Origin of the sequence: Telluria sp. B2 (genome assembly GCF_051789535.1) — a bacterium.
Lineage (GTDB): Bacteria > Pseudomonadota > Gammaproteobacteria > Burkholderiales > Burkholderiaceae_D > Telluria.
Window position 1 is genome coordinate 2,039,394 of sequence record NZ_CP196525.1, and the last position, 112,679, is coordinate 2,152,072.

Here is a 112,679-nt window from a genome sequence, read left to right on the forward strand (position 1 = left end):
GGCCAGCATGGTGTTGAACATGGCGACCAGTTCCTCGAGCTCGCCGGAGCGTGGGGCGGCCAGGCGGTTGGCGTAGTGCTGGTCCTGCAGCAGGTCGTGGAAGCGGCGCGTATAGCCCAGCGGTTCCAGGGCCTGGCGCAGCAGGACGAAGCCGACCGCCAGGCTGGCCAGCAGCAGCGCCTCGGCGGTCACGAACAGCAGCGGCCGTTCGATCAGGAGCAGGGCCGCGGCGCCGAACAGCAGCAGGTGCAGGACGAGCAGGTAGGCGCCCAGGCGCAGGCGCAGGTTCATTCGGCCTCGCCGCTGCCGGGTTCGGCCAGGCCGTGCCGTTCCAGGCGGCGGTACAGGGCGCTGCGCGACAGGCCCAGCGTCCTGGCCACGCGCGTGATGTTGCCGCCATGCTGGTCCAGCGCCTGTTCGATCATGTGGCGCTCGACCTGCTCGAGCGTCATGCCGTCCACGCCCAAGCGTGGGGCATTCGTTCCTTCGTCATGCTGGCCGGCGGCGAAGTCGGCCCCCGTCAGCTGGGCCTTGCCGGCCAGGAGCAGGGTGCGTTCGAGCGTCTGCCTGAGCTGGCGGATGTTGCCCGGCCAGGGCTGGGCCGACAGCCATTCGAGCGCGCCGCCCGTCAGGCTGACCTCACCCAGGCCGTAGCTGTCGGCCACCGTGGCGGCGATGTGGCGCGCCAGCAGCGGAATGTCGCTGCGCCGTTCGCGCAGCGGCGGCAGGCGGATCGTGATCAGGTTCAGTCGGTAGAACAGGTCTTCGCGGAATTCGCCGGCGGCCACCAGTTCGGCCAGCTCGCGGTTGGTGGCCGACACCACGCGGATATCGGCCTGCTCGCTGCGGCTGGCGCCGACCGGCTGGTAGCGCTGGTCCTGCAGCACGCGCAGCAGCTTGACCTGGTCGCCGCGGTTCAGCTCCCCGATCTCGTCGAGGAACAGGGTGCCGCCGTCGGCGCTGGCGACATGGCCCTTGCGATCGCTGCGCGCGTCGGTGAAGGCGCCGCGCACGTGGCCGAACATCTCGCTCTCGAACAGGGTCGGCGTGATCGCGCCCATGTTGATCTTGACGATGGGCTGGTCTGCGCGCGGGCTGTTGCGGTGGATGGCGTCGGCCACCAGCTCCTTGCCGGTGCCGCTCTCGCCGAGGATCAGCACCGGGGCGCGGGTGCGCGCGACCTGGCCTATCGTGGCGAGCACCCGCAGCAGCTTCGGGTGCTCGCCGACGATGCCGCCGAAGTCGAACTGGCTGTCGAGCGACTTGCGCGTCGGGCCGCCGCCTGGTGCGCCGGCCAGTTCCAGCGTGGCGCGCACCAGTTCCACCAGCTGGGCATTGTCCCAGGGCTTGGTGAAGAAATTGGCGGCGCCGGCCTTGATGCCGCTGACCGCCAGCGCAATCGACCCCCAGGCGGTCATCAGGAGCACCGGCAGGGCGGGGTGGCGCTGGCGGATCTCGGCCAGCAGCGCCAGCCCTTCGGCGCCGCTGGTCTGCAGCGAGAAGTTCATGTCCTGCAGGACCAGGTCGAAGGATTCGCCCGCCAGCAGCGCCAGTGCTTGTTGCGGGCCGTTGCAGCAGGCGGTGTCGAAGCCGGATTGCTTGAGCAGCAGGGCCAGCGAAACCTGGACCGCGCCATCGTCGTCGACGACCAGGACGCGCGGAATGCGTGTTGCTTCCATCGTGGATGTGTCTCTCTTCTTGCTGTTCTTCTTGTCGCTTCGTGCTACTCGTAGTGCAGCGCTTCGGTCGGGCTCAGGCGGCTGGCGCGCCAGCCCGGGTACAGGGCGCACAGCAAGGATAGCAGATAGATGACCAGCATCGACAGTGCCGAGGCCGCCGCAAAGACCGTCCAGTTCAGGCTTTCGCCGAGCACGCCGGTGAGCGGCAGCTGCACCAGCAGGACCAGGCCGAGCACGATGGCGATGGAACTGAGCATGAACTGTTCGAGCACGATCTGGCGGTAGATCTGGCCGGCGCTGGCGCCGATCGCGCGGCGCAGGCCGATCTCGGGAATGCGGGCGGTGGTGTTCTGCCACAGGGCGCCGAACAGGCCGAAGGCCACCATCACCAGCATGAAGGCGGCGATCACGCCGACCACGACCAGTGGCGTGGCCTGCGTGTGGAGCATGGTCTTGCGCGTCGTGGAGAGCGGCGCGATCTGGTAGGACCAGTCGTTGCGGATCAGTTTCAGGCGCCGGCTCAGGCGCGTTTCGAAGTCGCGCTGGGTGCCGGGTTTCACCTTCAGCAGGATGGTGCGCGCGTCGCTGCCGTTCTTGCCGGCTTCGAAGCGGGTAAAGGCGAAATTCACGGGCACGTCCAGCTCGCCCTTGGCACGGAACTCCTCGACCACGCCGACCACGCGGTAGCTTGCTGCCGGCTTGGCGCCTTCGCCGTCGATGAACTGCTGGCCGACCGCGCGCTCGCCGGGGAACATGGCCTCGGCCATGCGGCGGTTGATCACCACCGCGCGCGCCGCACCGCCGTTGTCGAGATCCGAGAACCAGCGCCCCTCGCTCAGTTTCAGGCCGAGCACATTTGCCAGGCCGTCGTCGGCCTCGATCAGCTCGGTGTCCACGTCCCCGGCCTTGCTGTCGCGCCGCATGTCCGAGCTGATGGTGGACATGGAGTAGGGCGCGAAGCTGGCAAAGCCGACCGCTTTCACTTCCGGCAGCTCGAGCAGGCCGCGCCGGAAGCTGTCGTAGACGCCGGCGCCGAAGCGTTCCTTGCCGTCGTCGCCGGCCTGGATCGTCACCGACCAGGCGTCCGCGCTCTCGAAGCCGAGCGGCATGCGGTACAGCTGCCAGTAGCGCACCGCGAAGGCGGCCACGGCGAACACGATGGCAAAGGCGATCAGGATTTCGAGGCTCAGCATCAGGTTCCTGGACTTGCGCTTCCAGGTCAGTTTCAACAGGTGGCGGAACATCAGACGGCTCCCTTCAGGGCGTGGACGGGGTCTAGGCGCGACATCTTCCAGGCGGGCAGCACGCCGGAGATGAGGCCGAAGACGGTGGCGATCAGCATGCCCCAGCCGAAGACGGCCAGGTTCAGGTCGACCTTCAGGTAGGAGATCAACTGCACGCTCTCCAGCCAGGCCAGCACGCCGGCGGTGGCTGCCAGCGCGATCAGGCCGCCGGCCAGGCACAGCAGCACGTTCTCGACCACCAACTGGACCGCGAGCTGGGTACTGGTGGCGCCGAAGGCCTTGCGCACGCCGATCTCGGCCCGGCGTTCCATGATGCGGCCCGTGTTCAGGTTGACCAGGTTCAGGGCCGGCAGCAGCATGAAGAGCACCATCCCCACCGCGATCACGGCCAGCAGCGTGCCGGCGCCGGAGTCGGCCACCTCGTCGCTGCCGATCGTCAGGCGCGCGAACAGGTCGAGCTTGCTGTCGGCCCAGAAGCGGATCCGCGTCCATTCCTTCGGGTCGTCGTGCACCACGCCTTTCGCGATCTGCTCGACCTGGCTGCGGATACGCGGCAGGTCGGCCGCGCGCTCGGCCAGGATCAGCGCGACGAACATGCCCGTCAGCTGGTTGCGGTAGTCGGACGAAGCGAAGGTACTGATCGGCGCCCAGATGTCGGCGAAGGCGTTCAGGTGCATCGCGTCCTCCACCACGCCGACGACCTCGAAGTGCTGGCCGCCGACGTCGATGCGCTGGCCGATCGCCGCGCCTGGCTCGCCCGGGAACAGGCGGCGCGCGGTCGTGGCATTGAGCACCGCGATCATGCGTCCCGCAGCATCGTCGCCGGCGTTCGGCAGGCGCCCCGCCAGCAGGCGGAAGTCCAGCACTTGCCAGTAGTCGGCGTCGGCGCGGCGCATCTGCATTTCGCTCACGCGTTCGCCCTGGTACACCGAGACCCCGCTGGGCAGGGTCACGGCGGCGACGCGCTCGACGCCGGGCATGGGCTTCAGGTACTTGTCGATCAGCTTGTAGCCGAGCGGCGTATTGCTGCGGCGCCCGGCTTCCGGGTTATCCATGCGCATCATGAACACCTGCAGGAAGCGCTCGCTCTTGCCCTCGACGCCGGACGGACGGAAGGCGGTTTCCAGCAGCGAGGCGACCACCATCAGCACGACCAGGGTGAGCACGATGCACAGCAGGTTGATCGCCGTGAACAGCTTGCGGCGCATGAACACCTTCCATGCGGTGAGAAGATAATTGCGGAGCATGGCCTCTCCTTACGCGACCAGCTGGCCGTCGAACACGCGCACGATGCGGCTGGTGCGGCGCGCCTCCTGCTCGTCGTGGGTGACCATGACCACCGTCGTGCCTTCCTCGTTCAGCTTGAGCAGGATGTCCATCACTTCCGCGCCCATCTTGCTGTCGAGGTTGCCGGTCGGCTCGTCGGCCAGCAGGACCTGGGGCTGGCCGACGATGGCGCGGGCGATCGCCACGCGCTGCTGCTGGCCGCCCGAGAGCTGGTTCGGGAAGTGGTCCATGCGTGCACCCAGGCCCACCTTTTCCAGGGCTTCCTTCGCCAGCCGGCGCCGCTCGCCGGCCGCCATGCTGCGGTAGAGCAGGGGCAGCTCGACGTTGTCGATCACGCGCAGGTCGGGGATCAGGTGGAAGCTCTGGAAGATGAAGCCGAAGGTGGCGTTGCGCAGCTTCGCCACCTGCCTGTCGCGGTAGCGCGTGATCGGGATGCCCTCGACCTCGATGCTGCCCTGGCCCGGGCGGTCGAGCAGGCCGATGAGGTTCAGCAGGGTGCTCTTGCCGCAGCCGCTGGGGCCCATCATGGCGACGAATTCGCCTTTTTTCACGTGCAGGTCGACGTCCTTCACGGCCAGGGTTTCCACCTTGTCGGTGCGGTAGGTCTTGCTGACCTTGTTCAGTCTGATCATGGTTTTCCCTTTGTTATATTCGTTAGTCGTTGATGCGGATGCTGTCCAGGTCCTTGAAGGCGCGGGTGTTCGAGACGATGAAGCGCTCGCCCGGGCGTGCGCCCGACACCACCTCGACCAGCTTGCCGTCGCTGCTGCCCAGCTGCAGGGTGGTCTTGCGCGCCACGCCGTCCAGCACGGCGAAGGCCGGCTGGCTCCCGCTGCCGTTGAAGGCTTCGCCGGCGTCGAGCACCAGGGCGCCGTTCTTCTGGTCGGTGACGATGTTGACGTCGACCCGCATCTTGTTGCGCAGCAGAGGGTGATGCGGCTGGTCCAGGTCGATCAGCAGCTTGACGGTGCCGTTCTGGATCTCGGGCAGGATGGTGTGCACGCGCCCGGCGAGCCGCTCGCCGTTCTGCTCGACGCGAACATGCTGGCCGGGCGCCAGCAGGCGCGCATGGAAGTCCGAGAGGGTCGCCTCGACGCGGTAGTTGTTCAGTTCCGACACGCGCGCCAGCAGCTGGCCGGCCGCCACGCTGGCGCCTTCCTCCTGCACCAGCGAGGTCAGCATGCCGGAGAACGGCGCGGTAACCTTCGCCTGGGCCAGCAGGCGTTCCTGCTGGGCGATCTGCTTTTTCAGGATCTCCTTCTGCAGGTTGGCCGCATCGACGCTGCCAGCGGTGGCGCGGCGGCTGTCGGCGATCTGCTCGCGCTGCTGGCGCAGCTGGATCTCGGTGCGCTTCACGTTCAGTTCCGCCCCCAGCAGGTCTTCGCCCGACACCAGGCCGCTCTGGCGCAGCTTCTGGTTGCGCTCGTGGCGGGCGCGCGCCGACAGCAGGTCGAGTTCGAGCAGTTCGATGGCGCTGGCGAGCTGCTTGTGTTTCTGTTCCAGTTCCACCTTCAGCAGGGCGATGCGGTTTTCCTGCTGCGCCAGCTGCTCCTGCAGGGCGTCGAGCGCGAGGCGGATCTCGCGGTCGTCCAGTTCCAGCAGCAGCTCGCCGGCCTTGACCTGCTGGCCCGGCTTGGCGTGCACCCTGGACACGCGGCTGACGACCGGGCTGGCTACGACTTCCTCGTGCACGGGAATGACGACGCCGGCGGCATTGACGGTGTTGGCGACGTCGCCGCGGCGCACCGTCGAGACGACGATGTCGGCGGCGTCGACGCTGGGCCGCAGCACGCGGTTGACGCCCCAGCAGGCGGCCACGAAACCGGCGAACAGGAGAACGCCGGCAAGGATGCGGATGCGCCGGCGGCGGAGGAGGAAAGCGGGGTCGAGAGCCTGGTCCATGATGCGTGCTTGATTGTTGTCGTTCTCCTTATTGCAAGGGCCGTGCCAGCCCGCTTTGCCCCGTACGGCGGGCGTGCAAGGCCATGGACCTGCCCGGCTGCGAACAATGGTGTCCGGATCCGGACGGTTCGGCTTGCGCATTCCGGCGCCAGCTCGCATAATCGCCTGCTGACCTGCGGCGCAGCCTGCACGCGCAATGCAGCACCGAATGCATCCATGGTCCCGTCCGCGCACGGTCCCCGCCTTCCATCGAATCGCCCGCATGAACGAAACACTCGCCGTCCTCGGTTTCAGCACCACGCCCCTCGAACTGATCTCGTTTGCCCTGGCGGTGACGACCGTGCTGCTCAACGTCCGCCAGAACCACTGGGCCTGGCTGTTCTCGATCGCCTCGTCCGCGACCTATGCCGTGGTGTTCTTCGACGCGCGCCTGTACGGCGACAGCGGCCTGCAGCTGGTGTTCATCGCGGCCTCGATCTGGGGCTGGACCCAGTGGCTGCGCGGCGCCGGGGAGACCCGCCTGGTGGTCACGCGGCTCGACAGGGCGGGCTGGGCCTGGGCCATCGCGGGCTGGGGCGCGGCCTTCTTCCTGCTGTCCTGGTTCCTGAAGAACTACACGAATACCGACGTGCCGCACATGGACGGCTTCCTCACCGCCGGCAGCCTGGTCGGACAGCTCCTGCTGGCGCGCAAGAAGGTCGAGAACTGGACCGTGTGGATCGTGGTCGACGTGCTCTACGTGGGCCTCTACCTGTTCAAGGACCTGCATGTGACGGCCGTGCTGTACGCCGTGTTCGTGCTGCTGGCGGCGCGCGGGCTGCGCGCCTGGAGCAACATCGCGCGGGTGGCGCGATGAGCGCGCGTGTGATGGACACGGTCCTGCGCATCGCCGTCCTCGGCGCCGAGTCGAGCGGCAAGTCGACCCTGTGCGAGGCGCTGGCCCAGCGTTACGGCACCATCTGGGTGCCGGAATACCTGCGCGAATTCGTCGACACGATGGGACGCGTGCCTTTTGAAAGCGACCAGTTCGGCATCGCGCGCACCCAGCGCGAGCGCGAGGAAGCCGCCGCCGCGCGCGCGAAGCGCTACCTGTTCTGCGACACCACGCCGCTGATGACGGCCTTGTACAGCCGCGTCTACTGGGGCAGGGTGGATGCGCAACTGGCGGAACTGGCGCGCAGCCACGACTACGCGCTGACCCTGGTCACCGCGACCGATACCCCGTGGACGCCGGACGGATTGCAGCGCGAATCGGAAGAGGTGCGCGAGATGGTGCACCGGATGGTGCTGGCCGAGCTGAACGAGAGGGGCATTCCCTTCGTGCTGATAGAAGGGGACCTGCCGCAGCGGCTGCGGCAGGTGGAGCGAGCGCTGGAAGCGCTCTAAGAGCGCCTAACAAAATCGCCATGGCTGCGTTGCAGCGCCTCGCCGTACTCTCGTACTGTCTTCGGCGCTGCGCCTTGCCCTGACGGTCTTGTTAGGCGCTCTAAGTCAGAAGTCGAACTAGAAGTCGAACTGCGCGGACACGCGGAAGGTGCGCGGCGCGCCCGGCAGCAGGTAGCCGCCCAGTTGCTGGGTGACGTCGCGCCAGTAGAACTTGTCGAACAGGTTGTCGACGCGTGCACGCAGGGTCACGTTCGTGCTCCCCATCTTCATGCCGTAGGCCGCGCCCAGGCCGAACACGTGGTAGCCCGGCACGTAGACCGTGTTCTCCGGATCGAAGGATTTCTTGCCGGCGTACTGCCACTGGCCGCTGACTTTCAGGCCCGGCACCGCGGGCACCGCGTAGTCGGCCCACAGCGTGGTCTTCAGTTCTGGCACGTTGGTGACGCGCTTGCCGTCGTAGCGCGCGTCGCCCGTGCCTTCCTGCTTCGCGCGCAGCGCCATCAGGGTGGCGCCGTAGGTCAGGGCGCCGCTGGTGCGCTGGGCCGCCAGCTCGAAGCCGCGGTGCTTCTGGTCGCCATTGCGGACAAAGGTGTTCGCTTCGTTCACGTATTCCAGGCCGGTGCTGATCTGGAACAGCGCCGCAGTGACCGCCACGTCGCCGAAGCGGCCCTTGGTGCCGAGTTCGAACTGCTTCGAGCGGTTCGGGCCCAGGTCCTGGTTCTGGTTGGTCGTTTCCATTTCGGCGACGCCGCCCGACTGCAGGCCGTGGGCGACGGTGCCGTACACGTTCCAGCTCGGCGTCACACTGTAGACCAGCGAAACGCTCGGCAGCAGGTAATCGTCCTTGCTCGAGGTCGGCCCCAGTTCGAGTTCAGGCGTCTGGGTGCTGGCTATCTTCGTGTAGCGCAAGCCCGCGTGCAGGGTCAGGTCCGGCGTCAGGGTCACGATGTCCTGCACGAAGAGCGAACGCTCGCGCTCGGTGAAGCGTTCCGAGACCGGGCCGGTGGTCGGGTTGCCCGGCGCCGGGTCGACGACCAGGTTGTTGTAGATGTTGCTGTAGCCGGCGTAGTCGTAGACGTAGTCGCCGTAGCTGTTGTGGCGCTCGGCGTAGCCGAGGCCGGCGGTGAACACGTGGCGCAGGCCCCCTAGCGCGAAGCGGCCCTGGACCTGGGCCTGGACGCCGAACGGGGTCTTGCGCTCGCCCACGCTCTGGTAGTCGTACACGTCGTAGTCGCCGTTCGAGCAGTAGCCCGGGTAGAAACCTTCGCCCTCGTTGCTGCAGCCGTAAGGGAAGGCCGTGTAGTCGTCGCGCTTGAACCAGTGCTTGTTGGCGGTGACCGTGGCGCGCCAGTCGGCGTTCAGGCGGTAGTCGAAACGCAGGCCGAAATTGGCGCTGTCGGTGTCGACCGGTTTGGTCCAGGGCTGGGCGTTGAGCAGGGTCTTGGCCGAGACGCCGCGCGGCAGTTCGACGCCGCGAATGAGCTGGTAGCCGGGGGCGGTGATCTGTTCCTTGTGCTGGAAATCGGCATCGAGCTGCAACAGCGCGTCGGGGCTGATCTGCCAGTCGAAGGCGCCGGACACGAACTGGCGCTTGCCGTCCGCGCCTTCCACGTAGGAGCGCAGGCGTTCGGCGGCGGCATTCACGCGGTAGCCGAAGCGCTTGTCCTCGAAGCGGCCGCCCAGGTCGACGGCGCCGTACAGCGTGCCGCGCTCGCGCGCTTCCACGGTCACCGAACGCAACGGGGTGTCGGTCGGGCGCTTGGTAACAAAGTTCAGGATGCCGCCCGGCGCCGCCAGGCCCGCCTGCATGCCGGCCACGCCCTTCAGCAGTTCCAGGCGTTCCTTGTTCTCCAGCGGGATTTGCGTATCCGCGGGAATGGCGATGCCGTCCTTGCGGTAGCCCGAGTTATTGTTCAGCATGAAGCCGCGCACCGAGAACTGCTCGGCGTAGCCGACCGCGTTGTAGGCGTCGCCGACCGAGGCGTCGTAGGCCAGCGCGTCGGTGGCGCTGCGGATAGCCAGGTTCTGCATCTGCTCGCGGCCGAAGGCGCTGATCGAGGCCGGGGTGTCCATGATCGACATCTCGGCGAAGCCGCCGACGCTGGCGCGGTCGCTGACCGTCCACTTGCTGCCGGTGACGACGACCGATGCGATCGGCTGCTCGGTCTGCACGGTCTGTGCCGATGCGGAAGCGCTGAACGCCTGTGCGATGGCGCAGGCGAGGAGGGAATGCTTGAAGACAGGTTTCATTGGTTTGCTCGTTTTCGCACGCCACGTTGTCGATGGCGCACTGCTTTGAAAAAAGCCGGAGCCAACGTGGGGGAAGGGCAAACAAGGGTAGGAACTGCGTTGCGCTTTCCTTCGCTGGCATTATCCAGATCAGGTACGAAGGGTATCTCTCACCCGGAACGCGAATTCCAGGACCCCTAGCGAAGGCGCGAGTGTACCACGGGTTTTTGAGGATGTGGTGGTTCTGTCAATTGACGGGGTTGCCGGCGCTTGACCCGATACCGTCGAGCATCCGGGGTGTCTTAGGGTGGGCTCTTGAGCCCACGCGGTCTCGCCGGTTGAGCAGACGGTGCCATGAGCTGAGTCGGGATGCTTGAGTGTTGTAGGGTGGACACCTGTGTCCACGCGGTCTCAAGGGGTGATCAAACGCGGCGAGGGTTGGATGTCAACACTTGCGTGGAGGGCGTTCTGGTTGCGTTGCGGCTTTCATGGGCACGACCGCGTGGGGGCATTGAGTCCAGTGGCCTCAATGACGAGCCCACCCTACGAAAACCTCAAACTTCCGCCGCTTCGCGCAGCGGCGCCGCATGCTCCCGGTGCGCCCGCGCATGCAGCAGGTGGCGCTGCAGCGTGGCGCGCGCCGAATCGCCGATCGCGCGCCAGTACTCGCGGCGCTGGGCCGCGCGCTTGCGGTGCTTGGATGGCATGTCGGCCAGCGGTTTCAGGTAGAAGGGCAGGGGAATCAGCCAGGTATCGCCGGCCATCTCGGTCCCGCCGAGGATCTTCCAGAAGCCGTCGTAGGCATTCGCGAAGTGCTTGACCTCGAGCGGATCGTAGGCGATGTGGGCGGTGCATTTCACGGCCACCACCTGCTCCACGCCGACCGCCTGGGCCACGCCCTGCATCGCCGCAAAGCAGAAGAAGCTGGGCGAGTTGTTTGGGAAGGCGTTCTCGAAAGCCTCGAAGGCCGGGCCGGAATCGGTCCAGCGCCCCTGGTTGCGCGCGATGAAGGGCACCAGCCCGGCCGGCAGGCCGGCAAGCGCGCCGTCGATCCAGGAGAAGGACAGCCGGTGCAGCACCTTGCCGTCGGCGACCAGGGCGATGGTGAGGTCGCCTTCGGCGTTCATGCGCGAGGCCATCTCCAGGCGGATCAGGAAATGGCTGCCGTTGGCCTCGTGCTGCCACAGGGTCAAGCCGCCGCTGGCGTACACCGCCTGCTTGTAGGCGGCGTCGAAGCTGGTTTCCTCGAAACGGTAGTGCGACAGCACGCATTGCACGCGCTGGCGGCTGCTCAGGCCCTTGACCAGGTAATCGCGGTGGCTCAAGTGGTGGAATACGTCGTCGCTCGCATTGGCGGCGACATAATTGCGCACGACGTCGAGCTGGCACAGCGCGGCGTGGTCGCGCCAGAACAGCAGCACGCGGGCACTGCGCAGGACCGACATCATGCGCGAAGAGAGGGGCAGATGGCCGCGGCGGGCCAGCCAGTGTTTGGTCAGGTGAGCGAAAATCATGGTGGCGCTCCGTTGAAGGCAATGGTTTACGCTATGGTGTCCTACCTGCCCGGCGCTGGCGGTGATATTGCTCAACGGAAACAGATTCTCTGAAGCAATTTTCTCGGCGCTAAGACGACGGTTCGCGACCACGATATGGCTCCTCCAGGTGTGCATATTCTTGCCGAACGCTTCGGTTCGTTTCTTGCCAGAATAACACGAGCGGCGCGCGGTCCCGCCGATTTTTGTCCGATACTGCCGGTTCATCACGGCGGAGGACACCATGGCTTGCGAACTGTACTATTGGCCCGGCATCCAGGGCCGCGGCGAATTCGTCCGGCTGGCGCTGGAGGAGGCGGGCGTCGACTATGTCGACGTGGCGCGCGGACTGAAAGGCATGGAGAAGCTGATGGCGGCGCTGAAGGAAGACGCGCGGCCCGCTTTCGCGCCGCCTTTCCTGCGGGTCGACGGCATGACCATCGGCCAGACGGCCGCGATCCTGATGTTCCTCGGCGAGCGCCACGGCCTGGCGCCAAGCGACCCGGCGGGCCGGATCTGGACCCACCAGCTGCAGCTGACGATTGCCGACCTGGTCGGCGAAGCCCACGAGACCCACCATCCGGTCGGCGCTTCGCTCTACTACGAAGACCAGAAAGCCGAGGCGCTGCGCCGCGCCCGGGAATTCACGGCGCAGCGCATCCCCAAGTTCCTCGGCTACTTCGCGCGCGTGCTGGGGCAGCAGGACTACCTTCTGGGGCCGCAGCTGACCTACGCCGACCTGTCGCTGTTCCAGGTGCTCGAAGGCCTGGACTACGCCTTTCCCAAGGCAACCGGACGGGAGCTGAAACGCCATCCCCAACTCGACGCGCTGAGGCAACGCGTGGCCGTCCGGCCGCGGATCGCTGCCTACCTCGCTTCAGGCAGGCGCATTCCGTTCAACGAGGAAGGGATCTTCCGGCGCTATCCGGAGCTCGATGCGTAAGAGGACTCAGTCCCACTGCGGCGCAAAGTCGGGGCTGACCAGGCGTTCGCCGCGCTCGAGCGCGTCGATGGCCGCGATGTGCGTCGCGTCCAGCGTGATGCGGCCTGATGCCAGGTTGCTCGCGAGGTTGGCGCGCCGGGTCGAGGACGGGATCACGGCATAGCCCTTGTCCAGCAGCCAGGCCAGCGTCACCTGGGCCGGCGTCGCCGCCAGGCGCTCGGCGATGGCCAGGATGACCGGGTCGCTCAGCACCTTGCCGTAGGCGAGCGGCATGTAGGCCGTGACGTGGATGCCGTGCTCGCGCGCAAAGGCGGCCACCGCGCGGTTCTGCAGGTAGGGGTGGAGCTCGACCTGGTTGGTGGCGATGTTCGCTGCGCCGACCGCGTCGATGGCCTCGACCATCAGCGGGATCGTGAAGTTCGAGATTCCGATCGCGCGGGTCAGGCCGCGCTCGCGTGCTTCCATCAGGGCGCGCATCGACTCTGCCACCGGCACCGCCGCGCCGGGCGAGGGCCAGTGGATCAGGGTCAGGTCGACCTGGTCGACGCGCAGCTTGTCCAGGCTCTCTTCCAGGCTGGGGATCAGCGCACCGCCTGACAGGTTCTCGGTCCAGATCTTGGTGGTGACGAAGACCTCGCCGCGCGGCACGCCGCTGTCCGCCAGGGCCTGGCCGACCTCGGCCTCGTTGCCGTAGATCTGGGCGGTGTCGATGTGGCGGTAGCCGAGGTCGAGGGCGTTGGCGACGCTGTCGATGGCCTGCTGGCCCTGCAGGCGGAAGGTGCCTGCGCCGATGTGGGGCATGTTGATTTGTTTGCTCATGTGATGTCCTTTTTGTGTTGAATTAAACGAGTTCCGCTTCACGCTGCGCCTGCGGCCGGGAAGCACGGCTGGCGTCGCGCCGGTCGAGGCGGCCGGCCAGCGTGGTCAAGGCCAGGGCGCCGGCCACGACCGCCGCGCCGATCGGCGGCGTGGCCATCAGGCCGAGGTTCTCGACGATGAGGCCGCCGCCCCAAGCGCCGAGGGCGATGCCGAGATTGAAGGCGGCGATGTTCAGGCCGGATGCCATGTCCAGCGCCTGCGGCGCATCCTTCTCGGCGCGCTGCACCACGTAGAGCTGCAGGCCGGGCACGTTGCCGAAGGCGACCGCGCCCCAGGCCAGCACGGTGGCGACCACCAGCACCGGATGCGGCGCGGTAAAGGTCAGTACGGCGAGCACGGCGGCGAGCAGGGCGAACACGATCTGCAGGGCGCGCACCGGGCCCTTGCGGTCGGCCAGGCGTCCGCCCCAGATATTGCCGGCCGCGACGGACACGCCATACACCAGCATCACCAGGCCGACGCTCGAGGCGGCAAAGCCGGCCACGTCCTGCAGGATCGGGGCGAGATAGGTGAAGGCGACGAAGGAGCCGCCATAGCCGAGCGTGGTGATGGCATACACCAGCAGCAGGCGCGGCTTCTTCAGCACCGCGAACTGGGCCGCGAGGCTGGCCGGCTTGGCGCCGCCGATGTTGCTCGGCACCAGGATGGCGCTGCCGATCATCGCGATCACGCCGAGCAGGGCGACGGCAAGGAAGGTCGACTGCCAGCCGAACTGCTGGCCGATCCAGGTGCCCAGCGGCACGCCGGTCACCAGGGCCACGGTGAGACCCGTGAACATCAGGGCAATTGCCCGCGCCGCCTTTTCCTTCGGCACCAGGCTGGTGGCGATGGTCGAGCCGATCGAGAAGAAGACGCCGTGGGCGAGACCGGTGAGCACGCGCGCAGCCATCAGGGCGGCATAACCGGGCGCGACGGAAGCAACCAGGTTACCGGCGGTGAACAGCAGCATCAGGCCGATCAGCAGGCGCTTGCGCGGCACGCGTGCGGTGAGGGCGGTCAGCACCGGGGCGCCGACGGCGACACCGAGTGCATACAGGCTGACCAGCAGGCCGGCCGAAGGCAAGGAGACGCCGAGGCTGGCGGCGACGTCGGGAATCAGGCCGACGATCACGAATTCCGTCGTTCCGATGGCGAAGGCGCTCAGCGTGAGCGCCCATAGTGCGAGTGGCATGGTAAGAGCCTTCCGTGAAAAGAAAGGCTGCAGTGTGAGCGATTCGCGGCTGCGGAAAAATCCTTTGCCGTACAATACACTTTTGACTGGGAGTCACGAATGATAGACGTAGAGGCCTTGATTGCATTCTCCGCAGTCATGGATGCGGGATCGTTTTCCGGTGCGGCCGAGCGCTTGGGCCAGACCCCTTCGGGCGTGTCGCGCACCATCGCGCGCCTGGAAAAACACCTGGGCCTGACCCTGCTGCACCGGACCACGCGCCGCCTGCAGCTCACGGACGAGGGCGCCTGGCTGCTGGAGCGTGCCCGCGGCCTGCTGGCCGACCTCGCCAACACCGAGGCGGAAGCGGCCGCGCGCCGTTCCCAGCCCTCGGGCCTGGTGCGGGTGAACGCGGCCACGCCGGCGCTCGACCACCTGCTGGCGCCCCTGGTGCCGGCCTTCCTCGACGCCTATCCCCTGGTGCAGCTCGAACTGACCAGCGGCGAGACCGTCGTCGACCTGATCGAGGAAAGGGCGGACGTGGCGATCCGCATCGGCCAGTTGCCCGATTCGACGCTCAACGCGCGGCGCCTGGGCACCAGCCGCATCCGCGTGCTGGCCGCGCCCGCCTATCTTGAGCGCCACGGCGCCCCGGCCAGCGTGGCCGAGCTGGCGCAGCACCGCCTGCTGGGCTTCTCGGCGCCGGCATCGCTGAATACCTGGCCGCTGCGCCACGATGGCGCCGAGGGCTACACGATCGCGCCGGCGGTCACGGCATCGAGCGGCGAGACGGTGCGCCACCTGGCCCTGTCCGGCGCCGGCATCGCCTCGCTCTCGGACTTCCTCACCCGCGCCGACCTGGCGGCGGGACGCCTGGTGCCGGTGCTGGCGGACGCCGCGCTGCCCTGGTCGCAGCCGGTATGGGCGGTGTTCTACAGGCAGGGCGCGCTGGCGCCGCGGGTGGCGGCGCTGGTCGACTTCCTGGCGCGTGAGCTGGCGACAGTGCTGGACGAGTAAAAGCGCCTGACAAGACCGTTTGCTTGTTCTGAGAGCAACAACGCCGTATACTGGATGATTTCGATGTCTGCAATAGGCCGATTGTGTTGAAAAACTCGGCGACGTTGGCCTCTGGGCAGAAATCCTGGCGGCCTGGACTGACAAGAACCGCCGCTATTGAACGATCGTGGAACCGTTGGATGTCTGAGACCTCGCGAAATCGTTGCCACTCGACTTTTTCAACACAATAGGCCAAAAGCAGTCATCACCAGATGGTTCGTTCGTGGGCCATCCACTGCGACACATCGCTGAGGGGAAACACAATGGTTTTCGAATTCAACGGAAAGCCTCCCGCAATTGAAGGAAGAATATGTGAAGGCTTTATCTGCCAAGGTTACGAGTTCAAAGGCGAATTGATTGCCACAGCAAATGTGACGTACCTGAAGTTCGGTGGCATATGGCACAGTTTGAGTTTCGATCCTGGCACCGTGCACTGGCGGATCTGGCCCACACAGCCGGAGCCGTGGGCCGTCGATGAGGAAGGATGGAATTATCCTCAGGTTGATGTGGGGGCTAGTGGGCTGATCGGTGTCGAACTCAAGTCGTACAAAACACTGTCCAGAGAGCGTGGAGCCGGCGTGCTGTTTGAATTCGAGAATGGCCGTGAAGTCCTTATCGAATCCATCGACGACATTACCAGCTACCAAGTAAGATAGCCTGCTGGTTCACTGCGAACTTGCAACGCCGAACGGCTGCTTTGGGGCCAGTAGCGGTCAGTCGCGAAACACTTCCTTCCCTCCGAAGCGGTAGCGTGTCACCCCAGATACACCCCTGATCTTGATTGACGCATGATGATTGAAATCCGACTCGCCCATATTGGCGAACGCCCGATAGTCAGAAATTTGCTGGAGCTATACCAGCATGATTTTTCTGAAATCAACGGGGCTGATTTGGATGAACATGGCCAATATGGCTACCACGATCTGGACTGCTTCTGGATCAACCCAACATGGTCGGCATATGTCATCACAGTTGACGGTAAGTGGGCGGGTTTCGCGCTGACGAATGACGATGTAATCACCCACGGAAACACGCGTGCCATCTTCGAATTCTTCGTGGTTCGAAAGTACCGCAGGCGAGGCGTCGGTAGACACGCCGCTCAAACGATCATGGAGATGTCTCCGGCAAACTGGGAGATCCGCGTCCTCGAGAAAAACGAAGCTGCCCGGCGCTTTTGGGCAGCACTGTTGGATGAAGTCTGGCCGGCGACGCATCATATGGCAACGCTGAACAACGAACACTGGCAAGGCCCGGTCTTTTCCGTCGACACACGTACTAGCGGACCTAAGGTCATCGTCTGCTCACCAAGATAGCGACTGTTTTCGCAAACAGCCTGCTGCATGAGCTGAGTACTTTCCCCGACGACCTTGCTCGCTTATGGCAGATCGTCGTTCGGCTCACCGTCGACCGACAACAGGCGGACGGCCCGGGTCCATGATCGTGCGACCCTGACGAGAATCCTGATTACCCCTCCGGAAACCGAACACGCTGCAAGTACCCGCCGCGTCCGTTTGGCGCAGCGCAGCACAGCCGTTTGTTGCATGAACTCCATGCCGGGATTACCCTCAATAGAGCAGTAGCAGTACAAGAACCCATCACGGTCACCCATCCTGAAAGGAGCGCATCATGAGTTCGGAAGTCAAGCCGGTCGAAGAGGGCATGCACACCATCACCCCGCACCTGGTCTGTGCCAACTGCCGCGAGGCCATCGAGTTCTACAAGAAGGCCTTCGGCGCCGAGGAAGTGATGGCGATGCCCATGCCCGACGGTAAGATCGGCCACGCGATGCTGCGCATCGGCGATTCGCCCCTGTTCCTGGCCGACGAATTTCCCGACTATGGCTCGCTCGGTCCGCTGGCATTGAAAGGCTCGCCCGTCACCATCCACCTGTCGGTGCCGAATGTCGACGCGCTCTGGGAGCGCGCCGTGGCCGCCGGCGCCAAGGTGCGCATGGAACTGGCCGACCAGTTCTGGGGCGACCGCTACGGCCAGCTCGACGACCCCTTCGGGCACCGCTGGTCGCTGGCCCAGCATATCCGCGACGTCTCGCCGGAAGAGATGGAAGAGGCGATGAAGCGCGAATGCGCCTGAGGCGCCGGCCGTTTTCCTGCGGCATGGGCAGGGCGGGCTGAGGCTGGCGCGACCCGTCCAGCCTCACTGGCCCGCCGGCTGGCCTCAGGCCGCCGCGGCGCTCAGGTGCTGGTAGAGGATGGCGCTGCCGATGATGATCAGGACCACGCCGCCGGCCAGTTCGGCGCGCTTGCCGGCCAGCGCGCCCAGGCCACGGCCCAGCATCACCCCGATGGTCACCATGAGGAAGGTGGCAAAGCCGATCGCGGCCGCGGTGACGAAGATGTTGGCGTCGATGAAGGCCAGGCCGGCGCCGACGATCAGGGCGTCGATGCTGGTGGCCACGCTGGTGATCGCCAGGCGCCAGAACGAGTGGCTCGAGGGCCGCTCTTCCTCGAGCTCGGGCGCGCTGCAGCCTTCGCGGATCATGCGCAGGCCGAGCAGGCCCAGCAGTACGAAGGCGATCCAGTGGTCCCAGGCCTGGACGTAGGGCGCGGCGGCCTGGCCCAGGGCCCAGCCGAGCAGGGGCGTAAGGCCCTCGATGACGCCGAAGATCAGGCCGGTCCGCAAGGCCTCGCGCAATTGGGGACGTTGCAATGCGGCGCCCTTGCCGACGGCGGCGGCGAAAGCATCGGTGGACATGGCGAAGGCGAGGGAAGCGGTTGCGGCGAAATTCATCGGGGTCTCGTTGCCGGGCGAACGCAAAGGCAGGCCCGCGCGGCCCGGACACGCACGCGGACTTGCCAAAGGTCTTGCCAACCGAACGTAACGCGGACGCTGCGCTGCCGGCTGCCCGTACCACGGCGCTGACATGCTGGCCGAGTATGTTGATACGGGAACTTCCTGGGACGAAGCAGGCTACTCCCCAATGGGTGCCGACATTATACCCGAGCATGGCGGCCTCAGCTCAGCCATAAATGTGAGCATTTGCACAAGAGCGCGGGGCCACGTAGACTGCGCAGGGAACCCGGCAAGTACGGGCACGCGCCATTTACCCGCCGGCCCCGTGCCGGCCAGACCAGGAGGCAAGCTTGGATACCCTTGACCACGACAGAGGCATGCACGACATCGACATCGTCGTCGTGCCGCCCACGCACGACCTCGGCGACGGCTTCAAGGTGCGCCGCGCGCTGCCCAGCCGCCAGCGCCGCATGGTCGGCCCCTTCGTCTTCCTCGACCAGATGGGCCCCCACGTCTTCGACGCCGGCCAGGGCCTGGACGTGCGGCCGCATCCGCACATCTGCCTGGCCACCGTCACCTACCTGTTCAGCGGCGAGATCCTGCACCGCGACAGCCTGGGCAGCGTGCAGCCGATCAAGCCGGGCGAGGTGAACTGGATGACGGCGGGACGCGGCATCGTCCATTCCGAGCGCACCGCCGCCGAGCGCCGCGCCGGGGCCTCCGACCTGTTCGGCCTGCAATGCTGGGTGGCCCTGCCGCGCGCCCAGGAGGAAGTCGACCCGGGCTTCGCCCACGTCGGCGCCGGCGAATTGCCCTTCATCGAGGACGGCGGCGTCAGCGCGCGCGTGGTCGCCGGCAGCTACTGGGGCAAGCGGGCCCCGGTGCCCACCCATTCGGACATGTTCTACGTCGACCTGAACCTGCAGGCCGGCGCGCGCATCGCCATGCCGGCCGAGTACCACGAGCAGGCCCTGTATATCGTCGAAGGCCGGCTCGACCTCGGCCGCGACGGCGTGTTCGAGGCCGGGCAGCTGGTCGTGCTCAAGCCGAAGGCCGAGGTGGTCCTGTCCGCGCCCGGCCCGGGACCGACGCGCGCCATGCTGCTCGGCGGCGAGCCGATGGACGGGCCGCGCTACCTGTCATGGAACTTTGTCGCCAGTTCGGAAGAGCGCATCGAGCAGGCGCGCCAGGACTGGCGCGCCGGCGCCTTCCCGCAGGTGCCTGGGGAAACCGAATTCATCCCCTTGCCCGAGACGCCAGGGCGACCGGTGCGCTACCCCTGACAGCCGGGCGGCGCCTTCGTATGGGCCGCCTGCCATCTAATTAAATAAGCAAATATTTGCCGCACGGAAACATGCAATCAAAACAATCCAGTGAATCCGGCCGGATCGCGGCCAGCAAGCGTGTGGAGGTCCGCCCATGAACGCCGCCGAGGTCCAGCGCATCGCCGCTTTTTCCGACGGGGCCGAAGGCGGCAACCCGGCCGGCGTGTGGATCGGCGCCGCCCATCCGCCCGAGGCCGAGATGCAGCGCATCGCCCACGAGGTCGGTTTCTCCGAGACCGCCTTCGCCGCGCCTCTGGACGAGGGCGGCTACCGGGTGCGTTATTTCTCGCCCGAGGCCGAGGTGCCGTTCTGCGGCCACGCAACCATCGCCCTGGGCGCGGCGCTCGCGGCCAGCCGGGGCGACGGTGTGTTCGCCCTGAGCCTGAACGACGCCCGCATCACGGTCGAAGGCAGGCGTGGCGGCACTGAAGCCGCGCCCCTGGTATCAGGCGCGCTGCAGTCGCCGCCGACGCGCAGCAGGCCGGCGCCGCATGAGGTGGTCGAACGCGCGCTGGCGCTGTTCGGCTACCGCGAGGAAGACCTCGACCCGCGCATCCCCCCGGCCCTGGCCCATGGCGGCGCCGACCACCTGGTGCTGGCGCTGAAGAGCCGCGCACTGCTGGCGGCGATGCGCTACGAACTCGATGCGGGACGGCGCTTCATGCGCGAACTCGGCATCGTCACCGTCGTGCTGGCCTGGGCCGAGTCCGACACGCTCTTCCATACCCGCAATCCCTTCGCCGCCGGCGGCGTGTACGAGGATCCGGCCACCGGCGCCGGCACGGCCGCGCTGGCGGGCTACCTGCGCGACCTGGGCTGGCCGCACGGCGGCCACATCGACGTGGTGCAGGGCGAAGACATGGGTATGCGCTCGCGCCTGCGCGCCGACATCGGTGCAGACGCCGGCGGCTCGATCCGGGTCTCGGGCACGGCGCGTTTCATGGAGTAGGAAGGGCAGCGCCGCCGAGCCAAAAAATTAGCACGCCCGTGCAGAACGATGAATAGAAGGCAAAAAACACGTCTCATCAGCGTTTAACATTCTTTTGAAAGATTGATAATGGTCAACATTAATGCTGTTAGTCAACTTTCAATCAAGGAATGTCCGTCATGGAAATGCGCAACTCCGCCATCTTCACCGCCCCCACCTCGCGTCCGGAAATGTCTACCGAGCGCCTGCCGTTCACGATCCGCCGGGTCGAGAACGAGGAAAGCCTGAAGAAGGCGGTTGCGATCCGCCACGCCGCGTATGCGCGCCACGTCCCCGAGTTTGCCCGTTCGCTGGCCCTGCCCGAAGCCTGCGACTACGAAGAGGACACTGTCGTTCTCCTGGCCGAGTCCAAGCTCGACGGTTCGCCGCTGGGCACCGCGCGCATCCGCACCAACGAGCATCATCCGCTGCATATCGAAGAGTCGGTGGTGCTGCCGCACTGGCTGCAGGGCCGCAGCCTGGGCGAAGTCGAGCGCCTGGGCGTGGGTGAAGGCCGCGTCGGCCATATCGTGAAGGTCGCGCTGGTGAAGGCTTTCTTCGAGTACTTCGAGAAGGCCGGCATCGAATACGCCGTGATCGCCGGCCGCAGCCCGGTCGACCGCCAGTACGAACAGCTGATGTTCACCGACGTGTTCGGCGAAAAGGAAATGGTGCCGCTGCGCCACGCCGGCAATATCCCGCACCGCGTGATGGCGTTCGAGATCGCCACCGGCGAGGCGCGCTGGAACGCCGCCAAGCATCCGCTGCTGAAGTTCTTCCGTCACACCCATCATCCGGACATCGATGTCGGCGTCGCGGTGGCGGGCGATGCCCAGCGTGGCACCAAGGCCACACCGGCCCCGGTTCGCCCCTCGTTTCCTGCTCACTTGGAACAACTGACCCCGGCCTGAAAAAAATTGCATGACGGCATCGTCTGCAGCTTGTATCCTTACGGCCTGAATCACGCCGGCAGCAGGCTGGCATTCGTCAGTCCGATTAAAGCAGCCTATGTCCCAGCCGTCCGCGCCCGACCAAGAACCGACTTTCGCATCTTTCGACCGCCTGTTGGCGGCAGCGATGCGCCTGCTTTCGGTCTACCTGGTGCCGATCGGCGTGGCGCTGGTATCGGTGCTGGCGCTGCTGTCCTGGAACAGTCATTACGTGACCAGCGGCGACATCACGCTGCCGCTGCGCGTGCTGGCCGAGCATGACGGTCCCCTGACGCCGCACGCCGCGCTGAGCGCGCTGGCCCGGGTGCCAGGCGTCGAGCGCTACGACACCCATCTCTCGGAAGCGCCGCTCTGGTTGGCGGTGCATACCCATGGCCAGGGCGACGCCCCCCAGGTCATCGAATTTCCCTCGCGCCATGGGATCGACATCGCCTGCTGGGATGGCGCCACCCTGCAATCGCTGGGCAGCGCCTCGCACGAGTCTGCAAGCGGCGCGATGTCGGCCGCCAAGGCCGGCTTCCTCCTGCGACCGCGGTTCATGCCGGCCGAGGTGATATGCCGCGGGCACTTCACGGGCCCTGCGCGCGTCAGCGCGCTGCAGTGGCCGGCCGGCGAGATGACGCTCTCGATCCAGCAGTTCCACCGCAAGTCGGGCCTGCTCGACGGCGGCATGATCGTGCTGAGCCTGTTCATCCTGATTACGGCCCTGATCAACCGGCAGTTGCTGTACCTGCTGTTCGCGGTCTGGCTGACCTTGAACCTGCGCGTCGGCGCCATCTCGGCAGGCTATGACATCCAGTGGCTGGGCCAGGAGCTGCCCCAGGACTGGCTGGCGCCGAGCCGCGCCATCACCACGGCCCTGTATGGCATTGCCACGATGACCTTGTACATGAAGCTGTTCGGGGCGGAACTGGTGCGCACCCGCCTGGCGACGCCGCTGCGGGCGGCCCAGGTGCTGTGCCTGGCCTTGTTGCCGATGGCGATCCTGATGCCTTTCGGGATCTACCTGCCGGCGATGTGGCTGCTGGTCGCACCCGGCCTGGCCCTCATGACCCTGGGCCTGTTCGGTGTCATGCGCCATAACCAGGCAAGGGTGGCGATGTGGTTCGCGGCCTCGTTTGCCGTCACCTTCCTGTCGACCCTGGCCGAAGTCATTTCCGCTGCACTGGGCCTGCGCGAGATGCTGGGGGTCGTCAACAGCGTCACGGCCGCTCTCGCGTCCAGCCTGCTGGCGGCGCTGGCCGTGGCCGAGCAGATGCGTCTGGAAACCCAGAAGCGCATCGCGGTCCAGGCTGAGCTCGAGCATGCCTACGAGGCGATGCCGGTCGGCCTCTTCACGCTCGACCTGCATGGCGTCTTCCTGTCGGCCAACCCGGCGCTGTGCCGCATGCTCGATTGCGAAGCGCCGGTCTCCACCCGCACGCTGTGGCAGCAGTTCTTCGACGAGACAAGCTGGTTCCAGCTGCGCGAGCAGGTGCATGTCGCGACCAATGTCGAGATGGAGATCGCCAGCCGCGAAGGCGAGCGCCGTTTTCTGGTGCGCGCGACCCTGGCCCATGGCCGCATCGAGGGCGTGCTGGAAGACATCACCGAAAAGACCAAGGCCACCAAGCAGCTGCAGTTCATGGCCAACAACGATCCGCTGACCCGCGTCTTCAACCGCCGCGGCATCGAGAAAAGCTTCGAGAACGCGGCGGTCACGCTGGCCGCGGGCAAACCGCTGTCCCTGGCCTACATCGACCTCGACCGCTTCAAGCTGATCAACGACCTGTTCGGCCACGCCGCCGGCGACGAGGTGCTCAAGCAGGTATGCGAGCGCATGGCGATGATGCTGGCCGGCGGCCAGCAGATCGGCCGTGTCGGCGGCGACGAATTCGTGATCGTGATGCCCGACACCGCGATCCCGCTGGCCTCGCTGATCTGCCGCGGCATCGTCGAGCGCATCGGCAGCACACCCTACCGGGTCGGCGACAAGGCCTTCCACGTGCGCGGTTCGGTCGGCCTGATCGAGGTATCGAACGGGATGCCGATGAAGGACGCGATCTCGACCGCCGACCGCGCCTGCCGCGAAGCGAAGGATGCCAGCGACGGCCTGGTGGTCTACGAGCGCAACGCGCGCGCCTTCCATGAGCGCGAGGCGGAGCTGAACCTGGTCGCCAAGCTGCAGGGGCCGGGCGCGACCGAGGGCCTGTTCATCGAGATGCAGCCGATCATGTCGCTCAAGTCCCCGCAAGAGTCCCTGAATTTCGAGGTGCTGCTGCGCATGCGCGGCAGCGACGGCCGCGTGATGCCGGCCGGCCCGCTGATCGGCGCGGCCGAGAAGTGCGGGCGCGCGGGCGTGATCGACCGCTGGGTGCTGGCCACCACGCTCGGCTGGATCGCCGAGAACGCCGGGCGCCTGCCGAATACCCGCTTCGTCTGCATGAACCTGTCGGGCGCATCGCTGAACGACGAGCGCTTCGTGCAGGACACGCTCGAGATCCTGGCGCGCCACGTGCACGTGGCCAGCCGCCTGTGCATGGAAATCACCGAAAGCGTGGCACTGCACGACCTCGACAACACGCGCCGCTTCATCGACCAGGTGCGCAATTTCGGCGTCAAGGTGGCGCTGGACGACTTCGGCGCCGGCTACACCTCCTTCTCCTACCTGAAGGAACTGCCGGCCGACGTGCTGAAAATCGACGGCAACTTCATCGTCAACATCAACGCCCACCCGGCCAATGTCGCCATCGTCGAAGCCATCGTCAACCTGGCGGTGAACCTGGGCATGAAGACGATTGCCGAATGGGCCGAGGACGCGGCCACGGTGCAGACCCTGGCGGAGATCGGGGTCGACTACGTGCAGGGCTGGGCCGTGGCGCGCTCGCAGTCGCCGGAAAAGATCCTTGCGGCCAGCTCGGCGGCCGGCTTCATCGAGGATCAGGAATTGCTGGAGATGTTGCCGACGCTGGGCAGCGCCGGCGCGCTCGACCTGCACGGGATCATGCGGTCGTACTGAGGACGGGGCCGCCGTTTTTCGTAGGGTGGGCACCCCTGAACTGACCCCAGAAAGTTGGACAGTTGATCTATGCTGCCAATTGCTGAGTCCTGAATTGTACAGGGCTCAGCCCGTTGAGTCTGAGCTTGCCGCGGTCATTGTTGTAGTAGCGAATATACTCATCAATCCCAGCTTCCAGCTGATCGATGCTGGTGATTTTTTCCAAGTAGAAGAACTCGGTCTTGAGCACGGCAAAGAAGCTTTCCATGGCCGCATTGTCGTGACAGTTACCCTTGCGCGACATGCTCTGCACGATCCCATGCTCGGTCAGTGCCTGTTGATAAGCGGGCATGCGGTATTGCCATCCCTGGTCGGAGTGGAGCATTGGTTTGTCCTCCGGGCCAAGTCTTGAAAATGCCTTGGTCAGCATGGATGTCACCAGTTCGAACCGAGGGCGCCTGTTCGTTTCGAAAGCGATGATCTCACCATTGTATAGGTCGAGCACAGGCGACAAATAAAGCTTTTCACCTGCGACATGAAACTCGGTGATGTCGGTCACCCATTTCTGCTTTGGCGCCTTTGCTTCGAACCGGCGCTGCAATTCGTTCGGCGCCGTCTTGCCCACTTCGCCTTTGAAAGACTTGTATTTCTTGGGACGAACCAGGGACTTCAACTTCAGTTGCCCCATCAAACGCTGTACGGTTTTATGATTGATGCGTTCGCCAAGCTGGCGAATGGCTGAGGTCACACGGCGGTAACCATAACGTCCCTTGTGGCGCTCGAATACGTCCTTGATCGTCGCTTTCAATTGTCCGTACTTGTCATCGGCAGCTTGCGCTTTGAGCCGGTAATAGAACGAGCTTCGAGGAAGTCCTGCCAGCTTGAGCAGACCGTCGAGTCGATATTGCTGCCTTAGTTCTTGGACCGCTTGGGTTTTTTCGCAGACTCCGCTTCCTGCCTTGCCTGAACTAAGGCTCTCAACTTTTTTAGGTAGGCGTTCTCCATCCGCAGGTACTCCAACTCGGCCAGCAATTCTTCGCGGCTACGCTTGTCTTCATGCGCTACTTCCGGCTTTGTCGTCGGTATGATCATCTTCTCGGATCTGCTTGTTGGAGGGCGAGCCAATGCCTCGCTCCCCCCTTCTTGATAGGCACGCTCCCAGACTCCTACCGTCGAATGACCGCGGATATCGAACCGGGCAGCGGTCTGGGTGATCGAAAGGCGATTTTCCCACATGTACTGTAGTACCGACAGCTTGAATGCGGCCGTATATCTGCTCCGCTTCTTGCGCAGTCCAGCATCCCCATGCAGTCGATACGCTGTTACCCAGCGCTCCACCAGCGAGCGATTGGCCATGCCATGGCGCTGAGCCACAGCCCGGTAGCCTCCCCGACCAGACAAATAGTCCTGGACAACCGTTATCTTGAACTGCTCCGTGTGCTTACCCATATCACCCCAATAAGTTGTGTCTAACTTATTGGGGTCAGTTCACCCGTGCCCACCGAAAGCATGCGTCCCGTTGACGCTTCCGAGCATCGCGTCTGTTCATTGATCCGGTGGGCACGGAGCGCCCACTCTACTGGATCGTCGCCAGTTGCGGCTGCTGGCGGTTCCCGTCGAGCAGCATCATTTGCGCACGCGCCGCCTTCAGGGTGGCGACGTCGCGCGCCAGCGGACGGTCGCGCGCCGGCAGGCGCGGGCGCCAGTCGTGCTGCTGCTGCATTCTCGGGGCGGCGGCGTAGCGCTGGAGCGGCACTGCCTGTGGCTCCGTGCCGGACGGGCCACCCGAGGCGGTGGCCGAGGCGGTGCCGGAGCTGCCGTACGAGGTGGATTCGGACGTCGACCCAATCGACATGCGCGTCACGCGCGCTGCGCCCTGGCAGGGCTGGTCGGACAGCGTCACGTTGCCGGCGCTGTCCACGCATTTCAGGATTTCGGTGCCCGCCTGCGCGGCGGGGAGGGCGGCAACCGCCGCAAGTATCAGGCTGAGTTGAGAGGCCAGGCGTTTCATGGTTGGCTCCTTGTTCGATGGAGCCATTTTCCTGGCCGAGGCTGGCTGCCTCTGTTCGGTGCCTCACCCTGTGCGGGTCATTATCAAAAAAACCACTCTTCAGTTAGCCCGGCCGCTGCGCCACCAGTTGCACCTCGACCAGGAAACCGTAGTGCAGGGCCGGCACCGGCACCACCGCGCGCGCCGGTTTGTGGTCGCCGAAGACACCGGCGTAACAGGTATTGAAGGCCGGCCAATGCTCGACGCCGGCGAGGTAGGCCGTGCATTGCACCACGTCGTTCAGGCCGCAGCCGGCCGCGCGCAAGACCTTTTCGCACTGCTCGAAGACCGAAGCGCATTGGGCCTCGAAGTCGCTGTCCGGCTCGACGTCGGCGCGCGCCGGCAGGATGCCCGACAGGAAGACCAGGCCGCCGGCCGCCACCGCCTGCGAATAATGCCCGGCGGGCGCCGGCAGCTCGCTCGATTGGATGAATTCCATCAGGCGCCCACCAGCTGGGCAAAGCGCGACAGGTCGACGTTGCCGCCGCTGATCAGGACGCCGACGCGCTTGCCGGCGACAGGATAGGCGCCGTGCAGCGCGGCCGCGGCGCCCAGGCAGCCGGTCGGCTCGACCACCATCTTCATGCGTTCGGCGAAGAACTTCATGGTGTCGACCAGTTGGGCGTCGCTGACGGTGACGATGTCGTCGACGCGGCGGCGGATCACCTCGAAATTGTGCCCGCCGATGTGGGTCACCATGGCGCCGTCGGCGATCGTGTCGGGCACGCCGATGTGGACGATTTCGCCCTTGCGCAGCGACTGCTGGCCGTCGTTGCCGGCTTCCGGCTCGACGCCGATCACCTTGCACGAGGGCGACAGGCCCATGGCCGCCAGCGCGCTGCCGGCCAGCAGGCCGCCGCCGCCGAGCGGCACCAGGAGCACATCGAGTTCGCCCGCTTCCTCGAACAGTTCCTTCGCCGCCGTGCCCTGGCCGCAGATCACGTCCGGATGGTCGTAGGGGGGAATCAGGGTCATGCCGCGCTCCTCGGCCAGGCGGCGCCCGATTTCCTCGCGGTTTTCCGTATAGCGGTCGTAGAAGATCACTTCGCCGCCGTATTCTTTCGTCGCCTGCACCTTCAGGGCTGGCGCGTCCTTCGGCATGATGATGGTGGCGCGGATGCCCGCCAGGCGCGCCGACAGGGCGATGGCCTGGGCGTGATTACCCGAGGAGAAGGTCAGGACGCCGGCGGCGCGCTGTGCGTCGGTGAAGCGCGCGATGGCGTTATAGGCGCCGCGGAACTTGAAGGCGCCCATGCGCTGGTAGTTCTCGCACTTGAAGAAGACCTGGGCGCCGGTGCGGGCGTCGAAGGTGGAGGAGGTGAGGACAGGCGTGCGGTGGGCGGCGCCCGCCAGGCGCGCGGCGGCCTGTTCGACGTCGCCGTATTGCAGGGTATCGTTCATGGTCATCGGATGGATAAGGAATTCAGGAAGCCAGCGGCAGCGCCAGTTGCACCAGCAGGCCGCCGCCTTCGCGGTTGCGCACCGTGAGTTCGGCGTTGTGGCGGGTGACCACGCGCTCGACGATCGCGAGGCCTAGACCCGCGCCGTTGGCCTGGCCACGCGCCGTGTCCAGGCGCGTGAAGGGCTTCAGCAGCTGGTTGATCTGGTCGGGCGGCACGCCCGGACCGTGGTCGGCGATCTCGACGACCGCGCGCCGGCCCTGCGGCATGGTGCGCACGTGGCAGGAAAAATCGATCTCGGTGACGTCCTTGCCGGGCGTCCTGGCGTAGCGGCGCGCGTTCTCGACCACGTTGTTGATCACGCGGCGCAGGTCGGTTTCGTTGCCCAGCACGCGGATTCCTTCCGTGATGTCGGTGCTGGCGCGCACGTCGGGCATGCGCGCCGCGTGCATGGCGCTGTCGGCGATCAGGCCTGACAGGTCCACCGGCACGAAGGTCGCGGCCTCGGTCGGCTTGGCGTAGTCGAGGAACTGCCCGATGATCGCGTCCATCTGGGCGATATCGGACTGCATGCCTTCGCGCGCCTCGACCGGCAGGTCGGCCATCTCGACTTCGAGCTGCATGCGCGCCAGCGGCGTGCGCAGGTCGTGCGAAATGCCGGCCAGGATCACGGCGCGGTCCTTCTCGACCTGGGCCAGGTCCTCGACCATCTGGTTGAAGCTGCGGTTGGCCTCGATGATCTCCTGCGGGCCCTTTTCGGGCAGGGGCGCCGGGCGCTCGCCCTTGGCGAAGGCGCGCGTGGCCGCGGTCAGGCGCGCCAGCGGCAGGTTGATCAGGCTCGAGATGAATGCCGCGCCAAGCAGCGACAGCACGCCCACCACGCTGGCCCAGCCCAGCCACTGGATGCGGGTCAGGCCGGCCAGGCGCTCGCGCTCGAGCATCAGCCAGTACTGGTCGTCCTCGATATTAAAGCTGATCCAGAAGCCGGCCGTGCCGTTCACGCGGCTGGAAAAGCGGGTCTGCTGGCCGAGCTTTTCGCGCACGGCGGCGGCGATGTCGGGCATCAGGGGGTTGTCCGGCGGCGGGGCCACCTTGTCGGTGGGCTCGAGGGTGAAAATGCGGATGCCTTCGTTCGATACCAGTTCGATCAACAGCTCGAGCCGTGCCTCGGGCGCCGAGTGGGTGAGGGCGGCCTTGGTCAGCGTCACCACCGACACCACCAGCTCGGCCGTCTGCTGCACCTGCGGACCGCGCTGGAACACGTTCAGCATGCCGATCCACGAGCCCATCGACAGGGTCGTAAGCAGGGACATCAGGAAAAAGGTACGCCAGAACAGGCCGCTGCGCAGCCAGAGCATGCGGCCGGGGCGCGCCGGCAAAAACGATGCGAACACTAGCGCGGCTGTCCTTCAGGGATGAACACGTAGCCCAGGCCCCAGACGGTCTGGATGTAGAGCGGGCTCGATGGATCCGGTTCGATCAGCTTGCGCAGGCGCGAGATCTGCACGTCGAGCGAGCGGTCGAAGACTTCGTATTCGCGGCCGCGCGCCAGTTCCATCAGCTTCTCGCGCGACAGCGGCTGGCGCGCATGGCGCGCGAACACCTTCAGCACCGAGAATTCGCCGGTGGTCAGGGGCACGGTCTCGCCGTTCTTCTTCAGCGTGCGCGTGCCCAGGTCGAGCACGAACTGGCCGAACTCGAAGGTCTGCGGGGTTTCCGACGGCGCGCCCGGGATTTCGTCCGGACCCTTGCGGCGCAGGACCGCGCCGATGCGCGCCACGAGTTCGCGCGGGTTGAAGGGCTTGGGCAGGTAGTCGTCGGCGCCCATTTCCAGGCCGACGATGCGGTCGACGTCTTCGCCCTTGGCGGTCAGCATGATGATCGGGGTCTGGTCGCCGGCGCCGCGCAGGCGGCGGCAGATCGACAGGCCGTCTTCGCCCGGCAGCATCAGGTCCAGCACCAGCAGGTCGTAGCGCTCGCGCAGCCACAGCTTGTTCATGGCCGGCGCGCTTTCGGCGGTGACGACCTGGAAGCCCTGTTCGGTGAGGTAGCGGCGCAGCAGGTCGCGCAGGCGGACGTCGTCGTCGACGACCATGATCTTCGCGCTATGGCCGCCGGTGCCGGGCGCGCCTGCGGAATTCGAGGTGGAAGATGTATTCATATGCGGTCAGTTTGTCAGATTCATGTCGCTATGGTAACTTCTCTTCGCTTTAAATAAGGCCCCTACAGGTAAGGCATTACATTGTGTTACAAACTTTACCCAAATGGTCTTATACCCGGTCAGCATTCCACATACACTGGAACCCATGAAGTACAGCTTATCCAGTCAAAGCTTATCTGTTTATCCGGCATCGCGGAAGAGGAACACCATGAAAGACGCGCTCACACCAAACTATGCAGCAAGCCAGGCCCCGGGCCAGCGGCTTGCCCGCCTGGCGCGCCGTGGTCTCGCCGTCTGCATGCTCGCCTGCGTCGGCCTCGGCGCCGCGCATGCACAGAGCCACGGGCGCCGCGACGATATCCAGCTGCCCCCACCGCCGCAGATGCGCCCCGAACGTTTCCCGGCCCCGGCGCCGCAGATCGAGCAGCCGCGCGAGCAGCGCATGGTCGAGCAGCAGCGCGCGATGGAAGATCAGCAGCGCCGCCAGGCCGCCCAGATGCAGCAGGAGCAGGGCATGCGCGACGGCCGCCGCGGCGGACGCCTCACGCCCGACGAGCGGCGCGACCTGCGCCGCCAGATCAACGAGGCGGGCATCGACATCTATCCGAATGCCCAGCGCCGCTGAGCGCATGAGCGAGTGAATGAAAGCCGGGTTCGCCCGGCTTTTTCTTTGGCGCTCGCCAGGCATGTGCGTACTGGACAGCGTCGAAAGCGCCATTGGTGTTGACGCAAGTCAGATTGTTTCTTGCGAAATATTGTTGACGAATATTTATTTATACGTGACAACATGGTACGCTGGCCGCTTGTGTCCCTGGCATCTTGCCGGGCGCGCTGGCCCCTCCTGGAGCGTGATCGTGTCCAATTCTGCTGTTGCCACTCACCCCGCGCCGGTGACGCGGTTTGCTTCCGCTGGCCCGGAACACTGTATCGACCGCCGCCCCGACGGCGTCTACGCCGATTCCGCCGTGCTGGGCACGACGCTGCTGGCGGCGGTCGACAGCCTGCTGCGCGCGGGCCAGTACTTCAGTGGCCTGGATTACCCGATCCTGATCAAGGCCCTGTTCGACAGCGGCCCGCCGCTGCCGACCGACCCGGCCGGCCGGCCGCTGGTGCGCCTGGCCGACGACATCCTTCCTTTCAACGTCCAGCGCCGCGCTCTCTACCGTTCCGTGAAGATCAGCGGCGGGGAAGCCGAGTACTTCTTCGAGCAGGTGCACCTGGCGGGGCCCGGCGGCGAGCCGGAAGTGCCGGCGCGCCTGGACATCGACGAATTCGTGGCCGACATGTGGCTCAAGGGGATCCGCTTCGGCATCGACATCGCCGCGGTGCGCGACGCGATCGCGCTCGGGAACGCGGGGCGCATCGTGGTCGCGCGGCGCCTGGAGCCGGAGCCGGGGATCGATGCCAGCGTGATCGAGGTGTCCGAGGACATCCACCGCAGCAACGCGCCGCGCCAGCTTGCCAACGGCAAGCTCGACCTGATGCGCTTCCAGAATCGCTTCCCCCAGGTGAAGGCCGGCACCCGCCTGCTGCAGAAGCTGCCGCCCCGCGCCGGCACACCGGGCTTCGAGATCTCGGGCATCCGCATCGAGCCGGCCGCGCCGAGCGACCTCGATTTCGCGGCCTATGCGGGGGCCGGCACCAGCGTCGAAAGGATTGAGGGCGGCGACTGGCTGGTTGCCATCCGCACCGGCTTCCTGGATGTCGACGGCAAGACGGGCCGGATTGCGATCGGCGACAAGATCGTCAGCCGCGACGGCGTGAGCGCCAGGACCACCGGCAACCTGCAGCTGACCGGCGACTACGAGGAATTCGGCGAGGTCCAGGAAAAGCGCATCATCGAGGGATCCAGCATTACCGTGCACGCCGACGTCTACGGCGAGATCGTCTCGCGCGGCGGCACGGTGCGCCTGCGCGCCAACCTGGTCGGCGGGCGCGCCTACAACAAGCAGGGCGATATCCTGGTCGACGGCGTGGCCTCGAGCGCAAGCATCCAGACCCTCGCCGGCACGGTGACCCTGCAGCGCGCCGAGAACTGCGTCGTCTCGGGCAACCGCGTGTGCATCGAGCAGGCCGTGAACTGCGAGATCATCGCCGACGAGGTCTCGATCGGCCGCGCCGAAGGCTGCGCGGTCGCGGCGCAGCGCGTGCGCATGGACTGCGCCGCACCATGGCGCGACAGCGACATGCTGGTTCATGCGCTGCTTGCCGATTGCGGCCGCATCGACGAGGTGCTGGTGCAGGTACGCGCCCGGCTGGCGCAGATCGGGCAGGGCATCGAGCGGCACAAGTCGGCACTGGCGCGCCTGTGCGCGGAACCCGAAGTGCGCAGGTACCTCGAGATCGCGGGGCGGGTGCGCAGCGGCGAGACCAGCCTGAACCCGCAGCAGGCGCAGCAGTTCCGCCAGATGGGCCAGGCGCTCGCCCCCGCGCTGACGCGGATCGGCGAGGTGGCGGCGGCGCGCAAGTCGCTCGAGGCCGAGCTGGCGGAAGGGCAGGCGCTGCTGGCGCGCTTCGAAGCCCAGCGTGCCGAACGCGCCGGCTGCACCCAGGTCGACATCGCCCGGCTGGGCGGCGACACCGAGGTGCGCGCGCTGCCCTACGACCCGGACGGCCCCTGCATCCACCACCTGGCGCCGCGCGAAATCCGGGCGCGCCTGCGCGGCGCCGAAGGCAGGGTCCTGTACGCGGGGGCGGCCGGCAGCTACCGCTGGAATAACGGAGACGCCGCAAAGGCGGATTAATGTCTTAAGGAAATGTTGACTGCTCTCAAGAGCGGGGTCGGCGCTGCGACTTAGCATGGGGTCTGTTTGTGAAAGGACCCATCATGCACAAAGACACAATGACGGCGCAGCCGGCGGACAAGGAATTCCTGAGCTTCACGCTCGGCGGCCTCGAATACGGGCTGGATTTCGGCAAGGTGCAGGAACTGCGCGTGCTCAGGTCGCTGGAGCGTTTTGCGGACGGCGGCGAGATCATCAGCGGCGTGGCGGTGTCGCGCGGCGTCATCATGCCGATCGTCGACATGCGCGCGGCCTTCTGCGGCCATCCGGTGGCGACCACGCCGATGACCGACGTGATCATCCTGAAACTGTCGACCTGCGTGATGGGGATGGTGGTCGACGGCATCACCGACGTGGTGAGACTGGGCCCCGAGCAGATTTCGCCGATTCCCGGCGCCGACGGCGGCGCGATCGATTACCTGATCGGGCTGGGCGTCACGAACGGGCGGCGGTTGATCCTGGTGGATATCGATCGCCTGATGTCGATCGATCGCGGGGTGAGGGGTGGGGCAAGGCAGGTGGCGTGAGCCTGGCTTCGCCTTTGATCGGCTGGGGAAAACCGGTGGGTTCAAGAACCCACCCTACAAGACCCGGTGATGTGTCGATTGATTTGATGGTGAGACCGCGTGGACACAGGCGTCCACCCTACGAAGAGCGGTTCTGTAGGGTGGACTCCCGAGTCCACGCGGTACGACGTATGAGTGTCGAGGACTAACCGGCAGACCCAGTCAAGCCGCCAACCCCTCCAGCTGCTCCTGCAACTCCAGCCACTCGTTCTCCAGCGCGCCAAGGTCGCGCACGCAGAACGCCTGGTCCGCGACCAGGTTCTTCAGCTCTTCCTTCTTGTCCGCCTCGTAGATTGCCGGCTCCAGCAGGCGCGCGTCGATCTCGGCCTTCTTCGCGTTCAGCTTGGCCATCTGCTCTTCCAGGCGTTTGATGCGGTTCTCGATCGGCTTCTTCAGGGCGGCCATGCGCTGGCGCTCTTCGGCCTCGAGGCGCTTCTGCTCCTTGCGGTCGACAGCCGGCACCGGTGCGGCAGCGGCAGCCGCAGACTGATTCGACGTTGACGCAGCCGGCAGGACGTCCGTGCCTTTGCCCAGCTTGGTCTGGAACAGCCAGTCCTTGTAGTCGTCCAGGTCGCCGTCGAAAGGCTGCAGCTTGCCGTCGGCGACGATGATGAACTGGTCGGTGGTGGCGCGCAGCAGGTGGCGGTCGTGCGAGACCACGACCAGGGTGCCCTCGAACTGCGCCAGCGCCATCGTCAGCGCCTCGCGCGTCTCCAGGTCCAGGTGGTTGGTCGGTTCGTCCAGCAGCAGCAGGTTCGGGCGCTGCCAGACGATCAGGGCCAGCGCCAGGCGCGCCTTTTCGCCGCCGGAGAAGGGCCGGATCGGGCTGGTTACCATGTCGCCCGGGAAGTTGAAGCCGCCCAGGAAGTTGCGCAGTTCCTGCTCGCGCGTGGTTGGCGCAATCTTCTGCAGGTGCCACAGCGGCGACTCGTCGTGGCGCAGCATCTCGACCTGGTGCTGGGCGAAGTAGCCGATGACCAGGCCCTTGCCGAGCGTGGCCGTGCCGGCGAGCGGCGCCAGTTCGTTGGCGATCGTCTTGATCAGCGTGGATTTACCGGCGCCGTTCACGCCCAGCAGGCCAATGCGCTGGCCGGTCTGCAGCGAGAAATTCACGCGGCGCACGATCACCTTGCCGTCGACCTTGTCGCCATGGGCGTCGAGGATCGGGTAGCCGGCGTCGACGTCTTCCATCACCAGCAGCGGGTTCGGGGCCGATACGGGATCGCGGAATTCGAAGGAGAACTCGGCGGCCGCGCGCAGCGGGGCCAGCTCCTCCATCTTGGCCAGCGCCTTCATGCGGCTTTGCGCCTGGCGCGCCTTGGTGGCCTTGGCCTTGAAGCGGTCGACGAAAGACTGCAGGTGGGCGCGGGTGCGCTGCTGCTTCTCGTAGGCGGCCGCGGCCAGCACCAGGTGGGCGGCGCGCTGGCGCTCGAAGGCGCTGTAGTTGCCCGAGTAGCGCTTGAGCTTCAGCTCGTCGATATGGACGACCACGTTGACGATCTCATCGAGGAAATCGCGGTCGTGCGAGATGATGATCAGGGTGCCGGCGTAGCGCTTGAGCCAGTCCTCGAGCCAGATGATCGCATCCAGGTCCAGGTGGTTGGTCGGTTCGTCCAGCAGCAGCAGGTCGGAGGGGCACATCAGCGCCTGCGCCAGGTTCAGGCGCATGCGCCAGCCGCCCGAGAAGCTCTTCACCGGCTGCTGCATCTGGTCGAGCGAGAAGCCCAGGCCCAGCAGCAGCTGCTCGGCGCGCGACTGCACCGTGTAGGCGTCGGCATCGGCCAGGGCGCTGTGCACCTCGCCCAGCGCCATGCCGTGCGCGGCCTGGTCCGGGTGGGCTTCGAGCCGCTCGAGTTCGGCCTGCAGGCGGCGCAGGTTGACGTCGCCGTCGATCGCGTACTCCAGCGCCGGCCGGTCGAGCGCCGGGGTTTCCTGCGCCACGTAGGCCATGCGCCATTTGGCGGGGAAATCGATCTCGCCCTGGTCCGGATGCAGTTCGCCGCGCAGCATCGCGAACAGGCTGGATTTGCCGGCGCCGTTCGCGCCGATCAGGCCGATCTTGTCGCCGGGGTTCAGGGTAAGGTCGGCGCCTTCCAGCAGCGGCTTGGTGCCGCGCATCAGGCTGACGTTCTGGAATCGGATCATGCGTTGTTCGCTATTCTTGTGCGTTCTTATGCGTTCTGGAGCTGTTCGGCGGTGAGCAGGAACACGGCCTCGTCGCCGGCGCTCGTGGTCAGCCAGGTCAGGCCGAGGTGGCCGAAGGCGGCTTCGGCGAATTCGGCTTCGTTGCCGATCTCGACCACCAGCACGCCTTCCGGCGTCAGGCGCTCGGCCGCGCCGGCCACGATCTTGCGCACCAGGTCCATGCCGTCCTCGCCGCCGTGCAGGGCGATCTGCGGTTCGCGCAGGTATTCCGGCGGCAGCTTGGCCATTGACGCCGCGTTCACATACGGCGGATTGGTGACGATCAGGTCGTACTTCTTGAAGGGCACGTTCTCGTACAGGTCGGATTCGATCGGGTTCACGCGGCCCTCGAGCTTGTACTCGCGGATGTTGCGCTCGGCCACGGCCAGCGCGTCCTTCGAGATGTCGACCGCGTCGACCACCGCGTTCGGGAAGGCGTCGGCCATCATGATCGCCAGGCAGCCGGAACCGGTGCACAGTTCGAGCACGTTCTCGACGGCCTCGCTGTCGCTGACCCAGGGGCTGAAGCGGTCCGGGATCAGCTCGGCGATGAAGGAACGCGGCACCAGCACGCGCTCGTCGACGTAGAACTCGTAGCTGCCGAGCCAGGCCTGGTTGGTGATGTAGGCGGCCGGCACGCGTTCGGTGGCGCGGCGCTCGATGACGGAGAGCACCTGCAGCACTTCCTCCGGCAGCAGTTTCGCGTCGAGGAAGGGATCGAGCCTGTCGAGCGGCAGCTTGAGGGTGTGCAGGACCAGGTAGGCGGCTTCGTCGAAGGCCTCGGCGCTGCCGTGGCCGAAGAACAGCTTGGCGGCGTTGAAGCGGGTGACGGCGTAGCGCAGCAGGTCGCGCGGGGTGCTGAAGGTGGTCGTGGTCATGGCGTGTTCTTTCTTTATGCGGCCGGCAGGCCGGGGGCAAGCAATTCCTCGAGCGTGCGGCGGTAGACGTTCTTCAACGGATCGATGAAGCGCAACTCGACGTGCTCGTCGATCTTGTGGATGCTGCCGTTGGGAGGCCCGAATTCTATCACCTGGGGGCAGATGCGGGCGATGAAGCGCCCGTCGGAGGTGCCGCCGGTGGTCGACAGTTCGGTCGTGACCCCTGTCTCGTCAAAGATCGCCTTGCAGACGGCGTCCGACAGCGTGCCTTTCGGGGTCAGGAAGGGCAGGCCCGACAGCGTCCAGACCAGTTCGTACTCAAGGCAGTGGCGGTCGAGGATCGCATGCACGCGCGCTTCCAGGCCCTCGGCGGTCGACGCCGTCGAGAAGCGGAAGTTGAAGTCGATCGTCATGTGGCCCGGGATGACGTTGGTGGCGCCGGTGCCCGAGTGGATGTTCGAGATCTGCCAGCTGGTCGGCGCATAGTATTCGTTGCCTTCGTCCCAGACCTCGGCAGCCAGTTCCGCCAGTGCCGGCGCGGCCTGGTGGATGGGATTGCGCGCCAGGTGCGGATAGGCGATGTGGCCTTGCACGCCCTTGATGACGAGGTGGCCCGAGAGCGAACCGCGGCGGCCGTTCTTGATCATGTCGCCCAGGATGTGGCTCGAGGTCGGCTCGCCGACGATGCAGTAGTCGAGCGTCTCGCCGCGTTCTTCCAGCAGGTCGCAGACGACCACGGTCCCGTCCACGGCCGGGCCTTCCTCGTCGCTGGTGATCAGGAAGGCGATCGAGCCCTGGTGGTCCGGATGGCTTGCCACGAATTCCTCGCAGGCGACGACCATGGCCGCGATCGAGGTCTTCATGTCGGCCGCGCCGCGGCCGTAGAGCTTGCCGTCACGGACGGTCGGCTCGAAGGGGCTTGAGCCCCACTGGTCGACCGGGCCGGTCGGCACCACGTCGGTGTGGCCGGCGAAGACGAGTACGGGCGACTCCGTGCCCTTGCGCGCCCACAGGTTGGTGACGCCGTTCGAGGCGATGGTCTCGCAGCGGAAACCCAGCGGCGCGAGCAGCTCGGCCAGGCGCTGCTGGCAGCCCTTGTCGTTCGGCGTGATCGAGTCGAGCGCGATCAGCTCCTGGGCCAGGTCGAGGGTGCGCGAAGCCTTGGCGATCATGCGGCCTCCGCGAAGATGCGGGCGTACTGGTCGGCGGAGAAGCCGACCGACAGCGGGCCGGCGCCCGCCAAGACAGGACGCTTGATGACGGACGGGTTTTCCAGCATCAGCTCCAGGGCGGCGGTCTTGTCGGTAATCGAGGCCTTGCGCTCGTCCGATAGGTTACGCCAGGTCATGCCCTTGCGGTTGACCAGCACCTCCCAGTCCAGCTGATCCAGCCAGCGCGCCGCCAGTTCGCGGCTCAGCCCCTGCTTCTTAAAATCGTGAAACTCGAAGTCGTGGCCGTGCTCGGCCAGCCAGGTGCGTGCTTTCTTGACGGTGTCGCAGTTGGGGATTCCGTAGAGGGTCTTTTTCATTGGCGTAATTAATGCGTGGCAAGCGAGCTTGCGGTAAGGCGGTGGTTCGGGAAGCGGCGAGAATAGCACAGGCGGGGGAGGCCTGTTCGGTTGATATTTCCAGGAAATTTCTCTGGCCTGAATGGTGGGCGCCCCGTGCCCACCTTGTGGATCCGATCAGGCAATACTGTCAGTACGACATTCGCACAGCTCAGCCGTTGAGCGTGAACTCGGTAAACGTCGGCGACGGCGGCTCGTCCGGCTTGTTCTGCTCTTCAGAACCCTTGCCCGGCCCATTGTTCATCAGCCACAGCAGGTTGGTGGCCGAGTCGGCATTCGCCAACGCCTCTTCCTGCGTGACGAGACCCGCCTGCACCAGCGCCAGCAGCGCGGCTTCGAAGGACTGCGAACCCGGCGACAGGCTCTTGTCCATCGCTTCCTTGATCTGGGAAAGCTCGCCTTTTTCGATCAGGTCGGCGATGTAGCGGGTGTTGAGCATGACCTCGACCGCCGGCTGGCGCGTGCCGCCGGCGCTTGCCTTCACCAGGCGTTGCGAGACGATGGCCTTGGTGGCCGAGGCCAGGTCCTGCAGCAGGGCGGGGCGGTTCTCGATCGGGAAGAAGCTGATGATACGGTTCAGCGCGTTGTAGCTGTTGTTCGCGTGCAGGGTGGCGACCACCAGGTGGCCGGACTGGGCGTAGGCCAGGGCGGCGGTCATGGTGGCGCGGTCGCGGATTTCGCCGATCAGGATCACGTCCGGCGCCTGGCGCAGCGAGTTGCGCAGGGCGATCTCGAAGTCGAGGGCGTCGCTGCCGATTTCGCGCTGGTTGACGATCGATTTCTTGTTCCTGAACAGGTATTCGATCGGGTCTTCCAGCGTCAGGATATGGCCGGTGCGGTGCTCGTTGCGGTAGTCGAGCATCGAGGCGATCGTGGTCGACTTGCCGGAGCCGGTGGCGCCGACGACCAGCAGCAGGCCGCGCTTTTCCATGATCAGTTCGGACAACACCGGCGGCAGGCCCAGTTCGCCCAGCGGCGGAATGGTCGCCGGCACGAAACGGAAGACCGCCGAGATGCTGCCGCGCTGGCGGAAGGCCGAGAGGCGGAAGCGCCCCAGGTTGGGCACCGAGATGCCCATGTTCAGTTCGTTGTTGCGGTCGAGCTCGTCGAGCTGCTCGGGCGTGGTGACTTCCGACAGCAGGGACAGGATGTTGCCCTGGTCGAGCTTGTTCTGGTTAATCGGGATGAGGTTCCCGTTGATCTTGATGTGGACGGGAGAGTTGACCGCGAAGAACATGTCCGACGCGTTCTTTTCCTTCATGAGTTGGAACAGGCGGTCCATGGCCATGTGGCGTTCTCCCGTGATGATGCTAATAATGATGTGTCGGTTCAGGCGATACATGAACGCGTGGGCACGTTCGTGTTCGAGGCCGCCGGCCTCGAACACCCCACCCTACGTTTGCACATGTTATCGGTAAAAATACCGTAACGGTGATGCGTGTAGGGTGGGCGCCCCTGTGCCCACGCGTTCAACCAGCTTTAATTCAGCCGCAAGCGATGCTTAGATCCCGCGCAGCAGCTCGTTGATGCCGGTCTTGGCGCGCGTCTTGGCGTCGACCTGCTTGACGATCACGGCGCAGTACAGGCTGTACTTGCCGTCGGCGGACGGCAGCGAGCCCGAGACCACGACCGAACCGGCCGGCACGCGGCCGTAGGTCACTTCGCCGGTTTCGCGGTTGTAGATCTTGGTCGACTGGCCGATGTACACGCCCATCGAGATCACCGAGTTCTCTTCGACGATCACGCCTTCGACGATTTCCGAACGGGCGCCGATGAAGCAGTTGTCTTCGATGATGGTCGGATTCGCCTGCATCGGCTCGAGCACGCCGCCGATGCCGACGCCGCCCGACAGGTGGACGTTCTTGCCGATCTGGGCGCAGGAGCCGACGGTGGCCCAGGTGTCGACCATGGTGCCTTCGTCGACGTAGGCGCCGATGTTGACGTAGGACGGCATCAGGACCACGTTCTTGCCGATGAAGGAGCCGCGGCGCGCGACGGCCGGCGGCACGACGCGGAAGCCGCCCTTGGCGAAGTCGTCGGCGGTGTAGTCGGCGAACTTGGTCGGGACTTTATCGTAGAACTGCATGCCGCCGCCTTCGACGGGGACGTTGTTCTCGAGGCGGAAGGACAGCAGGACGGCCTTCTTGATCCACTGGTTGACGATCCACTCGCCGCCTTCCTTCTGCGCCACGCGCAGGGTGCCGGCGTCGAGGCCGGCAAGTACTTCGGCCACGGCATTGCGCACGTCGGCAGGAGCGGAGGATGGGCTGAAGTCCGCGCGCTGTTCCCACGCGGTGTCGATGATGTTCTGGAGTTGTTGGGTCATGATGGGTAATCTCTTTTTTCAGGATGCTGCACGCAGGTTCTGGCAGAACTGGACGATGCGCGTGGCCGCTTCCAGCCCCTCGTCGACGCCCGCCACCAGCGCCATGCGGATGCGGTTGCGGCCCGGATTGGTCCCGTGCGCGTCGCGCGCGAGATAACTGCCGGGCAGAACCGTCACATTATATTCGGCATACAGACGGCGTGCGAACTCGGTGTCGGAAAGGCCGGTGCGGCGCACGTCGGCCCACAGGTAGAAACCGGCGTCGGGCAGCTCGACGTCGAGCACCTGGCGCAGCATCGGGGTGATCAGATTGAACTTTTCCTTGTACAGCGTGCGGTTGTCCTGCACGTGGGCCTCGTCGTTCCAGGCCGCGATCGATGCCGCCTGCACCGGCGGCGACATCGCCCCGCCGCAGTAGGTGCGGTAGAGCAGGAATTTCTTCATCACGCGCGGGTCGCCGGCGACGAAACCCGAGCGCATGCCGGGCACGTTCGAGCGCTTCGACAGGCTCGAGAACACGATCAGGTTGCGGTATGGGCGCTCGCCCGCGCTGCGTCCCAGCTGGTGCGCCGCTTCCAGCGCGCCCAGCGGCGGCGTGGAACTGCAATAGATCTCGGAATAGCACTCGTCGGCCGCGATCACGAAACCGTGGCGGTCGGAGAGGTCGAACAGTTCGCGCCAGTCGTCCAGCGTCAGCACGGCGCCGGTCGGATTGCCCGGCGAGCAGACGTAGAGCAGCTGCACGCGCGCCCACACATCGTCCGGCACGCTCGCGTAGTCGCAGGCGAAGTTGCGCGCCGGGTCGGAGTTCACGAACCAGGGCGCGGCGCCGGCCAGGTAGGCCGCGCCTTCATAGATCTGGTAGAACGGATTCGGGCACATGACCAGCGCATCCGGACGGCTGGCGTCGATCACGGCGTGGGCGATCGCGAACAGCGCCTCGCGCGAGCCGTTCACCGGCAGCACCATGGTGGCCGGATCGAGGGCCGGCAGGCCGTAGCGGCGTTCCAGCCAGCCGGCAATCGCGGCGCGCAGCGGCTCGCCGCCGACGGTGCTGGGGTAGTTGGCCAGGCCGGCGATCGCGTGGGTCAGCGCCTTTTCGATGAAAGCCGGTGTCGGATGCTTGGGCTCGCCGATGCCGAGGCTGATCGGCGCGTATTCGCCATGCGGCGTGACACCGGCGAACAGTTCGCGCAGCTTTTCGAACGGGTAGGGATGGAGTTTTTCGAGATGTGGATTCACAACGGGTCCGTGGGCGCTTTTGCAAAAATGGATTTTTTGATTATAGCGCCGGCCCGCCGATGCCGTTGCCACCATCGGAATGTTCACTTGCAGTAAGATTTAGCTGTATACCCAAGGAGCGAGAGACCCGTGCCGATCAACACCATGCGGCGCCTTGCCGGCCACCAGCGCAGCGCAGCGGCGAACCGCCAGCTTGGACTCGTGCTCGCTTTCGTCGCCGGCGCGATCAATGCCGGCGGCCTGCTCGCGGTCGGCCAATATACCTCGCACATGACCGGCATGGTCTCGTCGCTGGTCGACAATCTCGTGCTGGGCCGCCACGGGCTCCTGCTGCCGGCGCTGGCGGCGGTGACGGCCTTCGGCCTGGGCGCGGCAAGCACCGCGCTGATGGTCAACTTCGCGCGCCGGCGCCGGCTCTACAGCGAATATGCGCTGCCGCTGCTGGTCGAGGCGCTTCTGCTGCTGGCCTTCGGCGTGCTCGGCGCGCGCCTGGCGGCGCCGGCGTTGCCGTTCACGATCGCGCTGCTGTGCTACATCATGGGTTTGCAGAACGCCCTGGTGACCAAGCTGTCCCACGCCGAGATCCGCACCACCCACATGACCGGCATCATCACCGACATCGGCATCGAACTGGGCAAGCTGGTGTATCCGAATCGCGACCGGGGCCAGGCGCCGGTGCTGGCCAACCGGCGGCGCCTGGCGCTGCTGGCGTCGCTTCTGGGCGCTTTTCTTGCCGGCGGCCTGGCCGGGGCACTGGGATTCAACCACGTCGGCTACCTGTCGACGCTGCCGCTGGCGGCGCTGCTGTGCGCGCTGGCGATCGTGCCGGCCTTCGACGACGTGGCCCGGACGCTGTCGAAACGATAGGGCTCTTCAGGCTGCGCCGGCGCGTTCGCGCCAGGCGCCCGGGTTCAGGCCCGACCATTCCTTGAACGCGTGCGTGAAGGCGCTTTGCTCCTGGTAGCCGAGCAGGAAGGCGATGTCGGCCAGCGACAGGCCCGGCTGGCGCAGGTAGTCCCGGGCCAGCGCGAAACGCGCGCCGTCGAGCACGCCTTGGTAGCTGGCGCCGGCCTCGCCGAGTTTGCGCTGCAGGGTGCGCGGCGACAGTGCCAGCTCCTCGGCGATCGTGGCCAGGCGCACGCGGTCCTGGGCCAGGTTGCGGATGATGGCCGCGCGCACCTGGTCGACATCGCGGATATCACCGGCTACCCAGGCGAGTGTTAACCTAGCGCCGGCTCGACCAGGTGGGCGCTCCCGGTGCGCACCGCGCGCACCCCGTTGCGGCCCGCTTCCTTGACCGCGTACATGGCGCGGTCGGCGCTGACGAAAAAGTCCTTCAGGTCGTCGCGCTGGGTCGGCACGATGGTGGCCACGCCCAGGCTCGCCGTCACCCATTCCGAGGTGGCCGAGCGCGGGTTCGGGATGTGGAGCGACTCGATGTGGGCGCGGATCGCCTCGCCCAGGGCGCAAGCGGCTTCGAAGCCGATCTCGCCGAACAGCAGCACGAACTCCTCGCCGCCGTAGCGCGCGGCCAGGTCGGTCGCCCGCAGGGCGTGCGACTGCAGCGCCATCGCCACCTGCTGCAGGCAGGCGTCGCCGGCGGCGTGGCCGAGGCTGTCGTTGTAGCCCTTGAAGTGGTCGACGTCGAGCACGATCAGCGACAGCGGCTGGCTGCTGCGCACCGCGCGCTGCCATTCCTTTTCCAGGAAGGCGTCGAAGTGGCGGCGGTTGGCGATCTTGGTCAGGGGATCGACCAGCGCCGCGCGCTGCAGCGCGTTCTCGGACTGCTTGTGGTGGGTGATGTCGTGCAGCAGGGCGACGAACAGGGGCTGGTCCCCGATCATCGGCGTGACCGTGAGGTCCATCGCGCGCAGGGTGCCGTCGCGCTGGCGGATCAGCACCTCGCGCGCGCCGCGGCAGTCCGGCGCGTTGGCGCCGGCGGCGCGGCTGAAGAGATCCAGGTATTCCTGGGCCACGGAAGGCGCGAGCAGGCCGTCGAGCGCGCAGCCGGCCAGTTCGCCGGGGCCATAGCCAAGGTAGCGGCCGCAGGCCGGGTTGGCGTACTGGATCCGCCCGCTGGGCTCGATGATCATCAGGCCTTCGTCGATGCTGTTGACGATCAGGCGCAGGCGGTCGGCCTGTTCCTGCTGCGACAGGCTGGTGCGGCGGAACTGGAGCTGGACGCGTACCCGCGCGCACACTTCCGCCAGGCGCAAGGGCTTCGTGATGTAGTCGGCCGCGCCGATGTCGAAGGCGGCGACGATGTCCTCGGTCTCGCTGCGCGCGCTCATGAAGATGACCGGGATGTTGCAGCTGACCGGATGGGCCTTCAGGCGCCGGCATACCTCCATGCCGTCCATTCCCGGCAACTCGATGTCGAGCAGGATCAGGTCGGGCAGGGTGCGCTGGGCGATACCGAGCGCCCGTTCGCCGGAATTGGCGACGAAGGTCTGGTAGCCCTGCTGCAGCAGCATGGAGCGCAGTGCGCCCAGGTGCGCGGGCGCGTCATCGACAATGAGGACGGCAGCCTGGCGCGGTGCTGCAGACACTTGGGCTAGAGAAGGCATGGAACGAAGGTTGAAAAGCCGGGTTTTGATGTCGTTCAAAATCATACCCCGATGTTGCCTTCCGTGGTAACTTTTGTTGCTATTAGGACAGTTTTTCTGTGGCGTACGCCCAGCCGGGGTTCAATTATCCTTTGTAACCATGTATCGGTAAAAGAAATGGACGCCGGCGGCGTCCATTTCGTGATGTTGCTGCAACTATATACAACTCACATCGCCGCTGCGATCAGTTTGCCGAGGATCGCGATGCCTTCGCGGATGCGCTCCGGCGGCACGGTGACGAACGACAGGCGCAAGGTGTTGGTTTCCGGATCGTTGGCGTAGAAGGGCGCGCCCGGCACGAAAGCGACACGGGCGGCGATCGCCTGGTCCAGCAGCTTCATGGCGTCGATGTGCTTCGGCAGGGTGACCCAGATGAACATGCCGCCTTCCGGGCGGGTCCAGGACACGCCGGCCGGGAAGTGTTCGTCCATCGCGTCGAGCATGGCCTGGCACTGGTTGCCGTACAGGGTGCGGATGGTCGGGATGTGCTGGTCGAGGAAGCCGTCCTTGACCACGTCGTGCACCACCATCTGGGTCAGCTGGGCGGTGTGCAGGTCGGCCGCCTGCTTGGCCAGCTCGAGGCGGCGCACCAGCGGCAGCGGGGCGCAAACATAGCCGAGGCGGATGCCTGGCGTGAGCACCTTCGAGAACGAACCCATGTAGATCACGCCTTCCGGATTCATCGCCACCATCTTCGGCATCGGTTCGCCCTTGTACGACAGCGCGCCGTAGGGATCGTCCTCGATCAGCGGCAGGCCGAGGCGGGCGCAGGTCTCGACCAGTTCGCGGCGGCGCTCGACCGACAGCGTGCGGCCGGTCGGGTTCTGGAAGTTCGGCAGCGAGTACAACAGGCGCGCGCCCTTGGCCACGGGCTCGATCGAGGATGGCACCAGGCCGTGGTCGTCGGTCGCGACCGAGCCGAATTCCGGGCGGTAGACCGAGAAGGCCTGCAGCGCGCCCAGGTAGCTCGGGGTCTCCACCAGCACGCGGCTGCCTTCGTCGATCAGGACCTTGCCGATCAGGTCGAGGGCCTGCTGCGATCCCGACACCATCAGGATCTGCTCGGGCAGGATCTTCGTGCCTTCCGTGGACAGCGAGTTCGCGATCCATTCCTTCAGCGGGCCGTAGCCGTCGGTCGGGCCGTACTGCAGCGCGACCTTGCCGGTGTTGCTCAGCACGCGGTCGTAGGACTCCTTCATGCGCTCGACCGGGAAGGTCGCCGGCGAAGGCAGGCCGCCGGCGAAGGAGATGATCTCCGGACGCTGGGTGATCTTCAGGATTTCGCGGATGAACGAGCTTTGCAGCTGCTGGGCGCGCTCCGAAAACTGCCACTGGATGGGATTGGGATTCTCGATTTTCATGCTTGTCTCACTGGAAGGACTGCCGCGGGTGCGCGGCCGTGGTTGTACGCGCGCCGGATAGGCGGTTGCAAAAAGACCCGGCCGGGTAGGCCGGGCCTGTGATCAAACCTGTCTCGTGTCGTGGGCCGCTCAGGCGACTTCGACGATCATTTCGATCTCGACGCAGGCGCCGCGCGGGATCTGGGCCACGCCGAAGGCCGAACGGGCATGCTTGCCGGCGTCGCCGAAGACTTCGCCGAACAGTTCCGAGGCGCCGTTGGTGACCAGATGCTGCTCGGTGAAGTCCGGAGTCGAGTTGACCAGGCTCATCAGTTTGACGATGCGCTTGACGCGGTTCAGGTCGCCGCCGCAGGCATCCTGCAGGGTGCCCATCAGGTCGATCGCGATCGCGCGCGCGGCCGCCTGGCCGTCGGCGGTGGTCTTGTCCTTGCCCAGCTGGCCGGCGTTGACCGAGCCGTCCGCGTTCTTGGCGATGTGGCCCGAAACGAAGACCAGGTTGCCGGTCTGGACGTACATGACATAGGCGGCGGCAGGCGCGGCGGCCGGTTGCAGGGTGATGTTCAGTTCCTTGAGCTTGTCGTAGACGGACATGGATGGTTCCTGTTGCGGTGAATGAGACCGGTATTGTACGACTTGGCAGCCTTGAAATACACACATACGCCGCAGTTCAGGGCCGCAGGACGGCGCGCGCGGCGGCGACGATATGGCGCGACAGCTCCTCCATGCGCGGCGACTGCAGCGTCCAGGTATGCCAGAACAGCGCCAGGTCGGTCGGCCAGGCCGGCGCCAGGTCGACCAGCGGCTCCTCGCCGGCGCCGCCGTGCTCGAGCAGCCACTCGGGCACCATGCCGTAGCCGGCGCCATAGCGGATCGCCTGGAAATGCGCTTCGGTGCCGGGCACGTAGTGGCAGGGATAGGCGCCCTCGGGCAAGCCCAGGCGCGCCAGCAGGAAGCCCGACTGCAGGCTGTCCTTGCGTGTGTACGCCACCACCGGCGCGCGGCGCGCGGCCTCGCGCGTCAGTCCCCCGGGCAGCCAGCGCCGGCGGAAGTCCTCGCTCGCCATCAGGCGATAGCGCATGGTGCCGAGCGGCTCGGCGCTGCAGCCGCGCATCGCTTCGGCGTCGGTGCTGACGCAGCCGACCACCATGCCGCTCTTGAGCAGGGCGAAGGTGTGGTCCTGGTCTTCGACCACCAGGTCGAGGATGAAGCGGTCCCTGGCCAGCAGGCCGGCCAGGGCCGGGAAGAACCAGGTCCCGAGGCTGTCGGCATTGAGCGCCATCGGCACGGTGGTCGGCCCGGAGTCGACATCGAGCAGGTCCGCCTGCAGGTCGGCGCGCAGCAGGTCGGCGCGGCGCAGGTATTGCAGCAGCCGCTGGCCCATCGGCGTGGCGCGGCAGGGCCGGCTGCGCAGGACCAGCGGCGTGCCGAGCGAGGCCTCCAGCGCCCGGATACGTTGCGACACCGCCGAAGGCGTCACGTTCATCCGGACGGCGGCGCGCTCGAAACTGCCCAGCTCCGCCACCGCCTGGAAGGCATCCGTCTGTTTCGGGTCAAGATCCATGACTACCTGAAGAAAAATTCATCATAGGAAAGAAAAGCTTCATATCCTTTCATCAACGTGTCGTCGCCCGGCAGAATCCCGGCTCATCCATTCACCACGGCCGAGGCGCACGACATTGCATCATTATAAGTACCGCGTTGCCTCGGCCGATCCCGGGCGCCGCCCATGCTAGGCTTGCGCTCCCGTTCCCGTACCGCCGCGGGCCGCGGCCTGCGCTTCACCACCAGCCCGCTGCTCAGCCCCGCCTTGCCGACCTGGCGTTCGCGCTGCGTGATGCTGGTGCTGGGCGCGATGTTCCTGGCGCTGGCCCTGCGCGCGATCTGGCTGCAGGGCATGGCGGACGACTTCCTGCAGCGCCAGGGCGCGGCGCGGCATGTGCGCCACCTCGACCTGCCCGCGGAACGCGGTCGCATCCTCGACCGCCACGGCGTGGTGCTGGCCGCCTCCGTCCCCGCCAGGGCGGTGGCGGGCAATCCGCGCCTGCTCGCCGCGGCCGCGCCCGGCCAGCTGGAGGCCCTGGCCGGCCTGCTCGGCATCGACGGGCAGGAACTGGCGCGCAAGCTGGAGAGCCGGCGCGACTTCGTCTACCTGAAGCGCCAGGTCGCGCCGGCCGTCGCGGCGCAGGCGCTCGCGCTCGGCCTGCCCGGCCTCGAGACGCGCGTGGAGGCGCGCCGCCGTTATCCCTACGGCGAACTGACGGCCCACCTGGTCGGCTTCACCGATATCGAGGACGTCGGCCAGGAAGGCATGGAGCTCGCCGCCCAGGCCAGCCTGGCCGGCAGCGGCGGCAGCCGGCGCGTGCTGCGCGACCGCCTCGGGCGCGTGGTCGAGGACCTGGGCGGCAGCCGCGCCCCGCGCGACGGCCGTGACCTGGTGCTGGCGCTCGACCACCGCATCCAGCACATCGCCCGCGCGCACCTGAAGTCGGCCGTCGACACCCACCAGGCCAAGGCAGCCGGCATCGTGGTGCTCGACGTGGCCAGCGGCGAGGTGCTGGCGCTGGCCAACCTGCCGGACTACGACCCGAACGCGCGCTCGCGCCTGTCCGGCGCCCAATTGCGCAACCGCGTGCTGACCGACACCTTCGAGCCGGGGTCGGTGATCAAGCCCTTCACGATCGCCCTGGCGCTGGAGAGCGGACTGGCCACCCCCGAGACCCTGGTCGATACGGCGCCCGGCCGGATGCGCATCGGCAGCGCCACCATCGGCGACGCCAGCCGGCACGGCATGCTGACGGTGTCGCAGGTGCTGGAAAAGTCGTCGAATATCGGCGTTGCCAAGCTGGCGCTGCAGATGCCGGCCGAGGCCATGTGGACGCTCCTGACCGAGGTCGGCTTCGGCCAGGCGCCGGCGCTCGGCTTTCCCGGCACCGCCGCCGGCCGCCTGCGCCCGCACCGCTCGTGGAAGCCGATCGAGCAGGCCACCATCGCCTACGGCCATGGCATGTCGACCTCGCTCCTGCAGATGGCCCAGTCCTACCTGGTGTTCGCGCGCGACGGCGAGATGGTGCCGGTCAGCCTGTTCCGGCAAGACGGGCCGCCGCCGGCGCGGCGCGTACTCTCGCGCCAGACCGCGGGCGCGGTGCGCACGATGATGGAAGCGGCCGCCGGCCCGGGCGGCACGGCGCCGCGCGCCCGGGTGCCGGGCTACCGCGTGGCCGGCAAGACCAGCACTGCCCACAAGGTGGTCGACGGCCGGTATGCGAACCGCTACGTGGCCGGCTTCGTCGGCCTGGCGCCGGCGTCAAAGCCGCGCATCGTCGTCGCCGTCATGGTCGACGAGCCCACCGTCGGCGGGCACTACGGCGGCAGGGTGGCCGCGCCGGTGTTCGCCAACGTTACCCGCAACGTGATGCGCCTGTTGAATGTAAGCCCGGACGCGCCGGTGGACGACATCCTGGCGCCCCTGGGTGTCGCGGCCGATGCGGACACCGTGCCGCCCGGCTGAAGGCCCGGCGGCGGGCGCGTTTTCTTCCGATCGGAGGCGCGTGCTACCGTGTTGAGGCTTTTGCAAGATTTCTTGTATAACAGACCTCTTGAAACCTGTGTCGCAATCCCAATATTGCTGCAATCCGTTCAACCAACCTGACTACCCAGAGGAATAAGATGGCTGTCGCCGAAAAAGAGACCCTTGGCTTCCAGGCAGAAGTAAAACAACTGCTGCAACTGATGATCCACTCCTTGTACTCGAACAAGGAGATCTTCCTGCGCGAACTCATCTCCAACGCGTCCGACGCCGCCGACAAGCTGCGCTTCGAGGCGATCAACAATGACGCCCTGTATGGCAATGACCATGAGCTGAAGATCAAGGTCAGCTTCGACAAGGACGCGAAGACGATCACCATTTCCGACAACGGCATCGGCATGAGCCGCGACGAGGTGATCTCGCACCTCGGCACGATCGCCAAGTCGGGCACCAAGGAATTCTTCAGCAAGCTCTCGGGCGACCAGAAGCAGGACGCGGCCCTGATCGGCCAGTTCGGCGTCGGCTTCTACTCGGGCTTCATCGTCGCCGAGAAGATCATCGTCAACACCCGCCGCGCCGGCGCTTTCGTGTCCGACGGCGTGCGCTGGGAATCGACCGGCGAAGGCGACTACAGCGTCGAGACCATCGAGAAGGCCAGCCGCGGCACCGATGTCATCCTGCACCTGCGCGAAGGCGAGGAAGAGCTGCTGTCGAGCTGGAAGCTGAAGTCCATCATCCGCAAGTATTCCGACCACATCTCGCTGCCGATCGTGATGCAGAAGGAAGAGTGGGACGAAGAGAAGAAGCAGACCGTCCTGAAGGACGAGTTCGAGACCGTCAACCAGGCGAGCGCCCTGTGGGCCCGCTCCAAGAGCGAGATCACCAAGGAACAGTACGACGAGTTCTACAAGCACGTCTCGCACGACTTCCAGGAACCGCTGACCTACACCCATAACCGCGTCGAAGGCCGCAGCGAATACACCCAGCTGCTCTACGTGCCGAGCCACGCCCCGTTCGACCTGTGGGACCGCAACAAGCGCGGCGGGATCAAGCTGTATGTGAAGCGCGTCTTCATCATGGACGACGCCGAGCAGCTGATGCCGGTCTACCTGCGCTTCGTGAAGGGCGTGATCGACTCGAACGACCTGCCGCTGAACGTCTCGCGCGAAATCCTGCAGGAGTCGCGCGACGTCAAGGTGATCCGCGAAGGCTCGACCAAGCGCGTGCTGGGCATGCTGGAAGAACTGGCGAACAGCGAAGAGCAGGAAGGCAAGGACAAGTACGCGACCTTCTGGAAGGAATTCGGCCAGGTGCTGAAAGAGGGCATCGGCGAGGACGCGACCAACAAGGACCGCATCGCCAAGCTGCTGCGCTTCGCTTCGACCCATGTCGATTCAAGCGAGCAGACCGTCTCGTTCGAGGACTACATTGGTCGCATGAAGGAAGGCCAGGACAAGATCTATTACGTCACGGCCGACAGCTACAACGCCGCGAAGAACAGCCCGCACCTGGAGATCTTCCGCAAGAAGGGCGTCGAAGTGCTGCTCATGACCGACCGCGTCGACGAGTGGATGCTGTCCTTCCTGAACGAGTTCGACGGCAAGGAACTGGTCTCGGTGGCCAAGGGCGGCCTGGACCTGGGCAAGCTCGAGGACGAAGCCGAGAAGAAGGAGCACGAAGAGACCGAGACCCAGTACAAGGAACTGGTCGAGAAGATGAAGGGTGCGCTGGCGGACAAGGCCAAGGACGTGCGCGTGACCTTCCGCCTGACCGATTCGCCGGCCTGCCTGGTGGCGGACGAGCACGAGCTGTCGGCCAACCTGGTGCGCATGCTGAAGGCCGCGGGCCAGAACGCGCCCGAGTCCAAGCCCATCCTCGAGATCAACCCGAACCACCCGCTGGTCACGCGCCTGAAGTACGAGGACACGGCAAGCACGCGCTTTGCCGACTGGTCGCACATCCTGTTCGACCAGGCCATGCTGGCCGAAGGCGGCAGCCTGACCGATCCGGCGTCGTTCGTGAAGCGTTTGAACGAGATGCTGCTGGCGACCAAGTAAGCTTTGTCGCCAAGTGAAAAGACCGGGCCGCGCGCCCGGTTTTTTTATGCGTGTTCGCAGCGCAGGCCATCGGTGGGCACGGAGCGCCCACTCTACCTCACTCGCAGCCGTTGGGTGGGCGCCCCGTGCCTAGCTTGCCTTGTGACGTGGTGTGATTACCGGACCGCCACCGGCCGCACGCGCGCCGCCAGCCGCTCGAACCCCGCCTGGAACCACCCTTTGCGATGCTCGGTCAGCTGCCCGACGATCCAGGTCCCCAGCACGATCAGCAGGGTGAGCGCCGCGACATCGATGCCGCTCGCGGGGTCGTGCCGGTACAGGATCAGCCACAGTCCCATCACTAGCGCGTGCACCAGGTAGAGGGTGAAGGTGTAGGCGGACAGCGCCCGGATCGGCCGTTCGAAGCGCAGCAGCGCTGTGAAACCGGCGTGCTTCGCGCACCAGAAGTTCGCCAGCACCAGCAGGCAGACCAGGTAGTCGGCCAGGTAGCGGTCGGCGCTCTTCAGGGGCACCGCGGGGAAGGGCCAGCTCGCGCGGGCCAGTTCGCGCAGTCCGGTATCCAGGCTGGACAGCTTGAAGGCGGCCAGCAGGACCAGCGTCGCCAGCCAGCCCAGCAGGGCCGTGCGGCGTTCGAGAGTGTGGGTTTTCTGCCAGTGGTAGAGCAGCACCCCGCTGGCCCATACCGGCAGCAACAGCCACAGTTTCGGGCCGAGCAGCAGGAACAGCGAGCCGCCGACCACCAGCCGGCGCGTGCCGCGCAGGTAGAACAGGGCCCCGAACAGCACGTAGTACCAGACTTCGAAACCGAGCGACCAGTAGGGCGCGAGCAGAGGCGGCGTTTCGCTGATGGTCCAGAGCTCGCCCATGAACAACAGGTGCAGCGGCACATACAGCCAGGGCTTGGCGAGCTGGTAGAAGCGTTCCGGATCCGCTTCCCCGAGCGCGACCAGCAGGCCGGCACCAAGGAAGGACAGTAGCAGGACCGGCAGGGCAACCGAATAGATGCGCGTGCAGCGCGCGAGGCAATAGGCGCGCAGCGACTGGTTCTTGTGCTCGGTGGTATAGGCGATGACGAAGCCCGAAAGGACGAAGAAGACCATCACCGCTTCGCGGCCGAAGTCCGGCACCCAGGCGTCGGCGCCGCGCGTGATCACGCCGAAGGGCCCGTAGTGGCTGGCGACCACCAGCAGCGCCGCCAGCAGGCGGCAGCAGTCGAGGTAGAGCGACAGCGGGCGGGCAAGGGGCGGGGGAGAAGCTACCATAAGCTCACGGTTGTGTACGGCAGTGAGGGCATCATACCCCATGTTGCAGCGCACACAACGCGCGCCTGGCGCAGCCGGGCACAGCTTCGGCTTCAGCCGCCGCGCAGCCCGGCGCAGAACTCCAGCAGCAGCCGCTCGCCCTCCGCCCAGTCGCCGTAGCCGCTGTCGGCGTTCACGTGGCCCGCCGCGCCGATCTCGACGAAGCGCGCGCCCCAGGCGTCGGCAAAGATGCGCGCCCGCTCGCGGGTGACGAAGGGATCGTCGGTGCTGGCCACGACGAGGCAGGGGAAGGGCAGGGGCGCCAGCGGCACCGGGGCGAAGCCGTTGGGGGCGATCGAATAGGACGGGGCTTCGACGTCGGCCGGCGCGACCAGCAGGGCGCCGGCCGCGCGCAGCGGCGAGCCCGAGTGAGCCCAGTGCGCCGCCAGCATGCAGCCCAGGCTGTGCCCGAGCAGCAGCGGCGCGCCCTGGCAGGCGCCGACGGCTGCATCGAGTTCCGCCACCCATTCGTCGCGCTGCGGATTGTTCCAGTCGCGATGCTCGACGCGCCGCAAGCGCGGGTAGCGCGCTTCCCACAAGGTCTGCCAGTGCTGCGGCCCGGAGTTCCACAGGCCGGCGAGAGTCAGGACGTCGCAATCCATGGCGCTTCCCTCATGTCGTTGTCGTTCCGGCCATTCTACGCGCCTCCCAAGCGGCGCGCCGGACAGGTCAGAGTGCGGTGCGCAGGGAGAACAGCTCGGGGAAGAGCACCACGTCGAGCATCTTGCGCAGGTAGCTCACGCCCGCCGTGCCGCCGGTGCCGGTCTTGAAGCCGATGATGCGCTCGACCGTGGTCACGTGGCGGAAGCGCCAGAAGCGGAAAGCCGTCTCGAGGTCGACCAGCTTTTCGGCCAGCTCGTACAGGGCCCAGTGTTTATCCGGTTGCTGGTATACCGCCAGCCAGGCCGCCTTCACCGATTCGTCCGCGTCAAGCGGCAGGGTCCAGTCGCGGTTCAGGCGCTCCGGCGCGATCGCAAAGCCGCTGCGCGCGAGCAGCATGATGGATTCGTCGTAGACCGACGGCGTATTCAGCTCGCGTTCGAGGATGGCGTGCGCCGGCGGGTTTTTCTCGTGCACCGCCAGCAGGTTCCGGTTCTTGTTCCCGAGGATGAATTCGAGCTCGCGGTACTGGTGCGACTGGAAACCCGAGGAGGCGCCGAGATAGGGCCGGATCGCCGTGTATTCGGACGGCGTCATGGTCGCCAGTACATCCCAGGCATGCACCAGCTGGTCCATGATGCGGGCCACGCGCGCCAGCATCTTGAAGGCCGGATCGAGTTCGCCGGCGCGCAGCTGCACGCGCACGGCCTGCATCTCGTGCAGCATCAGCTTGACCCAGAGCTCGCTGGTCTGGTGCTGGATGATGAACAGCATCTCGTTGTGGTTCGGCGAGAGCGGGTGCTGGGCCGACAGGATCTGGTCCAGGCCCAGGTAGTCGCCGTAGCTCATCGATTCCTTGAAGTCCATCTTCGCGCCGTGCCATTCGGCCGGCTGGTTTGGCTTGTCGCTCATGGCGGCCTCAGGTCACGGCGCCGCGCTCTGCGGCCACATCGTAGTCTTCGCGGTCGAGGATGTCCTTCAGGATCTCGACGGCGTCCCATACGTCGGCAAAGCTGGTGTACAGCGGCGTGAAACCGAAGCGCATGATTTCCGGTTCGCGGTAGTCGCCGATGACGCCGCGCGCGATCAGGGCCTGCATCACCGCATAGCCCTGGGGATGGGTGAAGCTGACCTGGCTGCCGCGGCGCGCATGCTCGCGCGGGGTCACCAGCCCCAGCGGGTGGGCGGCGCAGCGCGACTCCACCAGTTCGATGAAGAGATCGGTCAGCTGCAGCGACTTGGCGCGGATCGCGTCCATCGTCGTTTCCTCGAATACTTCCAGGCCGCATTCGACCATTGCCAGCGACACCACCGGCTGGGTGCCGCACAGGGCGCGGCCGATACCGTCGCAGGGGGCGAAGCCGTGGGCCATCGCGAAGGGCCGGGCATGGCTCCACCAGCCCGACAGCGGGTGGGCAAACTGCGCCTGGTGGCGCTGCGGCACCCAGATGAAGGCAGGGGAACCCGGACCGCCGTTCAGGTATTTATAGGTGCAGCCGACGGCGAAGTCGGCTTCGGCGCCGCGCAGGTCGAGCGGCACCGCGCCGGCCGAGTGGGCCAGGTCCCAAACGATCAGTGCACCATTTTGGTGCGCATGACGCGTGAGGGCCGCCATGTCGTGCTGGTAGCCGGTCCGGTAGTTCACGTGGGTCAGCATGACAACGGCGCAGTCGGCGTCGATCGCCGCCGGCAGCTCTTCCACGGAGTCGACCAGGCGCACGCGGTAGCCGCGCTCGAGCCAGGAGGTCAGTCCTTCTGCCATGTAGATATCGGTGGGGAAGTTGCTGCGCTCGGTGACGATGACGCGGCGCTGCGCGGCGGCGCCCTGGGACTGGATGTGCACGGCGGCGGCCAGGGCCTTGAACAGGTTCAGCGAGGTGGTGTCGGTGACGACCACTTCGTCCTGGCCGGCGCCGATCAGCGGCGCCAGGCGGCTGCCCAGGCGCTTGGGCATGTCGAACCAGCCGGCCGTGTTCCAGCTCTTGATCAGGTCCTGGCCCCATTCGCGCGCCACCACTTCCTGGGAGCGTGCAAGGGCTGCGCGCGGGCGGGCGCCGAGGGAGTTGCCGTCGAGGTAGATGACGCCGGCGGGCAGGTCGAAACGCTCGCGCAGCGGGGCCAGCGGGTCTTGCGCGTCGCGCGCCAGGCAGTCGGCGCGGGTAATGGTCAGTTGGCTCATGGATGAATGGATCGGTTCGGGTGGGCGGGCGCTCCGGAGCCCTGGGCTGTTTGCGTGCGAAACCCCTCAGTCGCCTGCCGGTTGCTTGTATAGGCAGATGCCCGTTGGGGCGGCAGTGTAGCAAGAAAAGCGGCGCCGGGGACGATCGGTGGATGTCGCTTTGTCATCTTTTTGTCCGGCTTTCGGATCTCTCGAAACTTTTTTCAAATTTTTCAAAATTTTTTTGCCAATAACCCTAAAGTTCCCGGCAAGTGCGCCGTAAAGCGTACAGAGGGTAGCAAAGGTGCCTGAAAAAATTTTCAAAAATATTTTTCAGACACCCTAAAGTTCTCCGCAGCGCTGCCGTTAAAGGTGCAGAAGGGCAGGAAACAGGGGTGAAAAAATGTCACGACAACCCTAAAGTTCTGTTTTTCGTTGACGTAAACCAACATATGAGCGTCCTGCCGGGCTCGCCAGAAGCGAAAAACGGCAAGCCTCGCGACACATCGCCAGCCTCCTTTTTCATAGGAGCGCATCTCCCATCCGCAAGGGTTTGTCAGACAAACTCCTACGGATGATCTCGCCTTTGCCGGACGCAAAATACAGTGTTCGTCCGATTTCCCAAATGTTTCCCTACAGTCAGAATCTATCTCACTGGCAACACAATCACTGGCAAACAACGGATGCCGGGATCAAACAACGGAGAGTGGGAAATGACTGCAAACGACATGATGGCTGAAATCCGCGACGCGAACCTGAGCTACCTGATGCTCGCGCAGCAGATGATCCGCGCCGACAAGGTCACCGCGATTTTCCGCCTCGGCATCTCGGCCGACATCGCCGACCTGATCGAGGGCATGAGCAACGCCCAGATCCTGAAGCTTGCCGGCGGCAACATGATGCTGGCCCGTTTCCGCTTTGATGACACCGCAATCCTGTCGATGCTCACCAGCCACAGCAAGGACCGCGCCCTGGCCCAGTCGCACGCCGCCATCCTGATGGCTGGCCAGCCTGCCGAAGAAATTGCCTAAAAGCTTAGCTCTGCTTTGGTTCGATAGTGTAGGATAGCCGGACTGAAGCAGGAGTTGCAGGATGAGCAAAAAAAGCGTCGTATCTGAAGCGCAAGAAATCCAGCTTGCCATCGAGTTGATTCAGCTGGGCGCGCGCCTCCAGCTGCTCGAGACTGAGGTGTCGCTGTCACGCGAGCGCCTCATCAAGCTGTACAAGGAACTGCGTGGCGTTTCGCCGCCGAAGGGCATGCTGCCTTTCTCCACCGACTGGTTCCTGACCTGGCAGCCGAACATCCACTCCTCGCTGTTCATCAACATCCACAACTTCCTGGTGGAAAATGCCGGCGCCACCGGCATCCAGGCCGTGATGAAGGCCTATAAGCTCTACCTCGAGCAAATGCCCGCCGCACCCGGCGAAGAGCCGCTGCTCTCGCTCACGCGCGCCTGGACCCTGGTGCGTTTCTTCCAGAGCGGCATGCTCAGGCTGACGCCCTGCGGTAAATGCAAGGGCAAGTTCGTCGTCGATGCACTCGACCTCAATAGCGACTACCTCTGCGGCCTGTGCCACATGCCTTCGCGCGCCGGCAAGACGCGCAAAGCCAAGGATGCCGCCGCCGCCCAGCAGGCGGCCGCGCAGCCCGACACCTGAGTTCCTTTCTTTCCTTCGCGATGAGCCGGATCGGGGCAGGGAGCGCATGGTGAGCCCGGGTCCGGGACCGAGCCTGGGACGCCTGCTGCGCGCGCCGGCCGTGCAGGCGCTGCTGTGCCAGCTCGCCGCTTTCGCGCCGACCCTGCTCGTTGTCTTCCTGCTGGCGCGCGCCGGCGCCAACCCGTCCTATCTCAGCGCCGCCCTCGCGCAAGGCGTGTTCGCCGCGCTATTCACCGGCTGGCGCCGGCTGGCGCGCTGGTGGCTGGCGATCCAGTTCCTGTTTCCGCTGGCCCTGCTGGGCGCCAGCCAGCTCGCCGTCCCACCCTGGCTGTTCCTGGCCGTCTTCCTCTTCATGCTGGTGCTGTACTGGTCGACCTTCCGCACCCAGGTGCCGTATTACCCTTCGGGCCGGGCGGCCTGGGAGCTTGTCGCGGCCCAGTTGCCCCAGGACCGGGCGCTGTCGGTGATCGACATCGGCAGCGGCCTGGGCGGCCTGGTGCTGGAGCTGGCGCGGCGCCGCCCGGATGTCCAGGCGACCGGCATCGAGCTGGCGCCGCTGCCCTGGCTGGCCAGCTGGCTGCGCGCGCGGCTTACGGGGAGCCGGGCGGTCTTTCTTCGCGGTGACTACGAGTCGCTCGATTTTGCCGACTACGACGCCGTGTTCGCCTACCTGTCGCCGGCGGCAATGACGGCCCTGTGGCGCAAGGCGCGGCGCGAGATGCGGCCAGGTAGCGTCCTGATGAGTTATGAATTTGCCATTGACGAAAGCACACCGGGCTTATCGGTCTATCTACCCGAGACCGGACGAACTCTTTACATATGGCACTTTTAGGCGACATCCCCGGCACTTTTACTTGCCCGTAGGCCATTCTCCCGCTATTGTTCCAGCTATTGTAATTCCCTGCATAAATGTTTTTTCTGAGATACAAAATCTCGGAAAACCCCGGACCGTCCGGCCCGCTGGCTTTTCCTGTGGAGCAGTCTCTTGTTAGTCATTATCGGTTACGTCATCGTCTGCGCCTCGGTGTTCGGCGGCTTCGTCATGAGCGGCGGGCACATGGCCGCGCTGTTCCAGCCGCTGGAACTGCTGATGATCGGCGGCGCCGCGCTGGGCGCCTTCTTTGTCGGTAACAACAGCAAGGCGATCAAGGCCACGATGAAGGCCTTGCCGACGGTATTCAAGGGTTCCGCGTACACCAAAGAAATGTACATGGAACTAATGTCGCTGCTCTTCGACGTGCTGTCCAAGGTGCGCAAGGAAGGCCTGATGTCGATCGAGGGCGATATCGAGGCGCCCGAGGCGAGCCCGCTGTTTTCCAAGTACCCGCTGGTGCTGGCCGACCACCACATCGTCGAATTCATGGCCGACTACCTGCGCCTCATGGTCTCGGGCAACATGGACGCCTTCCAGATCGAGAACCTGATGGACAACGAGATCGAGACCCATCACCACGAAGGCGCGGTGCCGGCCCACGTGATCGCCAAGCTCGGCGATGGCCTGCCGGCCTTCGGTATCGTGGCGGCGGTGATGGGCGTGGTGCACACCATGGAATCGGTGGGCATCCCGCCGGCGGAGCTCGGCATCCTGATCGCGAAGGCGCTGGTCGGCACCTTCCTCGGTATCCTGCTGGCCTACGGCTTCGTCGGCCCGCTCGCGAGCGTGCTCGAACAGAAGCTGGAAGAGTCGAGCAAGATGTTCCAGTGCGTGAAGGTCACGCTGCTGGCCAGCCTGAACGGCTATGCGCCGGCGCTGGCGGTCGAATTCGGCCGCAAGGTGCTGTACTCGACCGAGCGCCCGAGCTTCGCCGAGCTGGAAGAGCACATCAAGAAGGCCAAGGGCAAGTAAGCGCAAACAGGACGCTGCGCTCCGTTCTCACCACCAACCTGACCCACGCGAACACCCATGGCTGACGAAGGAATGCGCCCGATCATCGTCAAGCGGATCAAGAAGACCGCTGGCGGGCATCATGGCGGCGCCTGGAAGATCGCCTACGCCGACTTCGTGACGGCGATGATGGCCTTCTTCCTGCTGATGTGGCTGCTTGGCTCGACCGCCAAGGGCGACCTCGAGGGCATCTCGGACTTCTTCAAGACCCCGCTCAAGGTGGCGATGTCCGGCGGCTCGGGTTCGGGCGACAGCTCCTCGGTGATCAAGGGCGGCGGGACCGACCTGACCCGCCGCAGCGGCCAGGTCAAGAAGGGCGACACGCCGCCCGAGAACAAGACCTACGACCTGAACGCCGCCAAGGCCGCGCTCGAACGCGCCGAAGGCGAACGCCTGCGCACGCTCAAGACGAAGATCGAATCCATCATCGAGGCGAATCCGACCCTGAAGAAATACAAGAACCAGCTGCTGCTCGACATCACCAGCGAAGGCTTGCGCATCCAGATCGTGGACGAGCAGAACCGCCCGATGTTCGCGCTCGCCAAGGCCCAGCTGCAACCCTATACGCGCGACATCCTGGAAGTGCTGGGCATGGTCCTGAACGACGTGCCGAACCGGATCGGCCTGTCCGGGCACACCGACTCGACCCCGTATTACAGCGATGCCGGCTACAGCAACTGGGAACTCTCGGCGGACCGCGCCAACGCCTCGCGCCGCGCGATGGTCGTGGGCGGCCTGGCCGACGAGAAGATCCTGCGCGTGGTCGGCCTGGCCGCGGCGGCGCCGCTCGACCGCGCCGACCCGTTCAACCCGATCAACCGCCGCATCAGCATCATCGTGATGAACAAGCGCACCGAGGACGCCGTCATGCGCGACGCCGCCACACTCGACGTGCCGGCCCAGGACGGCGAGGCGGCGGCGAAAGCCGTCGCCGCGGCCACGCAATGACCTGCCGTGTCAGGACAGGAGGACAATAATGACAAGAAAAAAGATTTTGGGCTCGCACGTGAAGCGCCTGCTTTCCGGCGTCTCCGCGCACGGGCAACGCCACCTCAGCGAGGTCGAGACCGACCTGCTGCAGACCGAGCTGCTGCTGGAGGAGGCGATCGAGAAGCTGACCAGCAGCTTCATGGCCATCCACAGCGCGGTCGGCGCACGCCAGGAAGCGATCGACCGCCTGCTCGCGGGCAGCGCGCCGACGCCAGAGGACAGCGCCGCGCTGGCGACGATGAGCGGCGAGATCGGCGGCCACGTGAACACGGCGATCACCAGCATGCAGTTCCAGGACATGACCAGCCAGCTGATCGACCGCACCCTCAAGCGCGTCACCGGCCTGCGCGAATTCCTCGGCACACTGGGCGAGCATGGTTCAAGCATCGCGGCGGAAACCGGCAATGAGGAAATCGTCGAGCGCCTGGGCAAGGTCAGCATGGCGCTGGCCATCCAGTCGCTCGAACTGCGCAGCGTGCTACGCAAGGCGGTCGAGCAAAGGCATCTCGAAAGCGGGGACATCGAACTGTTCTGACGGTTCGCCCACCACAACAACCATCCCGGCAGGAAACGGGGCACAGAAAACAGCAGGAGCAAAACATGGCTAAAACAATTCTCGCGGTCGACGATTCGAGCTCGCTGCGCCAGATGGTGGCGTTCAGCCTGAAGGCGGCCGGTTACCAGGTGGTGGAAGCGGTCGACGGCCAGGACGGCCTGGACAAGGCGCGCCAGCAGGTGGTCGACCTGGTCCTGACCGACCAGAACATGCCGCGCATGGACGGCCTGGCGCTGATCAAGCAGTTGCGCGGCCTGCCCGAGTACCAGAAGGTGCCGATCCTGATGCTGACCACCGAGTCCTCGGACGAAATGAAATCGAAGGGCCGTGCGGCCGGCGCCAACGGCTGGCTGGTCAAGCCGTTCGACCCGCAGCGCCTGATCGAGGTCGTCAAAAAAGTGATCGGCTGATGCGGATGCATCCGTCACCGCACCGGAACCTGTCATGACGATCGACATCAGCCAGTTTTACCAGGTCTTTTTCGACGAGGCCGAAGAGCTGCTTGCCGAAATGGAGCGGCTGCTGCTGGCCGTCGACGTGGCCGCGCCCGACGCCGAGGACCTGAACGCGATCTTCCGCACCGCCCACTCGGTCAAGGGCGGCGCCTCGACCTTCGGCATCACGGACATGAGCGAGGTCACCCACGTGCTGGAATCCCTGCTGGACCGGATCCGCAAGGGCGAGATGGCGCTCACCTCGCAGCACGTGGATGCCTTCCTGGCCGCCAAGGACACGCTCAAGATGCAGCTCGACGGCCACCGCAACGGCGCCGAGGTCGACCAGGACACGGTCGCCAACGTGCGCATGGTGCTGCACGACCTGTCCGAGGGCCTGGTGCCGGCCGCCTCCGCACTTGCCCCATCCCTGGCGCCTTCGTTCCTGCTGTCCGAACCCAAGGCCGAAACCGGCGAGGGCGCGCACCGCTACAAGATCGAGCTGCCCAGCGTGGCCCAGCGCGACATCAATGCGCTGGTGGACGAACTCGGCCTGATGGGCCGGGTCTCGGTCACGCCGCTCGAAGGCGGCCGCAACGCGCTGATCATCACCACCCACGAGAACCTGGACGACATCATCGCCATCTGCTCGTTCGTCCTCGACCCGAACGACCTGAAGATCTTCGAGGCGCCGCCGCTCACCCCCGAACAGCGGGCGCTCGAGGCGCTCGAGCGCGCCCGCATCGAGAACGAGCAGGGCTACGGCTTCTTCGATCCGGCCGACGAAGCGCCCGCGGCCGTCGACGAGCTGTCGGACGACGAGCGCGGCTACGGCTTCTTCCAGCCGATCGAGCAGATCCGCGCGATGGCGGGCGCCGAGGCGCCGGCGCCGAAGGCGGCTGTGGTTGCGGCAGTCGAACACCACGAGGAAAAGAAGGCCGTCAAGAAGGACGAGAAGGGCGCCGAGTCTTCCTCGATCCGGGTCTCGGTCGAGAAGGTCGACCAGCTGATCAACCTGATCGGCGAGCTGGTCATTACCCAGGCCATGATCGAGCAGCGCTCCAGCGGGCTCGACCCGATGCTGCACGAGCGCCTGCTGTCCTCGGTGTCCCAGCTTACGCGCAATACCCGCGAGCTGCAGGAAGCCGTGATGTCGATCCGCATGATGCCGATGGACTTCGTGTTCTCGCGCTTCCCGCGCATGGTGCGCGACCTGGCCGGCAAGCTCGGCAAGAAGGTCGACTTCATTACCCACGGCGCCGCGACCGAGCTGGACAAGGGCCTGATCGAACGGATCGTCGATCCGCTGACCCACTTGGTGAGGAACAGCATCGACCACGGCATCGAGATGCCCGAGGCGCGCGCTGCCGCCGGCAAGTCCGAAGCGGGACGCCTGTTCCTGTCGGCCGGTCACCAGGGCGGCAACATCGTCATCGAAGTAGCCGACGATGGCGCCGGCCTGAACCGCGAGAAGATCCTGGCGAAGGCCGCACAGAACGGCCTGGCCGTGTCCGACAACATGAGCGACGCCGAGGTCTGGCAGCTGATCTTCGCGCCGGGCTTTTCCACCGCCGAGATCGTGACCGACGTGTCGGGCCGCGGCGTGGGCATGGATGTTGTCAAACGTAACATCATGGCCATGGGCGGTTCGGTCGATATTCGCTCCGCGCGTGGTTTTGGCACCACGATTTCGATCTCCTTGCCCCTGACTTTGGCGATTTTGGATGGCATGACAATCCGTTGCGGCCAGGAAATCTATATCCTTCCATTGGGCTTCGTCGTCGAGTCGCTGCAGCCGCGCCGCGAGGACATCCGCGACATCGCCGGCCGCGGCCAGGTGCTCAAGGTCCGTGGCGAGTACCTGCCGTTGATTGCGCTGTACAGCGTGTTCGACATCGCGCCGCGCTCGACCGATCCGGCCGAGGGCATCGTGGTCATCCTGGAATCGGAAGGCAGGCGCGCCGCGCTCCTGATCGACGACCTGGTCGGCCAGCAGCACGTGGTCGTGAAGAACCTCGAGGCGAACTACCGCAAGGTGTCCGGCATCTCGGGCGCGACCATCCTGGGCGACGGCGGCGTGTCGCTGATCCTCGACGTGGCCGCGCTGGTGCGTTCCTCGCGCCAGATGGCCGACGAGACGCTGGCCCTAACACTGAATTAAAAACAAAGGAAAACCCATGTCCATTACCCCAAATACCCAGGCGCAGGGCACCGACGCCGGTCTCGAATACCTGGCCTTCACCCTGGGCTCGGAAGAATACGGGATCGATATCCTGAAAGTGCAGGAAATCCGCGGCTACGAAGCCGTGACCCGCATCGCCAACGCACCGGAGTTCATCAAGGGCGTGATCAACCTGCGCGGCATCATCATTCCGGTGGTCGACATGCGCATCAAGTTCAATCTCGGCACCCCGACTTATGACCAGTTCACCGTCGTGATCATCCTGAACATCGGCGGCCGCGTGATGGGCATGGTGGTCGACAGCGTCTCCGACGTCACCACCCTGACCCCGGACCAGATCAAGCCGGCCCCCGACATGGGCACCGCCTTCAGCACCGACTACCTGATCGGCCTGGGCACCGTGGACGAGCGCATGCTGATCCTGGTCGACATCGACCGCCTGATGTCGTCGGCCGAGATGGGCCTGGTCGACAAGCTGGCTGCCTGAATGGAAGTCAGGAGCGTCAGGCGCTCCAGGGAACGGCACCGAGCAGAAGCAATCGCGGGCTAGTCTCGCAACGAACACAAGGTAAGGCAAAGTGCCGCTACAAAAATCCGACACGGTCAAGGAATTCGACTTCACGCGCGCCGACTTCGAGCGGGTGCGCGCCCTGATCTACCGCCAGGCCGGCATTTCGCTGGCCGACAGCAAGCAGGAAATGGTCTACAGCCGCCTGGCGCGGCGCCTGCGCGCGACCGGCATCCAGTCCTTCGCGACCTATCTCGACGGCCTGGAAGCGGGCCGCATGGAGCAGGAGTGGGAAGCCTTCACCAATGCGCTGACCACCAACCTGACTTCGTTCTTCCGCGAAGCGCATCATTTCCCGCTGCTGGCCGAGCACGTGCTGCGCCTGCGCGCGCGTGCCGGCGAGCCGCTCACCATCTGGTGCTCGGCCAGTTCGACCGGCGAGGAGCCGTACTCGATCGCGATGACGGTGTGCGAAGCGTTCGATACGCTCACGCCGAACGTGCGGATCGTCGCCACCGACATCGACACCAATGTGCTGGCCACGGCCAGCGAGGGTGTGTATGGCGTGGAGCGGGTCGAGAAGATGTCCCAGGAACGCCTCAAGCGCTTCTTCTTGCGAGGCAAGGGCCGCCACGAAGGCATGGTGCGGGTGCGTCCGGAGCTGCGCCAGCTCGTGACCTTCCGCCAGCTCAACCTGCTCTCCGACAGCTGGCCGGTCAGCGGGCAGTTCGATGCGATTTTCTGCCGCAACGTCATGATTTATTTTGACAAGAACACCCAGCGCAAGATCCTGGCCCGTTTCGTGCCGATGATGAAGCCGCATGCGCTGCTGTTCGCCGGCCACTCCGAGAATTTCCTCTATGTTTCCGAATCGCTGCGCCTGCGCGGAAAGACGGTGTATGAACTCAATGACAGGCGCTCCTGAGTACGCGCGAACCGGAAACCACCATGCATTCGAATAGCCACTTCGCGACCAACGTCTATTACGACCGTACCTTCGACGTCGATGCCGCCAAGATCCTGCCGGGCGAGTACTACTACACCGGCAAGAACATGCTGATCGTGACCGTGCTCGGTTCCTGCGTCTCGGCCTGCATCCGCGACCGCATCACCGGCCTGGGCGGCATGAACCACTTCATGCTGCCGGACGGCGGCGGCGACGCCGGCAGCCCGGTGTCGGCCTCGATGCGCTACGGCACGTATGCGATGGAGGTCCTGATCAACGACCTGCTCAAGGCCGGCGCCCGGCGCGAGAACCTGGAGGCGAAGGTGTTCGGCGGCGGGGCCGTGCTGCGTGGCTTTACCGCCATGAACGTGGGCGAACGCAATGCCGCCTTCGTGACCCAATTCCTGAGAACCGAACGGATTCCGGTGCTGGCCGAGGACCTGAACGACATCTACCCGCGCAAGGTGTATTTCTTCCCGCGCACGGGCAAGGTGTTGGTGAAGAAACTGATGCAAACCCAGAATGATACGCTGGCCAAGCGCGAGCTCGACTACGCCAAGCGTCTCAAGGTCGAGCCCGTGGGCGGCGAGATCGACCTGTTCTGACCCCGAAAGGAAGGACGATGAAAACCAAGGTACTGATCGTCGACGACTCGGCCCTGATCCGCAGTGTGATGAGCGAGATCGTCAATTCACAGGCCGACATGGAAGTCGTGGCGACCGCGCCCGATCCCCTGGTGGCGCGCGAGCTGATCAAGAAACACAATCCCGACGTGCTCACGCTCGACGTCGAGATGCCGAAAATGGACGGCCTGGACTTCCTCGAAAAGCTGATGCGCCTGCGCCCGATGCCGGTGCTGATGGTGTCCTCGCTGACCGAGCGCGGCTCGGAGATCACGATGCGCGCGCTGGAGCTGGGCGCGGTCGACTTCGTCACCAAGCCGAAGATCTCGATCCAGACCGGGATGCGCGAGTACACCGAGCTGATCACCGACAAGATCCGCGCCGCCGCGCGCGCCCGCGTCAGGGCACGCACCGTGCACCAGAACGCGCCGACGGCCGCGCTGCAGGCCCTGCGCAGCCCCTTGATTTCCTCGGAAAAGCTGATCATCATCGGCGCCTCGACCGGCGGCACCGAAGCGATCCGCGAATTCCTGATGCAGATGCCGTCGGACTGCCCCGGCATCCTGATTGCCCAGCACATGCCGGAAGGCTTTACCAGCTCGTTCGCGCGGCGCCTCGATTCCCTGTGCCGGATCAGCGTCTCGGAGGCCGTCGGCAACGAGCGTATCCTGCCGGGCCACGCCTACATCGCGCCGGGCCACTCGCACCTGCTGCTCACGCGCTCGGGCGCCAACTACATGACGAAGATCGAGCAGACCGATCCGGTGAACCGCCATCGTCCTTCGGTCGATGTGCTGTTCCGCTCGGCGGCCGTGGCGGCCGGCAAGAACGCGGTCGGCGTGATCCTGACGGGCATGGGCAAGGACGGCGCTGCTGGTATGCTTGAAATGAAAAACGCCGGCGCCCACAATTTCGCCCAGGATGAGGCCTCGTGCGTCGTGTTCGGCATGCCGCGCGAAGCGATCGCGGTCGGCGCCGCCCACGACGTGGCGCCCCTGAACGCCTTGCCGGGACTGGTGCTGGGCCACCTGGCGGCCCAGGGCGGAAGAGCGTTGCGGGTTTGATCCGGATCGCCCGGTTTTGCGCTGGTTTATCGCCGTACGGCAACAAAAATGCTATCCTTGAGGCTGCTTGTTGCAGCGTCTCAAGCCACACTAACCATAGTAAAAGAATCAACGGAGTAATTCATGGCTGATCCAAAGATGCGTTTCCTGGTTGTTGACGATTTCTCGACGATGCGACGCATTGTCCGGAACTTGTTGAAAGAACTGGGTTACGCCAACGTCGACGAAGCGGAAGACGGCGTCATGGCGCTGACCAAGCTGCGCAGCGAGCAGTTCGACTTCGTCGTCTCGGACTGGAACATGCCCAACATGGACGGGCTGACCATGCTGCAGCACATCCGTGCCGATCCCGCGCTGGCCAAGCTGCCGGTGCTGATGGTGACCGCGGAAGCGAAGAAGGAAAACATCATCGCCGCAGCCCAGGCGGGCGCCAGCGGCTACGTGGTCAAGCCGTTCACGGCCGCCACGCTCGACGAAAAGCTGAACAAGATCTTCGAGAAGATGGAAAAGGCCTGACATGTCAGAGCAGACGCTGGACGCGGCAGCATCGCCGGACGAGGTACTGAGCCGGATCGGCCACATGACGCGCGCGCTGCACGACAGCCTGCGCGGCCTGGGTCTGGACAAGCTGATCGAGAAGGCCGCCAGCGACATCCCCGATGCGCGCGACCGCCTCGATTACGTGGCGCGCCTGTCGGAGCAGTCCGCCAAGCGCGTGCTCGACGCCACCGACGCGGCCAGTCCGCTGCAGGACGGCATCGAAGCGCGCAGCGCCGAGTTGCGCGGCCAGTGGCAGGCGCTGCTCGACAGTAAGACCGATGGCGCAGCCGACTGGCGCGCCCTGGCCGAGCGCACCATCGCCGCGCTCGCCGAATCCGAGCGCGCCGCGGTCGATACCCGCAGCCAGCTGATGGACATCATGATGGCCCAGGACTTCCAGGACCTGACCGGCCAGGTGATCGGCAAGATCACCTCGATCGCGCAAGACCTGGAAAAGCAGCTGGTGCAGGTGCTGATCGACTTCGCGCCGAGCGAAATCAGGCGCGAGCTGGACAACGGCCTGCTGAACGGGCCGCAGATCAAGCCCGAGGGCAATACCGACGTCGTGGCCAACCAGGGCCAGGTCGACGACCTGCTCGACAGCCTGGGGTTTTAACGAGGGTGGGCGGATGCTCCGCCCACGCGTTCAACCCAGGTCGGCGCCGCGTCGGCGCTCGCCCGCACGCCGTCTGTTCTACCCCGCGTCCTTGCCATGCACCACAAAAACTATATCGTTCGCGAACCGCTGCTCGACCCCGCGCAGCGCGTCATCGGCTACGAGCTGCTCTGGCAGCAGGGTGGCCAGCCTGTCGTCGACGCCGACCTCGAAGAACTGGTCGGTTTCGTCACCGAACACGTCCAGCATGAAGAACACGGCTGGCTGCTGCGCGACAAGGTTCTCTTCCTCGACGCCGTGCCCGCAATGCTGTCGACCGACGCGCTGTTCGCGCTGCCGCCCGAGCGCACCGTCCTGAGCCTGCAGGCGCGCCACCTGATGGACCCGGACACCCGCGCCGCGGTACAGGCAGTGCGCGCCGGCGGCGTCGGCATCTCGCTGCGCGGCCTGGACGTCGGCCACATCGCCAGGGCGCTGGCGCCTTATGCCTCGCACGTCGAAATGCGCTTTGCCGGCATCAACGTGGCCGAGCAGGCGCGCACCTACGCCGCGGCCAGGCAGTCCTCGCTGCGCGTGATCGGCCGGCCGGTGAGCAACTGGATCGACTACGACGCCTGCGCTGCGCTCGGCCTGGAAGCCTTCGTCGGCAAGCTGCACCTGACGCCGCGTCCGGGCAACCCGGTCAAAGGGCTGAATCCGGCCCAGACCATTATCTTGCAGCTGATGCAGATGGTGCAGAACAACGAGGACATTCCCAGGCTCGAAGGCGTGCTCAGGCGCGATCCGGCGCTCACCTACAAGCTGCTGCGCAACATCAACTCGGCCGGCTTCGGCGCCGGGCGCGAGGTGCAGTCGATCCGCCAGGCGATCGCCTTGATGGGCTATGCGCCGCTCTACCGCTGGCTGACCCTGCTGCTTGCAAGCGCCAGCACCAGCGGCTACTCGCCGGTGCTGATGGAGACGGCCGTGGTGCGCGGTCGCCTGACCGAGCTGCTCGGCCTGACCTCGCTGGCGAAGGGGGAGGGCGAGAACCTGTTCGTCGCCGGCATGTTCTCGCTGCTGGACCGCCTGCTGGGCCTGCCGATGAGGGAAGTGCTCGACACCGTGCCTCTGCCGGCCGAAGTCGTGCGCGCCCTGCTCACGCGCGATGGCCTCTACGGGCCTTACCTGGCGCTGGCTGAAGCCTGCGAGCTGAGCTCGAACCTGGTCGGTTCGCTGGCTGCATCGCTGGGCCTTGGCCCGCTGGAAGTCAACAAGGCGCACCTGTCGGCGCTGGCTTGGGCGCAGGAAGTGACGCAGTAAGCAATCGGGACCTGGTGTTGTAGGGTGGACACCTGTGTCCATGCGGTGCGACGGCGGCGCATGGCCACGTTTGCAAGAGAACGGAGCGTTGGCATTGCGGCCGCCGAGAAAGCCGCGTCAATCCAGGCCATGAGACCGCGTGGGCATGAGTGCCCACCCCAGGAAAACCATCAAGCCTACTGGCGCTGCTTCCCCGTGATGATCAAGCGCTGCAACTGCTGGTGCAATTGCAGCCCGACCTGGTCGAAGCTGCAGCCGATCTGCACCTGTCAGCCCAGCAGGAAGCTGCGGAAAGGGCGCCGCCGGCGCACGCCCTTGAGCTTTTCCCCCACGTGCAGTCCCACCAACAGCCTTGCCGCGCGACCGGGCGGATCAGATTTCCAGGTTGTCGATCAGGCGCGTGGTGCCGAGCTTGGCGGCGGCCAGCACCACCAGCGGCTCGCCCTGCGCCAGGTCGCCGGCCGAAGGCGGCTGCAGGTCGATGCGCTTGCGGATCGAGATGTAGTCCGGCTTCCAGCCGCGGTTCGCCAGCTGCGCCATCGCCTCGCGCTCGAGCGAGAAGATGTCGAGGTGGCCGGCGCGCATTTCATTGGCGACGAAGTTCAGCGCCTGGTAGAGGGCCGGCGCTTCGGCGCGCTCTTCGGGCGACAGGTACATGTTGCGCGAGGACAGGGCCAGGCCGTCTTCGGCGCGGAAGGTTTCGGCGCCGATGATTTCGGTGGGCAGCGCAAACTGGCGCGCCATGTTACGCACGATCATCAGCTGCTGGTAATCCTTTTTGCCGAACACGGCCACGCGCGGCTGCACGCAGGAAAACAGCTTGGTCACCACCGTGCACACACCGTTGAAGAAGCCCGGGCGGAACTCGCCTTCCAGCGTATTGCCGAGGGTGTCGGGCGGCTGGACGCGGTATTCCTGCGGTTCCGGATACAGGTCCTTCTCGGTCGGCGCGAACAGCACGTAGACGCCTTCCTTTTCCAGCTTCTCGACGTCGGCCTGGAAGGTGCGCGGGTATTTGTCGAAGTCCTCGTTCGGGCCGAACTGCAGGCGGTTGACGAAGATGGAAGCGACCACCGGGTCGCCGTGCCTGCGCGCCAGGCGCATCAGCGACAGGTGGCCTTCATGCAGGTTGCCCATCGTCGGCACGAAAGCGGTGCGCAGTTGGCCGCGCAGCTGGTCGCGCAGTTCGTCAATGGTGGAGATGATTTTCATGGTGGTTGGATGCGTTAAGTGTAGCGCCGTCAGGCCGGTGAATAGGCCAGGCGCACATAGATGGGCGCGAACGGTTCGGCCTGGGTGATTTCGACCAGGGTTTCCTTGGCCAGCTCGAGCAGGGCGACGAAGTGCACGACCACGATCGGTACCGACGCCTTGCCCGCAAAGAGCTCGCCGAATTCGACGAAGCGCTGCGATTGCAGTGTACGCAGGATCGCCGACATGTGCTCGCGTACCGACAGTTCCTGGCGCCCGATGCGGTGGTGCTGGGTCAGCTTCGCCCGGCGCAGCACGTCCAGCCAGGCGCGCTGCAGGTCATGCGGCTCGACCTGGGGCAGCAGCGGCGCCAGGCCCTGCTCGACCGGCAGCGAAGGGCGGTGGAAATCGCGTCCCTCCTGCGGGATCGCGCCGAGCTTCATCGCGGCCAGCTTGATCTGTTCGTACTCGAGCAGGCGGCGAACCAGCTCCGCGCGCGGGTCGCCGACGTCCTCGACCAGGTCGTCCTGCCTTTTGGGGAGCAGCATGCGCGACTTGATCTCGATGAGCATGGCCGCCATCAGCAGGTACTCGGCCGCCAGCTCCAGGTTGCTTTGCCGGATCTGCTCGACATAGTCCAGGTATTGCAGGGTCACCTGCGCCATCGGGATGTCGAGGATGTTGAAGTTCTGCTTGCGGATCAGGTAGAGCAGCAGGTCGAGCGGGCCTTCGAAGGCATCGAGGAAGATCTCGAGCGCGTCGGGCGGAATGTACAGGTCGGTGGGCATGCGCAGCAGGGGCTCGCCGTACAGCCGCGCAATGGCGGCAGCGGCCGCGTCGTCGAGCGCGGCGGCTTCCAGTACGGCCGGGTCCTGCACAGGGGCGGCCAGCGCCTCGGGCGCGGCCTCGTGCGGCGTCATGCCTGGGTGACCTTAAGCTTAGACCTTGCTCTGGTAAGGGTAGGCTTGCTGGCGCAGGCGCGATTCCTTGATGCGCGCCTGTTCGTCCAGGGAGATCGGGGCCTTGTCCCAGAGGAGGTTGCGGCCTTCCTGCTGGCGCTCTTCCATGCCAGGGGTCTTGGACTTCAGTTCTTCGATGAACTTGGTGTGATCGGAAACGTAACCGGTAAATTTAGGCATTGTCTTGCTCTATAAAAAGAAAGCCGGGACGGCGAGGCAGATTGTTCTGCCCGGCGGTCCCGGCGTCAAGGTTTACGGGTGCAGCGCGTTAAGCTGGCGGGCGATGATGTCGTGGTTCAGCCACAGGACCGGTGCGATGCGTTCCGATGCGCCGTGGAACATCAGCGGGCCCGCGCCTTCCAGCACCAGGGACGAGAGGTGATCGGTGATCAGGGCCTTCTTGTCCTTGTGCAGGGCGGTAATCTCTTCCGAGGTGCCGATCATGACGTCGGCCAGGGCCGGCGTGTTGTCCATCGGCCAGGCTTCGAAGTTGCGGAAGTGGGCGCTGGTGGCGTCGTTGTTGTACTTCTCGATGGTGTCGAGCAGGGACTGCAGCGAGATGCCGTCGCCCAGCAGTTCCTGGCAGATGCGCCATTGTTCGTCGGCCCAGGCGCCGCCGCCTTCCTTCTTCAGGGCGGTCAGCAGCGGGAACAGCGACAGTTCGACGCCGACGAAGATGTCCGACGAATTGGTGCGGATTTCCGGGCAGTTGAAGACAGTCGCGGCGATGCCCTGGTTCCAGGCGGCTTCGGCGATGCTTTCCAGGCGCATCTTGGCATAGCCCTGGGTGTAGTTGGTGTAGGTCTGCCAGACGTATTCGCCCTTGATGAGGATCTCGGTGCCGTGGTAGCCGTAGGCGGTGTAGCGCACTTCGCCGCCAGCCTTGGTTACGCGCTCGCGGATCTTGCTTGATGCGTCGATCAGGTACTTGAGCGTGTTGGCCGTGACTTCGTCGAAGTTCATCAGGATCAGCTTGCCCAGGTCGCTGTCGAGCAGGGCGCGCGAAGACATGAAGCGCTCGCCGCGGCCTTTATAGATGCGGTTGGCGATCGCCAGGAAGGCCTTGATCTTCGGAATGCCGCCGGCCATGGTGTGGGCGAAGAAGACGTTGGCGCCTTCCGGGATCAGCTTGTCGATCTCGCCCATGACCTGGGTCGCCGACTCGGTGAAGCGGCGCACGCCGGCTTCGCGGCAGCGCTCGATCTTTTCCCAGTCCAGCTTGTCTTCCTGCCAGCTCTTCAGGGTAATCCCCGAGAGCATTTCGGTCGGATTCTGTTCGCCGGCCGGGGCGTCCATGTCGAAGCCGGCCATCAGCGGCACGTTGACGATGCGCCCGCCCAGTTTCTCTTCGGCCTCGGCGTGTTCTTCGGTCGTCAGGGCGCGCAGCGCACCGGTTTCGTCGCGGCGGCCGACGGTAATGCCGACGATGGTCATGCCCGCCTTGCGCGCCTCATCGATCAGGCCATTCACATAGCCGCGGCCGAACAGTTCGCCGAAAAGGACGAAGACGTCGCCCTTGCGGAACACATTGGCTTGTGGAATATGGCGGAGGGGATTCAATCCGGTCATTTTATTATCTGCCTATCAAAAGAGTTTGAAGGGGGCGTCTGAGGGCGCAAGTTTCTTGAAAAACACGGCATTATAACGCCGCCACGTGCCCCGGGAACGGCTTTCCTTCGGGGCAACAAGGGGGATTTCGCGCCCCTGCGCGGCGCGCTGCAAGCGGGCCGGCGGGGCGGTTCTTGTTAAGACGGGACGCGCCGGCCGGCGTGCGATCGGCGCGTCCCGGCGCATGCTTGCAAATTCAGCGGATGCGCATGCCCGGGGTCGCACCCGGCATCGGATCGAGCAGGTACAGGCCCGGATTCGCCTTCTCGTCGGCGGCGGAGGCACACAGCACCATGCCTTCCGAAACCCCGAACTTCATCTTGCGCGGCGCCAGGTTGGCAACCATCACCGTCATCTTGCCGATCAGGTCTTCCGGCTTGAAGGCCGACTTGATGCCCGAGAACACGTTGCGGTGGCGGCCTTCGCCCACGTCCAGCGTCAGGCGCAGCAGTTTGCCCGCGCCTTCGACGTGTTCGCAGTTGACGATCCTGGCCACGCGCAGGTCGATCTTGCTGAAATCGTCGATCGAGATTTCCGGCGCCAGTTCCTCGATAGCGCCGCCGGCCGGAGCTGCCTCAACAACTGCGGCGGCTGCCGCTGGTTCCGGCTGCGCGTCCGAGGCCGGGTTCGGCGCCGGACGGTCGAACAGGTTCTCGACCATCTTCAGGTCGACGCGCTGCATCAGGTGGCTGTAGGCGCCGATGGTGCGGCCGAGCATGGTGTCGTAGACAGCCGCGCCTTGCGTGTCGGCCCAGGAGAACTGCGCATCGCCCAGGAATTCCGAGACGCGCGCGGCGACCTGCGGCAGCACCGGCGAGAGCATGATGCTCAGCTGGCGGAACAGGATCAGGGCGACGGTGCAGACTTCGTGCAGCTCGGCGACTTTCGTCTCGTCCTTGGCCAGCAGCCAGGGCTTGTTCTCGTCGACGTACTGGTTGGTGACGTCGGCGATCTCCATGATTTCGCGCAGGGCGCGGCCGTATTCGCGCGCCTCGAAGGCGGCGGCGATCGAGACCTGGCGCTCGGCGCCATCCACGGTCAGGGCTTTCGCGATCCATTCGCGGGCGCCGGCCGACAGGTCGGTGGCCAGCTTGCCGTCGAATTTCTTGGCGATGAAGCCGGCGCAGCGGCTGGCGATGTTGACGTACTTGCCGATCAGGTCGCTGTTGACGCGGGCCACGAAGTCGTCGCCGTTGAAGTCCAGGTCCTCGACCTTGGCGTTGAGCTTGAAGGCCAGGTAGTAGCGCAGCCACTCCGGGTTCATGCCCAGTTCCAGGTAGCGCAGCGGCGAAATGCCGGTGCCGCGCGACTTCGACATCTTTTCGTTGTTGACCGTCAGGTGGCCGTGGACGGCGACCTTCAGCTTGTCGATGATCGGGTGGCCCGAGAAATTCAGCATCGCCGGCCAGAACAGCAGGTGGAAGGAGACGATGTCCTTGCCGATGAAGTGGACCTGCTCGGCGTCCGGATCCTTCAGGAAGGCGTCGTAGTCCAGGCCCTGCTTCTCGAAATAGTTCTTCAGCGACGCCAGGTAGCCGACCGGCGCGTCCAGCCAGACGTAGAAGAACTTGCCCGGTGCATCGGGAATCGGAATGCCGAAATAAGGCGCGTCACGGGAGATATCCCAGTCGGCCAGCTTTTCGCCGGCTTCGCCCAGCCACTCGGACACCTTGTTGACCATTTCCGGCTGCAGGCGGCCAGGGGTGTTCAGCCATTCCTTCAGGAAGGTGAAGCAGCGCGGGTCGGACAGCTTGAAGAAGTATTGTTCCGAAGGCTTCAGGATCGGGGTCGAGCCGGTGAACACCGAGAACGGATTGATCAGTTCGGTCGGCTGGTAGGCGGCGCCGCAGACTTCGCAGTTGTCGCCGTACTGGTCCTTGGCGTGGCAGGTCGGGCACTCACCCTTGATGTTGCGGTCGGCCAGGAACATGCCCTTGACCGGGTCGAAGAAACGGTCCACGGTCTTGGTGACGATCAGGCCGGCGTCGCGCAGCTTGCGGTAGATGCCCTGCGACAGTTCGACGTTTTCCGGCGAATCGGTCGAATACCAGTTGTCGAAGCCGATATGGAAGCCGTCCAGGTACTGGGCGCGGCCCGCTGCAATCTTGGCAACGAATTCCTGCGGCGTGATGCCTTCCTTCTCGGCGGCGATCATGATCGGGGTGCCGTGGGTGTCGTCGGCGCAGACGAAGTGGACCTGACGTTGGACATCGCCGTCGCGCTGCATTCGCTGGAAGCGGACCCAGATGTCGGCCTGGATGTACTCCATCATGTGACCGATATGGAAGGCGGCATTGGCGTAGGGCAGGGCGGTGGTGACGAACAGCTTGCGGGTCATGGTCGGAAACGCTCAGGACGATAAAAGAAAACATTTTACCAGCGGATGGCCCTAAGCGCTCAGGGGGTATTGCCGCAATTGCAGGCGCGACCCGAAGCGATGGGCCGTTTTTTGCTACACTGCGCGCAATCACATCCGGAGATTTACATGAGCATCACAGCAGACGACGTCAAAGCGGCATTGTCAAAGGTTATCGATCCTAATACGGGCAAGGACTTCGTGTCCTCCAGATCGATCAAGAACATCCAGGTCGATGGCGCCGACGTCGCGCTCGACCTGGAACTGGGTTATCCGGCCAAGAGCCAGATCGCAGCCCTGCGTACGCTGGTGGTCAACGGCGTCAAGGCGATTCCGGGCGCCGGCAACGTCAGCGTCAGCGTCCAGACGAAAATCCTGTCGCACGCCGTGCAGCGCGGCCTGAAGGTCATGCCGAACGTGAAGAACATCATTGCCGTCGCATCCGGCAAGGGTGGCGTCGGCAAGTCGACCACGGCCGTCAACCTGGCCCTGGCCTTAGCAAGCGAGGGCGCCAGCGTCGGCGTGCTCGACGCCGACATCTACGGCCCGTCGCAGCCGATGATGCTGGGCATTAACGCCCGTCCGGAAAGCCTGGACGGCAAGTCCATGGAACCGCTGGAGAACCACGGCGTGCAGGTGTCCTCGATCGGCTTCATGATCGATCCGGACGAGCCCATGGTCTGGCGCGGCCCGATGGTTACCCAGGCGCTGCAGCAGCTGCTGGAGCAGACCAACTGGCGCGACCTCGATTACCTGATCGTCGACATGCCGCCGGGCACCGGCGACATCCAGCTGACCCTGTCGCAGAAAGTGCCGGTCACGGGCGCCGTGATCGTCACCACCCCGCAGGACATCGCCCTGCTGGACGCGCGCAAGGGCCTCAAGATGTTCGAGAAGGTTGGCATCCCGATCATCGGCGTCGTGGAAAACATGAGCACCCACATCTGCTCGAACTGCGGCCACACCGAAGCAATCTTCGGCCACGGCGGCGGTGAGAAGATGTGCAAGGACTTCGGCGTCGAGTTCCTGGGCGCGCTGCCGCTGACCATGTCGATCCGCGAGCAGACCGATTCGGGCCGCCCGACGGTGGTTGCCGATCCGGACGGTCCGGTTGCGACCGTCTACAAGGAAATCGCGCGCAAGGTCGCCATCAAGGTCGCCGAAAAAGCGAAGGACATGAGCAGCAAGTTTCCGAGCATCGTCGTCAAGAACGACTAAGTCCTTTTCTCCTTAAGTGCGCATCGCCGCAATCCGCGAGCGCCTGCGGGCGCTCGGCGCGCTTCCCGAGCACCAGGCGCGCATCCTGCGCGACTGGGTGCAGGGCGCGCCGCACGAGCGCGGCCGGCGCCGGCCGGCCGACTATCTTCCCAAGACCGTACGCGCAGCCCTGCCGGCACTCGATGCCGAGCTGGCGGGCCTCGTGCGCCTGCTGAGCGAACATCCGGCCGAAGACGGTTCGGCGCGCCTGCTGGTGGGCCTGGCCGACGGCCAGGCGGTCGAGACCGTCCTGCTGCCGCGCGACGGCGTGTGCGTGTCGAGCCAGGTCGGCTGCGCGGTCGGCTGCCGGTTCTGCATGACCGGACGCGAGGGCCTGCTGCGGCAGGTCAGCAGCGGCGAGATCGTCGCCCAGGTAGTGCTGGCGCGCAGCATGCGGCCCGTGAAGAAGGTCGTCTTCATGGGCATGGGCGAACCGGCCCACAACCTCGACAACGTGCTGGAAGCGATCGAGCTGCTCGGCGTCGAGGCGAATATCCCGCACAAGAACCTGGTGTTTTCCACCGTGGGCGACCCACGCGCCTTTGGGCGCCTGCCGCTGGGCCGCGTGAAGCCGGCGCTGGCGCTGTCGCTGCATACGACGAAAGCCGATCTGCGCGCCGAGCTGCTGCCGCGGGCGCCGCGCCTCACGCCCGCCGAGCTGGTCGAATTCGGCGAATATTACGCACGCCTGTCCGGCTACCCGATCCAGTACCAGTGGACGCTGCTGGAAGGCGTGAACGACAGCCAGGATGAGCTGGACGGCATCGTCGCCCTGTTGAAGGGCAAGTACGCCATCCTCAACATGATCCCCTATAACACCATCCCCGACCTCGCTTTCCGCCGTCCGAGCTGGGACAGGGCGCGGGAGATCGCCGCCCATCTGCACGCGCGCGGCGTGCTGACCAAGCTGCGCGACTCGGCCGGGCAGGACGTCGACGGCGGCTGCGGCCAGTTGCGGGCGCGCGTCGGGCGCAAGACCATTCCGGTGCGCAGCGTTTCCGAAGCGCCGGCAAGCTAGCGGACGGCGCGCTTCGCGCCCGGCGTTTATATTCATGCCCTGATCATTTTTCGGGAGACATGGATGAGCACCAGGTACAGTGCGCTCGTCGTCGGCGCCAGCGGCATCATCGGCAACGCGGTCGTGCGCGAACTCAAGGGGCGTCCCGACTGGCAGGTGCGCGCCTTGCCGCGCACCTTCGTCGAGGGCGTCGAAACGATCAAGGTCGACCTGCTCGATGCCGGGGCCACGGCGCAGGCGCTGCAGGCTGCGCGCGACACCACCCACGTGTTCTATGCGGCGCTCAAGGGCGGCGCCGACCTGCTGGACGAGGAGCGCATCAACGGTGGCATGCTGCGCAACCTGCTCGACGGCCTGAAGGCAGTCGGCGCACCGCTGCAGCGCGTGGTGCACTACCAGGGCGCCAAAGTCTACGGCGTGCACCTGGGTCACACCCAGGCGCCGTTCTACGAGGACGATCCGCGCCACATGACACCGAACTTTTATTATGTGCAGGAAGACCTGCTGCGCGAGCGCGCGGCCCGGGGCGACTTCGAGTGGTCCATCCTGCGCCCCGACGTGGTGGTCGGCGACATCGCCGGCAACCCGATGAACATCGTGATGGTGATGGGCGTGTTCGCCGCATTGAGTCGTGCCGCCGGGGTGCCGCTGCGCTTCCCGGGCACCCACAAAGTGTATTCCGGCGTGCTGGCCCAGACCACGGATGCCGACTGGATGGCGCGCGCCAGCGTGTGGGCGGCGCTCGACCCGAAGGCGAGTGGCGAAGCCTTCAACCTGGTCAACGAGCCTTTCCGCTGGGAGCGCGTCTGGCGCCGCGTGGCCGAGGCCTTCGACATGGAAGTCGGCCCGCCCCAGCCGTTCTCGCTGGCGAAGCAGATGCCGCTCAAGGCCGAGGCCTGGGCCCGGCTGGTCGAGCAGCACGGCCTGAACACGCTGCCCTATGAAAAACTGGTTGGCTGGTGGTTCGGCGACTTCGTTTTCAATACCGAGTTCGACATGGTCTCGGACATGGGCAAGATCCGCCGCGCCGGCTTCACCGAGGCGGTGGAGACCGAAGCGACGATCGTGCGCGCGATAGAGCGGCTGCGCGCCGCGAAGCAGTTGCCCTGACGGGCGCCAGGGTTCAGGCGGCTTCCGGCCCTGCCTGGGCCGAGGCAGGCAGCCCGAACACCAGGTCGAAGGCCCAGTTGTAGCAGAAGCTGTAGACCAGGAAGAACACGACCATGCCGATGTTGAGCATGAAGGCCTGGGCCAGCGACACGGCGAGCCACCAGGCATACAGCGGAATCCCGATGAGCATCATGACGCCCTGGAAGCCGACGGCATGGGCAATGCGCCGGCCCAGGCTGCGTCCGCGTGTCGCCTGGCGTGCTTCCCAGGCCTCGAACAGCGTGTTGTAGATCAGGTTCCAGGTGATCGCGATGACGGAGGAGGCCACCGCCAGTATGCCCGCATGCCCGGCGGCCTGGCCCGACATCGAGCTCATGGCGGCGGTGATGCTGGCGATGGCGATCGTCTCGTAAAGGGCGACGTACACGATTTTGCGTTGAATACCTTGCATAGATGAGTCCTGAACAACGGGAGCGCTAGTCTATGCAGACATTGCTGATGTATAAAGTCGGCTCCTTTGAGTTTTTCTCATAGTTCATGGCTTTTACCAGCGAAAACATCAAGGTCTTCCTCGCCGTCCTCGACCACGGCTCGTTTTCCGCCGCCGCCCGCGCGCTCGGCCGGGTGCCTTCGGCCGTCAGCCTGGTGATCTCGCAGCTCGAGGCCGAACTCGACGTGGCGCTGTTCGACCGCGCCAGCCGCGAGCCGAAGCCGCTCGACGCCGCACGCGCCCTCGAGCCGCGGGCACGCCACCTGGCCAGTCAATTGCGCCAGCTGGAGGCCGACGCGCTCGCCCTGCACCGGGGGCTGGAGCGGCGCCTGACGCTGGTCGTCGCGCCGCAGTTGCTGTCCGGCCTGTGGGCGACGCCGCTGGTCGCGCTGGCGCGCGAGTTTCCCTCGCTGGAAGTGGAGATCATCTCGGCCCCGCAGACCGACGCCCTGGGGCTGCTGCACGAAGGCCGCGCCGACCTGGCCCTGATCTTCGAGCGCGAGCGCGTGGACGAACGCGAGGGTTTCGAGGAAGTGGGCAGCGACACCATGATCGCGGTCTGGCCCCGGGCCTGCTGCCGCCGGGGAAGGGCGCCCATGAATTGCGCCTGGAGGACGTGGTCGAGCTGCGCCAGATCGCCATGACCGGCCGCCACAGCGAGCGTGCCGACTCGCGCTTCATCCTGGCGCGCCAGGTCTGGCGCACCGACAGCCAGCTGGCGACCCTGGGCCTGGTGCAGGCCGGCCTGGGCTGGGCGCTGCTGCCCCGGACGCTGGTGCAGCCGCTGATCGCGGCCGGCGCCCTGGTCGAGATCGGCTTCCAGAATGCCAGCAACGAGGTGCGCCTGCTGGTCGACATCGTCTGGTCGCGCGAGCGGCCCCTGGGGCTGGGCGCCCGCCGCTATATTGAACTGATCCGGCAGGCCTGGCCTGCCGGTTCCGGCGCCTAATCCAGAATGCGCTTCAGGTCGGCCGGCGAGAAGGGCTTGGGCAGGGTGATTGCGCCGATCTCGGCCGCGCCGTCCACGCGCCCGTATCCGGTGGCGACCACGAGCTTCAGGTGAGGCCGGCCGGCCCTGGCCCGACGGGCGAGCTCGACACCGTTCATGCCCGGCAGTTCGTAGTCGGTGATCAGGACATCGTAATGATTCGATTCCAGCATGGCCAGGGCCTCGGCCGGGCTGGCGGCGCCGTCGACGCGCTGGTTCAGCATCTCGAGGACCGAGCAGCTCATGGCGAGCAGGTCGGGATCGTCTTCGACGAACAGCACGCGCCGGGTCGCTTCGACCTGTTCGAGCGGGTCGGCCGGCGCGCTGGCGGACGCCGTGGCTGAGGACTTGGCCAGCATCTGGCGCACCTTGCGCGCCAGCTGGTCGCGCCCGTAGGGCTTGGACAGCAGCTGCACGCCGGCGTCCAGCTTGCCGCCATGGACGATGGCGTTCTGCGTGTAGCCCGAGGTGAACAGCACCTCGATGTCCGGATTGATCTGGCGCGCCTGGCGCGCCAGTTCGGGGCTGCGCATTTCGCCTGGCATGACGACGTCGGTGAACAGTAGGTCGACCGGCATGCCGCTGTTGAGGATGGCCAGCGCGGCCGCGGCATTGTCCGCCTTCACGACCTTGTAGCCGAGGCTGCGCAGCATTTCCACGACCGTCGCCTGGACCGCCGGATCGTCCTCGACCACGAGGATGGACTCGTTGCCGCCAGTGGCCGGTCCGCTCTTCACGATCGGCTCGCTCACCTCGGCCTTCCAGGAGCGCGGGAAATACATCTTGATGGTCGTGCCGTGGCCGGGTTCGCTGTAGATCTTGAAGTGGCCGCCGGTCTGCTTGACGAAACCGTAGGCCATCGACAGGCCGAGGCCCGTGCCGCGGCCTTCCGGCTTGGTCGTGAAGAAGGGCTCGCAGGCGCGCTCGAGCACCTCGCGGCTCATGCCGCAGCCGTTGTCCGAGACCGCGATCAGGACGTACTGCCCCGGGGTGAGCTCATGGTGCGAGGCCACGTACTCGTCGTCGAGCATGGCGTTGCCCAGTTCGATCGTCAGCTTGCCGCCGCTGGGCATCGCATCGCGCGCATTGATCGCCAGGTTCAGCATGACGTTCTCGAGCTGGTAGGGGTCGACGCAGGTGTTCCACAGGCCGCCGCTGCGGATGGTCTCCACGGCGATGGTCTCGCCCAGCGCCCGGCGCAGCAGCTCGTCCATCTGCTGGACGATGCGGGCCGGATTGACGACGACCGGCTGCAGCGGCTGGCGGCGGGCGAAGGCGAGCAGCTGCGAGGCGAGCTTCGCGCCGCGTTCGACCGCGCCGAGCGCCGTGTCGAGCTGGCGCAGCGCCTGCTGGTCGCGCACGGCGCCGTCGCGCAGCAGTTGCAGGTTACCGCCGATGACCTGGAGGATGTTGTTGAAGTCGTGGGCCACGCCGCCGGTCAGCTTGCCGATCGCCTCGAGCTTCTGGGAGTGCTGCAGCGCGGCCTGCGTCGATTGCAGTTCGGCGGTGCGTTCCTCGACCAGGCTTTCCAGGCTCTTCTGGTACTTCTCCACTTCGTCCTGGGCCCGCTTCTGCTTGGTGACGTCGGTGCCCTGCACGAAGATGCCGACCGCTTCCCCCTGCGCATTCACGATGGGCTGGTAGACGAAGTCGATGAAGCGGGTCACGATCCTGCCATGGCCCTCCTGCAGTTCGAGCTGGACGCTTTGCCCGACCACCGGCGTGCCGGACTGGTAGACCTTGTCCAGCAGCTCGAAGAAGCCCTGGCCGTCGACCTCGGGCAGCGCTTCGCGCACGCTCTTGCCGATCAGGTCGCGGTTGCCGGTCAGGTTGCGGTAGGCATTGTTGGCCAGTTCGAAGACGTGGCCCGGACCCTTGAGCACGCAGATGAAGCCGGGCGCCTGTTCGAACAGGCTCTGGAAGAAGGTATTGCTCAGCTGGAGTTCGCTGGCCAGCGCCAGCGCCCGGCGCGCATCCTCGAGGGCTTCGGTGCGCGCAACGATGGTCTGCTCGAGTTCGGCCTGCTTCTCCGCCAGGAAGCGGGCGTTGATGACCTGCTCGGTGACGTCGCTCCCTTGCGAGAAGATGCCGAGCACGCTGCCGTTCTCGTCGAGGATGGGCTGGTAGACGAAGTCGATGTAGCTGTCGACCAGTTGGCCGTCCTTGGTGCGCACGGCAAGCGGCATGCCGCGGCCGACGTGCGGCTTGCCGGATGCGTAGACACCGTCGAGCAGCTCGAAAAAGCCCTGGCCTTCCAGCTCGGGCAGGGCCTCGCGCACGGGCTTGCCGATGATGTCGCGGTAGCCGGCGAGGCGGTGGTGCGATTCGTTCTGCAGTTCATAGACGTGGCTGGGGCCGCGGAAGAAGCAGACGAAGCCCGGCGCCTGCTCGACCAGGCGCAGCAGGTGGCGGCTCTGCTCGGTGCGCGCCTGCAGCAGGGCGTCCTGGGCGCGCATTTCGCGTTCGCGTGCTTCGCGCGTCCGGGTGACGTCGCGCGTGACCTTGCCGAATCCGACCAGGACGCCGTCGTCGTCGTAGAGCGGATCGATGACGACGTGGGCCCAGAAGCGCGAGCCGTCCTTGCGCACGCGCCAGCCCGTGGTTTCGAAAATCCCTTCGGCCTGCGCGGTCGCCAGGGCCTGGCGCGGCACGCCGGCCGCCCGGTCTTCCTCGGTGTAGAAGCACTCGAAGGAATGGCCGATGATGTCCTCGGCCGTGTAGCCCTTGGCGCGCTCGGCGCCGGCGTTCCAGGTGGCGACACGCCCGTCGGGCGAGAGCATGAAGATGGCAAAGTCGCGGATCTTCGCAACCAGCGTCGAGGTAAGGTTGGCTTCCAGCGTGGACAGCAAGGGCGAGGCCGTGGACATCGCGAATTTCCGCAAGTTGAAGAAGCCGGATTTTATGATAATCCAGCCAATTTTGGTGTTCTGAAGAAAAATTATAAGAATAAAAACCTGGTTACGGTGCGAAAACGGCGTTGCGTCGCGGCCCGCCAAAAGCGTGCTCTGTCTGCGCCAGAATAAGTCTAGTAGGAAATTTCCTGCTTACACTGCCTGCTGGACTCACTCGCCAAGGCGGCCGCGTGCCGCTTTTCGCCTCCATGAACAGCACCTGCGCGCGATGGAGCGGCCGCTACCTGGCCGCGACACACTGGTTCATTCCCGCCGCCCTGCAGCAGCAGGCGGCGACGCTGACGCGCGCCGAAAACGTCGTCAACGCGGCGCTGCTGGCCGCGACCGCCGGGCCCTTCTATGCGCTGGCCTATTATCTGTTGGGCTTTGGCGCGGCCGCCACCGAAATCCTGCTGTGCTGCGCCTTCATGCTCACCTCGCCGCTGCTGCTGCGCGCCAGCGGCCGGATCGGCGTCGCGCGCGAACTGTTCCTGTGCGCGCTGTTCTTCAATTTCACCTGGCTCAGCTATAACCTCGGCGGCATCAGCGCGCCCACCGCCAGCTGGCTGATCACCGGCCCCCTGGTCGCGGCTTTCCTCGGCGGCATCTGGAGCGCGTTGTTCTGGCTGGCGATGAGCTGCGGCGCGGCGAGCTTCATCTATGCGCTGGCGGCGAGCGGCCATGCGCTGCCGAACCATCCGGTCACCGACATGGCGCTGCTCTACCTGGTCTGCCACCTCGGCCTGTTCGTCGTGGTGCTGGCCTTCGCGCTGCTGTTCGAGCTGACCAAGACCCAGGGCTTTGTGAAGCTGGAAAAGGCCCTCGGCACCATCAACGAGCTGGCGATCCGCGACGAACTGACGGGCGTGCACAACCGCCGTTACCTGATCAGCCTGATCGAGCGCGAGAAGGAGCGCAGCGACCGCAACGGCCGCGCTTTCTGCCTCTGCCTGCTCGACATCGACTTCTTCAAGCGCATCAACGACACCTACGGCCACAGCGCCGGCGACACGGTGCTGCGCGCCTTTGCCCAGACAGTGCAGGAGCAGGTGCGCGGCAGCGACTGTTTCGGGCGCTACGGCGGCGAGGAATTCCTCCTGATGCTGCCGGAGACGCCGGCCGTCGACGCCCTGGTGCTGGCCGAGCGCGTGCGCGCCGCCGTCGAGAAGCTGCGCTGCATGGACGGGCCCAGCGAGATCGCGCTGACCGTTTCGGTCGGGGTGGCCGAGTACAGGATCGGCGAAAGCATCGGCGGCGCGATCGCCCGGGCCGACGAGGCGCTGTACCTGGCCAAGTCGAGCGGGCGCAACCGGGTGGTCTGCCACGGGCAGAACGATGCCCTGGTTGCGGTGACGCTACACAATGGCGCGCCGGGCGACGCGGCGGGTGATATCCCGGGTGACATCGCGGGTTGGACCGTTTCGACGCGAGACCTGGGCGCCAGCGTCGGCCGACTGCTCGACGGCGCACACTGCGACCAGCTCACCGGCCTGCTCAACCGGCGCCTGCTGCGCGACCGCCTGCGCCACGCGATGGACCGCGCCGACCGCAACCGGCGCCTGGTCGCGTTGCTGCTCCTGAATATCAACAAGTTCAAGGAAGTCAACGATGCCCTCGGCTTCGAGGCCGGCGACGCGCTGCTGGTACAGGCCGGCGGCATCCTGCGCGGCTGCCTGCGCGACTGTGACACCGTGGCGCGCTGGAGCGGCGACGAGTTCGTGGCGCTGCTGGAAGACCTGGGCAGCGAAGCCGACGCCCGGCAGGTGGCCGAGAAAATCCTCGACCGCTTCGGCCTGCCGCTGGCGGCCGCCGGCCGCGAGTGCTTCATCACGCTGTCGGTCGGCGTCGCGCTGTACCCGGCCGAGGACTGCGACCTCGATGCCCTGCTCAAGCGCGCCGACATCGCCATGCGCAGCGCGCGCGCCTGGGGCGAGAACAGCGTGCAGTTGTATTCGAGCGCGGCCAGCGCGCCGCAAAGCGAGCGGCTGACGCTGAAGAATGGGCTGCGCGAAGCCCTCGCGCGCGGCCAGCTGTTCCTCGAATACCAGCCGCAGCTCGACCTGGCGACGCGCCGCATCGTCGGCGTCGAAGCGCTGCTGCGCTGGCAGCATCCGGTCTACGGGCGCATCGATCCGGGTCGCTTCATCCCGCTGGCCGAGGAGACCGGCATGATCGTGCCGATCGGCGACTGGGTGCTGCGCACCGCCTGCGCCCAGAACCGCGCCTGGCGCGACGCCGGGCTTGTTGGCGTGAAGACGGCGGTGAACCTGTCGGCGCGCCAGTTACGTACGCCAAGCATCGCCGGGCGCGTGCTGGAGATCGTCGAGACGACCGGGCTGCCCGACGGTTGCCTCGAACTCGAGATCACCGAAGGCGTGCTGATCGACGACCTGGAGGGCAACCGCCGCGTCATGAGCGAGCTGCGCGCGGCCGGCGTGCTGGTGTCGATCGACGACTTCGGCACCGGTTACTCCAGCCTGAATTACCTGTCCGAGCTGCCGGTCGACATCCTCAAGATGGACGGACTGTTCGTACGCCGCCTCGGCCAGAACGCGCGCACCCGTCCGTATGCGATCGCCGAGGCAATCGTCGCCATGGCGCACAGCCTGGACCTGAAAGTCATCGCCGAGTGCGTCGAGACCGGCGAACAGCTGGCCGACCTGTGCGCCATGCGCTGCGACGTCGCCCAGGGTTACCTGTTCCACCGCCCGCTGCCCCCCGAACAGCTGGCAGCGCTGCTGGCGCGCCAGGTCGAGCAGCTCGGCGCGCCGGTACCGGCGTGAATCCACTTTTCCCTTCCAACGAGGAGCACATCGTGCACGAAGAAACGCTTCACTTCGCGCGGACAGACGATATCGCCGAACTGGCCAGTTGCGGCGCGCTGAGCGGCAATGTCGCCCAATTCGCCCAGCCGCGCGGCCCCGACCTGATCCGCCGCACCGAGCCGCTCGATGCCTGGTGCGCGCTGCGCGCCGGACACGGGGTCTGGCAATACGCGCGCGCGGTCGACGGTGCGCCCGGGCCCGAGGCGCAGGTAAGGGACGAGGGAGCGGAAGGCGCAGGCCCGGACACGGCGCCGGGCGTGAACTTCGCCTCCCAGGATTACCTGTCGCTCGCCTCCCACCCCGCGGTCCGGGAGGCGGCGCTGCGCGCGCTGGCCGACTGCGGCCCGCACAGCGCCGGCTCGGCTGTCCTGATGGGAAACAGCCGCCTGTCGCTGGCGCTCGAAGAAGCGCTCGGCGGCTTGCTGCACGCCGGCCACGTGACCCTGTTTCCGACCGGCTGGGGCGCCGCTTTCGGCGTCATCACCGCGCTCGTCGGCCAGCGCGACTACGTCGTGGTCGACCAGCTCGCGCATGCCTCGCTGCGCCAGGGCGCGGCGGCGGTCACGCGCAACGTCGCGCTGCACCGCCACCTCGACACCGGCCACGTGCGCGAGCTGCTCGCCGCGATCCGCGCGCGCGATACCGAGAACGGGATCCTGGTCGTCACCGAAGGCCTGTTCAGCATGGATGCCGACCTCCCGGACCTGCCGCTGATGCAGCACCTGTGCAGCGAATACGGCGCCACCTTGCTGGTCGACGTCGCCCACGACCTCGGGGCGCTCGGGCCGAACGGGTCCGGCAGCATCGGGGCCCAAGGGATGCTGGGCAAGATCGACATCGTGATGGGCGCGTTCTCGAAGACCTTTGCCTCGAACGGCGGCTTCGTTGCCTGCGCCTCGCGCGCGGTCAAGCGCCAGCTGCAGCTGTTCGCGGGACCGCACCTGTTCTCGAACGCGCTCTCGCCGGTGCAGGCGGCCACCGTGCTCGAAGCGCTGCGCATCGTCAGCGCGAGCGAAGGCGAGGGGCTGCGCGCGGCCCTGCTGCGCAATGCGCTCGCCCTGCGCGCCCACCTGGCCGAGACCGGCATGCGCTGCCTTGGCGCACCCTCGGCCATCGTGCCGGTCTGGATCGGCAGCGAGCCGGTGGCGCGCCTGGCCGGGCGCACCCTGGCGCGCGCCAACGTGCATGTGAACGCGGTCGAGTTCCCCGGGGTGCCGCTGGGCGCGGCGCGCCTGCGCCTGCAGGTGATGGCGGCGCATCGGCCCGAGCAGCTCCGGCACGGCGCGCGGCTGGTGGGCGCGGCGGTGAATGGCGCCGGCGCGGCGCTCGGCGTGGAGCCGGCGCGCGGACCCTGGCGCGGGGAGCGTTCCCGTGGCTGAGGCAATGGAGCCCGGGGGAGCGACCCTGCTGCACAGCCTTCAGGAGCGCGCCCGGCGCACGCCTGAACGCATCGCCTACACTTTCCTGCACGAGAACGGCGCGGCGCTGGATGTCTCGTACGCCCAGCTGGCGGCGCGCGTGGCCGCCCTGGCGGCGACACTGTCGGCACGCGCCAGCCCCGGCGAGCGCGCGCTGCTGCTGTATCCGGCGGGCCTGGACTTCGTGACCGCTTTTCTCGCCTGCCTGGCCGCCCGCCTGGTCGCGGTACCGGCCGCGCCCGCGCACCGGCGCCGCGACGGCGAGCGCCTGGCGGCGCTGCTGGCCGACGCCAGGCCCGCCATCGTGCTCGCGGCGCCCGACGCCGAAACGTCCACGCGCGCGGCGCTGGCGCGCGCCGACTGTTCCCTGCCGCTGTTGTGCGGTCCCGGGCCGGCGCAGCCCGCCGGCCCGGCGCTGCCGCTGCCGTCGGGCGCCGCGCTGGCCTTCCTGCAATACACTTCCGGCTCGACGGCGCAGCCGAAAGGGGTGGAGATCACGCATGCGAACATGGTCGCCAACATCGGGGCGATCGGGCAGGCCTTCGGCTTCGGCCCGGACACCGTGATGGTGAGCTGGCTGCCGCCCTTCCACGACATGGGGCTGATCGGCAGCGTGGCCGCGCCGCTGGCGCTGGGCTTTCGTTCGGTGCTGATGTCGCCCGGCGCCTTCCTGCGCCGCCCGGCGCTGTGGCTGGAAGCGGTCACGCGTTACCGCGCCACCTGCAGCGGGGCGCCGAACTTCGCCTGGGACCTGTGCGTGCGGCGGGTGAGCGCCGAGCAGGCCGCGCGCTGCGACCTGTCCAGTCTCGAGGTGCTCTACAACGGCGCCGAACCGGTGCGCGCGGCCACGCTGGAACGCTTCATGCGCGCCTTCGGCGGCCGCGGCCTGCGCCGCAGCGCGCTGTTCCCCTGCTACGGCATGGCCGAGGCGACCCTGCTGGTGGCCGGCGGACCGTTCGGGCGCGGCCCGCGCATCCTGACGCTGGACGCGGAGGCGCTCGAACGGCAGCAGGTGCGCATGGCGGCGCCGGGCGACGCTACGGCGCGGGCCATCGTCAGCTGCGGACCGCTCGCTTCCGGCGTGAAGGTCGCGGTCACCGATCCGGAGAGCGGCGAACATCTCGGCGCCGGCCGCGTGGGAGAGATCTGGATCGCCGGCCCGGCCGTGTCGCGCGGCTACCACGGCCGGGCCCAGGAGAGCGCCCAGGTGTTCGGTGCGCAGGTGGCGGGCGGCACGGGTGGGTCGGCGCCTTTCCTGCGCAGCGGCGACCTCGGCTTCCTGCACGAGGGGGAACTCTTCATTACGGGACGCCGCAAGGACGTCATCATCCTGCATGGCCGCAACCTGTACGCGCAGGACGTGGAAGAGCTGGTCGAACGCGCGGCCGGCACGCTCGCGCCGAACAGCTGCGCCGCCTTCGGTATCGAGGGCGCCGACGGCGAGCGCCTGGCCGTGGTGGTCGAGGCCGACCGGCTTCTTGCACGCAGCGGCGACATCGAGGAACTGGGGCGGCGTATCCGCAGCGCCGTGGCGGCAGGCGTCGGGGTGCCGCTGCATACCCTGCTGTTCGCGGCGCCGGGCGCCTTCCCGCGCACCACCAGCGGCAAGGTCCAGCGCGCCCGCTGCAAGGCCCTGCTGGCGGCGGGCGCCCTGCAACTGCTGCGTCCCCGCCCGCGCGCCGGCCTGGCGGCGGGAAGGGCGCGCGCCGACACCCTGATCGGCTGGCTGCGCCAGTACGGCGCGCGGCGCATCAACTCTGCGCTCGATGACGAACGGCGCGCGATGGCCCCGCACCTGGTGCTCGACCTCGGCAACCATGGCCTGTTCGGCCTGCAGGCGCCGCGCGCGCTGGGCGGCCAGGCGCTGGCCACGGTCGACCTGGTGCGCGTGATGGCGCAGCTGGCGGCGCTCGACCTGACCCTGGCCACGGTGGTGGGCGTGCACAATGGTCTCGGCCTGCGCCCGCTGCTGCGCTTCGGTTCACCCGCGCTGCGTGCGCAGTGGGGACCGGTGTTGTCCACCGGCCGCCAGCTGGCCGCGTTCGCCCTGAGCGAGCCGCAGGCGGGATCGAACCCGCGCGCGATCGGCACCCGTGCCGTGCGCGTCGACGGCGGCTGGCGCCTCAGCGGCGAGAAGCACCTGATCGGCCTGGCCTCCTGGTCGGGCGTCCTGAGCGTATTCGCGCGCGCCTTCGATGGCGCGGGCAGGGCGCTCGGCACGGTCGCGCTGCTGGTGCCGGAAGACGCCCCGGGGCTGATCCAGGGCCCGGAAGCGCTGACCATGGGCATGCGCGCGATGGTGCAGAACGCGGTGCGCTTCGACGAAGTGTTCGTGGCCGACGCCCAGGTGCTGGGCGTGCCCGGCGCCGGCATGGAGGTGGCGCAGGACGCGATGGCCTTTGCGCGCCTGGGTATCGGCGCCTTGTGCGTCGGCGCCATGCAGCGCTGCGCCCAGCTGATGGCGCGCTATGCCCAGCGCCGCGACATCGCGGGCGGACGCCTGCTGGACAATGCCGTCAGCGCGCTGCGCCTGCACGAACTGACGTGCGCGATCGAGGCGGCCGAGGCGTTGGTGGAGCGCCTGGCGCGCGCCGACGACGACGGCGTCGAATTGCTGCAGGATGCCTGCAGCGCCTGTAAGTGCGTGCTGTCGGAACTGCTGTGGGAAGCGGCCGACGGCCTGATGCAGATGCTGGGCGGGCGCGGTTACCTGGAGAACAACGTGGCGCCGCGCCTGTTGCGCGATGCGCGCGTGCTGCGCATTCTCGAAGGTCCGAGCGAGACCCTGTATGCCCACCTGGGCGCACTGGTGCGCACGCCCGGCAATGCGTTCGCGCGCTGCATCGCCGAGCTGTTCGGCGCCCCGGCCCTCGGCGCTGGACTGGCGCGCCTGCCCGCGGCCGGCGCCGGCCAGTGGCAGGACTGGCGCAACGGCGAATTCGCCGCATGGACGCTGCTGGCCGCCGCCGCGCGCGGCGAGGCGGCCGGCTGGGCTGCACGCAGGCTGGAGGCGCTGCGGCGGTCGATCGGCGCCGAGCAGGCCGCCGTGCAGGCCTGCCCATCCGGCGCGGCGCTGGCGGCGCGCGTGGGCGGCTATGCGCTCGCGATCGGCGACGTCGAGCAGGCCCTGGCGGGCGAAGAACACCGGCTCGATCCGCTGCTGCGCCGGGAGGGGCCGCAAGCCGCGCGCGCGCCGGCGCCGCCTGGACGCCCGGCGCTTCCCGATCCGCCCCCGGTGGCTCCGGCTTCCGCCTCGGTCGAGCTGGTGCGCACCTGCGTGCTCAAGTGGCTGCGCGTGGGGGCGAACGAACCGCAGGACATGGACCAGCCGCAGCAGCTGGCCGGGGCGCTGCGTTGCCTGCCCTCGCTCCTGGTCGGGATCGACACGCCGTTCGGCGACCTGGGCATCGATTCGCTGGCTGCCGTCCCTCTGGCGCTCGAGCTGGAGGCTGCAAGCGGCGTGCGCATCGGCGCCGAACTGCTCTACGACTACCCGACGGTACGCGAACTGGCGGCCTACATAGACTCGCAGCGCGACTCGCAGCGTGACGCCCGGCGGGTGGGGCCGGGAACTGTCCCGGCAGCCGGGGAAGCCTGATCGCGCGCACGCGCTCCGCAGCCGCAGCGGCGGCTGCCGGGGTGGCGCACTCGCGACGGCCGGTGTCGCGGGGCGGGCAGGGCGGGGTAAAATAGCTGCTTTACCATTTCGCTTTTCACCATGACCGTCCGTACCCGTTTTGCCCCGAGCCCGACCGGCTATCTCCACCTCGGCGGCGCGCGCACCGCGCTGTATTCCTGGGCCTATGCCCGCCATTTCGGCGGCACCTTCATCCTGCGCATCGAGGACACCGACCTCGAACGCTCGACGCCGGAAGCGGTGCAGGCCATCCTGGACGGCATGCAGTGGCTGGGCCTGTCGCACGACGAAGGCCCGTTCTACCAGATGCAGCGCATGGACCGCTACCGCGAGGTGATCAAGGGCATGCTCGACGCCGGCACCGCCTACCTGTGCTATTGCTCGCCGGAAGAAGTCGAAGCGATGCGCGAGCGCATGCGCGCCGCCGGCGAAAAGCCGCGCTATGACGGCACCTGGCGCCCGGAGCCCGGCAAGACCCTGCCGCCGGTCCCTGAGGGCGTCAAGCCGGTGGTGCGCTTCAAGAACCCGCTGGACGGTGAAGTGACCTGGAACGACGTCGTGAAGGGTCCGATCACGATCGCCAACAAGGAACTCGACGACCTGATCATCGCGCGTCCGGACGGCACCCCGACCTACAATTTCTGCGTTTCGGTCGACGACTGGGACATGAAGATCACCCACGTGCTGCGTGGCGACGACCACGTGAACAACACCCCGCGCCAGATCAACATCCTGCGCGCCCTCGGCGCCGAGCTGCCGCAGTACGGCCACCTGCCGATGATCCTGGGCCCGGACGGCCAGAAATTGTCGAAGCGCCACGGCGCGGTGAGCGTGATGCAATACCCGGAGCAGGGTTACCTGCCGGAAGCCATGCTGAACTACCTGGCGCGCCTGGGCTGGAGCCACGGTGACGACGAGATCTTCTCGATGGAACAGTTCACCGAGTGGTTCAACCTCGAACACCTGACCGCCTCGGCGGCGCAGTTCAACCCGGAAAAGCTCGCCTGGCTGAACAACCACTATATCAAGCAGGCCGACAACGAGCGCCTGGCCGGCCTGGCCCGTCCCAAGATGGAAGAGCAGGGCGCGCAATTCGACGGCGCCCCGGCCCTGCCGACCGTGCTGGCCCTGCTGAAGGAGCGCGCCAATACCATCAACGAACTGGCCGATGCGGCGATGCTGTTCTACCGCCAGCCTCAGCCGGATGCAGCCCTGCTGGCCCAGCACCTGACCGACGCCGTGCGCCCGGCCCTGGCCGCGTTCGCCGAGCGTTGCCAGACGGTCGAGTGGAACAAGGCCGCGCTGGCCGCCATGCTCAAGGAAGTGCTCGCCGCGCACGGCCTGAAGATGCCGCAGATCGCCATGCCGCTGCGCCTGCTCGTCACCGGCCAGCTGCAGACCCCGGCCATCGACGCCGTGCTGGAACTGTTCGGCCGCGACACCGTACTGGCGCGTGTGAAGAAAGGTTTGTGAGAGGACGCAAATCGCTATTTGCGAAATGCAAGAACCTCGCTATAATGCTCGCACTTCAGCAGCACACGGTAACACAGCAGCACAGTGAGTACAGTGAAACGGGGGTATAGCTCAGCTGGGAGAGCGCTTGCATGGCATGCAAGAGGTCAGCGGTTCGATCCCGCTTACCTCCACCAACTCTGAAGTGCAGTACGGTAGTTCCAGGGTCCCCATCGTCTAGAGGCCTAGGACATCACCCTTTCACGGTGAGTACCGGGGTTCGAATCCCCGTGGGGACGCCAGGGTTTTGGCGGAAGTTTGCCAAAAAGCTGCGCCAGCGGCAGCAGTAGTAGAAGTAAAAGCAGTATGTTATAATGTTGTTTTCCCGTAGGGGGTATAGCTCAGCTGGGAGAGCGCTTGCATGGCATGCAAGAGGTCAGCGGTTCGATCCCGCTTACCTCCACCACGTAGGAAAAGCAATGTTGTAGCAGTCCAGGGTCCCCATCGTCTAGAGGCCTAGGACATCACCCTTTCACGGTGAGTACCGGGGTTCGAATCCCCGTGGGGACGCCAAGAATTCGGCAAGTGCAGTAAAGTAGTAATCGGAACAGTTTTAGGTCCCCATCGTCTAGAGGCCTAGGACATCACCCTTTCACGGTGAGTACCGGGGTTCGAATCCCCGTGGGGACGCCAGATGTGCAGTAGAAGCAAAAAGCCGCCTTGAGCGGCTTTTTGCTTTTCTGCGTTGGGCTATGCGGTTCTTAAAGAAGAGAGAACAAACATGCCGGCGCAGCCCGTTTTGCCGCCGCGCCGGCGCATGCACTCACCAGCGCGGCGGCGGCAATCCACCCAGCGCGATGCCGGCAGGCGCAAACCCGAAGCCGAAGGACTGCAGCGCCAGCGGCGACGGGTGGAAGAACTGCGTGCCGGCGTAGGCGGGCATGCTATCGCCGTTGCCGACGCCGGCCATGCCGCCATACATCGCCGGCCAAGCCTGCGCCTGCTGCGCCGGCATCAGCGGCAGGCCGAGAGCGGCCAACGCATCGGGCATGCCGGCGCCGGTGCGGGTCATGTCGCCCAGGCTGACGTGACGTGCACTGAGCCGGATGATCTGGAACAGGCGCTCGACGCGTTCCGGCGAGCGGGCTGCGCCCTGGAACTCGGGACGATGCGCCAGGATCAGGGCCGCCAGGCCGGTGGCGTGCGGCGCCGCCATCGAGGTGCGGTCCCAGGCCGCGAAATTATTCGGCGGTACCGACGAGACGATGGCCACCCCAGGCGCGGCGACATCCACCTGCGGACCGAAGCAGCTGAACTTGGCGGTGAAATAGCCTTCGGCGTCGGCATCCATGTTAACCGTTTCCATGTGATAGCTGTCCGCTGGAAATTCGCCGAGCTTGCCGAGTGCGCTCACCGCCAGCACGTTTGGCGAGGCCGCCGGGTATTGCACTGGCCCGCCGGAATTGCCGGCCGCCGCGATGCAGGCAACGCCGGCCCGCTTCGCGCGCACGATCTGGCGCTCGAGCGCCTCTGAAGGCGCGCCGCCGCCCAGGCTCAGGTTGACGACGTCGATCTGGTGCTCGATGCAGTACTCCAGCGCTTCGATCAGCTGGCTGATCTGTCCGCCAGGGAAGAGTTTGCAGACATGGATTTCCGCTTCCGGTGCAAAGCCGCGGATGCCCCAGGCCGGGTCGGCGCCGGCGATCACGCCCGCGCAATGCGAGCCGTGGCCGAGCGTGTCTTCGGTCCAGGTGTTGGGATCGGTCTGCTTGTTGATGATGTCGAAGCCGGCGCGGATGCGGTTCAGGTTGCCGTGCGTGATGGCCGCACCCGAGTCGATGACGGCGACCTTGACGCCCTGGCCGCGGAACTGCGGCGGCAGCGCATCCAGGCGCATGGCGCGGGCGCCCCAGCCCATCGCGTTCTGGCGCGGGAAGCCCTGCAGCGAGGGCCAGTCGGCCAGGGCGCGCAACGTCACCACGTTCAACTGGTCGAGGCTGATGTCGGGGTCGCGCTGGAAGAAGCTCCAGTGGTCGGTGCGCGGCTTGACGTAGAGGCCGCTGATTGAATGCGTGTCCTCGCCGTACAGGCGCACGCGCGCCTGGCCGGACCCATCGGTGATGGCCGCGGCCGGCAGCATGCCGCCGAACAGGGACACCTCGGCGTCCGCCAGGGGCGTGCCGTCCTTGCCAAGCACGACGATCGTCACTTCGACCGAAGGCCCGTTGTACGGGGTCAGCGAGGAGACCAGGTCGCGCCGGCGCAGCATCGGGTCGAGCAGGTGCAGGTGCTGGTCGCGTTCGACGAGCAGGCGCCCACCGCCGCGCTGGTGCAGTTCGCCGGCCTGCTGGTCGGTCATGCGCGCGACCAGGATGCCTTCGGCGGCGCCGTCCAGGCCCGCTGTCGTCATGCTGCTGCGCGCGCCCACGGTATCGACCACCTCGATATCGGGATTGGCGCGCAGCGCCTGCTCGATGGTGGAGAGCGGGAGCGGCGCCAGGCCCCCGAAAGCCATCGGACCCAGCGCGGCCATCGGCTGGCGCGGCGCGACGAGGTACTTCTTCTTGCGCTCGGCGACTGTGCGTCCGCGCACTTCCTGTGCGGCGCCGGCGCCGCCGTCCGGGACCTGGCCGGACCGGTCCTGCGGTTCGCCGGCCCCGCCTTGGGCAGGTTTTGGCATGTTCGTTTCCTTTCGATTGCGCTCGGCCGGCACGTGTCAGAACAGCGACAGCGGGCGGTCGGGCTCGATCATCAGTTGGTTGAGGGTGCGTTGCTTGAGCTTTTCGACGGTCGCCGGATCGGTTTCGACGACGGCGGTGTGCGGCGGACCGGCGCTCGGGCCGATCGTGTCGACCAGGCGCACGGCCGGGTCGTTGCGGATGCTGTCGATGAAGCTGGCGAGGGCGCCGTCGTCGCCCGCGGCGCGCACGATGTAGCGGTTCTTCCCTTCGGAGCCGGGACTCGGCATGGGCATGTCCTCCTTGTTCCTGTGAACCTCCCGCCCACAGGGCGGGAGGAAAGCGCGGCGCGAGGCCGGCGGATGGTCCGGTATCAGTGGACGGTCTGCTGGCCGCCCAGCTGTGCCTGTTGCACCTGCTGTGCGTAGGCGCTCCATGGGTCGGCGGAGAACGGCAGCATGCTGCCGATCTGGCCGGCGATGCCGCCGATGGTGCTGCCGAGCTGCTGGTTACCCAGCTGGCTGCCGATGAAGCTGCCGACCGGTTGGGCATACTGGCCGATCATGTTGGTCAGCCAGCTTTGCGGCGCGATCTGGCCCTGGCCTTGCACCTGCGGCGCCTGCTGGGAAGCCATTTGCTGCTGTAGTTGCTGCTGCAGCTGGACGGCGCGCTGTTGCAACTGCATCAGCACCTGCTGCAGTTGCTGCTGCTGGGCCTGGATCTGCTGCAGCTGCTGCACCAGCGGATGGCGCTGCATGGCGCCGCCCTGGGCGTCGGCGCCGAAGGGCAGCAGGGTGGCCAGGCCGCCCAGGCCGGTACCGATGAGGCCGCCTAGAGTGGGATTGTTGGTGGCGTCGCCGATCAGTGCACCCGCCGGCTTGGCGAGCTGGCCGACCAGACCGCTGAAGAAGCCGCCCTGGGGCGTGAGCTGGCCCATCTGCGCCTGTTGCTGCTGCTGTTGCATTTGCTGCAGTTGCTGGAGCTGCTGAAGTTGTTGCAGTTGCTGGAGCTGCTGGGGTTGCAACTGCTGTTGGCCGCCAAAGGCAGTGCTGCCCGGGTCGGCGCCGAAAGGCAGCAGGCCGCCGCCGATGGTGCCAGCGAGCTCGCCGATGCGGCTGCCCAGGTTCGGGTTCCCGAACAGGCCGCCGATACCACGGCCGATGGCGCTGCCTACCGGTGCGCCAAACATGCCGCCAAACAGGGATTGTGGTGCAATCGAGGGTTGTCCATATCCGAATTGCTGGAATTCATTCATGCTCGACTCCTTGGTTTTGGATTGCGGCTGCCGGCAACAGTACCGGCGCTTGACACGTCATGGCGTGCCCGCTGATTTTCGATTCCCCTTACGCACCTGCTGCAAGCGGCCGCGTACGTGGCGTCCGCACACCGGTAAGGACGATGCGCGAACGAAGGGCAGGGTGGAGGATCGCTGTCCCGCCTTCCCTGCAGGTAGCGGTTGGACTGGGGGCCTTTCGCGAAGTTTGAGCGGATATCCGGGCATGTCCGTATCCCGATTCGCAGTTTGCGCTGGCGCAGACATGTGAGAATCAGTGCCGGCGAACCATTCGCCGCGCATCCATCGACAGCGCCGCCAGGGCCAGGTCGGCCCGATGAAATCGGTTAGAATGGCGCGCTTCCCCGCCGCACACCTTCTCATCGAACATGGTTCCCAATCCAGACCGCACCTTGACGCTCTCGATCTTCTGCAAGGTCGTCGACAACTACGGCGACATCGGCATCTGCTGGCGCCTGGCGCGCATGCTGCAGCGCGAACACGGCGTCGCCGTCACGCTCTGGGTCGACGACCTGGCCAGCTTCCGCCGCATCTGTCCCGAAGTCGTCCTGGAAGCCGGGCGCCAGCTGGTACAGGGCGTCACCGTGCTTCACTGGCGCGACCAGGACGGGGTGTACACGCCCGACCAGGTCGACGACATCGTCATCGAATTCTTCGCTTGCGATATTCCGCCTGGGTACATCGAGGCGATGGCGCAGCGCGAACCGCGTCCGGTCTGGCTCAACTACGAGGGCTTGAGCGCCGAAGAGTGGGTCGAAGGCTGCCACCGCCTGCCTTCGATGCACCCGCGGCTGAAACTGACCAAGCATTTCTTCTTCCCAGGTTTCACGGACAGGACCGGCGGCCTGTTGCGCGAGCGCGCGCTCGGCGCCGAGCGCGCCGCCTTCCAGTCCGACCCGGAGAAGGTGGCCGCTTTCCTGCGCCGTCTGGGCCTGTCCGAATCGGAAGTCGCGAGCTTCAAGGTGTCGCTGTTCTGCTATCCGTTCGCGCCGGTGGCGGCCCTGTTCGAGGCCTGGCAGGGAAACGGGGAAGCCCTGACCTGCCTGGTGCCCGAGGGTGTCGCCGTGGACGCGGTCGGGGCATTCCTGGGCGCACCCGCCCGCGCCGGCGCGAGCGCGACGCGCGGCGCGCTCACGGTGCGGGTATTGCCTTTCGTGGCGCAGCCCGACTACGACCGCCTGCTATGGGCCTGCGACCTGAATTTCGTGCGCGGCGAGGATTCCTGGGTGCGCGCGCAATGGGCCGGCAAGCCTTTCGTCTGGCATATCTATTTCCAGGAAGAGAACCTGCACCACAAGAAGCTGCGCGCCTTCCTCGACCGTTACGCGGTGGACCTGCCTGCCCTGGACGCCTTCTCGCTGCACTGGAACGGCGCCGGTCCCGGCGAGGGCCAGGACTGGGCGGCGCTGTGGTCCGGCCTGAAAAACGAACTGCCGGCTGCCGCGGACAGGGCCGCCGCATGGGAGGCGCAAATGTTGGAAAACGGTGACCTGGCCAGCAATCTGCTCGCATTCGCCCGGTCACTTCGTTAGGCGCGGCGCACATTACATGGTATGATGCCCTGTTACTGCAACCCCTTTTATCGATCATAAATCCATATGAAACCCGCAAAAGAAATCCGTGTTGGCAACATCATCATGGTTGATGAGAAGCCTTTTATCGTGCTGCGTTCCGACGTCAACGGCTCGAGCCGCACGGGCTTCACCTACAAGTGGAAGATGAAGAATCTTCTGACCAATGCTCCGCTGGAAAACGTCTTCCGCGGCGACGACAAGTTCGACGTGGTCGTGCTGGACAAGAAGCCGGTCACCTACTCGTACTTCGCCGATCCGCTGTACGTCTTCATGGATGAAGAGTACAACCAGTACGAAATCGAAGAAGAAAACCTGGGCGACGCACTGGCCTACCTGAAAGACGGTATGGAATGCGAAGCCGTGTTCTACGACGGCAAGGCCATCTCGGTCGAACTGCCGACCATCATCGCCCGTCAGGTCGTCTACACCGAGCCGGCAGTCAAGGGCAACACCTCGGGCAACGTCCTGAAGGAAGCCAAGATCGAGAACGCGATCGAAGCCCACCAGCACACCGTCCAGGTGCCGCTGTTCGTCAGCAACGACGACGTCATCGAGATCGACACCCGCACCAACGAATACAAGAAGATCGTTCGTAACTGATCGACAGCTTGTCAGTAGTAAAGCGAAAAAAACGCTGCCGCCATGGCAGCGTTTTTTTTCGCCCCTACGCGCCGTAGGGACAAAGCATGTCGCACGGCAAGCACTGCTATGCTATTGCTTTATTTATATAGAGGAGACGGCATGGATCGCAGGGACTTCGTTCGACTTGGCATGGCGGCCGGCGCGCTGGCAGGCGCGACTGCCCCGGCGGCAGCGGTGGCGCCGAAAGCGCGGCCGCGCGCCGAGTCCGACATCCTGGAGGCCGGGGTAAGGGAGCAGCAGGCGGCAATGGCGGCCGGCAAGCTGAGCTCGCAGGCGCTGGTGCAGCGCTACCTGGCGCGCATCGCCGCCATCGACAAGGCCGGCCCGCGCCTGAATGCGGTCATCGAAACCAATCCCGACGCCCTCGGGATCGCCGCCGAACTCGACCGTGAACGCGCGGGCGGCAAGCTGCGCGGACCGCTGCACGGTATTCCCGTCCTGTTGAAGGACAACATCGCGACGGGCGACCGCATGTGCACCACCGCCGGTTCGCTGGCGCTGGACGGCGTGCGCGCCCGCCGCGACGCCTTCGTGGCCGGGCGCCTGCGCGCCGCCGGCGCCGTCATCATCGGCAAGACTAACCTGTCGGAATGGGCGAACATGCGCTCGACCCACCCGGTCTCCGGCTGGAGCGGGCGCGGCGGACAGACCCGGAATCCCCACGCGCTCGACCGCAATCCCAGCGGGTCGAGCTCCGGCTCGGGCGCCGCGATCGCGGCCAGCCTGGCGACCCTGGCGGTCGGCACCGAGACCGACGGCTCGATCGTTTCGCCGTCTTCGGTCTGCGGCGTCGTCGGCCTCAAGCCCACGCTGGGCCTGGTCAGCCGTAGCGGCATCATTCCGATCGCGCACTCCCAGGACACGGCAGGGCCGATGACGCGCAGCGTCGCCGACGCCGCCCTGATGCTCGCCGCCATGACTGGCGTCGATGCCGACGATGCGGTCACAAAGGAAAGCGCCGGCAAGGTGGCCGACTATGCCGGGGCGCTGCGCCTGGACGGACTGAAGGACAAGCGTATCGGCGTCGCCCGCAACTTCTTTGGCGGCAATCCGGATGTGGACGAGATCATCGAGAAGGAACTGGCCATCCTCCAGGCCCAGGGCGCGGTCCTGGTCGACGTCAAAGTGCCGAATACCGACAAGTATGGCGCGACCGAGCTCGAAGTGCTGCTGAACGAGTTCAGGCCCGACCTGGAAGCCTGGCTGGCCGCCTACGCGCCGCATGCCCCGGTGAAAACCATGGCTGACGTGATCACCTTCAACGAAAAGAACGCCGCGCGCGAGATGCCGCATTTCGGGCAGGAACACCTGATCGCCGCCCAGGCCAGGCCGGGGCTGAATGGACGCGCCTACCGCGAAGCCCTGGCCAACAACCTGCGCTATGCGCGTGAGGAGGGGATCGATCGCATCCTGCGCGAAGAGCGCCTCGACGCCCTCGTAGCCCCGACCGACGACCTGGCCTGGCTCACCGACTACGTCAAGGGCGACCATTACGGGATGAGCTTCTCGTCGCCGGCGGCGGTCGCGGGCTACCCGCACATCACGGTGCCGGCGGGGCAGGCGCACGGCCTGCCGGTCGGCCTGTCTTTTGTGGGCACCGCGTACACCGAAGCCAGCCTGATCGGCATGGCCTATGCCTACGAACAGGCTTCGCGCCGTCGCCGCGCGCCGGCTTTCCCGGCGTCGGTCAACATCAAGGCGTGATGGAAGGAAGGGCTTAAGCCGGCATAAGACGGCTTAAGCCCGGCGATGTTCGCCCTCTCGTTCAGCCTTTCTTTGCGCGCTCGAAAGCCGGGCCCCACAGGGGATGGCCCTGTTCGCCCGGTTCAAGGCTGAAGTCGGGATCGATCTTCAGCGCCTTCTCGAACGCCTGCTGGCACTGTTTGGGGCGGGAGGTGACGCAGTAGCTGAAGGCCGTGTACTTGAGCGCCGTGGTGCGCGTGCGCAGCGGCGCGCCGCTACGGATGTCGCTCGAGTTCAGGCGCTTGATGGCGCCGTTGAAGTCGCCCTCGTTGTAGAGCCGGATGCCTTCGCGCAGCGCCACCTGGTCGCGGCCCGCCGCCTCGCTGCGCGACTCGGCGCGCGGACGATTTTCGCTGCGCGGTTCCGGCTTGGCAGCGGCCTTCGGATGGTCGCGCTCGGGCTGGCGCTCGAACAGCGGCGCCAGTTCCGCGCAGCCGGCCAGCAGGCCGGCGCCCAGGAACGAGCATAGCAAACGGCGGTGGAGGAATCGCTTCATCGTTACCTGCCTCCCTCGGCCTGGGCCGTGAAATCATGTTCAATGGTGGCGTTTTCCGCGTCGCCCGCGGTGACCGTCATCACGTGCTCCGGGAAGTTCGGGTTGACGATCCGGATCGTGTGCTGGCCCTGGCCCAGCGTCAGGCGCTTGACCGGCGGGCTGACGCCGCGGTCGATGCCGTTGACGTAGACGGTGCCCCAGGGCTTGATCAGCAATTTGTACGTGGTGCCGTTGACGACGGCGTCGGTCTGCCGGCCGGCCCCTGGGGCCGCCAGGTTGGTTGGCGTCGCATGCGCGGCAGCCGGCAGGGCCGCGGCCGGATCTCCGCTCGTGCCGCCGGCTGTGGCCAGTTGGCCAGCGGGGGCGCCGTCCGGGTTCGCGGCTTGCGCTGCCGGTGCGACGACGGTTTCGCCGGGAGCCGGACCGCGGGCGGCCTGTTCTTGCGGCGGCAGGGACAGGGCAAGCAGGTCGGCCGAGTTGTCCTGGTTCAGGTGGGTATAGAGCGCACCGCCTGCCGCCAGTAGCACCACGGCGGCGCCGGCGATCATGGCCCAGCGCTCCAGGCCGCTCCTGGCGCCCGACGCCGGCGCCTGGGTGGCGGCGGGCGGGTTCGGGGCAGCGCCCTCCTGAGTTGGATGCGACGACGGCTTCAGCGGCGTGGCGGCAAGGGCAGGGCGGCTGAATGGGTCCGGTTCCGGACGCCGCAGCGGCTGCGCCGGTACGGCAGGGGCCTCCTGCTCGCGTGGCTGGGGCTGGGCGGACGGTTCCGGGAGGCGTTCCTCGGGAACGGGCGCGTCGTGCAGCCCGGCCATGTCGGGCGGGGCCTGTTCGCCCGGACCGGCCGTGGCGGCGACGGCCTGGACCGCGGCAGGCGCGGGCTCGGCCATCGCCTCCTGTTCGAAGCCCAGCATGGCGCGCAATTCGGCGATGCTCTTCGGACGAAGGCGCCTGTTCGGGCCGAGGCAGCGGTCGATGGTCTGGGTCAGGTTGTCGCTGTAGTCGTCGTACAGGCGCGGTCCGAGCGGACCTTCGGGCGGCAATTCGGCGCTGATCGCATAGTGGATCACCAGGGCCAGCGCGTGGAGGTCGGCGGCGAGATCCGCTTCGCGGAAGTTACCCGGCGTGTCGGGCGCGGACAACAACAGGGCCTCGCCGCTGTCCAGCATGACGATGCTGTCCGGCGTGATCGGGCGGTGCGGGGCGCCGCTGGCGTATTGCTGCTCGAGCGATTGCAGGACCTGGCGCAGAAGCTGGCGGCACCACGCTTCGGTGACGAGCGCTGGGCTGTGCTCGACGATATCGCGGACCGTGCGTCCGTCCGCGAACGGCGTGTAGATGGCTGTGCTGTGACTGGTCATTTTGCTAATCGTTTATTTTTAGCAAAACTATGCCAGATTTGGCGCTAGCGTGTCGCTTCCAACTCAACCGTGCGCGGCCCGGGCCGGCATGTCCTTACACCCCGGATTACACCTCGAGGAAGCGCATCTTGAAACTGCGGCCCTTGAAGCTGCCGAATTCCGGTCCCAGGCGGTTGCCGGCGTTCAGGCGCTGGAAGGCCTGGTCGGCCACACTGCGTTCGATCGCGACATAGGTCTGGAATTCCGTTACGTTGATCTTGCCGACCTGGTCCTTGACGAGGCCGGCGTCGCCGGTCAGGGCGCCGAGCACGTCGCCGGGGCGCAGCTTGTCCTTCTTGCCGCCGGAGATGACGAGCGTCACCATCGGCGCAGGGTCGGCCGGCGCATCGTCTTCGCCCAGTTCATCGATCTTGTGCCAGGCCACGGTCGCATTCTGGTATTCCTCGATCAGGCGCACCCATTTCTTTTCGTTCGGCGCGCACAGCGACAGGGCGAGACCCGTCTCGTCTCCGCGGCCGGTGCGGCCGATGCGGTGCACGTGGACTTCGGCATCCCTGGACACGTCGACGTTGATCACCGCCTCCAGGTTGGCGATGTCGAGGCCGCGCGCGGCGACGTCGGTTGCCACCAGCACCGAGCAGCTGCGGTTGGCGAACAGCACCAGGATCTCGTCGCGTTCGCGCTGCTCGAGTTCGCCGTACAGGGCGAGCGCCGAGAAACCCTGCTCGCGCAGGGAATCGGCCAGCTCGCGGCAGTGCGCCTTGGTATTGCAGAAGGCCAGGGTCGAGACCGGACGGAAGTGGCGCAGCAGGCGCGCCACCGCTGCGTCGCGCTCGCCGAAGTCGACTTCATAGAAGCGTTGCTCGATCTTGGAATCGTCATGCTGGCTTTCGACCGCCACCTCGAGCGGGTCGCGCAGGAAGCCGGCGGTAGCGTGGCGGATATCGTCCGGATAGGTGGCCGAAAACAGCAGGGTCTGGCGGCGCTCGGGGCAGGCGCGCACGATGTTCGCGATCTCGTCATAGAAGCCCATGTCGGTCATGCGGTCGGCTTCGTCGAGCACCAGGGTCTGGACGCGCGACAGGTCGAGCGTACCGCGGCCCAGGTGGTCGCGGATGCGGCCCGGCGTGCCGACCACGATGTGGGCGCCATGCTCGAGCGAGGCGATCTGCGGACGCATGGCGATGCCGCCGGTCAGCGTGAGCACCTTGACGTTGCCGACGCCGCGCGCCAGGCGGCGCAGTTCGCCCGCCACCTGGTCGGCCAGCTCGCGCGTCGGGCACAGCACCAGGCCCTGGACCGCGAACCAGGCCGGATTGAGCTTGTGCAGGATGCCGATGCCGAAGGCCGCGGTCTTGCCGCTGCCGGTGGCGGCCTGGGCGATCAGGTCGCGGCCTTCCAGTACGGCAGGCAGGCTCTCGGCCTGGATCGGCGTCATCGCGCGATAGCCGAGGACGTCGAGGTTGGACAGGAATTGCGGCGCGAGCGCCAGCGAAGAGAAGGGAGTGTGCATGCTTTCCAGCCTTTAGGCCGGAGTCGCCGGCGCCCAGACCGGCAGGCCGGTCAAATCGAGGTTGTCATCGCGGCGCCAGACAGGCAGGCCGGTGGTGTCGGTTTCTTCGAGCAGGGTGAGCTGCTCCTGTTTCATGGCGGCGCGGCGAGGACGGGGAGCGCGCTTGGGCTCGACAGCGCTGACTTCGAGCGGTGCGGCCGGTTCGAAACCCGGCAGGTCGATCGTCGCGTTGTCTTTCTTGTCTCTCATCTGGCTCAACTGGATTACAGTGTGGCTGCCCCAGAAAACAAAAGCCCGGCTACAAGAGTCGGGCTCGTTTTTTACTGATTGGTGCTAAGTGTTTGGTTGCGGGGACAGGATTTGAACCTGTGACCTTCGGGTTATGAGCCCGACGAGCTGCCAGACTGCTCCACCCCGCGTCTGAGGTAAGCATTGTACCGCGTCTGGCGGCCTGACGCAAATCGAAGCTTTGGACCGCCTGGCAAGCAAGGCTCAGGCGACGCGCAGGCGCCACAGCGAGGTCACCTCGCGCGAGCGCGCCGCGTGCAGCGGATCGTCGGCGTCGAAGGCTTTCGCGTGTGTGGGGCGCACGTCGTGGCGCCCGGCAACCGCCAGGCCCGCCGCCGCGATCCAGCCCAGCAGCTGCTCGCGCGAGCGCAGGCCGAGGTGTTCGGCCAGGTCGGACAGGATCAGCCAACCCTCGCCGCCGGGCGCCAGGTGGGCCTGCAAGCCGCCGAGGAAACCGCGCAGCATGCGGCTGTCCGGATCGTAGATCGCGTATTCGATGGCAGAGCTGGGCTTGCCCGGCAGCCAGGGCGGATTGCAGACCACGACATCGGCCTGGCCCTCCGGGAACAAATCGGCCTTGACGACCTCGACCTGGTCCGCGTAACCGAGGCGGGCGATGTTCTCGCGCGCGCAGCCGAGTGCGCGCGCGTCCATGTCGGTCGCGACGATACGCTGCAGGCCGCGCCGCGCCAGCACGCTCGACAGCACGCCGGTGCCGGCGCCGATGTCGAAGGCCAGCTTCGCGCCCGGCGGCAGCGGCGCCTGCGCCACCAGCTCGACGTATTCGCCGCGCACAGGCGAGAACACGCCGTACCAGGGGTGGATGCGGTCGTCCAGCGCCGGGATGGGCACGCCCTTGCGGCGCCATTCGTGGGCGCCGATCAGGCCAAGCAGCTCGCGCAGCGAGGCCACGCAGGGTTCGCTGGATGGACCCCAGGCTTCGGTACAGGCTTCCTTCACGTCCGGCGCGCGGCGCAGCGGAATGCCATAGTCGGCATCGAACGGAATCAGCAGCATCGCCAGCGTACGGGCGCGCTGCAGCTGGGCCAGGCGATGGCGGTGGAACTGCTCGGTCGGCGTGGCCGGCGCCTTGCTCGCCTTGGCACGCTTCGCGCGCGAGCCCTTGTGATCGATGCGGCGTGCCAGTGCCTGCACCAGCTGGCGCGCGTTCTGGAAGTCGCCGCGCCAGAGCAGGGCGGTGCCGTCCAGCGCCAGGCGGTAGGCCGTGTCGGCGGCCATGGTGTCGTCGGCGATCACGACCTTCTTCGGCGCCGGCCAGCCGCTCTCCGAGCGCCACAGCGCCGAGCGCTGCCCGCCGCCTTCCTCCCATTCGATGCGCGTCATGGGCTTAATGGTGGTGGTGCCAGTTGGTGCCGTTCGAGTCGAGGAAGGACTTCACGGCATCCGCATTGCCGGTCGCGTGCAGCTTGACTTCACCGCAGCCGCAGATGCCCTGGTAAGGCTGGATGTGCGAGCAGGCCGAGACCTTCTGCAGGTAGACGGTGACGGGTTTGGCGCACTTGGCGCATTTGAAGGTGAGGGTGCGGGCGGGTTTCATGGGTAATCGAGTGTGTGCAATGCAAAGCGCGCATTGTACAAGGATGGCGGGCATCGGGCATGGTGTCGTCGGTGGGGCCGCTGCTGGCCGAACCCGGCCGCGCACTCAGCATGGCAGATCGCCAGAGGGGCAAACATCGCAGGCTGTCACGAAGGGACTGGATCCGGGCCCATTGCAGACATTCGCAGGGGCATCGAATAAATAGCGGTCGAGCCTTTTTTACCCGACTGCCGCCTTGGTTGGCCCTTTCCAAGGACATAATTGTTCGAGCCAGAAGCCGGATAGTCCCTTTGGTAGAGACATACTGAGCAGGGTTGGATGCACCAGATATCCAGCTTTTGAAAACTGTATCGCGAGCTGTATTCTGCGTTGTCGCAGAATTGGCGCGTAGTTCGGCGGTGCGTCACGGTATCGATTTCGCGCCCAGTAGCCAGTGAAATGTAAATGTTCGCGTGCGGTAATTGAGCGCAAGAGTCTCCATCTTGCACTTACAGGCATGGCGTAAGTGGGACGCTTCAGCAACCGATACGATTGGTCGAACTTCGGGAATTTCCGGTTATTGCGCCGTGTCGGGTATCTAAGCTTACGTTGCCACTTCATTGCAGCTCCAGAAGCTATTTACTGTTCCTGTGTTTGTCTAAATATGGTCCGTTCCTGACCGATTGCGGTCACTGATCGGTGCGCATAACTGGCAAGCCGCAAAACCTCAGCTTACGCCTTGGCCTCAGCGTAACACCAAGCGCTTTCATTGCATAGGAGCACTGAAAAACCGCGATCGCACGGCTGTGCTATCGTCGTTCTCATAATTTCGTGCACGAATCAGGTCAATTTCAGCCATCCCCTCACACGATGCGAAAGTGGGAAACCGCGCGGACACGACATGGCACGGTGATGTCATGCCATTGATGTCCGCGCGCCCGCTACGCCTGTCCGAGCGCGATGGCCGAACATTAGAGGAGAACAGATGAACCGTTTCAAAGACAAAACCATCCTTGTCACAGGCGCCGCTTCCGGCATCGGCCTGGCGGCGGCGCGCCGCTTCCTCGATGAAGGCGCCCGTGTCGTGATGCTCGATATCGACGAAGCCAGCCTCAGTGAAGCCGCCGCCAGGCTTCCGCAAGACCGTGTCCTCGTGCAGGTCGGCGATACCGCCGACAAGGAAACCGCGGCCACGGCCGTCAAGGCGGCGGTCGAGCGTTTCGGCGGGCTGCATGTCCTGGTCAACAACGCCGGCGTGGCAACCGAGGGCGACATCATGCAGACGAGCGAAGAGGACTTCGCACGCGTCATGGCGGTCAACGTGGCCGGCTACTTCCACATGGCCAAGGCGGCGATGCCCGAACTCGTGAAGACACGCGGAGCTATCGTCATGACTTCCTCGGTCTCGGGGCTGGGTGGCGACTGGAACCTGTTCGCCTATAACACCTCGAAGGGCGCCGTCAGCAACATGGTGCGCGCGATGGCGATGGATGCGGGCAAGGATGGCGTGCGGGTGAACGCGGTCAATCCGAGCTTCACGGACACTGGAATGACCCAGGACATGGTGAGCGATCCCGAACTGGTCGCCAAGTTCAGGGAACGCATGCCGCTGGGCGCGCCCGAGGACGCGGAGGGTGTCGCGGCGGCGATCGCTTTCCTGGCCAGCGAGGATGCCCGCCTGATCACGGGCGTCAACCTGCCGGTGGACGCCGGATTGATGGCGTCGAACGGACAGCCGCCGCAGTAAGCATCACTCCCGGCGTGCGCCCTTACACACCCACGCTGACCGCGCTGCTCCCGCCCCCATTCGGCCGCACCTGGATCTTGGCCGCGATCCGCTCCGTCATCTCGTGCACATGCGAGATGACGCCGACCTTGCGGCCCATCGATTGCAGGGCGTCGAGCGCGTCCATGGCCACGCCCAGGGTGGCGCTGTCGAGCGAGCCGAAGCCTTCGTCGATGAACAGCGACTCGACTCGCACCCGGTTCGAGGACAGCGAAGCCAGGCCCAGCGCCAGCGCCAGCGAGACCAGGAAGGACTCGCCGCCCGAGAGGGAATTGACCGAGCGGATCTCGCCGCCCATGTCGTGGTCGCGCACCATCAGGGCCAGCGAGGGCGCCCCAAGATTGTCGACGCGCTCCAGCCGGTAGCGCTTCGCCAGCTGGGACAGGTGGCTGTTGGCGTAGCCGAGCAATACCTCCAAGGTGAACTGCTGGGCGTAGTTGCGGAACTTCTTGCCGTCGGCCGAGCCGATCAGCTCGGCCAGCTTGCCCCAGCGCGCCTCGATCGCCTGCTGGCGCTCGATCTCGGCCAGCATGGCCTGGGCCTTGACCCGGCGTTCGTCGTCCTGGGCCACCTGCAGGCGCAGCCGGGTGGCCTGCTCGTGCGCGAGCTGGCGCGCGTCGCCCGCCTTTTGCAGCTCGCCCGCCACCGCGTCGATTTCCCGCGCCGCCGCCTGCGGGTCGGCGCTTTCCTCGTGCAGGAGGCGCTGTTTGGCGCGCTCGGCCAGCACGGCGGCGGCCCTGGCGGCTGCGCCGTCGAGCTCGCCCAGCGCCGTGCGTTCGGCCGCAATCCAGTGCGCGCCGACCTGGAGCAGGCTGGCCAGCGCCGCCCCGTTCTCGATCGGCTCCAGGTCCGCGGAGTGGGCCGCATAGCGGGCCGCGTATTCGTCGAGCCAGTCCGCCAGGCGCACCGCCGCGTCGCGCGCCTCGTCCTGCAGGCTGGCGATGCGTTCGCCGGTCTGGGACAGGCCGGTGCGGATGCGCGTTTCCCCTTGCGCTGTCTCGTTGGCGGCGAGCTGGCGTGCGGCCAGGGCCTCGCGCGCGCCGGCGAGCTGGCGGCGCATGGCCCCCTCGACCTCCTGCACTGCCCGGCCCTCGAACAGGGCGGCGCGTTCAAGGCGCCGTCCGGCCAGCGCCGCATCGCTGCGCGCAAAGGCTTCCAGGGCGGCCTCGGCCGCCTTGGCGGCATGGTCGAAGCGCAGGCCCGCGTCGCGCGCGGCGGCTTCGAGCTCGGCCAGGGCGGCGCGGTGCTGGGCCAGTTGCGCCGACTGCGCCTGCCAGGCGCCCACCTCGGCGGCGCGCTCGCGGTGGCAGGCGGCCGGGTCGGCGCGCCAGCCGTCCTGCCAGCCGTCGCCGCAGGCGCCGCTCATCACAGGGTCGAGTTCGGCCAGCAGGCCGGCGAGCAGGGCGGCGTCACGCTCGGCCTGCCCGGCAAGCGACTGGCGCGCGTGGCCGGCGTCCAGGTGGGCGGTGTGGGTGGCCTGGGCCACATCCTGCAGGCGCTTGTGCTCGGCGTTGGCGGCATCGAATGCCGCCTGGGCCGCGTCGCGGGCCTGGGCGGCGCGGCGCGCCGACTGCTGGCGCGCATCGATCGCGCGCAGCGCTTCGCGCACTTCGCGCAGCTGGGCGGCAAACCAGTCGGCGCGCTGGGGCTCGATCGGGGCTTCAGGCGCCAGCGGATGCGTGCTCCAGGCCTGCTCGAGCACGTCCGCGTCGTCCCGCAGGCCGCTGCGCTCCTCGAGCAGCGCCTCCAGGCGTTCGTCGGCTGCGGCCAGCTCGGCGCGGCGCGTGGCCTGGCTGGACAGGTTGGCGCGCACCTGGGCGCGTTGCTGTTCGACCTGCCCGCGCAGCGCGTCGAGCACGGCGTGCAGGCGCACGTCGGGGTGGGCGTACGGGTGCTCCTCGCTGCCGCAGACCGGGCAGGGTTCTCCCTCGCTCAACCTGGCCCGCAGGTCCTCGACCTTCGCCGCGCAGGCCAGTTCGGCGGCGCTCAGGGCCGCTTCGGCCTGGGCGGTGGCAGCGGCCAGCGCCGGAGCGGCCTCGCTTGCCGCCTCCAGCGCCGCCTGCACGGCCGTGCGTGCAGCTGCGCTGCGCTCGCGCTCGGCCTCGATGCGCTGCAGGCGCTGGCGGGCGGCCGCCAGCCCCTGCCAGATCTTTTCGCCGGCGGCCAGCGCGTCGCGCCGGACTTCCAGGCCGTCGCGCTCGTCGAGCAGGGCGCCGACGTCGAATTGCGCGAGCGCCTGCTGCGCCTCCTGGCGTGCGGCTTCGAGCTGGGTGATGCGCGCCGCGGCCGCCTCGACCGCTTCCGCGGCAGCGGCGGCGCGGGCGGCGGCGTCGACCAGGACGCGCTCGGCCTGGCCCAGGCGTGCATTGCCGGCATGCGCAAGCCGGGCTGCCTCTTGAGCCTTGATGAACAGCTTGTCCCACTGCGGCCATTGCACGGCCAGCGCTTCCAGGCGGCGGTTGTTCTCGATCCAGGCGGCGCTGCGCGCTTCGGCCGCGCGCGTCGTTTCCAGCTGGCGCTTGGCCTGGGCCAGCGCGGCCTGGGCCTGGGCCGACTGGTTGACGGCCTCGTCGCGCTGCAGCGTGACTTTCTGGTGGGCGCCGACCAGCGTGGCGATGGTGGCGTCGAGCGCCTTGGCCGCGTCCAGCTGCGGGGCGGCCTCGAGTTGCGCCGCTTCCAGGGTCTGGACGGCGTCCTGGGCCGCCTGTACGGCGATCACGGCCTGGCGCGCGGCTTCCTGCACGCGCTGCAGCTCGCGCTGGCCATTGACGAGCGCCGCCTCGGCGTCGATTCTTTCCTTTTCCAGGCGCGCCAGTTCCGCCATCAGCGGACGCGCGGCCTGGACCTCGTCCAGCGTCGCCAGGCGGGTGCGGCGCGCGCCGGCGGTTTCCAGCTGGGCGCGCGCTTCGGCCAGTGCGGCTTGCGCCTCGGCTTCGCCGCGGCGCAGCTTTTCGCGCTCCTGGTGCCAGCGCAGCTGGGCTTCCAGCAGGGCGCGCTGCACATCCGCGGCCCGCAGGGCTTCTTCGGCGGCCGCGTGGGCGGCATCGAGCTCGACGCGCGCTTCCTGGGCCAGCGGCGCCTGGTCGGCCAGGCGCGCGGTAAGGCGGCGCACGGCTTCCTGCTCCAGCTTGTAGCGTTCGTAGGCGCGCTTCGAGATCTCGCTGTAGACGGCGCTGCCGGTCAGGGTTTCGAGCAGCTCGCCGCGCTCGTTCTCGTCGGTCTTCAGGAAGGCCGAGAACTCGTTCTGGGCCAGCAGCACCGAGCGCGTGAACTGCTCAAAAGACAGGCCGACGCGCTGGGCGATTTCCTGCGCGGCTTCGGTCTTGGTCGCCCCCAGCGGCGCCATCTCGGGCAGGCGGTGCAGGCTCATGGTGGGCGGCTGCAGCAGGCCGCCGACCTTGTTGCGCGAGCGCCGCACGCTCCAGCGCGCGCGGTAGCGCAGGCCGTCGTTGCCGACGAAGTCGACCTCGGCGTAGCCCTCGGCCGTGCCGCGCCGCAACAGGTTGCGCGGGTCGAAGGTGGACACGGTCTCGCCGCCGGCGTCGGGCAGGCTGCCTGCGCCGCGGCCGCCGCTGCGCGGCAGGCGTGGCGTGTTGCCGTACAGCGCCAGGCAGAGCGCGTCGAGCAGGGTGCTTTTTCCCGCGCCGGTCGGGCCGCTGATGGCAAACAGGCCGCTCGAGGCCAGCGGTTCGGTTTCGAAGTCGACGTTGAAGTCGCCGGCCAGCGAGGCCAGGTTGCGTCCGGCGATGCGCAGGATCCTCATGCGCCCTCCTTGCCGTCGCTCAACATAAGTTCGGCGAAGGCAGACAATTGTTCATCCGGCGCCTCCTCGCCGAAGCGCTGCTGCCACAGGCGGCGGAAGATGTCGTCGGGCTTCAGCTCGGCGAGCTGGTCGAGCGTGAGCGCGTCCGCTCCCTCGGCGGGGCCGACACTCTTGCGGGTCGGCTCGATCTTCGCCAGGCGCACGGGTTTGCCGGCAATGGCCGCCTCGACCTGGGCGCGCAGGCCGGGCTCGGGACCGTCGAGCAGCACCCGCACCTCGAGATAGGGATGGCAGGCGGGCGGCAGCTCGTGGTCCAGCTCCAGTGCCTCGAGCGCGGCCAGCACCTCGGGCAGGGGCGCGGGTTTCGCCGGCACGCGCAGCAGCTCGACCGCGCGCGGCACATGGATGGGCGTGACTTCCTTCGCCACGGCGCCGTCGAGTTCGATTCGCAATACCTGGTGCTGGTAGGCCACCTCCGCGAACGACATCGGCAAGGGGCTGCCGCAGTAGCGCAGGTGATCCTTCTTGCCGACGCGCTGGGCCAGGTGCAGGTGGCCCAGGGCCGCATAGGCGATCTCGGGCGCGAACATGGAGGCGGGCAGGGCCTCGGTGCCGCCGATGACGATGCGCCGCTCCGAGTCGTTCGAGGACTGGCCGTCGACCATGTGGCAGTGGCCCATCGCCAGGATGGCCTGGCCCTCGCTGCGGCGCTCGCGTGCCAGTTCGAAGGCCTGGCGGTACAGCTCGGCAATGCCGTTCAGGTAGGCGTCGCCCTCGACTTCCACGCGCGGCACGTCGCCCGGGCGCAGGAAGGGAATACCCAGGCACCAGGCTTTTACTTCACCGGCGCGGTCACGCAGCGGCACCAGCAGGCGTTCGAGATCGATGGCGCCGTCGCTCGCGCGCACCACATTCCCGATCACGACGGTCCCATGGGCTTCGAGCAACGGTCCCGGCGCTTCCAGGCGGCCCGGCGAATCGTGGTTGCCGGCGATGACGACGATCTGCAGGTGGGGCGTGCGCGCCCTGGCCCGCTGCAGGAAGCCGTAGAGCTGGCGCTGGGCGGCGGACGAGGGATTGGTGTTGTCGAAGATATCGCCGGCGATCAGGAGCGCGTCGATATCTTCGGCCACGATGGTGTCGAGCAGCCAGTCGAGGAAGCACTGGTGTTCGTAGGTCCGGTCGTAGTTGTGCAGGGTCTGGCCGAGATGCCAGTCGGAAGTGTGCAACAGCCGCATGGAGGAATAGGGGGAAGGGAAGTCGGGGATCGGCTGAACTATAGCGCAGCTGCAGACAAGCTTCAAAACGGGCTTCAAAATTTTTCCCGCGGCAGGCGGCAGAGCTTGCCGAAACCTCATTAAAATATTTACATGACTAATTTGTCCTCCGGATTGCACTTATCCATCCACAACGCGCGTGTCCTGCAGCTGGCGGCCCAGGGACTCTTGCAGCCGCGCCGGCGCAAGGCTGTGAAAGACGATGTCCTGGACGCCATCCGGCGGATGGAGATGTTGCAAATCGACACCATCAACGTGGTCGCCCGCAGTCCCTATCTGGTCCTGTGGAGCCGGCTGGGCGACTACCGGCCCGAGTGGCTCGATGAACTGCTGGCCGAAGGGAAACTGTTCGAGTACTGGGCCCACGAGGCCTGCTTCCTGCCCATCGAGGACTACGGCCTCTACCGCCACCGCATGCTCGACCCGGCGGCCATGGGGTGGAAGTATTCGGCCACCTGGATGCGCGAGCGTGCCGGCGAAGTGGCGGCGCTGCTGGCCCAAATCCGCAGCAGGGGGCCGGTGCGCTCCTCGGATTTCGAGCGCAGCGACGGCAAGGCGGGCGGCTGGTGGGAATGGAAGCCCGAGAAGCGCTCGCTCGAAGTCTTGTTCACCTCGGGCGCGCTGATGATCGCGCGGCGCCACAACTTCCAGCGCGTCTACGACCTGGCCGAGCGCGTGCTTCCCGGCTGGGACGACGCGCGCATGCCGCCGCTCGGCGAGGTGCAGCGCATCTTCGCCCTGCGCACGGTGCGCTCGCTCGGGCTGGCGCGCGCCGCCTGGATTCCCGACTACCACCGCACCCGGCGGCCCCATGTCGATCCAGAGGCGCTGGCCGAAGAAGGCCTGCTGCTGCGCGCCCGTGTCGCGGACTGGAAGGACCCGGTCTACATCCACCCCGAGCACGCCGAACTGGCGCGCCAGGCATCGGAGGGCCGGCTGGCGCCCACGCTCACCACTATCCTGTCGCCCTTCGACCCGGTGGTATGGGACCGGCGCCGCGCCCTGGAGCTGTTCGGCTTCGACTACCGGCTCGAGTGCTATACGCCGGCGCCGAAGCGCCGCTACGGCTATTTCACGTTGCCCATCCTGCGCCGCGGCGCGCTCATCGGCCGCATCGACGCCAAGGCCCACCGCCGCGCCGGCGTCTTCGAAGTGAAGGCGGCGCTCTTCGAGCCGGGCCTGCGCGTGAGCGATGCGCTGGT

General features: G+C 66.5%; 96 protein-coding genes, 6 tRNA genes, 1 pseudogene and 1 riboswitch (2 of these 104 cut by a window edge). Of the genes and pseudogenes, 50 read left to right on the forward strand and 53 right to left on the reverse strand.

Features of this window, described 5'->3' with window-relative positions; genetic code table 11:
• The 6 genes in view from ACSUZJ_RS09135 to ACSUZJ_RS09160 are tightly spaced (at most 44 nt apart) and all read right to left on the reverse strand, a layout consistent with a single transcriptional unit that may run on beyond the window.
• A protein-coding gene (locus ACSUZJ_RS09135; RefSeq protein WP_499415363.1) for a sensor histidine kinase crosses the window boundary here: on the reverse strand, positions 1 to 291 show its start. It extends 1,101 nt beyond the left edge of the window; the window shows 291 of its 1,392 coding nt (coding positions 1–291); its start codon is at positions 289 to 291; its stop codon lies beyond the left edge, outside the window.
• Positions 288 to 1,679, reverse strand: a complete 1,392-nt coding sequence (locus ACSUZJ_RS09140; RefSeq protein WP_499415365.1) for a sigma-54-dependent transcriptional regulator — start codon at positions 1,677 to 1,679, stop codon at positions 288 to 290. The genes ACSUZJ_RS09135 and ACSUZJ_RS09140 overlap by 4 nt, the downstream gene beginning before the upstream one ends.
• 44 nt (positions 1,680 to 1,723) lie before the next feature.
• Positions 1,724 to 2,923: an ABC transporter permease gene (locus tag ACSUZJ_RS09145; RefSeq protein ID WP_499415367.1), complete on the reverse strand. Its 1,200-nt coding sequence runs from the start codon at positions 2,921 to 2,923 to the stop codon at positions 1,724 to 1,726.
• Positions 2,923 to 4,170 carry an ABC transporter permease gene (locus ACSUZJ_RS09150; RefSeq protein ID WP_499415369.1) on the reverse strand — a complete coding sequence of 416 codons (1,248 nt, stop codon included), beginning with the start codon at positions 4,168 to 4,170 and terminating at the stop codon, positions 2,923 to 2,925. Before ACSUZJ_RS09150 ends, ACSUZJ_RS09145 begins: the two co-directional genes overlap by 1 nt.
• A gap of 9 nt (positions 4,171 to 4,179) precedes the next feature.
• A complete protein-coding gene (locus ACSUZJ_RS09155; RefSeq protein WP_499415371.1) occupies positions 4,180 to 4,842 on the reverse strand; it encodes an ABC transporter ATP-binding protein in 663 nt (220 codons plus the stop codon).
• A gap of 22 nt (positions 4,843 to 4,864) precedes the next feature.
• Positions 4,865 to 6,112: an efflux RND transporter periplasmic adaptor subunit gene (locus ACSUZJ_RS09160; RefSeq protein WP_499415373.1), complete on the reverse strand. Its 1,248-nt coding sequence runs from the start codon at positions 6,110 to 6,112 to the stop codon at positions 4,865 to 4,867.
• Between the two features lie 262 nt (positions 6,113 to 6,374).
• On the opposite strand from ACSUZJ_RS09160, the gene pnuC reads away from it, so the two are divergent.
• Together pnuC and ACSUZJ_RS09170 are read left to right on the forward strand one after the other, a co-directional pair.
• The gene (pnuC, locus tag ACSUZJ_RS09165) at positions 6,375 to 6,968 is read left to right on the forward strand and encodes a nicotinamide riboside transporter PnuC (RefSeq protein WP_499415375.1); all 594 of its coding nucleotides are present in this window, start codon (positions 6,375 to 6,377) and stop codon (positions 6,966 to 6,968) included.
• Positions 6,969 to 6,979: 11 nt separating this feature from the next.
• Positions 6,980 to 7,498 carry an AAA family ATPase gene (locus ACSUZJ_RS09170; protein WP_499416487.1) on the forward strand — a complete coding sequence of 173 codons (519 nt, stop codon included), beginning with the start codon at positions 6,980 to 6,982 and terminating at the stop codon, positions 7,496 to 7,498.
• A 117-nt stretch (positions 7,499 to 7,615) separates the two neighbouring features.
• Here ACSUZJ_RS09170 and ACSUZJ_RS09175 read toward each other — a convergent pair whose 3' ends face one another.
• Together ACSUZJ_RS09175 and ACSUZJ_RS09180 are read right to left on the reverse strand one after the other, a co-directional pair.
• The gene (locus ACSUZJ_RS09175) at positions 7,616 to 9,748 is read right to left on the reverse strand and encodes a TonB-dependent siderophore receptor (protein WP_499415377.1); all 2,133 of its coding nucleotides are present in this window, start codon (positions 9,746 to 9,748) and stop codon (positions 7,616 to 7,618) included.
• A gap of 89 nt (positions 9,749 to 9,837) precedes the next feature.
• Positions 9,838 to 9,936: riboswitch (TPP riboswitch) on the reverse strand.
• Positions 9,937 to 10,281: 345 nt separating this feature from the next.
• Positions 10,282 to 11,241 carry a DUF535 family protein gene (locus tag ACSUZJ_RS09180; protein WP_499415379.1) on the reverse strand — a complete coding sequence of 320 codons (960 nt, stop codon included), beginning with the start codon at positions 11,239 to 11,241 and terminating at the stop codon, positions 10,282 to 10,284.
• Positions 11,242 to 11,503: 262 nt separating this feature from the next.
• On the opposite strand from ACSUZJ_RS09180, the gene ACSUZJ_RS09185 reads away from it, so the two are divergent.
• Entirely contained in the window at positions 11,504 to 12,202 is a 699-nt protein-coding gene (locus ACSUZJ_RS09185) for a glutathione S-transferase (RefSeq protein WP_499415381.1), read from the forward strand.
• A 6-nt stretch (positions 12,203 to 12,208) separates the two neighbouring features.
• Here ACSUZJ_RS09185 and dkgB read toward each other — a convergent pair whose 3' ends face one another.
• Complete coding sequence (gene dkgB, locus ACSUZJ_RS09190) at positions 12,209 to 13,021, reverse strand: 2,5-didehydrogluconate reductase DkgB (RefSeq protein WP_499415383.1); 813 nt, start codon at positions 13,019 to 13,021, stop codon at positions 12,209 to 12,211.
• A gap of 22 nt (positions 13,022 to 13,043) precedes the next feature.
• On the reverse strand, positions 13,044 to 14,252 hold the full coding sequence (locus ACSUZJ_RS09195; RefSeq protein ID WP_499415385.1) for an MFS transporter: 1,209 nt from the start codon (positions 14,250 to 14,252) through the stop codon (positions 13,044 to 13,046).
• Positions 14,253 to 14,351: 99 nt separating this feature from the next.
• Here ACSUZJ_RS09195 and ACSUZJ_RS09200 point away from each other — a divergent pair, with 99 nt between their 5' ends.
• From ACSUZJ_RS09200 to ACSUZJ_RS09215, 4 genes are all read left to right on the forward strand, one after another.
• A complete protein-coding gene (locus ACSUZJ_RS09200; RefSeq protein WP_499415387.1) occupies positions 14,352 to 15,248 on the forward strand; it encodes a LysR family transcriptional regulator in 897 nt (298 codons plus the stop codon).
• 302 nt (positions 15,249 to 15,550) lie between these two features.
• Positions 15,551 to 15,943, forward strand: a complete 393-nt coding sequence (locus tag ACSUZJ_RS09205) for a hypothetical protein (RefSeq protein WP_499415389.1) — start codon at positions 15,551 to 15,553, stop codon at positions 15,941 to 15,943.
• A gap of 132 nt (positions 15,944 to 16,075) precedes the next feature.
• On the forward strand, positions 16,076 to 16,600 hold the full coding sequence (locus tag ACSUZJ_RS09210) for a GNAT family N-acetyltransferase (protein WP_499415391.1): 525 nt from the start codon (positions 16,076 to 16,078) through the stop codon (positions 16,598 to 16,600).
• A 313-nt stretch (positions 16,601 to 16,913) separates the two neighbouring features.
• Positions 16,914 to 17,378, forward strand: a complete 465-nt coding sequence (locus tag ACSUZJ_RS09215; RefSeq protein ID WP_499415393.1) for a VOC family protein — start codon at positions 16,914 to 16,916, stop codon at positions 17,376 to 17,378.
• A gap of 84 nt (positions 17,379 to 17,462) precedes the next feature.
• Here the strand turns inward: ACSUZJ_RS09215 and mntP are convergent, their stop codons facing one another.
• Positions 17,463 to 18,035 carry a manganese efflux pump MntP gene (gene mntP, locus ACSUZJ_RS09220; RefSeq protein ID WP_499415395.1) on the reverse strand — a complete coding sequence of 191 codons (573 nt, stop codon included), beginning with the start codon at positions 18,033 to 18,035 and terminating at the stop codon, positions 17,463 to 17,465.
• A gap of 380 nt (positions 18,036 to 18,415) precedes the next feature.
• Between mntP and ACSUZJ_RS09225 the strand changes: the two genes are divergently transcribed.
• The 4 genes from ACSUZJ_RS09225 to ACSUZJ_RS09240 all read left to right on the forward strand — a co-directional run bounded on the left by ACSUZJ_RS09225 (position 18,416) and on the right by ACSUZJ_RS09240 (position 24,278).
• Complete coding sequence (locus ACSUZJ_RS09225) at positions 18,416 to 19,321, forward strand: pirin family protein (protein ID WP_499416489.1); 906 nt, start codon at positions 18,416 to 18,418, stop codon at positions 19,319 to 19,321.
• A 136-nt stretch (positions 19,322 to 19,457) separates the two neighbouring features.
• A complete protein-coding gene (locus ACSUZJ_RS09230; protein WP_499415397.1) occupies positions 19,458 to 20,312 on the forward strand; it encodes a PhzF family phenazine biosynthesis protein in 855 nt (284 codons plus the stop codon).
• A gap of 158 nt (positions 20,313 to 20,470) precedes the next feature.
• Positions 20,471 to 21,241: a GNAT family N-acetyltransferase gene (locus ACSUZJ_RS09235; protein WP_499415399.1), complete on the forward strand. Its 771-nt coding sequence runs from the start codon at positions 20,471 to 20,473 to the stop codon at positions 21,239 to 21,241.
• A gap of 166 nt (positions 21,242 to 21,407) precedes the next feature.
• On the forward strand, positions 21,408 to 24,278 hold the full coding sequence (locus ACSUZJ_RS09240; protein ID WP_499415401.1) for a putative bifunctional diguanylate cyclase/phosphodiesterase: 2,871 nt from the start codon (positions 21,408 to 21,410) through the stop codon (positions 24,276 to 24,278).
• 67 nt (positions 24,279 to 24,345) lie between these two features.
• On the opposite strand, the gene ACSUZJ_RS09245 is transcribed toward ACSUZJ_RS09240, so the two are convergent.
• From ACSUZJ_RS09245 to ompR, 6 genes are all read right to left on the reverse strand, one after another.
• Positions 24,346 to 25,706 (reverse strand): IS3 family transposase gene (locus ACSUZJ_RS09245; protein WP_499408834.1). Its coding sequence is split into 2 segments (ribosomal slippage): positions 24,346 to 25,227 and positions 25,230 to 25,706, totalling 1,359 coding nucleotides; the frame shifts between segments, so codons are not numbered across the junction.
• Positions 25,707 to 25,833: 127 nt separating this feature from the next.
• A complete protein-coding gene (locus ACSUZJ_RS09250; RefSeq protein ID WP_499415403.1) occupies positions 25,834 to 26,268 on the reverse strand; it encodes a DUF4124 domain-containing protein in 435 nt (144 codons plus the stop codon).
• 103 nt (positions 26,269 to 26,371) lie between these two features.
• A complete protein-coding gene (locus ACSUZJ_RS09255; protein ID WP_499415405.1) occupies positions 26,372 to 26,746 on the reverse strand; it encodes a RidA family protein in 375 nt (124 codons plus the stop codon).
• The gene (locus tag ACSUZJ_RS09260; RefSeq protein ID WP_499415407.1) at positions 26,746 to 27,708 is read right to left on the reverse strand and encodes a threo-3-hydroxy-L-aspartate ammonia-lyase; all 963 of its coding nucleotides are present in this window, start codon (positions 27,706 to 27,708) and stop codon (positions 26,746 to 26,748) included. The genes ACSUZJ_RS09255 and ACSUZJ_RS09260 overlap by 1 nt, the downstream gene beginning before the upstream one ends.
• Before the next feature lie 22 nt (positions 27,709 to 27,730).
• Positions 27,731 to 29,065 (reverse strand): sensor histidine kinase family protein, encoded by a 1,335-nt coding sequence (locus ACSUZJ_RS09265; RefSeq protein ID WP_499416491.1) that lies wholly within the window; start codon positions 29,063 to 29,065, stop codon positions 27,731 to 27,733.
• Positions 29,066 to 29,100: 35 nt separating this feature from the next.
• Entirely contained in the window at positions 29,101 to 29,868 is a 768-nt protein-coding gene (gene ompR, locus ACSUZJ_RS09270) for an osmolarity response regulator transcription factor OmpR (protein WP_499415409.1), read from the reverse strand.
• Between the two features lie 208 nt (positions 29,869 to 30,076).
• On the opposite strand from ompR, the gene ACSUZJ_RS09275 reads away from it, so the two are divergent.
• The 3 genes from ACSUZJ_RS09275 to ACSUZJ_RS09285 all read left to right on the forward strand — a co-directional run bounded on the left by ACSUZJ_RS09275 (position 30,077) and on the right by ACSUZJ_RS09285 (position 33,178).
• Positions 30,077 to 30,493, forward strand: coding sequence for a hypothetical protein (locus tag ACSUZJ_RS09275; RefSeq protein ID WP_499415411.1), 417 nt, complete (start codon positions 30,077 to 30,079; stop codon positions 30,491 to 30,493).
• 229 nt (positions 30,494 to 30,722) lie between these two features.
• Complete coding sequence (locus tag ACSUZJ_RS09280; RefSeq protein WP_499415413.1) at positions 30,723 to 32,612, forward strand: flagellar assembly protein A; 1,890 nt, start codon at positions 30,723 to 30,725, stop codon at positions 32,610 to 32,612.
• Positions 32,613 to 32,695: 83 nt separating this feature from the next.
• The gene (locus tag ACSUZJ_RS09285; protein ID WP_499415415.1) at positions 32,696 to 33,178 is read left to right on the forward strand and encodes a chemotaxis protein CheW; all 483 of its coding nucleotides are present in this window, start codon (positions 32,696 to 32,698) and stop codon (positions 33,176 to 33,178) included.
• Between the two features lie 201 nt (positions 33,179 to 33,379).
• On the opposite strand, the gene ACSUZJ_RS09290 is transcribed toward ACSUZJ_RS09285, so the two are convergent.
• The 7 genes from ACSUZJ_RS09290 to dapC all read right to left on the reverse strand — a co-directional run bounded on the left by ACSUZJ_RS09290 (position 33,380) and on the right by dapC (position 41,414).
• Positions 33,380 to 35,362, reverse strand: a complete 1,983-nt coding sequence (locus ACSUZJ_RS09290; protein WP_499415417.1) for an ATP-binding cassette domain-containing protein — start codon at positions 35,360 to 35,362, stop codon at positions 33,380 to 33,382.
• Positions 35,363 to 35,388: 26 nt separating this feature from the next.
• Positions 35,389 to 36,279 (reverse strand): 50S ribosomal protein L3 N(5)-glutamine methyltransferase, encoded by an 891-nt coding sequence (prmB, locus tag ACSUZJ_RS09295; protein ID WP_499415419.1) that lies wholly within the window; start codon positions 36,277 to 36,279, stop codon positions 35,389 to 35,391.
• 14 nt (positions 36,280 to 36,293) lie between these two features.
• A complete protein-coding gene (dapE, locus tag ACSUZJ_RS09300; protein WP_499415421.1) occupies positions 36,294 to 37,451 on the reverse strand; it encodes a succinyl-diaminopimelate desuccinylase in 1,158 nt (385 codons plus the stop codon).
• Positions 37,448 to 37,807: an ArsC family reductase gene (locus ACSUZJ_RS09305; RefSeq protein ID WP_499415423.1), complete on the reverse strand. Its 360-nt coding sequence runs from the start codon at positions 37,805 to 37,807 to the stop codon at positions 37,448 to 37,450. The genes dapE and ACSUZJ_RS09305 overlap by 4 nt, the downstream gene beginning before the upstream one ends.
• Before the next feature lie 190 nt (positions 37,808 to 37,997).
• Positions 37,998 to 39,134, reverse strand: a complete 1,137-nt coding sequence (locus ACSUZJ_RS09310; RefSeq protein ID WP_499415425.1) for a PilT/PilU family type 4a pilus ATPase — start codon at positions 39,132 to 39,134, stop codon at positions 37,998 to 38,000.
• Between the two features lie 213 nt (positions 39,135 to 39,347).
• On the reverse strand, positions 39,348 to 40,172 hold the full coding sequence (gene dapD, locus ACSUZJ_RS09315) for a 2,3,4,5-tetrahydropyridine-2,6-dicarboxylate N-succinyltransferase (protein ID WP_499415427.1): 825 nt from the start codon (positions 40,170 to 40,172) through the stop codon (positions 39,348 to 39,350).
• Between the two features lie 18 nt (positions 40,173 to 40,190).
• Complete coding sequence (dapC, locus tag ACSUZJ_RS09320; RefSeq protein WP_499415429.1) at positions 40,191 to 41,414, reverse strand: succinyldiaminopimelate transaminase; 1,224 nt, start codon at positions 41,412 to 41,414, stop codon at positions 40,191 to 40,193.
• A 129-nt stretch (positions 41,415 to 41,543) separates the two neighbouring features.
• Here dapC and ACSUZJ_RS09325 point away from each other — a divergent pair, with 129 nt between their 5' ends.
• Positions 41,544 to 42,281: a YoaK family protein gene (locus ACSUZJ_RS09325; protein WP_499415431.1), complete on the forward strand. Its 738-nt coding sequence runs from the start codon at positions 41,544 to 41,546 to the stop codon at positions 42,279 to 42,281.
• A 6-nt stretch (positions 42,282 to 42,287) separates the two neighbouring features.
• Here ACSUZJ_RS09325 and ACSUZJ_RS09330 read toward each other — a convergent pair whose 3' ends face one another.
• The 5 genes from ACSUZJ_RS09330 to ACSUZJ_RS09350 all read right to left on the reverse strand — a co-directional run bounded on the left by ACSUZJ_RS09330 (position 42,288) and on the right by ACSUZJ_RS09350 (position 46,942).
• A complete protein-coding gene (locus ACSUZJ_RS09330; protein WP_499415433.1) occupies positions 42,288 to 42,593 on the reverse strand; it encodes a helix-turn-helix transcriptional regulator in 306 nt (101 codons plus the stop codon).
• A 41-nt stretch (positions 42,594 to 42,634) separates the two neighbouring features.
• The gene (locus ACSUZJ_RS09335) at positions 42,635 to 43,963 is read right to left on the reverse strand and encodes a diguanylate cyclase domain-containing protein (RefSeq protein ID WP_499415435.1); all 1,329 of its coding nucleotides are present in this window, start codon (positions 43,961 to 43,963) and stop codon (positions 42,635 to 42,637) included.
• Positions 43,964 to 44,187: 224 nt separating this feature from the next.
• Complete coding sequence (locus ACSUZJ_RS09340) at positions 44,188 to 45,381, reverse strand: aminotransferase-like domain-containing protein (RefSeq protein ID WP_499415437.1); 1,194 nt, start codon at positions 45,379 to 45,381, stop codon at positions 44,188 to 44,190.
• A 129-nt stretch (positions 45,382 to 45,510) separates the two neighbouring features.
• Positions 45,511 to 45,972 (reverse strand): RidA family protein, encoded by a 462-nt coding sequence (locus tag ACSUZJ_RS09345; RefSeq protein ID WP_379748379.1) that lies wholly within the window; start codon positions 45,970 to 45,972, stop codon positions 45,511 to 45,513.
• A 76-nt stretch (positions 45,973 to 46,048) separates the two neighbouring features.
• Positions 46,049 to 46,942, reverse strand: coding sequence for an HTH-type transcriptional regulator ArgP (locus ACSUZJ_RS09350; RefSeq protein WP_499415439.1), 894 nt, complete (start codon positions 46,940 to 46,942; stop codon positions 46,049 to 46,051).
• Between the two features lie 165 nt (positions 46,943 to 47,107).
• Here ACSUZJ_RS09350 and ACSUZJ_RS09355 point away from each other — a divergent pair, with 165 nt between their 5' ends.
• Both ACSUZJ_RS09355 and htpG read left to right on the forward strand, forming a co-directional pair.
• On the forward strand, positions 47,108 to 48,889 hold the full coding sequence (locus ACSUZJ_RS09355; protein WP_499415441.1) for a peptidoglycan D,D-transpeptidase FtsI family protein: 1,782 nt from the start codon (positions 47,108 to 47,110) through the stop codon (positions 48,887 to 48,889).
• A 158-nt stretch (positions 48,890 to 49,047) separates the two neighbouring features.
• Positions 49,048 to 50,964 (forward strand): molecular chaperone HtpG, encoded by a 1,917-nt coding sequence (gene htpG, locus ACSUZJ_RS09360; RefSeq protein ID WP_499415443.1) that lies wholly within the window; start codon positions 49,048 to 49,050, stop codon positions 50,962 to 50,964.
• Positions 50,965 to 51,119: 155 nt separating this feature from the next.
• On the opposite strand, the gene ACSUZJ_RS09365 is transcribed toward htpG, so the two are convergent.
• The 5 genes from ACSUZJ_RS09365 to ACSUZJ_RS09385 form a co-directional block, all read right to left on the reverse strand.
• The gene (locus tag ACSUZJ_RS09365; RefSeq protein WP_499415445.1) at positions 51,120 to 52,226 is read right to left on the reverse strand and encodes an acyltransferase family protein; all 1,107 of its coding nucleotides are present in this window, start codon (positions 52,224 to 52,226) and stop codon (positions 51,120 to 51,122) included.
• A gap of 92 nt (positions 52,227 to 52,318) precedes the next feature.
• The gene (locus ACSUZJ_RS09370; RefSeq protein ID WP_499415447.1) at positions 52,319 to 52,867 is read right to left on the reverse strand and encodes an RBBP9/YdeN family alpha/beta hydrolase; all 549 of its coding nucleotides are present in this window, start codon (positions 52,865 to 52,867) and stop codon (positions 52,319 to 52,321) included.
• A gap of 67 nt (positions 52,868 to 52,934) precedes the next feature.
• Positions 52,935 to 53,777 (reverse strand): tryptophan 2,3-dioxygenase, encoded by an 843-nt coding sequence (gene kynA, locus ACSUZJ_RS09375; RefSeq protein WP_499415449.1) that lies wholly within the window; start codon positions 53,775 to 53,777, stop codon positions 52,935 to 52,937.
• Between the two features lie 7 nt (positions 53,778 to 53,784).
• Complete coding sequence (kynU, locus tag ACSUZJ_RS09380) at positions 53,785 to 55,044, reverse strand: kynureninase (RefSeq protein ID WP_499415451.1); 1,260 nt, start codon at positions 55,042 to 55,044, stop codon at positions 53,785 to 53,787.
• Positions 55,045 to 55,110: 66 nt separating this feature from the next.
• Positions 55,111 to 55,347: a hypothetical protein gene (locus ACSUZJ_RS09385; protein ID WP_499415453.1), complete on the reverse strand. Its 237-nt coding sequence runs from the start codon at positions 55,345 to 55,347 to the stop codon at positions 55,111 to 55,113.
• A gap of 389 nt (positions 55,348 to 55,736) precedes the next feature.
• Here ACSUZJ_RS09385 and flhD point away from each other — a divergent pair, with 389 nt between their 5' ends.
• The 15 genes from flhD to ACSUZJ_RS09460 all read left to right on the forward strand — a co-directional run bounded on the left by flhD (position 55,737) and on the right by ACSUZJ_RS09460 (position 68,328).
• A complete protein-coding gene (flhD, locus tag ACSUZJ_RS09390) occupies positions 55,737 to 56,054 on the forward strand; it encodes a flagellar transcriptional regulator FlhD (protein ID WP_047826184.1) in 318 nt (105 codons plus the stop codon).
• A gap of 61 nt (positions 56,055 to 56,115) precedes the next feature.
• Positions 56,116 to 56,682, forward strand: a complete 567-nt coding sequence (flhC, locus tag ACSUZJ_RS09395) for a flagellar transcriptional regulator FlhC (RefSeq protein WP_499415456.1) — start codon at positions 56,116 to 56,118, stop codon at positions 56,680 to 56,682.
• Between the two features lie 46 nt (positions 56,683 to 56,728).
• Positions 56,729 to 57,514: a class I SAM-dependent methyltransferase gene (locus tag ACSUZJ_RS09400; protein ID WP_499415458.1), complete on the forward strand. Its 786-nt coding sequence runs from the start codon at positions 56,729 to 56,731 to the stop codon at positions 57,512 to 57,514.
• A gap of 153 nt (positions 57,515 to 57,667) precedes the next feature.
• Positions 57,668 to 58,528, forward strand: coding sequence for a flagellar motor stator protein MotA (gene motA, locus ACSUZJ_RS09405; RefSeq protein WP_499415460.1), 861 nt, complete (start codon positions 57,668 to 57,670; stop codon positions 58,526 to 58,528).
• Between the two features lie 57 nt (positions 58,529 to 58,585).
• On the forward strand, positions 58,586 to 59,515 hold the full coding sequence (gene motB / locus ACSUZJ_RS09410; RefSeq protein ID WP_499415462.1) for a flagellar motor protein MotB: 930 nt from the start codon (positions 58,586 to 58,588) through the stop codon (positions 59,513 to 59,515).
• Between the two features lie 28 nt (positions 59,516 to 59,543).
• A complete protein-coding gene (locus ACSUZJ_RS09415) occupies positions 59,544 to 60,092 on the forward strand; it encodes a chemotaxis protein (protein WP_499415464.1) in 549 nt (182 codons plus the stop codon).
• Between the two features lie 65 nt (positions 60,093 to 60,157).
• On the forward strand, positions 60,158 to 60,523 hold the full coding sequence (locus ACSUZJ_RS09420; protein WP_499415466.1) for a response regulator: 366 nt from the start codon (positions 60,158 to 60,160) through the stop codon (positions 60,521 to 60,523).
• A 34-nt stretch (positions 60,524 to 60,557) separates the two neighbouring features.
• Positions 60,558 to 62,708 (forward strand): chemotaxis protein CheA, encoded by a 2,151-nt coding sequence (cheA, locus tag ACSUZJ_RS09425; RefSeq protein ID WP_499415468.1) that lies wholly within the window; start codon positions 60,558 to 60,560, stop codon positions 62,706 to 62,708.
• Between the two features lie 16 nt (positions 62,709 to 62,724).
• Positions 62,725 to 63,216: a chemotaxis protein CheW gene (locus tag ACSUZJ_RS09430; RefSeq protein WP_499415470.1), complete on the forward strand. Its 492-nt coding sequence runs from the start codon at positions 62,725 to 62,727 to the stop codon at positions 63,214 to 63,216.
• A 91-nt stretch (positions 63,217 to 63,307) separates the two neighbouring features.
• A complete protein-coding gene (locus tag ACSUZJ_RS09435) occupies positions 63,308 to 64,162 on the forward strand; it encodes a CheR family methyltransferase (RefSeq protein WP_499415472.1) in 855 nt (284 codons plus the stop codon).
• A 23-nt stretch (positions 64,163 to 64,185) separates the two neighbouring features.
• A complete protein-coding gene (gene cheD, locus ACSUZJ_RS09440; RefSeq protein WP_499415474.1) occupies positions 64,186 to 64,788 on the forward strand; it encodes a chemoreceptor glutamine deamidase CheD in 603 nt (200 codons plus the stop codon).
• Between the two features lie 17 nt (positions 64,789 to 64,805).
• A complete protein-coding gene (locus tag ACSUZJ_RS09445) occupies positions 64,806 to 65,870 on the forward strand; it encodes a protein-glutamate methylesterase/protein-glutamine glutaminase (protein ID WP_499415476.1) in 1,065 nt (354 codons plus the stop codon).
• A 123-nt stretch (positions 65,871 to 65,993) separates the two neighbouring features.
• Positions 65,994 to 66,386 carry a chemotaxis response regulator CheY gene (gene cheY / locus ACSUZJ_RS09450; RefSeq protein ID WP_499415478.1) on the forward strand — a complete coding sequence of 131 codons (393 nt, stop codon included), beginning with the start codon at positions 65,994 to 65,996 and terminating at the stop codon, positions 66,384 to 66,386.
• Position 66,387: 1 nt separating this feature from the next.
• Complete coding sequence (cheZ, locus tag ACSUZJ_RS09455; protein WP_499415480.1) at positions 66,388 to 67,026, forward strand: protein phosphatase CheZ; 639 nt, start codon at positions 66,388 to 66,390, stop codon at positions 67,024 to 67,026.
• A gap of 96 nt (positions 67,027 to 67,122) precedes the next feature.
• Positions 67,123 to 68,328 carry an EAL and HDOD domain-containing protein gene (locus ACSUZJ_RS09460; protein WP_499415482.1) on the forward strand — a complete coding sequence of 402 codons (1,206 nt, stop codon included), beginning with the start codon at positions 67,123 to 67,125 and terminating at the stop codon, positions 68,326 to 68,328.
• Positions 68,329 to 68,700: 372 nt separating this feature from the next.
• Here the strand turns inward: ACSUZJ_RS09460 and panC are convergent, their stop codons facing one another.
• The 5 genes from panC to metG all read right to left on the reverse strand — a co-directional run bounded on the left by panC (position 68,701) and on the right by metG (position 74,424).
• The gene (panC, locus tag ACSUZJ_RS09465; protein ID WP_499415484.1) at positions 68,701 to 69,540 is read right to left on the reverse strand and encodes a pantoate--beta-alanine ligase; all 840 of its coding nucleotides are present in this window, start codon (positions 69,538 to 69,540) and stop codon (positions 68,701 to 68,703) included.
• 29 nt (positions 69,541 to 69,569) lie between these two features.
• Complete coding sequence (locus ACSUZJ_RS09470; protein ID WP_499415486.1) at positions 69,570 to 70,439, reverse strand: segregation and condensation protein A; 870 nt, start codon at positions 70,437 to 70,439, stop codon at positions 69,570 to 69,572.
• 18 nt (positions 70,440 to 70,457) lie between these two features.
• Positions 70,458 to 70,658, reverse strand: coding sequence for a DUF3460 family protein (locus tag ACSUZJ_RS09475; protein WP_499415488.1), 201 nt, complete (start codon positions 70,656 to 70,658; stop codon positions 70,458 to 70,460).
• A 72-nt stretch (positions 70,659 to 70,730) separates the two neighbouring features.
• On the reverse strand, positions 70,731 to 72,047 hold the full coding sequence (locus tag ACSUZJ_RS09480) for an enoyl ACP reductase FabMG family protein (protein ID WP_499415489.1): 1,317 nt from the start codon (positions 72,045 to 72,047) through the stop codon (positions 70,731 to 70,733).
• A gap of 235 nt (positions 72,048 to 72,282) precedes the next feature.
• Positions 72,283 to 74,424 carry a methionine--tRNA ligase gene (gene metG, locus ACSUZJ_RS09485; RefSeq protein ID WP_499415491.1) on the reverse strand — a complete coding sequence of 714 codons (2,142 nt, stop codon included), beginning with the start codon at positions 74,422 to 74,424 and terminating at the stop codon, positions 72,283 to 72,285.
• Between the two features lie 147 nt (positions 74,425 to 74,571).
• Here metG and apbC point away from each other — a divergent pair, with 147 nt between their 5' ends.
• The 3 genes from apbC (at position 74,572) to ACSUZJ_RS09500 (ending at position 77,827) form a co-directional block, all read left to right on the forward strand.
• Positions 74,572 to 75,660, forward strand: a complete 1,089-nt coding sequence (gene apbC / locus ACSUZJ_RS09490) for an iron-sulfur cluster carrier protein ApbC (protein ID WP_499415493.1) — start codon at positions 74,572 to 74,574, stop codon at positions 75,658 to 75,660.
• A gap of 16 nt (positions 75,661 to 75,676) precedes the next feature.
• Positions 75,677 to 76,717, forward strand: coding sequence for an RNA methyltransferase (locus tag ACSUZJ_RS09495; RefSeq protein ID WP_499415495.1), 1,041 nt, complete (start codon positions 75,677 to 75,679; stop codon positions 76,715 to 76,717).
• A 63-nt stretch (positions 76,718 to 76,780) separates the two neighbouring features.
• The gene (locus tag ACSUZJ_RS09500) at positions 76,781 to 77,827 is read left to right on the forward strand and encodes an SDR family oxidoreductase (protein WP_499415497.1); all 1,047 of its coding nucleotides are present in this window, start codon (positions 76,781 to 76,783) and stop codon (positions 77,825 to 77,827) included.
• Positions 77,828 to 77,840: 13 nt separating this feature from the next.
• Here the strand turns inward: ACSUZJ_RS09500 and ACSUZJ_RS09505 are convergent, their stop codons facing one another.
• Positions 77,841 to 78,278, reverse strand: coding sequence for a PACE efflux transporter (locus tag ACSUZJ_RS09505; protein WP_499415499.1), 438 nt, complete (start codon positions 78,276 to 78,278; stop codon positions 77,841 to 77,843).
• An 86-nt stretch (positions 78,279 to 78,364) separates the two neighbouring features.
• Here ACSUZJ_RS09505 and ACSUZJ_RS09510 point away from each other — a divergent pair.
• Positions 78,365 to 79,266 (forward strand): annotated as a pseudogene (locus tag ACSUZJ_RS09510) (LysR family transcriptional regulator).
• Here the strand turns inward: ACSUZJ_RS09510 and ACSUZJ_RS09515 are convergent.
• Positions 79,263 to 82,172 carry a response regulator gene (locus ACSUZJ_RS09515; protein ID WP_499415501.1) on the reverse strand — a complete coding sequence of 970 codons (2,910 nt, stop codon included), beginning with the start codon at positions 82,170 to 82,172 and terminating at the stop codon, positions 79,263 to 79,265. The pseudogene ACSUZJ_RS09510 and the gene ACSUZJ_RS09515 sit on opposite strands and share 4 nt — an antisense overlap.
• Before the next feature lie 215 nt (positions 82,173 to 82,387).
• Here ACSUZJ_RS09515 and ACSUZJ_RS09520 point away from each other — a divergent pair, with 215 nt between their 5' ends.
• From ACSUZJ_RS09520 to ACSUZJ_RS09560, 9 genes are all read left to right on the forward strand, one after another.
• On the forward strand, positions 82,388 to 84,979 hold the full coding sequence (locus tag ACSUZJ_RS09520; protein WP_499415503.1) for a putative bifunctional diguanylate cyclase/phosphodiesterase: 2,592 nt from the start codon (positions 82,388 to 82,390) through the stop codon (positions 84,977 to 84,979).
• 32 nt (positions 84,980 to 85,011) lie between these two features.
• Positions 85,012 to 86,400: an aminotransferase class I/II-fold pyridoxal phosphate-dependent enzyme gene (locus tag ACSUZJ_RS09525; protein WP_499415505.1), complete on the forward strand. Its 1,389-nt coding sequence runs from the start codon at positions 85,012 to 85,014 to the stop codon at positions 86,398 to 86,400.
• Entirely contained in the window at positions 86,393 to 90,037 is a 3,645-nt protein-coding gene (locus ACSUZJ_RS09530; protein WP_499415507.1) for an AMP-binding protein, read from the forward strand. The genes ACSUZJ_RS09525 and ACSUZJ_RS09530 overlap by 8 nt, the downstream gene beginning before the upstream one ends.
• A gap of 120 nt (positions 90,038 to 90,157) precedes the next feature.
• A complete protein-coding gene (gltX, locus tag ACSUZJ_RS09535; RefSeq protein WP_499415509.1) occupies positions 90,158 to 91,549 on the forward strand; it encodes a glutamate--tRNA ligase in 1,392 nt (463 codons plus the stop codon).
• A 100-nt stretch (positions 91,550 to 91,649) separates the two neighbouring features.
• A tRNA-Ala gene (locus tag ACSUZJ_RS09540) sits at positions 91,650 to 91,725 on the forward strand.
• A gap of 29 nt (positions 91,726 to 91,754) precedes the next feature.
• Positions 91,755 to 91,830 (forward strand) — tRNA-Glu (locus ACSUZJ_RS09545).
• Positions 91,831 to 91,918: 88 nt separating this feature from the next.
• Positions 91,919 to 91,994, forward strand: a tRNA-Ala gene (locus tag ACSUZJ_RS09550).
• A gap of 31 nt (positions 91,995 to 92,025) precedes the next feature.
• Positions 92,026 to 92,101, forward strand: a tRNA-Glu gene (locus tag ACSUZJ_RS09555).
• Between the two features lie 44 nt (positions 92,102 to 92,145).
• Positions 92,146 to 92,221 (forward strand) — tRNA-Glu (locus ACSUZJ_RS09560).
• Between the two features lie 130 nt (positions 92,222 to 92,351).
• On the opposite strand, the gene ACSUZJ_RS09565 is transcribed toward ACSUZJ_RS09560, so the two are convergent.
• The 3 genes from ACSUZJ_RS09565 to ACSUZJ_RS09575 form a co-directional block, all read right to left on the reverse strand.
• Complete coding sequence (locus ACSUZJ_RS09565) at positions 92,352 to 94,208, reverse strand: S8 family serine peptidase (RefSeq protein ID WP_499415511.1); 1,857 nt, start codon at positions 94,206 to 94,208, stop codon at positions 92,352 to 92,354.
• 36 nt (positions 94,209 to 94,244) lie between these two features.
• Entirely contained in the window at positions 94,245 to 94,496 is a 252-nt protein-coding gene (locus tag ACSUZJ_RS09570) for a hypothetical protein (protein WP_499415513.1), read from the reverse strand.
• Positions 94,497 to 94,579: 83 nt separating this feature from the next.
• Positions 94,580 to 95,461 (reverse strand): hypothetical protein, encoded by an 882-nt coding sequence (locus ACSUZJ_RS09575; protein WP_499415515.1) that lies wholly within the window; start codon positions 95,459 to 95,461, stop codon positions 94,580 to 94,582.
• A gap of 407 nt (positions 95,462 to 95,868) precedes the next feature.
• Between ACSUZJ_RS09575 and earP the strand changes: the two genes are divergently transcribed.
• The 3 genes from earP to ACSUZJ_RS09590 all read left to right on the forward strand — a co-directional run bounded on the left by earP (position 95,869) and on the right by ACSUZJ_RS09590 (position 99,420).
• On the forward strand, positions 95,869 to 97,032 hold the full coding sequence (gene earP, locus ACSUZJ_RS09580) for an elongation factor P maturation arginine rhamnosyltransferase EarP (RefSeq protein ID WP_499415517.1): 1,164 nt from the start codon (positions 95,869 to 95,871) through the stop codon (positions 97,030 to 97,032).
• Between the two features lie 66 nt (positions 97,033 to 97,098).
• The gene (locus tag ACSUZJ_RS09585; RefSeq protein WP_499415519.1) at positions 97,099 to 97,674 is read left to right on the forward strand and encodes an elongation factor P; all 576 of its coding nucleotides are present in this window, start codon (positions 97,099 to 97,101) and stop codon (positions 97,672 to 97,674) included.
• A gap of 141 nt (positions 97,675 to 97,815) precedes the next feature.
• Positions 97,816 to 99,420, forward strand: a complete 1,605-nt coding sequence (locus tag ACSUZJ_RS09590) for an amidase (protein ID WP_499415521.1) — start codon at positions 97,816 to 97,818, stop codon at positions 99,418 to 99,420.
• 61 nt (positions 99,421 to 99,481) lie between these two features.
• Here ACSUZJ_RS09590 and ACSUZJ_RS09595 read toward each other — a convergent pair whose 3' ends face one another.
• The 7 genes from ACSUZJ_RS09595 to ACSUZJ_RS09625 all read right to left on the reverse strand — a co-directional run bounded on the left by ACSUZJ_RS09595 (position 99,482) and on the right by ACSUZJ_RS09625 (position 104,672).
• Positions 99,482 to 99,955: a TssQ family T6SS-associated lipoprotein gene (locus tag ACSUZJ_RS09595; protein ID WP_499415523.1), complete on the reverse strand. Its 474-nt coding sequence runs from the start codon at positions 99,953 to 99,955 to the stop codon at positions 99,482 to 99,484.
• Positions 99,956 to 99,957: 2 nt separating this feature from the next.
• Positions 99,958 to 101,313 carry a serine/threonine-protein kinase gene (locus ACSUZJ_RS09600; protein ID WP_499415525.1) on the reverse strand — a complete coding sequence of 452 codons (1,356 nt, stop codon included), beginning with the start codon at positions 101,311 to 101,313 and terminating at the stop codon, positions 99,958 to 99,960.
• Positions 101,314 to 101,419: 106 nt separating this feature from the next.
• Complete coding sequence (gene dbpA / locus ACSUZJ_RS09605; RefSeq protein ID WP_499415527.1) at positions 101,420 to 102,826, reverse strand: ATP-dependent RNA helicase DbpA; 1,407 nt, start codon at positions 102,824 to 102,826, stop codon at positions 101,420 to 101,422.
• Positions 102,827 to 102,838: 12 nt separating this feature from the next.
• Positions 102,839 to 103,075 carry a hypothetical protein gene (locus tag ACSUZJ_RS09610; protein WP_499415529.1) on the reverse strand — a complete coding sequence of 79 codons (237 nt, stop codon included), beginning with the start codon at positions 103,073 to 103,075 and terminating at the stop codon, positions 102,839 to 102,841.
• A 93-nt stretch (positions 103,076 to 103,168) separates the two neighbouring features.
• Positions 103,169 to 103,245: transfer RNA gene (locus ACSUZJ_RS09615), tRNA-Met, on the reverse strand.
• Positions 103,246 to 103,318: 73 nt separating this feature from the next.
• A complete protein-coding gene (locus tag ACSUZJ_RS09620) occupies positions 103,319 to 104,458 on the reverse strand; it encodes a methyltransferase (protein ID WP_499415531.1) in 1,140 nt (379 codons plus the stop codon).
• A 4-nt stretch (positions 104,459 to 104,462) separates the two neighbouring features.
• Entirely contained in the window at positions 104,463 to 104,672 is a 210-nt protein-coding gene (locus ACSUZJ_RS09625) for a hypothetical protein (protein WP_499415533.1), read from the reverse strand.
• Positions 104,673 to 105,636: 964 nt separating this feature from the next.
• Here ACSUZJ_RS09625 and budC point away from each other — a divergent pair.
• The gene (gene budC / locus ACSUZJ_RS09630; RefSeq protein WP_499415535.1) at positions 105,637 to 106,398 is read left to right on the forward strand and encodes a meso-2,3-butanediol dehydrogenase; all 762 of its coding nucleotides are present in this window, start codon (positions 105,637 to 105,639) and stop codon (positions 106,396 to 106,398) included.
• A 22-nt stretch (positions 106,399 to 106,420) separates the two neighbouring features.
• Here budC and ACSUZJ_RS09635 read toward each other — a convergent pair whose 3' ends face one another.
• Both ACSUZJ_RS09635 and ACSUZJ_RS09640 read right to left on the reverse strand, forming a co-directional pair.
• Positions 106,421 to 110,200: an AAA family ATPase gene (locus ACSUZJ_RS09635; protein ID WP_499415537.1), complete on the reverse strand. Its 3,780-nt coding sequence runs from the start codon at positions 110,198 to 110,200 to the stop codon at positions 106,421 to 106,423.
• Positions 110,197 to 111,438: an exonuclease SbcCD subunit D C-terminal domain-containing protein gene (locus ACSUZJ_RS09640; protein WP_499415539.1), complete on the reverse strand. Its 1,242-nt coding sequence runs from the start codon at positions 111,436 to 111,438 to the stop codon at positions 110,197 to 110,199. Before ACSUZJ_RS09640 ends, ACSUZJ_RS09635 begins: the two co-directional genes overlap by 4 nt.
• Positions 111,439 to 111,570: 132 nt before the next feature.
• On the opposite strand from ACSUZJ_RS09640, the gene ACSUZJ_RS09645 reads away from it, so the two are divergent.
• Positions 111,571 to 112,679: the 5' portion of a winged helix-turn-helix domain-containing protein gene (locus ACSUZJ_RS09645; RefSeq protein ID WP_499415541.1), read on the forward strand. 148 nt of this gene lie beyond the right edge of the window; the window shows 1,109 of its 1,257 coding nt (coding positions 1–1,109); its start codon is at positions 111,571 to 111,573; its stop codon lies beyond the right edge, outside the window.

Excerpts from the sequence above, each read along its gene's own strand:
- ACSUZJ_RS09140 (WP_499415365.1), bottom strand. The coding sequence starts at position 1,679 with ATGGAAGCAACACGCATTCCGCGCGTCCTGGTCGTCGACGACGATGGC.
- ACSUZJ_RS09145 (WP_499415367.1), bottom strand. The coding sequence starts at position 2,923 with ATGTTCCGCCACCTGTTGAAACTGACCTGGAAGCGCAAGTCCAGGAAC.
- ACSUZJ_RS09150 (WP_499415369.1), bottom strand. The coding sequence starts at position 4,170 with ATGCTCCGCAATTATCTTCTCACCGCATGGAAGGTGTTCATGCGCCGC.
- ACSUZJ_RS09155 (WP_499415371.1), bottom strand. The coding sequence starts at position 4,842 with ATGATCAGACTGAACAAGGTCAGCAAGACCTACCGCACCGACAAGGTG.
- ACSUZJ_RS09160 (WP_499415373.1), bottom strand. The coding sequence starts at position 6,112 with ATGGACCAGGCTCTCGACCCCGCTTTCCTCCTCCGCCGCCGGCGCATC.
- pnuC (WP_499415375.1), top strand. The coding sequence starts at position 6,375 with ATGAACGAAACACTCGCCGTCCTCGGTTTCAGCACCACGCCCCTCGAA.
- ACSUZJ_RS09170 (WP_499416487.1), top strand. The coding sequence starts at position 6,980 with ATGGACACGGTCCTGCGCATCGCCGTCCTCGGCGCCGAGTCGAGCGGC.
- ACSUZJ_RS09175 (WP_499415377.1), bottom strand. The coding sequence starts at position 9,748 with ATGAAACCTGTCTTCAAGCATTCCCTCCTCGCCTGCGCCATCGCACAG.
- ACSUZJ_RS09180 (WP_499415379.1), bottom strand. The coding sequence starts at position 11,241 with ATGATTTTCGCTCACCTGACCAAACACTGGCTGGCCCGCCGCGGCCAT.
- ACSUZJ_RS09185 (WP_499415381.1), top strand. The coding sequence starts at position 11,504 with ATGGCTTGCGAACTGTACTATTGGCCCGGCATCCAGGGCCGCGGCGAA.
- dkgB (WP_499415383.1), bottom strand. The coding sequence starts at position 13,021 with ATGAGCAAACAAATCAACATGCCCCACATCGGCGCAGGCACCTTCCGC.
- ACSUZJ_RS09195 (WP_499415385.1), bottom strand. The coding sequence starts at position 14,252 with ATGCCACTCGCACTATGGGCGCTCACGCTGAGCGCCTTCGCCATCGGA.
- ACSUZJ_RS09200 (WP_499415387.1), top strand. The coding sequence starts at position 14,352 with ATGATAGACGTAGAGGCCTTGATTGCATTCTCCGCAGTCATGGATGCG.
- ACSUZJ_RS09205 (WP_499415389.1), top strand. The coding sequence starts at position 15,551 with ATGGTTTTCGAATTCAACGGAAAGCCTCCCGCAATTGAAGGAAGAATA.
- ACSUZJ_RS09210 (WP_499415391.1), top strand. The coding sequence starts at position 16,076 with ATGATGATTGAAATCCGACTCGCCCATATTGGCGAACGCCCGATAGTC.
- ACSUZJ_RS09215 (WP_499415393.1), top strand. The coding sequence starts at position 16,914 with ATGAGTTCGGAAGTCAAGCCGGTCGAAGAGGGCATGCACACCATCACC.
- mntP (WP_499415395.1), bottom strand. The coding sequence starts at position 18,035 with ATGAATTTCGCCGCAACCGCTTCCCTCGCCTTCGCCATGTCCACCGAT.
- ACSUZJ_RS09225 (WP_499416489.1), top strand. The coding sequence starts at position 18,416 with ATGCACGACATCGACATCGTCGTCGTGCCGCCCACGCACGACCTCGGC.
- ACSUZJ_RS09230 (WP_499415397.1), top strand. The coding sequence starts at position 19,458 with ATGAACGCCGCCGAGGTCCAGCGCATCGCCGCTTTTTCCGACGGGGCC.
- ACSUZJ_RS09235 (WP_499415399.1), top strand. The coding sequence starts at position 20,471 with ATGGAAATGCGCAACTCCGCCATCTTCACCGCCCCCACCTCGCGTCCG.
- ACSUZJ_RS09240 (WP_499415401.1), top strand. The coding sequence starts at position 21,408 with ATGCGCCTGCTTTCGGTCTACCTGGTGCCGATCGGCGTGGCGCTGGTA.
- ACSUZJ_RS09250 (WP_499415403.1), bottom strand. The coding sequence starts at position 26,268 with ATGAAACGCCTGGCCTCTCAACTCAGCCTGATACTTGCGGCGGTTGCC.
- ACSUZJ_RS09255 (WP_499415405.1), bottom strand. The coding sequence starts at position 26,746 with ATGGAATTCATCCAATCGAGCGAGCTGCCGGCGCCCGCCGGGCATTAT.
- ACSUZJ_RS09260 (WP_499415407.1), bottom strand. The coding sequence starts at position 27,708 with ATGAACGATACCCTGCAATACGGCGACGTCGAACAGGCCGCCGCGCGC.
- ACSUZJ_RS09265 (WP_499416491.1), bottom strand. The coding sequence starts at position 29,065 with ATGCTCTGGCTGCGCAGCGGCCTGTTCTGGCGTACCTTTTTCCTGATG.
- ompR (WP_499415409.1), bottom strand. The coding sequence starts at position 29,868 with ATGAATACATCTTCCACCTCGAATTCCGCAGGCGCGCCCGGCACCGGC.
- ACSUZJ_RS09275 (WP_499415411.1), top strand. The coding sequence starts at position 30,077 with ATGAAAGACGCGCTCACACCAAACTATGCAGCAAGCCAGGCCCCGGGC.
- ACSUZJ_RS09285 (WP_499415415.1), top strand. The coding sequence starts at position 32,696 with ATGCACAAAGACACAATGACGGCGCAGCCGGCGGACAAGGAATTCCTG.
- ACSUZJ_RS09290 (WP_499415417.1), bottom strand. The coding sequence starts at position 35,362 with ATGATCCGATTCCAGAACGTCAGCCTGATGCGCGGCACCAAGCCGCTG.
- prmB (WP_499415419.1), bottom strand. The coding sequence starts at position 36,279 with ATGACCACGACCACCTTCAGCACCCCGCGCGACCTGCTGCGCTACGCC.
- dapE (WP_499415421.1), bottom strand. The coding sequence starts at position 37,451 with ATGATCGCCAAGGCTTCGCGCACCCTCGACCTGGCCCAGGAGCTGATC.
- ACSUZJ_RS09305 (WP_499415423.1), bottom strand. The coding sequence starts at position 37,807 with ATGAAAAAGACCCTCTACGGAATCCCCAACTGCGACACCGTCAAGAAA.
- ACSUZJ_RS09310 (WP_499415425.1), bottom strand. The coding sequence starts at position 39,134 with ATGGCCATGGACCGCCTGTTCCAACTCATGAAGGAAAAGAACGCGTCG.
- dapD (WP_499415427.1), bottom strand. The coding sequence starts at position 40,172 with ATGACCCAACAACTCCAGAACATCATCGACACCGCGTGGGAACAGCGC.
- ACSUZJ_RS09340 (WP_499415437.1), bottom strand. The coding sequence starts at position 45,381 with ATGAAAATCGAGAATCCCAATCCCATCCAGTGGCAGTTTTCGGAGCGC.
- ACSUZJ_RS09345 (WP_379748379.1), bottom strand. The coding sequence starts at position 45,972 with ATGTCCGTCTACGACAAGCTCAAGGAACTGAACATCACCCTGCAACCG.
- ACSUZJ_RS09350 (WP_499415439.1), bottom strand. The coding sequence starts at position 46,942 with ATGGATCTTGACCCGAAACAGACGGATGCCTTCCAGGCGGTGGCGGAG.
- ACSUZJ_RS09355 (WP_499415441.1), top strand. The coding sequence starts at position 47,108 with ATGCTAGGCTTGCGCTCCCGTTCCCGTACCGCCGCGGGCCGCGGCCTG.
- htpG (WP_499415443.1), top strand. The coding sequence starts at position 49,048 with ATGGCTGTCGCCGAAAAAGAGACCCTTGGCTTCCAGGCAGAAGTAAAA.
- ACSUZJ_RS09365 (WP_499415445.1), bottom strand. The coding sequence starts at position 52,226 with ATGGTAGCTTCTCCCCCGCCCCTTGCCCGCCCGCTGTCGCTCTACCTC.
- ACSUZJ_RS09370 (WP_499415447.1), bottom strand. The coding sequence starts at position 52,867 with ATGGATTGCGACGTCCTGACTCTCGCCGGCCTGTGGAACTCCGGGCCG.
- kynA (WP_499415449.1), bottom strand. The coding sequence starts at position 53,777 with ATGAGCGACAAGCCAAACCAGCCGGCCGAATGGCACGGCGCGAAGATG.
- kynU (WP_499415451.1), bottom strand. The coding sequence starts at position 55,044 with ATGAGCCAACTGACCATTACCCGCGCCGACTGCCTGGCGCGCGACGCG.
- flhD (WP_047826184.1), top strand. The coding sequence starts at position 55,737 with ATGACTGCAAACGACATGATGGCTGAAATCCGCGACGCGAACCTGAGC.
- flhC (WP_499415456.1), top strand. The coding sequence starts at position 56,116 with ATGAGCAAAAAAAGCGTCGTATCTGAAGCGCAAGAAATCCAGCTTGCC.
- ACSUZJ_RS09400 (WP_499415458.1), top strand. The coding sequence starts at position 56,729 with ATGGTGAGCCCGGGTCCGGGACCGAGCCTGGGACGCCTGCTGCGCGCG.
- motB (WP_499415462.1), top strand. The coding sequence starts at position 58,586 with ATGGCTGACGAAGGAATGCGCCCGATCATCGTCAAGCGGATCAAGAAG.
- ACSUZJ_RS09415 (WP_499415464.1), top strand. The coding sequence starts at position 59,544 with ATGACAAGAAAAAAGATTTTGGGCTCGCACGTGAAGCGCCTGCTTTCC.
- ACSUZJ_RS09420 (WP_499415466.1), top strand. The coding sequence starts at position 60,158 with ATGGCTAAAACAATTCTCGCGGTCGACGATTCGAGCTCGCTGCGCCAG.
- cheA (WP_499415468.1), top strand. The coding sequence starts at position 60,558 with ATGACGATCGACATCAGCCAGTTTTACCAGGTCTTTTTCGACGAGGCC.
- ACSUZJ_RS09430 (WP_499415470.1), top strand. The coding sequence starts at position 62,725 with ATGTCCATTACCCCAAATACCCAGGCGCAGGGCACCGACGCCGGTCTC.
- cheD (WP_499415474.1), top strand. The coding sequence starts at position 64,186 with ATGCATTCGAATAGCCACTTCGCGACCAACGTCTATTACGACCGTACC.
- ACSUZJ_RS09445 (WP_499415476.1), top strand. The coding sequence starts at position 64,806 with ATGAAAACCAAGGTACTGATCGTCGACGACTCGGCCCTGATCCGCAGT.
- cheY (WP_499415478.1), top strand. The coding sequence starts at position 65,994 with ATGGCTGATCCAAAGATGCGTTTCCTGGTTGTTGACGATTTCTCGACG.
- cheZ (WP_499415480.1), top strand. The coding sequence starts at position 66,388 with ATGTCAGAGCAGACGCTGGACGCGGCAGCATCGCCGGACGAGGTACTG.
- ACSUZJ_RS09460 (WP_499415482.1), top strand. The coding sequence starts at position 67,123 with ATGCACCACAAAAACTATATCGTTCGCGAACCGCTGCTCGACCCCGCG.
- panC (WP_499415484.1), bottom strand. The coding sequence starts at position 69,540 with ATGAAAATCATCTCCACCATTGACGAACTGCGCGACCAGCTGCGCGGC.
- ACSUZJ_RS09470 (WP_499415486.1), bottom strand. The coding sequence starts at position 70,439 with ATGACGCCGCACGAGGCCGCGCCCGAGGCGCTGGCCGCCCCTGTGCAG.
- ACSUZJ_RS09475 (WP_499415488.1), bottom strand. The coding sequence starts at position 70,658 with ATGCCTAAATTTACCGGTTACGTTTCCGATCACACCAAGTTCATCGAA.
- ACSUZJ_RS09480 (WP_499415489.1), bottom strand. The coding sequence starts at position 72,047 with ATGACCGGATTGAATCCCCTCCGCCATATTCCACAAGCCAATGTGTTC.
- metG (WP_499415491.1), bottom strand. The coding sequence starts at position 74,424 with ATGACCCGCAAGCTGTTCGTCACCACCGCCCTGCCCTACGCCAATGCC.
- apbC (WP_499415493.1), top strand. The coding sequence starts at position 74,572 with ATGAGCATCACAGCAGACGACGTCAAAGCGGCATTGTCAAAGGTTATC.
- ACSUZJ_RS09500 (WP_499415497.1), top strand. The coding sequence starts at position 76,781 with ATGAGCACCAGGTACAGTGCGCTCGTCGTCGGCGCCAGCGGCATCATC.
- ACSUZJ_RS09505 (WP_499415499.1), bottom strand. The coding sequence starts at position 78,278 with ATGCAAGGTATTCAACGCAAAATCGTGTACGTCGCCCTTTACGAGACG.
- ACSUZJ_RS09515 (WP_499415501.1), bottom strand. The coding sequence starts at position 82,172 with ATGTCCACGGCCTCGCCCTTGCTGTCCACGCTGGAAGCCAACCTTACC.
- gltX (WP_499415509.1), top strand. The coding sequence starts at position 90,158 with ATGACCGTCCGTACCCGTTTTGCCCCGAGCCCGACCGGCTATCTCCAC.
- ACSUZJ_RS09565 (WP_499415511.1), bottom strand. The coding sequence starts at position 94,208 with ATGCCAAAACCTGCCCAAGGCGGGGCCGGCGAACCGCAGGACCGGTCC.
- ACSUZJ_RS09570 (WP_499415513.1), bottom strand. The coding sequence starts at position 94,496 with ATGCCGAGTCCCGGCTCCGAAGGGAAGAACCGCTACATCGTGCGCGCC.
- ACSUZJ_RS09575 (WP_499415515.1), bottom strand. The coding sequence starts at position 95,461 with ATGAATGAATTCCAGCAATTCGGATATGGACAACCCTCGATTGCACCA.
- earP (WP_499415517.1), top strand. The coding sequence starts at position 95,869 with ATGGTTCCCAATCCAGACCGCACCTTGACGCTCTCGATCTTCTGCAAG.
- ACSUZJ_RS09585 (WP_499415519.1), top strand. The coding sequence starts at position 97,099 with ATGAAACCCGCAAAAGAAATCCGTGTTGGCAACATCATCATGGTTGAT.
- ACSUZJ_RS09590 (WP_499415521.1), top strand. The coding sequence starts at position 97,816 with ATGGATCGCAGGGACTTCGTTCGACTTGGCATGGCGGCCGGCGCGCTG.
- ACSUZJ_RS09595 (WP_499415523.1), bottom strand. The coding sequence starts at position 99,955 with ATGAAGCGATTCCTCCACCGCCGTTTGCTATGCTCGTTCCTGGGCGCC.
- ACSUZJ_RS09600 (WP_499415525.1), bottom strand. The coding sequence starts at position 101,313 with ATGACCAGTCACAGCACAGCCATCTACACGCCGTTCGCGGACGGACGC.
- dbpA (WP_499415527.1), bottom strand. The coding sequence starts at position 102,826 with ATGCACACTCCCTTCTCTTCGCTGGCGCTCGCGCCGCAATTCCTGTCC.
- ACSUZJ_RS09610 (WP_499415529.1), bottom strand. The coding sequence starts at position 103,075 with ATGAGAGACAAGAAAGACAACGCGACGATCGACCTGCCGGGTTTCGAA.
- ACSUZJ_RS09620 (WP_499415531.1), bottom strand. The coding sequence starts at position 104,458 with ATGACGCGCATCGAATGGGAGGAAGGCGGCGGGCAGCGCTCGGCGCTG.
- ACSUZJ_RS09625 (WP_499415533.1), bottom strand. The coding sequence starts at position 104,672 with ATGAAACCCGCCCGCACCCTCACCTTCAAATGCGCCAAGTGCGCCAAA.
- budC (WP_499415535.1), top strand. The coding sequence starts at position 105,637 with ATGAACCGTTTCAAAGACAAAACCATCCTTGTCACAGGCGCCGCTTCC.
- ACSUZJ_RS09635 (WP_499415537.1), bottom strand. The coding sequence starts at position 110,200 with ATGAGGATCCTGCGCATCGCCGGACGCAACCTGGCCTCGCTGGCCGGC.
- ACSUZJ_RS09640 (WP_499415539.1), bottom strand. The coding sequence starts at position 111,438 with ATGCGGCTGTTGCACACTTCCGACTGGCATCTCGGCCAGACCCTGCAC.